Consider the following 115,343-nt stretch of genomic DNA (forward strand, 5'->3'; position numbering starts at 1 on the left):
GGAACGCCCCGGGGCCCGGCAGTGGCTGCCGGGCCCCGGAGCGGCCCGGGAGGGTCGGGCCCGGGCCCGGGTGTGGTCAGGTGCGGCGGGGGAGCAGTTGGACCAGTGCGGCCAGGATCAGCTCCAGCACCCCCAGCGCGGCGACGCTGTGCACGAAGCCCGCCGGGAAGCCGTCCGCCTCGTAGAAGACGATCCCGATCAGCGCGATCCCGAGCGCCCCGCCGACCTGCTGGACGGTGGACAGCAGTCCGGCCGCCGAGCCGACCAGCTGGGGACCGACCCGCGCCAGCACCGTCGTCGTCACCGGCGCGATCACCATGCCCATCCCCAGCCCGTCGACGAACAGGCCCGGGGAGAGCCACCACACACTGCCGGTGGTGCCCACCTCGTGCGCGGCCAGGCCGATCAGCGCGAGGCCCAGTGTCATCAGCAGCGCTCCGGCCGCCACCACCTGGCGCCCGAGCCGGGCGGCCAGCCGGTGCGCGCAGGTGGAGGTGAGCAGGTAGCCGCCGCCGATGGTGGTGAAGACCAGCCCGGCGCCGAGCGCGTCCAGGCCGCGGCCCTGCTGCAGGTAGAGGGCGAGGACCAGGAAGAACGAGGCCTGGCCGAGCCAGAACACCAGCTGCGCGGCGATGCCGGTGGTGAATGCCCGCTCGCGCACCAGCCGGGTGTCCACCAGCGGGGAGGCGCTGAACCGGTGCTGGTGCGCGCCGAACGCGGCCAGCAGTGCGACCGAGCCGCCCAGGCAGAGCCACGTCCACAGGGGCCAGCCCTGCTCGCGGCCCTCGATCAGCGGCAGTACCAGGCCGGTCAGCGCGAGGGTGACCAGGACGGCGCCCACCGGGTCGAGCCCGGGTCGCTCCGGCGCGCGGGACTCCGGCAGGCTGCGGCGTACCAGCGCGAGGGCGGCGAGACCGACCGGCAGGTTGATCAGGAAGCAGCTGCGCCAGTCCAGCCCGAGGATGTCGGCCCGGATCAGCAGACCGCCGATGAGCTGGCCGAAGACCGCGCCGACCCCCATCGTCAGGCCGTACATCGCGAACGCCCTGGCCTGCGCCGTGCCGCTGTACGCCGTCCGCAGGATCGCCAGCACCTGCGGCCCGACCAACGCGGCGGCCAACCCCTGCAGCACCCGTGCGCCGATCAGTGCGGCCGCCGTCGGGGCCAGGCCGCAGCCCGCCGAGGCGAGCGTGAACAGGGCCAGCCCGAGCCCGAACATCCTGCGTCGCCCGTACCGGTCGCCGAGCCGCCCGGCGGTGATCAGTCCGACGGCCAGCGCCAGCCCGAAACCGGCGATCACCCACTGGATCGCGGCCGGGCCGGCTCTCAGGTCGATCTGCACGGACGGGACGGCGACGTTGACGATGAAGAAGTCGAGGGCGGTCATGAAGGTCGCGGCCAGTACGACCGGGAGCAGGCCCCGGGCCGGGCGGGCGGGTTCGGCGGACGGTGCGGTGCGGGCGGCGCGCAGGGCGGTGGTGCTCATCGCGGTCTCTTCTCGACGGGGTGGGTCGGGGGCGCGCGGTTCGCGCCCCCGGGAGGCGGGGCAGGCGGCGGGGCGGGCGGAGAACTCAGGCGGGTACGCGGTCCAGGAAGCCGAGCACCGACTCGACCAGGCCGTCCTCGCCCGCGACCAGTACGTCGAAGCCGATGATCAGCGCCTCGCCGCCGGCCGGTCCGAGGCCCCAGGTGAACCGGGCCAGGTGGTGGTGGGCGTCCACCGCGCCGAGGGTGAACGCCAGGCCCGGGAACTGGGCCTGCGCGGCGCCGATCGCGGTGGAGATCGCCTCCCGGCCGACCACGGCCATCAGCGGGTCGGTGTACTCCCCCTGCTCGCTCCACAGCTCGTCCACGAGCTTGCGGCGGGCGGCCGGGTCGGTCTCGTTCCAGGTGGCGATGTAGCGCTCGGCCAGCTGCTGGAGGTCGCTCACGGTGGTACTCCCTCGTCCGGGTCGCGGGCCGTTCCCGCTGGTCGAAACGGTACGGAGGACGCGCCCGGGGCGAATCGGTCGCGTATCGGTAATCGCGGCCGGGCATACCGGCGTTGGGGTCGGTAGGGTCGGCACATGCTGTACGGCAGGGAAGACGAGCAGGCCGTCCTCGCACGCCTGCTCGACGGGGCGCGGGACGGGCGCAGCGGCGCGCTGGTGCTGCGCGGCGAGCCGGGCATCGGCAAGACCGCGCTGTTGGAGCACGCGGCGGCCGTCGCCGGCTCCGACTTCCGGGTGGTCCGGGCGAGCGGTGTCGAGTGCGAGGCCGAGCTCTCCTACGCGGGGCTCAGCCTGCTGCTCGCCCCCGGCCTGGAGCTGCTGCCGGCCCTGCCGGGCCCCCAACGCCGGGCGCTGGAAGGCGCCTTCGGGTTGGCCGACGAGCCCGTGCCGGCCGGCGGCCGACTGCTCACCGGTCTGGCCACGCTCGGGCTGCTCGCCGAACTGGCCGTCGAGAAGCCCCTGTTGTGCCTGGTGGACGACGCACAGTGGCTCGACCGGGCCTCCGCCGAAGCCCTGCTGCTGGCCGCCCGCCGGCTTCAGGCCGAGGGGATCGTCCTGCTTCTCGCGGCCCGGGACGACGAGGAGGCGTTCCCGGCGGCCGGCCTGGCACAGCTGCGGATCGCCCCGCTCGGCGATCCGGCGGCCGCCGAGCTGCTGGCGGCCGGTCTGCCGCCGACCGTCCGCCGCCGGGTGCTGGCCGAGGCCCGGGGCAACCCGCTCGCGCTGACCGAGCTGCCCGCCGCGCTGGCGGCCGAGCCACCGGGTGAGGGCGCGCCCGGTGTCCTGCCGCTCACCGGCCGGCTCCGCCTCGCCTTCCACGGGCAGGTCACCGGGCTGCCGGCCGCCACCCGGACGCTGCTGCTGGTCGCCGCCGTCGAGGAGACCGGGGATCTGGCGACCGTGCTGCGCGCCGCCGGGGAGCTGGGCGCGGGGCCCGGGGCGCTGGCGCCCGCCGAGACGGCCGCTCTGGTGCGGGTCCAGGGCGAGGGGACACTCTCCTTCCGGCATCCGCTGGTGCGGGCCGCGATCGTCCAGCGGGCGCCCCTGCAGGCGCGGTTGGCGGCGCACCGGGCCCTGGGCGAGGCCCTGCCGGAGGGCGACCGCCGGACCTGGCACCTCGCCCTGGCGGCCACCGGTCCCGACGCCGCGCTCGCCGACGCGTTGGAACGGACCGCCGAACGGGCCGGGTCCCGCGGCGGCCACGGCGGCGCCCGCGCCGCGTACGAGCGCGCCGCCCGGCTCACGCCCGACCGGGACGGCGCCACCCGCCGACTGGTCCTCGCCGCCGAGGCCGCCACCGAGGAGGGGAGGTTGGAGCACGCCGAGGCCCTGGCCGACCGCGCCGGGGCACGGACCGACGATCCCTTCGCACACGCGCTGATCGCCCACATCCACGCCACCGCCGACTTCTGGCGCGGCGACCACCCGGCCGCGCTCCGCCGGCTGCTGGCCGCCGCCGGTACGGGCATCGAGCCCTCGCACGCCGCCCGGATGCTCTTCCAGGCGTTCCACGCCGCCTGGTACCTCGGCGAGGAGCAGGTGGGCGCCGTCCTGGAGCGGCTCGGCGCGCTCCGGTTGGAGCCGGGCGACCCGCTGGCGCCGCTGGCCCGCCACCTGCTGGCCGGCACCCTCCCGCTGCTCGGCCGGCCCGCGCCGCCACTGCCCCCGGCGCGGGAGACCGCCGCCGAGGCCCGCCGGGCCGGTGCGGCGCCGAGCGACCTGGTCCAGGTCTGCGGCGCCACGCTGGTCCTCGGCCGGGACGCGGAGACCTTCGAACTCGCCGCCGAACTCGCGGCCGAGGCCCGCGCGAAGGGCTACCTGGGCATCCTGCCCACCGTCCAGTTCTTCCTGGCCGAGGCCGAGCTCTTCCACGGGCGCCACCGCGACGCCGAGGTCACCGCGACCGAGGCCCTGGCGCTCGCCGAGGACACCGGCCAGCGCCAGTGGGTCAGCCAGCTCAGCGCGCTGCTGGCCCACCTGGCCGCGCTCACGGGGGCCGAGGAAGGCTGCACCGCGCTGGCCGCCGCCGCGCAGGCCGGCTCGGGCCCCGCCGGGGCGCCCTCGGCCGGTGATCCGTGGGCGCAGTGGTCGCTGGCCCTGCTCGATCTCGGCCGGGGCCGGGCCGCCGACGCGGCCGACCGCCTCCAGCGGCTCACCGGCGGCCGCCACCGCCACCACGTGTCCGCCACCCGCGCCGTCCCCGACCTGGTCGAGGCGGCCGTCCGCCTCGGCGCCCCGGAGCGTGCCGCCGAGGCGTACCAGCGCTTCGCCCGCTGGGCCGACGCCACCGGGCAACCCTGGGCGCGGGCCCTGAGCCTGCGCTGCCAGGCCCTGCTGGGGCCGGACGAGCGGGCCGAGTCGAGCTATCTCGCCGCCCTGGAGCTGCACCGGGACACCGGCCGACCGTTCGAACAGGGCCGCACCGCACTGCTGTACGGCGAGTGGCTGCGCCGCGGGCGCCGGCGCACGGACGCCCGCCCGCACCTGCGGGCCGCCCTGGAGGTCTTCGAACCGCTCGCCGCCCACCCCTGGGCCGAGCGCGCCCGCACCGAACTCACCGCCACCGGTGCGGCCGTCCCGGCGGGCCCCGGCGGCGGCGCGCCGGCCGGTCTCACCCCGCAGGAGCTGCAGATCGTCCGGCTGGCCGCCCGGGGGCTGTCCAACCGCGACATCGCCGCCCAGCTCTTCCTGAGCCCTCGTACGGTCGGCCACCACCTCTACAAGGCGTACCCCAAGCTCGGCGTCGCCTCCCGGGGCGAGCTCGCCGGACTGGTCTGACCGCGCCCCGCCCGGACCTACCGCCCGGACCGCTTCAGCCGCGCCGCGCCCGACGGCCCGCGCCCGACGGCCCGCGCCCGACGGCCCGCGCCCGACGGCCCGCGCCCGACGGCCCGCGCCCGACGGCCCGTGCCCGACGGCCCGCGCCCGGCCGTCCGCGCCCGGCCGGGCATGGCAGGAAAGGTGGGAAGCACGTCGTTGCCGCCCACCGGCACCGCTGCCAGGCTGGTGACATGACGACCCGCACCGTGCTGATCGTCCTCTTCGAGGGCGTGCAGAGCCTCGACGTGACCGGCCCGCTGGAGGTGTTCGCCGGCGCCGGCGCCGGGCGCCCGGACGGCTACCGGGTGCGGACGGCCGGTCTCGGCGGCGGCGTGGTGCGTACCGGAAGCGGGCTGCGGCTGCTGCCGGACGAGGACCTGGGCCTCGCCGCCCCGCCGCACACCCTGCTGGTGCCCGGAGGGGAGGGCACCGCCGACCCGGACCCGGCGATCGTGCGGCGGATCGCCGAACTGGCGGGCGGGGCGCAGCGGGTCGTCTCGGTCTGCACCGGCGCCTTCCTGCTCGCCGAGGCCGGCTTGCTGGCCGGGCGGCGGGCCACCACGCACTGGGCGTACTGCGAGACGCTCGCCCGCCGCTTTCCGGACACCGAGGTCGACCCCGAGCCGGTCTTCGTCCGGGACGGGCGGATCGCCACCTCGGCCGGGGTCACGGCGGGCATCGACCTCGCGCTGGCCCTGGTGGAGGAGGACCACGGCCGGGAGGCCGCCCTGCTGGTCGCCCGGCACCTGGTGATGTACCTGCGGCGGCCCGGCGGCCAGGCTCAGTTCAGTGTCCAGCTGGCCGCCCAGGTGGCCGAGCGACTGCCGCTGCGCGAGGTGCAGCGGTGGATCGCCGAGCATCCGGGCGCCGACCTCTCGGTGGACGCGCTGGCGGCGCGGGCGTCGCTGTCGCCGCGTCAGTTCGCCCGCGCGTTCAGCGCCGAGGTCGGCGTGAGCCCGGGTCGGTACGTCGACCGCGCCCGGTTGGAGGCCGCCCGCCGACGACTGGAGGACGGCACCGGCGGTGTCGAGGAGATCGCCAGGGCCTGCGGCTACGGCACCGCGGAGTCGATGCGGCGGGCGTTCGTCCGGACGCTCGCGGTGCCGCCGGTGGAGTACCGCCGCCGCTTCCGCTCCACCTGATCCCCGCCGCCGGGCCGCGGCCCGGCGGCAGGCCGGCGCCCGGCCAGGTCCGGCCATCGCCCGCCAGTGCCGGCCCGGCCCCGGCCTCCCCGCGTTCGGGGAGGCCGGGGGCTGCCGCGTCCGCCCGCGCTCGACCCGACCGTTTCCGCTTCGCCCGCCACCCACCCCGGGAGATCCCGTGCAGATCGCTGTGCTCCTGTACGACCGTTTCACCGCCCTCGACGCCGTCGGCCCCTACGAGATCCTGGGCCGGATCCCGGGCGCCGAGGTGGTGTTCACCGCCGTCCGTCCGGGGCCGGTCCGCTCCGACCTCGGCAGCCTGGCGCTCACCGCCGACGCGACGCTGTCCGAAGTGACCGCGCCGGACGTCCTGTTGGTCCCCGGCGGGCCGGGGACGGCGGACCTGCTGGCGGACCGGGCCGTGCTGGACTGGATCCGCGGCGTCGACGCCGGCACCGACTGGACCACCTCGGTGTGTTCGGGTTCGCTGCTGCTGGCCGCCGCCGGTCTGCTGACCGGCCGCCGGGCCACCTCGCACTGGATCGCCCTGGAGCACCTCGCGGCCCTCGGGGCCGTGCCCGCGCCGGAGCGGGTCGTGGTGGACGGCAAGTACGCCACGGCCGCCGGTGTCTCGGCCGGCATCGACCTCGCACTGCAGCTGACCGGGCGGATCGCGGGCGACGAGACCGCCCGGGCCGTCCAACTGGTCGTCGAGTACGACCCGCAGCCGCCGTACGACGCCGGATCCACCGCCAAGGCTCCGGCCGAGCTGGTGGCGGCGCTGCGGGCGAGCGGGCTCGCGGTCGGATGAGGCGCGGGGCGGGGTGGGGCGGGCTCCCGGCGCCGCCCCGCCCCGACCGGCCCCGCGAGCCAGCCCCGCTCCGGTCGGGCGGGGGCCCGGTCACCTTCAGACGGCGGCCCAGTGCGGATCCCGCCCGGAGAGCGCGAGGGCGCGGGTGAGGACGGAGGCGGTGGCCGGCACCTCCACCGGCTCGCCGAAGCCCTGGTACCGCCGGTACAGCTCCGCGTTGGCCTCGACCACCCCGAGCACCGCCAGGGCGGTCTCCGGCGAGCAGCGGTAGTCCTGCCCGGTGGCCCGGGCGACGTCCCAGCCGTGCACGACCAGCTCCGCCAGCAGCATCGCGGCGACCTCCGGGGCGGGCGTGACGCCGCCGCCGCTGTCGATCCCGCCCTCCCAGACCGCGGGTTCGGCCCAGGCGGCGACGGCCCGGTCGAGCTCGGCGGCGTACGCGTCGGCCCAGTCCGCGGCGGCGGTGAAGTCGCGGTTCTGCAACTCGTCGGAAAGCTGCTCCCGGCGGGCGCGGTGCGCCAACCCGTGGGAGGAGTACAGGACCCAGTGGTTGACCAGGGTGCGGGTGTCGAACCCGGCGCAGGGCGTGGGCCCGGCGAGTCGCCCGGGAGTGACGCCGCGGGCGATCCGGGCGGCCTCGGCGGCGCTCTCGGCCAGGGAGCGGTGCAGTTGTTCGTCCACGGGGCGGCCGGACCGGCCGGCGGTCTGCTCGAGGTTCTCGTTCATGCCCCGACCGTAGGCGGGGCGCCGGGCAGCGGTATTGAAGAAATGCGACAGCTACGCTGGGGAGATGACCGACCCCGGGATCGGCCGAGGTGTGCTCCGGCCGACGGCCGCCGCCGCACGGTACGAGCTGCTGCGCCAGGATCCGGCCGCCGACCTGGCCGCGCAGGTGGAGTTCCACTGGATCGTGCGGTGGGATCTGCGCGGCCGGGCCCCGCACGTCCAGAAGGTGCTCTCCCACCCCAACGTCCACCTGGTCTTCGAGGAGCCCCGGCCGACCGTCTACGGGGTGCAGCGGGGAGTGTTCTCGCGGCGGCTCTCCGGGGCGGGCCGGGTGCTCGGGACGAAGTTCCGGCCGGGGGCGTTCCGTCCACTGCTCGGCTCCCCGGTGGCGGCGCTGGCCGACCGGGCGGTGCCCGCGGCCGAGCTGTTCGGCCCGGCCGTCACCGAGGCCGGTCGGGCCGTCCTCGGCGCGGCGGAGCCGGCCGGGATGGCCGCCCTGGCGGAGGAGTTCCTGCGGAGCGTGCTGCCCGAACCCCACCCGGTGGCACGCGAGGTCGCGGACATCGTCGCCCTGATCACCGAGGCGCCCGCACTGCTGCGGGTCGACCAGGTCGCAGCCGCGTGCGGGTTGTCGGTCCGGACCCTGCAGCGGCTGTTCGCCGAATACGTCGGGGCGAGCCCGAAGTGGGTGCTGCGCCGGGCCCGCCTGCACGAGGCGGCGACCCGCGCCGAGGAGGGCGCCGGCATCGACTGGGCGGCCCTCGCGGCTGATCTCGGCTACGCGGACCAGGCCCACCTGGTGAGGGACTTCACCGCGACGGTCGGCTCGCCGCCCGCCCGGTACGCCCGGCACTGAGGCGGTACGGGCCGGTTGCCCCGTTGGCGCCTTGTGCGGCCTTTCGTGATGTGGCGTCACGTTCGTGGTGGTGTCGCCCGCTGTTCGGCGGACGGTCCCAGGCTTCGCCGCGCGTTCACGCGGGTGCCCCCACCGGGACACGGGGAGCCACTACTCATGACGCGAGCACCCCGCCGCCCGGCTTCCGGGCCCGCCCCACCAGGAGTCCGCGTGACCCGTAGCACCTTTCGACTCGCCGCCGTCCTCTGCGCCACCGGTCTCCTGGCGGGCGCGACCGTGAGCCAGGCCTACGCCCGTCCGGGCGAGGGCTCGGAGCACGGACCCCGCCGCGCCGCCGCCCAGCACGTGCTGCTGATCTCGGTCGACGGCCTGCACCAGAGCGACCTCGCCCGGTACGTCGCGCAGCACCCGGCGTCCGCGCTGGCCCGCCTGGTCGGCAACGGTGTGCAGTACACCGACGCCAGGGCCACCACGCCGTCCGACTCCTTCCCCGGCATGGTCGCCCAGGCCACCGGCGGCAGCCCCGGCACCACGGGCGTCTACTACGACGACACCTACGACGCGGCGCTGCTGCCGGCCGGCACCACGGACTGCAGGGGCGCGAAGCCCGGAGTGGAGGTCGACCTCACCGAGGACCTCGACCGCGACAAGTCCGCCCTGGACGCCGGCCAGGGCCTGTCGGGCCTGCCGGGCAGCATCCTCTCGCTGACCGGCCGGGCCGCCGACCTGCTCGACCCCACGAAGCTGCCGGTCGACCCGCGCACCTGCGAGCCGGTCTACCCGCACTCCTACCTCCAGGTGAACACGATCTTCGAGGTGGCCCGCGAGGCCGGACTGCGGACCGCCTGGTCGGACAAGCACGCTGCCTACGACATCCTCAACGGCCCGTCCGGCAAGGGGATTCAGGATCTCTTCGCACCGGAGATCAACAGTGACGCGATCGGCTACCCGGCCGGCGACGACTGGACCAAGGACAACCAGGCCACCGAGCAGTACGACGGCTACAAGGTGCAGGCGGTCCTCAACGAGATCGACGGCTACGACCACAGCCGTTCCCACCGGGTCGGCACCCCGGCGATCTTCGGCCTGAACCTCCAGTCCGTCTCCACCGCGCAGAAGCTGCCGGACTCCGACGGGCTCAAGGGCGGCTACGCGGCCAAGGACGTCCCGGGACCGCTGCTGGCGAAGAACCTCGACTTCGTCGACGCCCGGATCGGCGAGCTGACCGCCGAGCTCCGCAAGCAGCACCTGGACCGCAGCACCACGGTCATCCTGTCCGCCAAGCACGGCCAGTCGCCCGACGACCCGGCCGCGCTGACCCGGATCGACGACGCCCCGATCCTGGCCGGTCTGAACGCGGCCTGGAAGCAGCTCCACCCGCAGGCCGGTGACCTGGTGGTGCACGCCGTGGACGACGACGCGATGCTGCTCTGGCTGAGCGACCGCTCGCAGGCGGCCGCCGACTTCGCGAGGACCTACCTGCTGGCGCAGAGCGGCACCGGCACGGACATCGACAAGCAGCCGAAGCCCTTCACGACCGGCGGTCTGGCCAAGGTCTACGCGGGTGCGGCGGCGGCCGACTACTTCGGCGTCCGGGCCGGCGACTCACGGGTGCCGGACGTCTTCGGCGTCGCCCAGTACGGCGTCGTCTACACCGGTGGCACCAAGAAGATCGCCGAGCACGGCGGCACCGCGGCCGACGACCAGGCCGTCCCGCTGGTCGTGTCCGGCGCCGGCACCCCGGACGGCGTGCGCCGGTCCGCTCCGGTGCAGACCAAGCAGATCGCGCCCACGATCCTGAGCCTGCTCGGGCTGGACCCGCAGGCGCTGCAGGCCGTCCGCAAGGAGCACACGAACGTCCTGCCGGTCCGCTGAGCGCCGGCCCCGCCCGGGGCCCGGCCCGGAATCCGACCCCGCCCCCGGGTCCGGACACCACGCGGTGTCCGGACCCGGGGGCGGGGTGCGTCGGGCGGTGCTCCGGGCGTGCGGGCGGCCGAGCGCGGCGAGGGCTCAGGGGGTGCCGAGGGGCCGGCCGGTGCGGTGACGGCTGTCGGGCGCCGCCCGCGGCCGTCCTCGTCAGGGGGCGCGGTTTCGGGCACGATAAAGAAGCGCTATCCTATATCATCATGTCCGAGAGTAGCAGTATCGAGACGCTGGCGGCCATCCTCCGCGCCGAGATCGCCCGGCTCGCCCCCGGCGACCGGCTGCCCAGCAGCCGTGACCTGATCGTCCGACACGGCGTCGGTCCGGTCACCGTCGCGCGCGCGATCGCACTGCTCGCCGCCGAGGGCGTCGTGGTGACCCGCCCGGGCAGCGGCACCTACGTCGCCCCGCGCCGACCGCGGCCGACCGCCGACGCACCGGACATGTCCTGGCAGGCGGTCGCCCTGGCCGGGCGCGACTCCGACACCGGTGGTTCCGACGGTACCTCGGAAACCCTGCCGGACGGTGTCATCGCGATGGCCGGCGGCTACCTGCACGAGTCGCTCCAGCCGACCAGGGCGCTCGGCGCGGCGCTGGCCCGCGCCGCCCGGCGCCCGGACGCCTGGCACCGGGCCCCCACCGCCGGCCTCGCGCCGCTGCGCGCGATCTTCGCCCGGCTGGCCGGCGGCGCGGTCGGCCCGGAGGACGTCCTGGTCACCGGCGGGGCCCAGGGCGCCCTGTCGACGCTGTTCCGCGCGATCGCCCCGCCCGGGGGCCCCGTCCTGGTGGAGTCGCCCACCTACCCGGGCGCGCTGGCCGCCGCCCGCGCGGCGGGCCTGCGTCCGGTACCCGTACCGGTGGACGACGACGGCATCCGGCCCGACCTGCTCGCCGACGCCTTCGCGATGACCGGCGCCCGGCTGATGTACTGCCAGCCGACGGTCCACAACCCCACCGGCGCGATGCTCTCCCCCGGGCGCCGCCGCCAGATCGTGGACGTGGCCCGGGCCGCCGGGGCCTTCCTGATCGAGGACGACTTCGCCCGCCACCTGGGCCACGGCGCGCCGCTGCCCCGCGCGCTGGTCGCCGACGACCGCGACGGCACCGTGGTCAACCTGACCTCGCTCACCAAGCCGGCCTCGCCGAGCCTGCGGATCGGCGCGGTGATCGCCCGGGGCCCGGTGATGCGGCGGCTCCAGGCGATGCGCCTGGTCGACGACTTCTTCATCGCCCGCCCCCTGCAGGAGGCCGCGGTCGAACTGCTCAGCACGCCCGCCTGGGACCGCCACCTGCGGACGCTCGGCGGCGCCCTGCGAGAGCGCTGCGCGACGCTGGCCGACGCGCTGGCGCACGAGGTGCCCGACTGGACGCTCACCCGGTTGCCGGCCGGAGGGCTTCATCTCTGGCTGCAACTCCCGTCCGGTTCGGCCGACTCCGCCGTCGCGGCGGCCGCCCGGGCGCACGGCGTGGCGGTGGACGCGGGCGCCCGCTACTACCCGGCCGAACCCCAGGGCAGCTACCTGCGGGTCGGCTTCGCGGCGGCCGCCGATCTGAGCGAACTCACAGCGGCGGCGAGCCGGTTGGGCGCCGTGGCCCGGGAGGCCGGCCGCCACCGCTGAGCAGGGCGGGCGGCGCCGAAGGCCCTGGCCACCGTCGACCGGCCGTGGCCACCGTCCGTCGGCCGTGCTCACCGTCGGCCGTGCTCACCGTCGGCCGGCGGCGGGGATCGCGGTCACCGTCGGGCGGCGACCGCGATCCCCGCCGCCGTGCACACCCCGGCGCAGAGCAGCAGGGCGTACCCGGCTCCGTCGCCCGGTCCGGCCGCGCCGACGTCCACGAAGGCCCCCATCGCCGCGACGCCGACCGAAGCCCCCACCTGGCGCACCGAGTTGAGCAGTCCGCCGGCCGCGCCGGCCGCGCCCTCCGGCGCCGTGGTGATGACCGCCGCAGTCAGGGCCGGCAGGGCGTACGACACCCCGAACCCGGCGCAGAGCAGCCCGGCCGAGAGCGCCCGGTAGCCCCACCCGGCCGGCAGGGCCACGCCGAACAGCAGGCCCGCGCCGGCCAGCAGTCCGAGCCCCGCCACCACCGGACGCCACGGCCCCGTCCTGGCCACGATCCGGCCGGTCAGCAGCGGGTTGAAGGCGGTCGGGATCGTCATCGGCAGGAACGCGAGTCCGGTCCTCAGCGGCGACAGGTGCTGGGTCTGCCGGAACACCAGGGGCAGCACGAACAGGAGGCTGCTCAGGGTGAAGTTGACCGCCGCCCCCGCCAGCAGGGCGGGCCGCATCGCCCGGGCCCGCAGTACGGCGGGCGCCAGCACGGGGTTGTCGCCCCGTCGTTCGAGCGCGGCGAAGCAGAGCGCGGCCGCGACCAGCCCGGCCCCGGAGCCGGCGGCGTGGACGGTGTGCCCCGATCCGAGCGCGATCAGTGCGTCGGTCAGGAGCCCGAGGACGGTGCACGCGGCCAGTTGGCCGGTCCAGTTGATCGGCCGGGCGCCGCGCGGGCAGTGCACCCGCCGTCCGGCGGTCAGTCCCAGGGTGAGGAGCGCCAACGGGACGTTCACCAGGAACACCGCCCGCCAGCCCGCGAGCCCGACCAGCAGCCCGCCGACGATCGGGCCGGCAGCCATCGCCGCGCCGCTGGTGGCCGCCCAGGCGGCGACGGCGCGGGCGCGGGCGGCGGGCTCCGGGTAGAGCATGGTGATCATCACCATCGAGGCCGGTACGCAGGCCGCCGACGCCACGCCCAGCAGCCCCCGCAGCGCGACCAGCGTCCACAGGCCGGGCGCCAGGGCGCTGAGCAGCGAGGCGAGCCCGAACACCGCCATGCCCGCCCGGAACACCCGGTGCGCGCCGAAGCGGTCGGCCACCGCCCCGGCGGACAGCAGCAGGCCGCCGAAGGCGACGGTGTACCCGGTGACCGTCCATTGCAGGCCCGCGACCGAGCCGCCGAGCGAGCGGGCGATGTCCGGCTCGGCCACCGCCAGGACGGTCGTGTCCATCAGCACCGTGAAGTAGCCGAACGAGACGCCCAGCAGCGGTATCCAGGTGCGGGGGCGCCCCGGCGGCGCCGCCGGGGCGGCGGTGGGGGATACGGTGGCGGCCATGGCGGCCCCTTCCGGTGCGGATCGGCGTGGACGGGGCCCACTCTGCGGTCGTGCCGGGGCGGGCTCCACCGGCCCGGCCGCACACGGCGTTCGGAGGATCCGAACGCCGCTGCCGGTGGGGCCCGTACCGGGCCATCGAGGGGGAGCGGCATGGAACTTCGGCAGTTGCGGACGTTCGAGGCGGTGGTCGCCCACCGGACGGTCACCGAGGCCGCCGGCGTCCTCGGCCTCGCGCCGTCCTCCGTCTCGGAGCAGATCCGGACGCTGGAGCGGTCAGTCGGTGTCGACCTGTTCGAGCGCAGCCCGCGGGGGATGCGTCCCACCCCTGCGGGCGAGCGGATGCTGATCTGGGCCCGTCGCCTGCTGGAGCAGGCGGAGCAGGCCCGCCGGGAGGTGGCGGCGGAGCAACCGGTCGTGCGGATCGGCGCGTTGGAGACCATCGCGGTCACGCACGTGCCCGGTGTGCTCGCCAGGCTCGCCGAACGCCGGTCGGATCTCCGGGTCGAGGTCCGTTCGGACGGCGCCCGCGACCGGTTGCTCGGCGCCGTCGCCCGGGGCGAACTGGATGCGGCGCTGATCCTGGACACCGACGGCGAGCTCGGTGAGCTCGGCTTCGAAGTGCCCGCCGTGCCGATGGACTTCATCGATCTGGAGCCGGTCCGGCTGGCCCTGGTGGCGGCCCCCGGCCACCCGCTGGACGGCATCGGACGGTTGACCCGGAGTGATCTGCGGGGCCACCGGCTGCTGGTGAACGTCCCCGCCTGCTCGATCTGGCTGGCCGGTGAGCGCCTGCTGGGCGCGGACGTGGAACGGGTCCGGGCCGGCGGTACGGCGGTGATGGCCGGGTGGGCCCGACAGGGCCTGGGGGTCGCCCTGTTGCCGGAGTTCGCGGTCGCCGGTGAACTCGCGGCAGGCTCGCTGGTGCGGCTCCCGCTCGACGTCCCCGGCCTCACCCTGCGGCTGGTCTGGCGGGCGGGCCGGGAGGCCGACCGGGGCGTACGCGACATGCTCTACGCGGCCGGCGTCTGAGGGCTTCGGCCCGGGGGCCGCCCTGGTCGGTGGGAGTCGAGGCGGTCGGCAGCGGGGCCGTTCGGCGGCCGGGGCCGTTCGGGGACCGACCGGCTCCGGGGCTCGCCGGACCGCCGGCGCCGGTCAGCGCTTGACCGCGACCTTGACGGTCACCGGCTCCGCGTAGTGGCCGTCGGCCAGCGCACCGGCCGAGACGTCGAGGGAGGTGACGTCGGCCGCGAGACCGCTGGTGACCGAGAAGCGGAACAGGTGGTTGAGCACCCGGCCGTTCGGGCCGCTCTCCAGCGGCTGGGCCAGCGACCGGGTGTCGACGGTGACCCGGCCGCAGTCGTCCGAGGTCGGGAGCTTCACCCAGCTGCCCCCGGTGAACACCTCCGCGGTGACGTTCGCGGCGTCGAGACTCTCGTGGACGTGGGCGTTCGCCGGGGTCACGCCCAGGGTCAGCAGCGGGGCCAGCGAGCCGAACGCCGCCTTGGTGAGGTTGCCGGGGGAGACCTCGACCTCGACCGCCGGGCCGCCCACCGTCACCGAGGTCGGCCGCGGCGTCATGGTGGGCATCGAGGCGGTCGGCCGGTGCTCGTCCACGACCGCGAGGTGCCGCAGGGTCCTGCCGAGCAGCGGGAGCCGGGTGTGGGCGGGGACGTACGCGTCGGCCTCGACGGTGAGCGGGGCGGGGCCGTTGTCCGTGCTGAGCTGGATCCGGTACTGCACCGTCCGGCTCGCTCCCGGCGCCAGCGCGAACGCGGCCTTGTCGCCGGTGGTCGCGTAGTCCATCCCGAGGCCCTGGGAGAGGGGGACGTCCGTCCAGACGTCGCCGTCCTTGCGCTGCATCGTCCCCGAGAGGGTGCCCTCGACCACCTGGCACCGGGCGCCGACGAAGGGCTGCGCCGCGACGACCGGGGCGACGGCGGCCAGGCGGTGGCCGGTCGCGTTGGTCCAGGTCACCGAGAAGGCGGTCTGGCCGCCGGCCGGCAGCCGGTTCCCCTCGGCCAGGCCGTCGAACCGGACCGTGACGCTCTTGTCGGCGGCCGGCTCGGTGCCTGCGGAGACGGGCGTGATCCCGGACGGCGCGGTCGAGGCGGCGGTCGAGGCGACGGTCGGGGCAGCGGCGGGGGTCGAGGGGGCGGCCGACTCCTGGCCGGTGGTGGCCGTGGCGGTGGCCGTGGCGGACGAGGTCGCGGAGGCCGTCACCGCCGGGCTCGGGGAGCCGGCCGGCTGCCCGGCGGCGGTGCCCGCCTGCGGGTCCGTGCAGCCGACCGCGCCGACGGCGAGGAGGGCGGCGAGCGGCACGGAGACGGCGAGGCGCGGGGCCCACGCGGAGTCCTGACGACGGGCGGCGACAGCGGTGGCAATGGTTGCAAAACGGCGGAAAACGGATGCGTTCATGATGGAGGTCCCCCTGGGCACGGTTGGTGATCGTCTGTGAAGTGAGAGTCCGGCGCCGACCTGGTCGGCTCCCCCGGCTCCGCCGGCTCGTTCCTGCGCTCTCATCCAGATAGACGTGCATCCCCCCGGGAGGTTGCAGGTGGGTTCGGATTCTTTTTTCGAGGAATCCCCCGCAGGTGCCCGACCGGCGCCGACCGGGCGCCCGGCCACCTCCACGAGGGCCCCGACCGGAGGCTCCGCCCCGCCCTCTTGCGCCCCGCCCTCTTCTGTCCGGGCCTCTTGCGCCCCGGCCTCTTGCGCCCCGCCCTCTTCTGTCCGGGCCTCCTCCTGCCTACAGTCGGCAGGAGGTGCACGGGACCGGGGGGAACCGAATGAACGAGCTCCAACACGTGGTCCGCAGAAGCGCCCTGCTGTCGAGACTGCTCACGGCCCTGGTCGCGCTCGCCTTCCTGCTGCTCCTCCACGGCCTGGTGCGGGACAACCTCTCCGCGGCGAGCGCCGCGCACTGGCCCTGGCGGCCGAGGCTGCTGGACACCCAGAGCGCGACCGCCGCGCTCCTCGCCACGGGAGGGGCGGCCCTGGCCCGCGCCCAGTACGCGCGCACCGTCCGGCCCGCCCTCGGCGGCCAGGGCCGGGTGATGGCCGGCCTCGCGCCCGACGGCCGCCTGGTCTGGGCCGCCGCTCTGCTGAACGCCGCTCAGGACGTGGCCGTCATCACGGAGGTCAGCTACCTCGTCACCCGGAGCGCCGCGACCGAGGACGGCCCGCCGGAGCCGGTGACCGGATGGGTGGACTCGCTGACCGCCAGGGCGGCCGTCCGGGAGCTCGGCCCGGTCCACCACCGGGACTTCCTGTTGACCGTGCTGGCACGGGGCTACCCACTGGCCCCGCAGAGCACGGTGGTGCTGTCCTGGTTCACCGAGCAGGCCATGAGCCAGGTCGCCGAGGTGTACGTCCGGGTCCGGGTCGAGGACCGGGTCGGCGATGTCCACGAGCGCATCGTCCGCTGCCTCAAGGACGCGGAACGCGCCCCCTCCCACCCCAGCCCCGACCCGCTCTGAGGCCGGTCGCGCAGACGGTCCGGGGTGGCCTCCGGATGCGCTGGTGGTCACTGTCGGGCGGACCGGTTGCCGTACCTCGCCGCGCCACTGCACCGCCGGGCAGCGGACCTCCTCGGCGGATGTCGGGTCGGGGGGCGGCTTCAGCGGGTGCGGGCCGTCGGCGTCTGGTCGACGAGGATGGCGGTCGTGCGTTCCAGGAGAGCGCAGAGGGAGGCGTGCTCGGCGGGCGTGAACCCGGCGCTGAGTGCGCGCTCGAGGACGACCACCTCCTGATAGGCGCGGTCCAGCACCGCCCGGCCCTCGTCGGTCAGTGTGGCGATCTGCACCTTGGCGTGTACCGGGGACGGGTCGCGGCGGATGAGCTCCTTGACCTCCATGTTGGTCAGGACGCTGGCCATGCTCTGCTGCGTCACCCCGCAGGACCGGGCGGTCTGGGCGGCGGACATGCCGCCCTCGCGGGAGAGGGTCAGCAGCACCGTGTACTGCGTCATGGTCAGTCCGTGGCCGCGCAGGACCGCCTCGTGGTGTGCCATCAGCGCCTGCTCCGCGCGCCTGATCCGAGTACAGAGGTACTCCTCGGCCGGGATGTCCGCCATGTGCTCACTCCAATACTCAGGTTCCTGTGTTGACTCAGGTATCTGCTACACCTAGTGTTCCTTGTGACACAGGATACTGAGTCAGAACAGGAGACTGTATTCATGAGGGCGATCATTCTCACCGGCGACGGCACCTACCGGGCCACCGAACTCGACGAGCCCACGGCCGGCCCCGGTGAGGTCGCGATCCGGGTCGCCCATGCCGGCATCCAGTGGGGCGACACGATGGTCCGGGACGGTCACTTCGCGGTGCCGCGTCCCTTCGTCCCGGGGTTCGAGGCGAGCGGGCACATCGTCGCGGTCGGCGAGGGTGTGGGCGAGGGCCGCCTGGGTGAAGCCGTGGTCGCCCTGACCACGGCCGGTGCGTGGGCGGAGGTGGTCGTGGCACCCGCGGTGCTGGCGCTGCCGACCGGCGAAATCCCGCTGCGGACAGCGGCAGGATTCGGTTGGGGCACACCGACTGCCTACGACCTCGTCAACACCGCCACGCGGGTGCGCCCCGGTGAGAGCGTGCTGATCCACGCGGGTGGCGGCGGAGTCGGCACGCTCGCCGTCCAGTTCGCCCGGTTGGCCGGTGCGGGCCGGATCGTCGGGGTGGTCGGCAGCGCGGCGAAGGCCGAGTACGCCGGCAGGTTCGGCTACGACGAGGTTCTGCTGCGCGACGAGTTCCCGGCGAAGCTCGACGGCGAGCGATTCGACGTGATCCTCGATCCGGTCGGCGGCCTGACCCGACAGCACAGCCTGCGGAGGCTCGCGCCGCACGGCCGGCTGGCGGTGTACGGCAACATCAGCGGCTACGAGCCCATCCTCGCCGACACCAACGACCTCCTCATGGAGGGCAAGTCACTCGTGACCTACAACAGCAACCTGTTGAGCCGGACTCACCCCGAGCGTCTCGCCGACACCGCCGCCCGCGCACTCGAACTCCTCACCCAGGAGCGGATACGCATCGACATCACAGCCGAATACAGCCCTGCGGAACTCGGCCTCGCGGTCCAGCGGCTGTTCGAGGGCGCGACCAACGGAAAGAGCGTCCTCCGGGTCGCCGGCCACCTCGGTGAGTGGTGAGCGGTGAGTGGTGAGCAGAAGAGGGGTGCGGACGGGGTTCGCACGCCGGCGATCGCGATGTGCCGCCGGTCGCTGACACCGGCGGATCGCCCGACCTTGCGGCCGGTGACGGCCCCCGGCGCCCTGGGGAGCCGCGGCGCCCGCGTGCCGGCCGCCGCCGGCGGCCCTACCGGATCTCTCCGGTAGGGCCGCTGTACCGCTGGGTCGCGGCGGCGGGAGCTGAACCCGCGCCCTCCTTGCCTTGGGCCACGGGCACCTAGGTCGTCGAGGTCGACCGGGTGGTTCCTCTCGACGTCCAGGCGATCGGGACGAAGCCGGGCAGGCGATCCGGCTACGCGAACGTGTCCGGGTAGCCGAGGTCGTAGTGGGGTGAGGTGGAGGAGGTCCAGGTGGTGCCGTCGAACTTGTCGCAGAGGGCTTGGTCGCCGGTGCCGACGCGGCGGCAGTAGGAGATGGTGCCGTCGGTGTTGGTGAGCCAGGAGCGGTCGGTGGCGTAGCCCCAGTCGTTGGCGGTGGAGCTGACGCTGGTCCAGCCGGTGGGTTTGAGGACGTTGCAGACGAGTGTCTGTGAGGTCTGGTCGCCGGAACGGCCGCAGACCGCGGGGCCGTCCTTCGTCGTCAGGTGGGCCATGTCAGCGGAGTCCGTGCTGGTCTGCACGTATCGGGTAGTGGCGGCGGAGACTCCGGAGGCGTTGTGGGCCACGACGGAGTAGGTGTAGTCCTGCTTCGCAGAGACCTGGATGTCCAGCAGCCGGGTACCGGTGACCGTGGCCAGGAGCACTCCGTTCCGGCTCACCTGGTAGTCGGCCGCGCCGGCGGCGGCACCCCACTGGAGGTCAACCCGTGAACCATGGGTCAACGCCGCGATGCTGCCGAGTGAGGACGGTACGGCCTGCGGCCCCGGGCCGGTGGCGAGGTCCTTGAAGTGGATGTACTGGAAGGTGCCGGTCGGTACCGTGCGCTCGTTGTACGTGCCGGTGTAGTTGTAGTTGTACTCCTCGATGGTCACGGTGCTGGTGCCCACCGATTCCACCCAGGCGACGTGGCCCGAGCCCCAGGCGACGGAACCCAGGCCGGGGCTGCCGTTGACGGTGAAGCCCAACGCCTGGGCCCGACTTCCCCAATCGGTGGCGTTGGCGTTGAACGGCATCTCGAAGCCGTTCCGGCTGTGCAGCCGCCAAGCGGCGAAGCTCGTGCACTCCCGGTTGTACTCGTGCCAGGTGTCGATCAGGGAGTCCATGGGAGCGGTTCTCCAGGGGGACGGGTAGTCGTCGACCCCGGCCGAAGCCGACGGCAGAGCCACGACGGAGAGCAGTATCGTCAGAAGGCCGTCAACAGACCACCGGCAAGTCGCCGCAGTCTGCTGTGAGTACGGCCTGATATCGCGCCGGAGGGCGCCGGTCTCCCAGCGGACACTGAACCCATGTTGAAGCCTTCCACCCCCGGCGCCCCGCGGCCGTGCGGTCACGGGTGCCGACGCCGCCACGGGAATCCTCGACACAGGGGTGCTTGATCAGGTCAACAAGCCAGTTCCATTCACTCGAACGGGCTAGGGCTGGTTGCTCCAGTGAGAGGAGATGCGGATGGGTCTTCGAAAAGCTCGGCGCGACGCCCACCGGTCCACCCTCCGGCGAAGCGAAGCATCATGGCTGTGGACAGTCAACTTCCCTGGAAAGTAATCAAGTTGATGCAAGCGGTCGGCCGGCCTCGGCCGTGTCGGACGGGCCCGCGCGGTCGGGGGCGACGGTCCGGGAGGACGGTCGGGGCGCCGGCGGTCGGCACAGTCGCCGTACTGCGCGCGGCAGGCACGGCAGAGGCCCTGCCGGATCTCGCCGACAAGGCCTCTGTACCGCCGGGGCGTGGTGGCGGCCCTGAACCCGCGGCCGCGCTGTCCTGAAGCAACGCGGACACCGGGGCGACCTCGGGGACAAGCGCCGCCGACCCGCACCGACAGCCGCTGGATGTTCGTGGCTGTTCGCCGATCCGCTGCCCCGTCGCAGCTCAGTCGGACCCTCGGTCGACCGGCCGAGAGGTGTCGTTCGTGCCTCCGTCCCGGCCGGCGACGGCCGCGGCGAGCGCGAGGTAGGCCTCGACCTTTGCCGCCTCGACGATGGTCGAGTCCGACAGCCGCTTGGGCAGTTTCGCCAAGTACGCCTGAGCGGCGTTGACGTGGTCGAGGTAGTCACTCATGCGGTCCCCCAGGAAGATGGTCGTTCGATGCATCCCGAGCGTAGGCCCAGCCCGCGCGTGGCGGAGTCTCTCCGGCCTCATCGGAGCTGTTGGGACCGGATACCGCTTCCGGAGGGCGAGAGTCCGCAACCGTCCGCACAGGCGGGCTGCCACTGATCTGCCGGGAGTGTCGGCCGGTGCTTCGATGCGGGAGTTCCTCGGCGCCGCACTGGAGAGACTGCTGTTCCCGGGCTCGATCACGTGGTTGGAGACATCGCCGTCCGGCGCCCCTGACCTGGCACCCCGGCACACACACCGAACCGCACTCACGAACGCCCCGGCCCCGCTCGTCGCGGCCTCCCGAAGCGGCGTCAACTGCGCCGGAATCCGGACGACCTGCGGACCGGAGGAACTGCTGGGCGCCTGGAGCGCCCGCTGACCTGCCACTGCCTGCCGAGCCTTGCCGGAGTCCAGCAGATACGGGGGCGGCCCGGCGTCAGCCGTTTCCGGCGGCATCCCATCTGACGCGACGGGTTGAGAAGATCACCGGCGGCCACGGCAGTTGCTGTGCCTCGTGCGGCAGACACGCCAGAGGCCCTACCGGATCTCTCCGGTAGGGCCTCTGTACAACTGGGTCGGGGTGGCGGGATTTGAACCCACGGCCTCTTCGTCCCGAATTACAGGCAGCGCGGTCGCTGAAGTCATCTATGCAGGTCATGGGTGGTGCGAGGGGTGCTGACGGTCGCTGCTGGACGGCCTGGTTGCTGTACTTCACTGCTGTACTTCTGCCTCCTGGTGATCGGGTCGGTCGGTGGCCTCAGCCGCTCTCCGGCGCACGGGCAGGCGACGAGCAACGAGGGTTGGCTGATCAGGTGAGCGCCGCGCCAGCGAGGGCACACAGCTCGGTACGGTTTGTCGAGCGCCTCCGCTGGGACGCTGCAGTGAGTGCGCACCAACACCTCGCGGTCTGCGGCGCGGTAGTCGTGGACGCGGAGCCAGAGGGTGCTCATCACCATCGCGAACTGCCTGCCGTGACTGCGAAGTGCGCAGCCGCTGTAGTAACGGTTGTCGGTGACCTCGCTGAGCGGTGCGAGCTGATCGGTGACGAGCGCGGCGAGGCTGCGGGATCCGCTGATCCAGGGATGAAGAACCCGGTGATGCCGGCGAGTCGGCCGTGGCGGTGGAGTGCGGTGCTCATGCCCGCCCTGGCAGTCTCGCCCTCGCCGGCACAGTTTGCTGCCATCGCGGAATAGATAGATAATGAAAGGCGACTCGGAATTCTCACATCCGGACTGGCGTACATGAATATGCTTGCCGATATCTTGATGAAGATTGATGGAATTGGGCTTGAGCTCGCCGATCCGCAAGGGGACTCATCGGCAGCCAAGCCAGTCGAGCATGGCCCTCTTTCGCAGCGCAGCCCGGTTCAGCAGCTGTTCCAGCGCCGGATTATTCAAGGGGCCATATCGCGGGAGACATTCCAGCATCCGGCAATCCAAGGAGCGCACTTACCTCGACTCGACGAAGCAGTGTGGTACCGAAAGGCGAGACGGCTTCCAAGCGTTCATCGTTCATTCTCGCAGTGGACCCGTGCTGTAGCAGTCGGTGGATACGTTTACCTGATACCCGAGGATGACTCACCTGCTCCGGATATTCAACTGTTCTCTAGGCTCGGAGGCATTCGTGGCCAGGTGAGGATTACAGGAGTGGCCGTGGATGGCATGACGCTCCAAGTGGCAGAACTTCGCTTCGAGACAGATCTCCGATGCCCCGAGGGTCCATGTGACAACGATGGTGGGTGCGGGGGATGCTGCGGAAAGTGCCGATGCGTTCGCTCTCTCCAGGGCGATTTTCTCATGAAAAAGTGCTTTTGCCCGCAGCATCACTAGGATGTCGCCATGCAGCCTGTATCTTACCTGTCAATTGGAACGGCGACTACTGCCTGTATTGGTACCTGGCTTGTTGGGGTTGTAGCTGGCATTATTGCGATTCAGCAGCTACGCAATGCCTCCTTCTTGCCCTGTGCAACTGCGGGCTGGGAGATCGGATGGCAAGGGGAGGAAGAAGCGAAGAATCGGCGCATGGTGGTCATTCACCTAACGAATCACGGTGGCGCCGCAGGGATGGTTGAACGCATCGTCATGACGGATCCAGACCATGATGTAATTGACGCTACGATCTGCGTTGGCTGGGAGGAGGCGCCCCAGCAGCCCCTCCCATTTATATTACCCGGAAAATCATCTGCGGTGATTGTACTCAAGCCGTCAGAGTCGCCCCAGTTTGTCGGCAACAGAAGGGCGCTCGTCATATATGGCAACGGCAAGAAGAAATGCCTTCCCATGAAGAAGGTGGAGCTGAGTCTCAGTGCGGAGAAAACTACGATCCCCCCGGGCGCATTGGTTAATACTGGAAGTGCAGATCTGGGGGAGCATTAGGGGTTGACCGTATCAGCGGTCGCCAACCGATCTGGCGACCAGTAGGGAGTACCCGAGGTAGAAGTGGCTCAGCTGCGTCATGACGGAGAGGAAGTTGAGAGTCTCCCACTTGTGTTGGAAATCGTCATTGGCGACCTCTTGGAACGCCTCGGCGTGGCGGTCCCAGTGGATCAGGTCTCCGTACTGGAAGAGGGAGAGGACCTCTTGTGGCTTGACGTCCTCGCCTGGCACGGGCAGGTTCGGATGCGCCCCCATCAGTTCGAGTGCCCGGCGGTCTGCCATCGCTGTGAGCAAGCGGGAGTTCAGCTGCCCGTGGGCGCGGTTCCACAGTCGTTGAAGCTCTAGCCGTTGATCGCGGTGTTCGTCGTGATGCTGATGTGCTATTTGGCCGATGATCTTTCGCACCTGGCTGTAGCTCGCTGGCTCCTGCGCGCTCGCCATCTGGCGGAAGAGGACGGTGGTCCCTCGGATGGCTTCCTTCACTGGGAAGTCGGCAACCACCGCCTCGACTCCGTCATTCATGTTGATGGAGACTCCGCTGCTGTGGCTGAGGACCGTGGACTCAGACAGCTCCTGGCAGGTATGGACGTATCGACGCAGGATCCTCAGCTCGGCAGCAGAGATTCCTGGGAGCTTCGCGAACGATGCGGGGTTGGGCAGGTCGAAGACGAGTCGGAAGAGCTGCCACCAGTAGGCGTAACCTTCCGGATTTGGGCTGCGATCGGCATACGGTGGTGCGAACCGCAATGGCTGAGGTAGAGCCAATGCTCGCGGCTCTACGGCTTGCACGTGCTGTACGTCGTCCTTGGCCACAGGGCAAGTTTGGCAGACTGCCCAGCGGGTCGGCGCTGCCGGATGGATGTCGCCTCGGCGTTGTCACGGCTGACAGTGTCCTGCTGCATTTCCAGTCGTGTCCCTCCGCATCGCGGTCATGGACAGCTCGGCGAGACGGGGGAGGAAGGTCACGTCGAGCTGATCGACCGGGTGCAGCAGGCTCCGCTCGCAGGTCTCCGCGACCCACACCGTGTAGCCAGCTCGCGGGTAGGCCGTGTTGATGCCGATCTCGCCCTTCGGGATTGTGCCGTTAAACGGCGTCGGGATGCCCTCGGCGTTCCAGTAGTCCCAAACCTCAAGGGCCTTCGCCTGCTCGAAGGCGAGATATAGCTGCGGGTAGCGGTCGATGATGCGCATCTCGCGGAAGATGAGCTGGCCCAGCAGGTGTGGCGTGGTCGCTGCGAGGACGTCGAAGTCCGCGTCGCGGAACGTGACGGACGCCGCGTCCTGGCCGGGTGCGAGTACCACGGTGGCGAACAGGTGGGACAGGCGGCGCCTGGTGAAGCGGGCCACCCCGGATGTCAGGCCAGCCTCGATCTGTCCGACGAGTTGGAGGAGGCGGTCGTGTCCTGGGTTGAAGCGGGACAGGTCGAAGAGCTGGTCCATGCCCTGGACCGCCGAGAACGCCAGCCGCTTGTAGAGGCGGTTGTTCATCTCTCCGAGCTGGGCGTACGTCTTGGTCTCGGGTGTCGTGGAGTGGAGCATCAGGTACTCGGACAGCACCTCGAAGTAGAGGTAGCCGAGGAACGGGAAGGCCGGCACGGTGGCGGCGAGCTGGTCGATGAACTCGGCGTCCGGCGTCGGCGTTCCGGCGGCGTTGGCGAGGAGGGTGTCGAGGAAGGGTGCCGCTGCGCGGAGCCGGTCCAGCACCGCTCGGCGGAGCTGGGTGTCCTCGGTCTCGGTGAGGAAGCTGCGGTGGGTGAGGTAGGTGCGTAGGTGGATGGCTCCCAGCCGGAGGTAGTCGATTCCCTTTGGCGGCACGGGAGCGTCGGGGGTGATTTCGAAGACCAGGGTGCGGGTGTGCTTCTTGGTCTCCAGTAGGTAGGTGCCCAGGTTGTGGGGGCGTAGGCCAGCGGGCTCGGGGGTGAGGGGAGCGCAGTAGAGGGCCGCGACGAGGCAGCCGGTGGAGGCGTAGAGGTGTCCGCTGGCGCGGATGGCGTGCAGGGCCACAGTGGTGTGCATGAGGTGGATGGGGCGTCCGGCGGCCAGTGTCTTGGTCAGGGAGTTGTCGCTCAGCAGCCACCCGTTGGGTGTCTCGTGTTCGAGGTGGTGGCGCCAGTCGGCTTCGGTCTCGGCGAGGCCGGCCGGGCCAGGTCGGGTGGCGCGGCTGGTGTGGTCGGTGTGGGCGTTGTCCCACTCGTGGTGCATGGATGACCTCCTACTGCCGAATGTTGAGGAGCTGGCGGGCTTGGATGAGCGCACCGTGGTTGGTTGCGCCGTTGAGTCGGGCCTGTTCGCTTCGGATGACCAGGTCGAAGGCGACGGGGTGGAGCCATGCGGGGATGACGATGCGCAGGTGGGAGGGGTCGGGCCACCAGCGGGTGAGGGGAAGTCGGTAGCGGTCCAGGCAGTCGGCCGCCTTGAGCAGGTCGATCAGGTGGGGCGCCCGCTGGTAGGCGCGGTTCTGCTCAGGGGTGAAGTCCGAGTACGGGACGTCGTGGAGGCCGATCGCGGCGGCTACCTGTTTCGAGAGGTCCGGTGGTAGTTCGCGGCCGAGCATGGTGGTGACGGCGGGCTGGTTGCGGGTGAACCAGAGTGCTGCCCGTCGACCGTGCCCGGGATCGTCGCGGTCGTCGCGCCGCCGGCAGTCGTGGACTGCTGCAGCGGCGCAGAGGGCGGCACTGTGATCGCGGTCGAGTCCGTACTCCTGGGCGAGAAGACCGGCGAGCAGGGAGACGCGAGCGTTGTGCCGGATACCGTGGATGGAGTCGACGAGCTGGGGCTGCGCGAACCAGGTCGCGTCCGGTACCAGCATGAGCGGCGGATATGGCAGGGTGGGCGGCGCTGCTGAGGCTTCGGGCCGGTTTCTGGCGATCCAGGCGAGTGTGTCCTGGTCCATGACCTGATGGGCTGGAAGGCTCCGGTTCTCGGCGAGTTCTCTGAGCGACGCGGTGCTCTGCTCCGGCGTTCGTGAGGTCATCTCTGGTTCCTCGAAGGGAAGAGGTTCGGTGGGCGTCAAGCTGGGCGTGGCGGTGCTGACCATGGGCACGCGGCCGAAGGAGTTGGCCGAGCTGCTGGCCTCGGTGGAGATGCAGACGGTCAAGGCCGCGAAGGTCGTGGTGGTCGGGAACGGGTGCGCACTGCCGGAACTGCCGCCGTGGGTCGAGAGCGTGGAGCTTGCGGACAACCTCGGGGTGACCGGCGGCCGGAACGTCGCCCTGGATCATTTGCGGGACGTGGACGTGGTGATCGACCTGGACGACGACGGCCTGCTGGTCGCTGACGACGTCCTCGCACGGATCGCTGCTCTGTACGAAGGCGACCCGGACCTCGGGATCGTCGGTTTCCGGATCGCAGACGAGACCGGCGTTACCCAGCGGCGCCACGTCCCCCGGCTGCGGGCCGGAGATCCGATGCGTGGCGGTGAGGTGACCGGCTTCCTCGGCGGTGGCCACGCGCTGTCCTCGAAGATGCTGGGCCAGGTCGGGGGCTGGCCGGACGCCTTCTTCTTCGCGCACGAGGAGACCGACATGGCTTGGCGGGCGCTGGATGCCGGGTGGCGGGTGCTGTACGTCCCTGAGCTGTTGCTCCAGCACCCGCGCACCAGCCCGACCCGGCACTCCTTCTTCTACCGGGTGAACGCCCGAAACCGGGTGTACCTGGCGCGCCGGCACCTGCCCGCTCTGCTGGTGCCGGTCTACCTCGGGGTGTGGGTGGCGCTCACCGTCGCCCGGACCCGGGACGTGGCCGGGCTGAAGGCGTGGTTCGCAGGCTTCGCCGAGGGCTGGCGCACGCCGTGCGGCCGACGCAAGCCGATGCGCTGGCGCACGGTGTGGACCATGACCCGGCTGGGCCGACCTCCGATCATCTAGGCCGCTGCCGCCTGGCGCATCCAGTCCGGGATGGCGTCGGGAGTGGCCTTCAGCCAGGCCACGTAGCGGGCGACGCCTTCCGCCATCGTGATGGCCGGCCTCCAGCCCAGCAGGTCCTCCATTCGCTGGACGGAGGCGTAACCGCCCTCGGGGTCGCCGGGCGGCATGGGCGTCTCGATCAGCTGGACGTCCGGGTAGTGGCTGCGGACGAGTTCGGCGACTTGCCGAATCGAAGTTCCGGTTCCGGTACCGATGTTGATGGTCTCGTTGTGTGCGCGGGGTGCGACCAGCGCCCGCAGAGTGCCGGTGGCGATGTCGTCGACGTGGACCATGTCGCGGATCTGGTGGCCGCCGCCGTTGAGGTGCAGCGGCAGGCCGAGTGCGGCCCGCATGGCGAACCAGGCGACCACCCAGGAGTGGCTCCGCTCCTTGACGACCTGCGGTTCGCCATAGACCGAGAAGTACCGCACGACGGCATATGAGATGCCGGCACCGCCGAGCACCGCGGCGGTCTGGTACTCGCCCCACGCCTTGCTGTTGCCGTACACCGACACCGGCTGGACCGCTGCGTTCTCCACGAACTGCGGGCTGCCGTTGCCGTAGACGCTGGCGGAGGAGACGAACACCATCCTGCGCAGCCGGTCCGAGGCGGCGACGGCGTCCAGGACCCGCTGGGTACCGGTGATGTTGGTGTCGATGGCGTCCAGCGGCCGACGTGTGCAGGCCGCCACATCGGCCAGGGCGGCGGCGTGGATCACGTAGTCGCAGCCGGAGATCACCTTGCGCATCAGCTCCGGCTCGGCGATGTCGCCGATGATGAAGTCCGGGGCGGAGGCGTCGATGCCGAACCGCTCGCGGTACACCTCGTGCGGGTAGGCGTCGAGCTTGCATACCGAGATGGGGCGGGCGCCGAGCCGGCGGAGCTGGGACGTGATGCGGCTGCCGATGAGGCCACCGGCACCAGTGACCAGGACGGTCTTTCCTGAGAGCTGTTCGAGGGACAAGGGAGGTTCTTCCTCTCACACGTGGGATGGGCGTGCTGCGGCGACGCGCGGGTCAGCTGTCGCGGTGTTGCGGGCAGCGACATGCAGGCCAGGTGGCCGACGGGTGGTAGGCGTAGGCGTCGGGTTCCGATTCCACGGTGATGACGCCGGAGTCGTCGTACCGGGTGCCGTCCTTCGCGATCTTGAACGTGCGGATATACAGGCCCTGGTGGCGGTCCTCCGGGAGCTTGAAGTCCGAGGAGTTCTCAGCGCTCACGCCGCCGACTCCCGGTGCCGCTCGCGGCGGCGGCGACCGGCAGCGAGCTGACGCAGGACCAGGGCGCGTCGGCGGGCGCGTTCTCGGTTCGGGACGAAGATGACGGTCCGGTCGCTGGCCTGGATGTGGATCTCGGCGCTGTTCACGCGGCGCTCCCGAAGCGGATGTTCCTGGTCACGTCGCAGGGCCAGAGGCTCTCGCATCGGACGCACAGCCGGTCCTTGCTGCGGTGCTCGTCCAGCAGCATGCGATTGCTGGTCGCGGCGGCGCCCTCCCGCGTCGGACTCGTGGATCGGCGCGGGATCGGCCGGGTGGGGTACACGAGCGTGGAGGCGATGTTGAGGCTCCACGGGTGCGGTGTGCGGTCGGCAGTCGTCATCAGCCTCTCCGGGGTCGCGAGTTGGCGGGGCGGCTCTCGATGCCGGATGCATGGCTTGAGCCGCCGCAGGCCGCCGCTCCGCAGGGGTCCAGGACCCGAATCGGCTCCACCCTGCGGAGCGGCATGCAGTTAGTGAACCGCCTAATCGCTACTGGGAGTACGGTGTTGGGCACGCTATGCGGTTTAAGCGGTTTAACGGCCCGTCATGGAGGTGCGCTTTGGCGCCGACGAGGGAACCGAACGAGCGGCTGCGGAAGGTCATCGACGAGACGAAACTCTCCGGCGATGCGATCGCGCGCCTGGTCAGGCGGGTGGCGGCCGAGCATGACGAGCTCCTGGAGACCAACAAGTCGAGCATCACGCACTGGAAGAATGGTGGTCAGCCGGCCGGGAACGTCGGTGCTTTCCTGGCCGAGGCGTTAGGCCGCGCGCTCGGCGGACGGGTTGTGACGCTGGAGCAGATCGGCCTGATCGCGCCCGCGCCCCAAAAACCCGACTGGGACGCGGATACGCTGAGCGCGCTGGCCGAACTCGGGAGAACCGACGTGGACGTGGAACGCAGGCGGGCGCTGGGGGTGGCGGTCTACTCGGTGGCCGCACTCTCGCTGCCCGGCGAGGACTGGTGGCAGCGCATGGCCGAGCGGGGCAGTGCGCGCAGCTCTGCCGCAACCCGGCGGGTCGGCCCTGGCGACCTCGCAGCCGTCCGCGACATGACCACCCTGTTCTCCCAAGTGGACCAACGGCGAGGCGGTGGTCACGCCTGGACGTCCGTGGTGCAGTACCTGGCGACCGACGTCACCGCCTACCTGCGGGGGAAGTTCACGGACGAGCGTGTTCGCCGTGATCTCTTCTCGGCAGCCAGCGAACTCGCCTACCTGGCGGGTTGGATGGCGTTCGACGGTGGCCAGCACGCGACAGCGCAGCGGTACTTCGCCGAGGCGGTGAAACTCGCGGCCGAGGCCGGCGATCCGCCGATGGCCGCTCACGTACTGCGGGCGATGGCGCACCAGGCCATCGACCTCGGACACCACCAGCAGGCTCTCAATCTCGCTGCCGCATCCGTCGACGGCGACCGGTACACGCTCGCCTCCCCACGTGAGCGGGCTCTCCTCGGCGTCGTCCACGCCCGGAGCCTGGCCGCCGCCGGACGCAAGAACGCGGCCGCCAAGGCGCTGCTGCGGGCCGAAGACGACCTGTCCGCCGCGAGCGACGACATCGCTGAGCCGGACCGGGTGTTCTTCTTCGGTGAGGCGAGCCTGGCCCACGAGACCGCGTGCGCCCTGCGCGACATAGGTGACCTCGACGGCTCGGTGCGCGAGTTCCACCACAGCGTCCGCACCCGCAAGGCGACGAAGTTCACCCGCACCCACGCCGTGACGCTTGGATACCTCGGCTCCGTGTACGCGCAGATGAACAACATTGACCGAGCCTGCGCCACCTGGTCGCAGGCGCTCGACGCCATGGACGGCGTACGGTCCGGCCGCACCCGCCAGGCCGCCGCCGACATGCGCACCCTGCTCTCCCCCTACCGGCGGCGCGGTACCGCGGCGATCAGCGAGATCGACGCACGCGCTGCCGCGTACCTGTCCGAAACAGCCTGATGAGGAGTCACTGATGGCAGACCGTGAGACGTTCGAGGTCGAGGCCCTCGGCCACGTGGTCGGTGGACGGATCGAACCGACAGACGACTTCTGGGGCGGTACCCGGGTGATCATCCGGCTGGACGGATCCCTCTTCACCGCCGACGCGACCAAGGGGCTTGAGGACTTCTCGCACCTGGAGATCGTCTTCCGTTTCCACCTCACCGACCCGACCGACCTGAATCTCGGAGCCCGCCGGCCTCGGGACAACCCGGAGTGGCCGGAGGTCGGGATCTTCGGGCACCGCAACATGCGGCGCCTGAACTGGCTCGGGGTTTCCCGCTGCCGCCTGATCAAGGTCGATGGCCTGGACCTCCACGTCGAGGACCTCGACGCCGTCGACGGCACGCCGGTCCTGGACGTGAAGCCGTGGTTCGGTGAGATGGGACCTCGCGGAGAACAGCACCAGGCCGAGTGGACCACTGTCATGCTCCGCGACTACTTCGCGCCCGTAGCCAATGACTGACGGCAGACCGTAATTGTCAGATCGCGAGCATCGGTGGCTCCATGCCCCCCGCTGCCGCTGGTTCTGGACTTGCTCTCGCACCCCTGGGCGAGGGCAAATGCGGCGGCGGGCCATAGGACCGTCCAATGCGACAACTTGCTCCGCCAGGAGCGGGGCCGGGGTAAGGAGTCCTTACCCCACAACTTGCTCCGTCTCTGGACGGCGCCGGGATAAGCAGTGCTTACCCCACAACTTGCTCCGGCTTCCGGTGGTCTGATCAGGATTCGGATCACGGTGATCTCTTGTTGCTGGGTCCATCTGGTCACAGCGGGCAGTGGCTTGGAGTCTCCTCGAAGACGGGGCGTTCACGGTGGGGCGTACACGCGAGCCCCCTTCTAAAGGGGGGCTCGCGCGTGAACGCTGGGTCGCGTGGACGGCGTGTACGCCTCCGTGATCGCTCTACCTGAGGTTTCTTCGCTCGGCGTGGACGGTGTGAACGGCTTCCGTCGGCCCCTCGGCGGGAGGGGTGCGTGTACGGCCCCGTGAACGATCCGCGCCTGGTTGTCGGTGCCCCGGTGGGGCTGGTGATCCGCTCACTGACCGGGCGCCCGGTGGCCCTGGTGGGTGCCGTCCGTTGGTCGTCCGACGGGCAGGTCAGCAGGTCGGCGGGCTGCTGGCCTGCGTGGCACTCCGGTCAGTTCGGCCGGTCGGAGTGACCGGAACCCCGGTCACTGGGGTCGGTCAGTACGACGGACTGACCGGGGGCACGGTCACTGCGTTGCCTCCCGGTCAGTCCGGTCACCGTGGTGGCGGTTACGAGACGGCGGTGATGTGCCGGGCGGAGGGGCGGTAGCGGGCCTGTTGGCCGCCTCCGGTGCCTCCGGTGGTGCCGTCGGTCTTGACCGCGAGTCCGGTCTTGACGAGGCGGTCGAGGTGGCGTCGGGCCTTCTCGATGGCGGCGCGGTCGGGGCTGGCCTCGCCGGTCAGGGCGGTCGCCAGGTCACGGGTGGTCAGGCCGTCCGGTGCGGCGCGCAGGAGGGTGACCGGGTCGAGGGTGGGCTCGACGTAGGTGGTGCCGCGCTGGTGGTCGTGGACGACTGGCAGCGGGCCGATCTCGCCGGTCACGGTCTTGAGGTGGTGGATGGTGACCGCCGGGTCGCCGGCCTCTCCGGCGATGAACAGGACGCTCCCGGCTCCGGCGGTCAGCCAGGTCGAGCCGTACACCCGGTCCAGGGTGGGGCGCATCCCGCGTGGGGCGTCGGCTGCGGCTTTGCGCTGGTGGTGGAGCTCCATGATCTGGACGCCTGCGCGCAGGGCTCGCATGCGGGCGTTGTTGAAGGCAACGGCCAGGGAGTCGTCCACGAGGGTGCTGACCGCGTCCTTGAGGCTGTCGATGACGATGGTGTCGGCACGGTGGGCGGCGGCGAGTTCGGCGAGGAGGTCGGGTTCCTTGTCGAGGGTGGCGGGAAGCGGGCCCTGCCACACGGCGAGCCGGTCACGCAGGTGGGCCTCGTCGGCGGGGGTGATGCGGCGGGCCATGGCACGGGCGATCTGCTGGGGGCGGTCCATGGCCAGGTAGAGGACGCGCTCGCCCTCAGCGACAGGCAGGTCGAGAACGGAGGCTTGCAGGCCGAGGCGGGCGAGGACGACCTGGTGGGCGATGGTGGTCTTGCCGACGCCGGGCGCGCCGACGATCATCAGGCTTTCGCCAGAGGCCCAGGCGGTCTGTTCGTGGGTGCCCCACAGGGGTTCCTTGTCCGCGCCGGTCTTGGTGACGAAGTCCCAGCCGTTGACGATGTAGCGGGACAGGCGGCTGCCGCCGGAGGCCAGGGAGCGTTCACGCTCGGCACGGATCTCCGTCTCGATGGCCGTGCGGATCTCGTCCGGGTCGGCACCGGGGGTCAGCGCGTGGTGGACGGCGCGGACGCCGGTGGCGTGCAGGGTCCGCAGTTGGGCGTCGCGGCGCACGATCTGCGCGTAGTAGTCGGCGTTGTCCGTCGAGGGCGGCGCGACGGCGACCAGCGCGTGGAGGTAGGACGAGCCCCCGACGCGGGAGAGATCTCCCTTGCCCTGCAGGTGGTCCGCGAGGGCGATGGGGTCGGTTGGGGCGTCCTCGGCACGCAGGGCGAGGATCGCGCGCCAGATGGTCTCGTGGGCGGGCCGGTAGAAGTCGCCCGCGTCCAGCGTCCCCCGGACCTCGTCCACCGCCTGGTGCTTCAGCATGCACGCGCCGAGGACCGCCTGCTCGGCCTCGATGTTGTGCGGCGGCTCCCCGGAGGTGGTGTCGACGAGCGCGGGGTGGGGCTCCGACGCGCGGTGTTCCCGTCGCTGGTCGTGGGATGACGGGCCCGGCGGCGGGGCCGTAGGCTTGTCCACAGCGGTGTCCTCACTCGGAGGATTCGGGCGGCTACCCGGTTCCTCCGTTGTCGACTGTTCCAGGGATGGGCGGTTTTCGAGGTTCTGCGTTTGGCCCTCGACGTTCGTAGCGTCGGGGGCCTTTTGCGTCGTGGTGCCAGGTGGCTGGCCTGGCTGGCCGATGCGGCTCGGCTCAGTTGCGTTTCATCTTGCATCACGTTAACGTCGTGCTCGACGCATTGCAAATGGGCTTAATGACGATGCATGGAGGGTTGACCATGGCTGACGAGGACCGGCGACAACGGCTGGAAGGGGAGGAGAACGTCGCCCGGCGCATCAAGATGGAGCGCGAGGCGCGCGGGTGGAGCACCGCCACGCTCGCCGAGCGCCTGACCGAGGCCGGCTACCCGCTCAACCAGTCGGCGGTGTGGCGCATCGAGAGCGGCGAGCCGCGCCGCAGGGTCAACCTGGACGAGGCCATCGGCTTCGCCAAGGTCTTCGACATCTCCCTGGACAACCTGGTGGGACCACCCGAGATCGCCGCGAACGCTCATGTGAAACGGCTGCTGGCCGACTTCGCCGAGAGCTGGCAGAAGTCCGTTGCCGCCCGCAAGGACATGGACCAGGCCCGTGAGGCGCTCGACGCCTACGGACGCGCCCACCCGAATCTCGAAGAGCTCATCAGAGCGATGATCACCCGAGTCGTGGCGGACGCGGCCGGTGACGACTACCGCTCGCCGAAGTTCCCGTCCGGCTCGCCCGAGGCGAAGGGTCTTGCCGACCCGGGAACCGAGGCATAGCCAGAGCATCCGAGGGCATGCCCCGGCCGCCAGAGGGCACCTGCTGCACGCCGCTGGTTCCGCACGTCAGTCCCGTCGCCGATCCGATGATGACCGGCATCATGCCGGGCGCCGGGCAGTTTGGTGCGGCCGGAATCTGCGGCTAACGTCCCGTCCCGCCGGTCCGACCGCAGGCTTCGCCAGCCCGTGAACCCTCGACCAGCCATGCCCCTCCGCAGCCCCTCGGCGCTACGAACGCCGGGGTCGTCATGCGGACCCGAAGAACCCAATCGCCCATCCTTGGAACATCGACAACGGCGGCGCATAGCCGAAAGCGCCGTCGGGATAGGACACCCATGTCTGCAACCGCGATACAGCGGAAGTGGCACACGACGGCTGAGGTCGCCGACATGCTCGGCTTCGGCCTGTCCAAGACGAAGATGCTCGTCCTCTCCGGGCAGATCCGCTCCGTGGTCATCGGCCGCAACCGCCGCATCCTGCCGCTCTGGGTCGACGAGTACGTGACCCGTGTCGTCGCCACCGCCGAGGAGGTGGCGGCATGAGGGGCAAGCGTGGGAACGGCGAAGGATCCATCTATCCCTACCGCAACGGCTTCGCGGCCTACGCCTGGGTGACCACGCCTATCGGCAAGCGCGACCGCAAGTACGTCTACGGCAAGACCCGCACCGAGGTCCACGACAAGTGGCTCAAGCTCCACACGGCGGCCAAGGCCGGCCCCGTTGCCACCAGCACGCCGACGCTGGAGCACTACCTCGCCTTCTGGCTGAAGGAGGAGGTGGAGGTCAACCTCAAGCCGCTCACCGCCGCGACCTACGAAACGGCCGTCCGCCTCTACATAGGCCCGTTCCTCGGCGCCAAGCGGGTCGACAAGCTCAACGTGCGCGACGTCCGCGAGTGGCTGAACAAGCTCGCCGTCACCTGCCAGTGCTGTGCGCAGGGCAAGGACGAGCGTCGCCCGGAGGAGCGCCGCCGCTGCTGCGCGATCAGCAAGTGCTGCCGCCAGTACCTGTCCAAGCGATCCGTCGCCGACGCCCGCACCGTGCTCCGCAGCGCGCTCACCTACGCGATCAGCGAGGAGATGATCTCCCGCAACGTCGCCCAGCTCGTGAAGATGGCCAAGCCCCGCCCCCGCAAGGTCATCCCGTGGTCGGTCGACGAGGCGAGCCGCTTCCTCGAATCTGCCCGAGCGGACCGCGACCCCCTGTACGGGGCCTACGTGATGATCCTGGTCCTCGGCCTGCGCAAGGGCGAGGTACTTGGGCTGCGCTGGTCGGACGTCATGCTGGACCGGGGCGAGGTCCTCATCCAGCAGCAGCTTCAGCGCGTGCGGCGTCGGCTGCTGCACTCCGAGGTCAAGACCGATGCCTCGGAGTCGTTGCTCCCGCTGCCGGACGTCTGCCTGGCCGCGCTGCTGCTACGTCAGAAGAGCCGCGACGCCCACAGGTTCGCCGCCCGCGAGCTGTGGACGGAGTCCGACCTCGTCTTCACCACGAAGTACGGGACGCCGGTCGAGCCGCGCAACTTCAACCGGCGCTTCGAGTACCGCTGCGAGCAAGCCGGCGTGCGGCTGATCCGCGTCCACGACACCCGCAAGACCTGCGGCACGCTGCTGGCAGCTCTGGACGTACACCCCCGCGTCGCGATGCAGATCCTCCGGCACTCGCAGTTCGCGGTGACCATGGAGATCTACACCCAGGTCCCCTCGGAGCAGACGCGCAACGCGCTCAGGAAGCTCGGCGCCACACTCGACGGCACGCGGCTCGTCGGCACAGTGGATGAAGCCGAGACGCTGGCGGCGCCTGTGGGCGAGGAGGAGGCTGAGGCGCAGGAGTAGTCGACCAGCTGAGTGGCCCGGCAGGGAGCCTCCCGCCGGGCCACTGGTGTCTCCGTACCGGGCGTAATGGGCGCCAGAGCAGCGCCGCTGGACGGTACGGAGTAGGCCACCAGTTAGTGAACTTCGCATAGCTGGGTGCCTATTGTTCACCACGTTCGGTCGTCGGGAGGCAGGTCATGTCTCTCCCGGCGCATGCTGTGTTCGGCGGACTCGGCCAGCGCGCGGTAGAACTGCTCCTCCACACTGCCGCTAACGCAGTTGTCTGCTGATGTTGTGGCCCGAGCATGCTGCTCGACATCCTCGGCATACGGCTGGCCTGGCGTACCAGACCGCATCCCAGTGATGACGGCGGCGTGCAGGGCGCCTTGCAGTCTCGTCAGGGCTTCTTCTCCGAATTGGTCGGCTGAGCGCAGGCAACGGCCGACGAAGGCGAGGTCCCACACGAGTTCACGGGGGGCTTTGGCCAGGATTATCGCGACCACCTTCATCTTCGCCGGATCCGGAGCGTTCAGGTACTCGTCGATCACGTCGATGACCTGGGCGTCGAACGGTCCTGCAACGAGGGCGAAGACCTCGGCCCCCAAGTAACCTCTCCAGGCCGAGCCCGGGTCGGCGGCTAGCCATTCACGGATCTGCCGCAGCAGCGCTGGGAAGTCCTCGTGGTCGCGGAACGGGGGCGGTACCTGCCAGGCGAACGGAAGCGGAGAGTAGCCAGGTACTCGAGACTTCTCACAGGTTTCTACGCGCGCTTCGAGCAACTTGACGACACTGGCGGGTTCCGAGCGGGCGAGCTTTGCTAGGAACAACGCGATCTCGTAGCCCTCGACCGAGGGGGACGAGACCAGCGTTTCAAGAAGCGCTTCCTTCTGGGGAGCGGACAGATCCGACCATGCCAGCGAGCCAGAAGGAGGCCCTGCCAGCGCGAGAGCGAACTCGCCGAGGCCAGCTCCGTCTGACAGTGATGCTGTGAGCAGTTCGATGACCAATTCTTTGTTCTGTACGCTGATCCGACGAGCGGCGCCAAGGGCGGCGGCGCGTACGATGCGGTCCTCGTGTGCGGCCAGCTCGCGCAGTAGGCTCGGCTCACCGTTGAGTAGGTCGGGGCGGCCACGCTGGATGCCGAAGGCATGGGCTACCTCGCGCGCTAGCTCGACATTGCCGCTGGAGGCGAGTCGGTGGCCCCAGTGGACAGAGCGGTCGCCCGTGGCGTTTCCCATCGCGATCAGGGCGATTGACACCAACGGCACGAATGGGCCTGTCGGGTCGGCCAGGGCGCGTCCGCACAAGGCTTCTCCCACCGCAGGCCGCCGCGTGATCAGGTCCCAAATGAATGGGCGAGCCCGCCCGGCGTCCGTCCCGAACACGCTCCGCTCCTCGCTGAGCAGAGCATCGATACGGGCAATGACCTGCTCGTCTGTCCAGCTAGTGAGAGTGCCGGCAACGTCTGCGAACAGAGTTTCTTGTGCCTGAAGCCAATTCGATGGGCCTGGGGAGCTTTCAGGATCGGTCGGTCCGCCATGCAGCGCCCGAGCGAGTTCGTAATCGGGCGACTTGAGAGTTGGTGGGAGGACGCTCGCCGCAAGCTGACGAAGGTCGTCGGGGCCGTAATGCGCCAGCCATTGCAGCTCGCTGCGGATGGCGACGAGGATCGCTGGAGCCAACGTGTGATCGAGGACGTAGCGACCCAGTCGGGCGAGAACCTCAGCCAAGTGTGGAAGCCAGGGCTGTTGCATCTCGGGGGTCACGTTCAGCCCGAAACCGCCGCGAGGCAGCGTCAGGGCAGCGCCGATCAGGGTTACGGCCGCCGAGGCGCGCTCAAGTCGGTCGTGGCCCAGCTCAGCGAAGGCGACGTCCAGGACGCTGCGTCGCAAATCCAGGATCTCTGGTGTCGGCATTAGCACGTACGGACGGAAGGTCAGAGCACCTGGTGTCCATCGCTCATCGTGTCCGTCCGTGGCCAGCAGAGGAGCTAGCACTGCGAGGGGGGCATGGGCGGATGGGCCATCGGAGGTGCGCTTCAGCCAGCGCTCCACCTGGGCGATGAGAATCCGCTGATGGTTGGTCGGGCCCAGGCGGGTGAAGCCTGCGAGTCCTTCCAGGACTCGCAGCGGATGCTGAGGATGCTGGTTGGTCGCTCTTGTGTCGTCTCGCCCCAAATGCCATAGCAGACCTGCTGCCTGAGGAAGGAAGTCGGAATGATAGGCGACTGCCTGCAAGGCGGCTGGCAGCGCTTGCTGCACGTCGGTATCGGTGTATGTGTGTGTCAGCCCGAGCCCGATGTCGGCGGTGACCGGCTCGGCGGGGTGGTCGACTGCCCAGGCGGCCAGGTGAAGGGTCCGCCGAGGTTGGAAGAAGGCGACCTTCGCGAGCACCTCCAGGACGCTTACACGTCCGCGCGCGTCAGCAGCGTGAAAAACAGCGGTGATCTGTGCCCACAGCGGTTCGATCAACTCGGTGCCAGTACCGGTGGCGTTCTCCTGCCAGTCGACGCGGCCTGCGTTCACCACAAGGTTGCGCAGTGCGCTACCTTCGGCGGCTTCCATAGCTCGGATTAGGTAGCCAGTGGGGATCCCAGAGCTGCGGTGGCGGGTAGCCCGGAGCAGCAGCGCGTCACCAAGCAGGTCTGGCACCACGCGTACCGCGTCCTTGTGGTGCAGCAGCACCCCGGCCTCAGTCAGCGCTGACAGATGTGGCGCCATGCTGTCGAACGTCAGGCCGGTTAGGGCTTCTAGCGATGTCCGCACCTCAGGCTCCGCGAGATGGGCGGGTTGGTAGGCCGCTAGCGCGCACAGAAGATCCTGGCGCTCTGTCTTCGAGGTGGAGTCGACGGTCAGAGCGTCGGCAAGCCGATCGGTCAGCTCCGTGTGCAGCCGGTCATCACCTTCGAATGCCGTGGGGTCCAAGCTGCCGCGGTTGATTAGCTGGGCGCCAGTGACGATCAAGAGCGGGCAGTCCCGTGCTGCAGCAGCAAGGCGCTGCGCGTATTGCCGTGATGGTTCATCCAGAACCTCGTCAGCCAGGGCCGTAGCGTCTTCGAACTCAAGGTCCCCGATCTCGATCACGGGAGCCTCGCTTACGTGCACGCTGACACGGGCAAGCTCGCGGCGGGTGTGCGCCAGACCGTAAGGTCGGAGCGAGAGCAGCACGTTGGCGGCGCTGTTGACGCTCTGCACCCCGGCGATGAGTTTCCCCAATGGGAAAGTCCCGTTGTGCGCGTCGTCGACGATCACAAGCAACTTACCGGTACTCGGCAGCTGCTCAAACGTCTCCTGATTGACCTCGGCAAGCTGGTCCAGAACTCGTACGGCGACTGGATCCTGACTGTCATCCAGCGCCTCGCACAGCGAGGTAAGGATTTTGGTCTTGCCGGTTCCACCCCGGCCAACTAGCAGATTGACCTCTCCTTGCTTGTCCCTGGCGAACGAGACCAAGCTGCTGACGATCGGTGTGCGTCCGACGAGTCGCCAGCGATGCGTGTAGACCGCGCCCTTGTTCATCCGCTGCAGGTACTCGCCTGGCCCAAGCCAGGTTTCCGAACGCTGTGAGCTGGTGTAGTGGTGGTGTACGTCACCAAGGATGTTGTCGTGCGCGCCGGCCCCCACTACGCGATTGTTGTCCCCTTCGACATACGTGTCGGCCGTCTGCTCGGCTGCGGGGCCTTGGGGTCCTGTGCCTCGCGCAGATTTGCTTGACTCGCGAGGCTTCGGCTTGTTTCGGCGCCAGAACGGAGGCGGTGTCATGAGTGGTCGTGACCTTCGATCTCGTCGCCGAAATCGTTGTGGTGCGCACCGGTCCCCGCGACGCGGTTACGGCTGCCGTTTACGTCCGTGCCACCTCCTTCCAGCGGTGCTTCCTCAGCGGGAGATGGCAAAGACTTCTTAGGTCGGGCGGTTGGCGTACTCTTCCCGGCCCCGTTGCTTCGGTCACCGAAAGTGTTGTCGTGGGCAGCCGCTCCGGCAACTCGGTTGTCATGCCCGCTGACCGAAGTGTGGCCTGGCGCCGCCTTGTTCCTTCGACGCCCGAGCTCCCCGAATGCGCCAGTCACGACGGTTGCGAAGGCAGTGCAAACCACCCATCGGTTGGCGCCGTCTCGCGGATGCCCGAGCCAGGCGCATAGGCTCCAGGACAGGCCCAGCAGTACTACGAAAGCCACCGCGAGGATCCCGCAGCGGATCACCAAGTCGCGGTGTTGGCCTTGACGTTGCTCCGACATGAAGCCCCCCTCCTAGTTATGGGAGGACCCACCCTCCCACTGCCCGCGCTGCCTGATCCCGGTAGAACGAGGATGCTGCCACCAACCCGTTCCGCCGTCGGGTGAGCGATGAGGTCCTTGTGGTGCACTACAGCCGAGTTCCCGGCATCACCTAGCTTAGGCACTGCCTGTGACACGCGTCACCAGCGATTTCTGAGGTGCCTGTTGCGCCGTCAGCTGGGTGTGGGAGTCGCCTCTGCTGGCAGCCGCTGAGGTTTGCTGTGGTTGCTGTACTTCCGTGCTGGCACATACGTCAGAGGCCCTACCGGATTTCTCCGATAGGGCCTCTGACCTGGGTCGGGGTGGCGGGATTTGAACCCACGGCCTCTTCGTCCCGAACGAAGCGCGCTACCAAGCTGCGCCACACCCCGGTCCTGCTGTTGTTGCCTCCGTCTCCGGTGCAACGAGTAGAACTCTACCGGACGCTCGCCGGGAGACGAAATCCGATTCCCGGGCCGGTTCCGCAGCAGGTCGGAGCCGGGGGAGTGGGCCGGGCCGGCGGGTCGGTCAGCGGGTGGGGACGAGGGTGAGGAGGGTGGCCTCGGGCGGGCAGGCGAAGCGGACGGGGGTGTAACGGTTGGTTCCGCAGCCGGCCGAGACGTGGAGGTGGGAGACCCGGCCGCCGGCCTGGTGGGTGGAGAGGCCCTTGACCCGTTTGGCGTCCAGGTCGCAGTTGGTGACCAGGGCGCCGTAGAACGGGATGCAGAGCTGACCGCCATGGGTGTGACCCGCGAGGATCAGGGGGTAGCGGTCGGCGGTGAAGGCGTCGAGGACGCGCAGGTACGGGGCGTGGACGACGGCCAGCGAGAGGTCGGCGTCGGCGGACGGGCCGCCGGCCACCTCGGAGTAGCGGTCGCGGCGGATGTGCGGGTCGTCGAGGCCGGTGAACTCGAGGTCGAGGCCGCCGATCGGGAGTCGGCCGCGCGCGTTCGTGAGGTCCAGCCAGCCGGCTGCGTCGAAGCTGTCGCGCAGCTTCTCCCACGGGTTGTGGACGGCGCCGCTGATGCCGCGCTTCCCCGAGCCGTCCGGGTTGTTCAGGCCGTGGATGCCGCTGCGCATCGCCGAGAGGTAGCGTGCGGGGTTCTTGCGGGCCGGGCCGTAGTAGTCGTTGGAACCGAAGACGTAGACGCCGGGGAATTCCATCAGCGGGCCGAGCGCGTCGAGGGTGGCGGGGACACCGAGCGGGTCGGAGAGGTTGTCCCCGGTGTTCACGACGAGGTCGGGCCGCAGACCGGCGAGGCTCTTCAGCCAGCGCTGCTTCTTCTCCTGGCCGGTCACCATGTGGATGTCGGAGACCTGCAGCACCCGGATGGGCCGGGCGCCCTTCGGCAGAACAGGCACGTCGACCCGGCGCAGCCGGAACGAGCGGACCTCGTAGCCGGCGGAGTAGGCGAGGCAGGCGGCGCCGGTGGCGGCGATTCCGAGGGGGACGGAGTACAGCGGTCGCATCGGTCCATGCTCTCAGACGCTTGATCAGCCGGTGCACTGCCGGTCGGTCCCCGAGCACCTGCCCCCTCGGAGGCCCGGGCCCCGGACCTCCGGCGCCGGAGCGTGGCGGCCGCCCGGCAGTCAGGCGTTGCGACGCCGGCGGGCCAGCCAGAAGGCGCCGGCGCCGAAGGTCACCAGCGCGGCGGCGAGGGCCGCGATCAGCGGGGCGCTGCCCGCACCGGTGTGGGCGAGCTGGTCGGTGGACGGGGCGCCCGCGGTGTCCTCCTCGTCGGCGGCGGCGGCGGTCGGAGCAGGAGCGGTCGTGGCGGCCGTGGCGGTGGCCGAGGGCGACGCCGTGACCGGAGCCGTGGCGGTCGGCGAGGCGGTCGGGGCGGGCGAGGACGCGGCCGCCGTGATCTTCAGGTCGGTGCCGCGCTCGCACATGGTGGTCCCCACGAACGGCATGTCCACCCACTCGTTGACGAGCACGCACGGGGCGAGCGTGGTGGTGCCGACCGGGGTGTCGGCGGCGAACGAGACCCGCACCCGCGTGGTCGTGGTCGCACCGGCCCGGATGCCGGAGTCACGGCCCTCCAGGTAGAAGCCGGGGCGGTCCTCGGCATCCTTCCCGGACACCGGGGCCAGCGTGGCCCAGGTGCCGTCGGCCTTCCTGACCTGCACGGTCGCGTGCCTGTCGGCGAACAGGACGTTGCCGACGTTGACGTAGTCCGACGGGGTCGGGTTGGCCAGCACGGCGTCGAACTCGATGGGCGCGCCGCCCGCGACGGCGGTGGCGGGCACGCCGGCGAGCGCGGTGGAGACCGAGTCGACCTTGATCGTGCTGGTGTTCTCGGCGACGGTTTCGGCCGGGACGGAGACAGGCCGGGCGACCAGGGCCGAGTGCAGGCGGATCGATGCGAAGCCGCCGTTGGTGGCGCCGTGGTGCGGTGTGCCCAGCGGTGCGCCGATGCGCAGCTGCACGGTCCGCTGCCCGCCGGCCGGCACCGGGATGTCGCCCGGCACGGTGCCGCGCTGCTCGGTGTTCTCGGCGTCGGCGGGCGTCAGCGGAACGGACTTCCACGAGCCGTCTGCAGGGTCGCGGTAGTCGATGACCAGGCCGTTCGGCGGCGTGCCGGGACCGGTGACGGCGTCCAGGGCGAGACCGAAGGTCCCGCTCTCGGTGCCCGGGTTGGTGATCGTCTCGCTGAACGCGACCGGCCGGCCCGCGCCGCCGACCGAGGCCGGGGCCTGGACGGAGAGCTCGACCTTCGCCGGGGCCGCCTCGGCGGCCGGCGCCGTCGCGAGGGAGGAGCCGGCGGCCAGCAGGGCGCCGAGAGCGCCGGTTGCCACGGCGGCGGTGCGGGAGCGGCGGAGGCTGCGGTTCGTGGTGGTGGCGCTCATCGGGATCCCCCTGGGATTTCTGGCTGCGGGCATGCGTCAGCTGCGATCGGCGGTGCGGATGGGTGGCGCTGGGGCGGAGCGTGCTGTCTGCTCGGCGGTGGTGCTCGGCGGTGGTGCTCGGCGGTGGTGCTCGGCGGCCGGGTGTTCAGCGATGGTGCTCGGCGGCCGGGTGTTCAGCGATGGTGCTCGGCGGGTCCGAGGGGCGGTTTCCCACCGCTCACTCAAGTAGACGTGCGGCGGGCCCGGGGGTTGCAGGTGGTTCCCGAATTTCTTTCCCGGACGTCCGGCGGGCGGTCGGCGACCGCTTAATGCCGGGCGACGACGGGGCCGGAGTGCGAGACTCGGGGCATGACGACGCTCAAGGAGCAGCTGCACGAGGACCTCACGGCTGCCATCAGGACCAGGGACGAACTCGTCTCCTCCACCCTCCGACTCTCGCTGACCGCGATCACCAGCGAGGAGGTGGCGGGCGAGGAGAAGCGGGAGCTCTCGGACGACGAGGTCCTGAAGGTGCTCGCCCGGGAGGCGAAGAAGCGCCGTGAGGCGGCCGAGGCCTTCGCGAAGGCCGACCGGACGGAGTCGGCCGCGCGGGAGCGGGCCGAGGGCGAGGTGCTGGCGCGCTACCTGCCCCAGCAGCTCTCCGACGAGGAGTTGGCGACGATCGTCGCCGCCGCGGTGGCGCAGAGCGGGGCGAGCGGTCCGCAGGGGATCGGCGCGGTGATGAAGCTGGTGAAGCCGAAGGTGGACGGGCTGGCCGAGGGCGGCCGGGTGGCCGCCGCGGTACGGACCGCACTCTCCTGAGCCGGGCCACCGCTCACCGCCCGGGCCACCGCGCAGCGGTCCGTGGCCCGGCCTCCGCCCAGCAGTGACGCCGGAGGGCGCCTCCCCACCGGGGAGGCGCCCTCCGGCGTTGCACGGGTCCGTGCGGAGGTCAGTGGCCGCCGCCCCGGCCGCCGTTGTTGCCACCCGGGTTCCCGCCGATCAGGCCCGGCGGGAGGGTGAACCCGCCGCCGATCGCGCCCGGGTTGGCCGCGTCGCCGTTGGGCGGGGTGGCACCGGCGGTGGCGTTGGGGTCTGGCTTGGGGGCGGGGTCGGGGATGTTGACGGTCTGGAAGGTGTTCGACGGTGCGCCGTTGAGCGCCTGGTTCATCGCCATCTGCCAGATCGGTCCGGGGCCGTCGGCGCCGTGGACGGTGGCGTAGTAGTGGCCGCCGATGGTGATGTTGTTCATCTCGACGCCGCCGGCCGGGCCGCCGAGCCAGACCGCGGTGGCCAGCTGGGGGGTGTAGCCGTTGAACCAGGCGGCCTTCTTCTTGTCCGTGGTACCGGTCTTGCCGGCGATCTGCCGCCCGTCGTCGAGGCCGAGGGCGGAGCCGGTGCCCTTCTCGGTCACGCCGAGCAGGACGGTGTTGACGGCGTCCGCGGTGCTCTCGGACATCGCCTGGCTGCAGGTGCTGGTGGGGACCGGGACGTTCTTGCCGTCGACCGTGGTGATCTTGTTGATCGCGACCGGGGTGCAGTACTTGCCCCGGGCGGCGAAGGTGGCGTACGCGTTGGCCATGGTCAGCGGGCTCATCTCCTGAGCACCGAGGACCATCGACGGCACCTCCTCGAAGGCGGCGCCGCTGGCCTTCGAGGTGATGCCGAGCTTGTTGGCCATCTGCTTGATCGGGCAGAGGCCGACCTGCGCCTCCAGCTCGACGAAGTAGGTGTTGATGGACTTCGCCATCGCTTCCTTCAGCTCGTACGGGCCGACCTCGCTGGTGGACTCGTTCTGCACCGTGGCCTTGTCGCTGCGGGTGCTGTTCTTCCAGGTGCCTTCACAGGTCGACATCGTCGGGTAGTCGATCTTGTTCTCGGACGGGAACGCCTGGGTCAGCGACATCCCGGCCTCGACCGCCGCCGCGACCAGGATCGGCTTGAAGGTCGAGCCGGTCTGGAAGCCGTTGCCGCCGCCCATGGCGGCGTCCACGTTGAGGTTGACCACGGTCTGGTTCTTGTTCGGGTCCAGTCCGTACGGGCGGGTCTGTGCCATCGCCAGGATCTTGCCGGTGCCGGGCTCCATCATGGTGGCGGCGGCCGAGACGGTGTCGGTGACCTTCACCTTCTTGGTCACGGCGTTCTGCGCGGCGGCCTGCTTGTCCGGGTCCAGGGTGGTGTAGATGTTCAGGCCGCCCTGGTCCCAGAGCTTCTTGCGGTCGGCCGCGGTCTTGCCGAAGGCCGGGTCCTGCTTGACCACGTGCCGGACGTAGTCGCAGAAGAAGCCCATCCCGGTGTTGGCGGTGATGCAGCCGTTCTGCGGGTCCTTGTAGGCCAGGCCGAGCGGGGCGGCCTTGGCGTCCTTGGCCTGGTCCGCCGTGATGTGCTTGTTCTCCAGCATCTTGTCGATGACCACGTTGCGGCGCTTGACCGTGGCCTCGGGGAAGCGGATCGGGTCGAAGGCGGAGGGGTTCTGCACCATGCCGGCCAGGGTGGCGGCCTCGGGGACGGTGAGGTCCTTGTTGCTCTTGCTGAAGTAGCGCTGGGAGGCGGCCTCGACGCCGTACGCCTGGTGCCCGTAGAACGTGATGTTGAGGTAGTTGGTGAGGATCTGGTCCTTGGTCAGGTCCTCCTCCAGCTTGATGGCGTACTTCAGCTCCTGGATCTTGCGGCCCAGGGTCTTGCGCTGCGCCTCCTGGACGGCGGCCACGTCGTCGCCGGCCTTCTCGACGTTGACGTTCTTCACGTACTGCTGGGTGAGCGTCGAGGCGCCCTGGGCGGTGGTGCCGCTCTCGGCGTTCTTGCTGACCGCGCGGAGCACGCCCTTGAGGTCGACGGCGCCGTGCTCGTAGAAGCGCGCGTCCTCGATGTCGACCTGGGCCTGGCGCATGATCGGCGCCATCTGCTCCGCGGTCAGCACCGTCCGGTCGCGTTCGTACACCTTGGCGATCAGGCCGCCCTTGGCGTCGAAGATCTGGGTCGCCTGGGTGAGCGGCGGCGCCTTGAAGTCGTCCGGGATGTCGTCGAAGCTCTCCGCGGTGTTCTTGGCGGTCAGCCCGAGCGCGCCGACGGCGGGCAGTGCCATGCCCGCCAGCAGGACGCCGGCCAGCACGCTGACACCCAGGAACTTCACTCCGAGTCCCGCTTTGTCGAGCGGTGAGCTGCGGCGTTCGCCGTCAGGAGATTCTGGGTTGCCGGGGCGCTGGGGGGCCATGGGGCGCTGCGGTGCCATGGGGAGAACACTACGTCTCCGAATACCGCACATGGGGGCAGGTGTTCGCCTAGGCTTGTCACAAGCTTGCGACAGCTTCGCTGTGTGAGCATTCATCACTCGTGTGAGTGATGAGATTTGCCCGAATTGACCCCTTCTGGGGCAGTTGATGCGGGCGCTGCGCCGCTGGTTCGGTGACACTCCGTGTCGACCCGCGTGGCGAGAGTTGCCAGTGTGGCCTTGGCAAGGGCTGCGACCTGCGATCACTCCAACGAGTGAGCTAACCGGTACCCATAGTCCGATCGGGTCATTCGAGATTGGGCCCGAAGGGGCTGTTGCAACCTGCCGTTCTTCCGTAACGTCCTCAACTGGCAACGGTGAATATGCCGTTGCCGCCGTGGGGGAGCCTCGATTCGGGAGAGGACGGCGCCGGCATGGGCTGGGTAGACGACTGGAGTGCGCAGGCAGCCTGCCGCACTAGCGATCCGGACGAGTTGTTCGTCCAGGGGGCGGCGCAGAATCGCGCCAAGGCGGTGTGCAGCGGGTGTCCCGTGCGCACCGAGTGCCTGGCGGACGCACTCGACAACCGGGTGGAGTTCGGGGTCTGGGGGGGCATGACCGAGCGCGAGCGCAGGGCGTTGCTGCGCCGACGGCCGACGGTGATGTCGTGGCGGCGGTTGTTGGAGACGGCGCGCACCGAGTACGAGGAGTCCCTCGCCACCGGTGTGATCCTCACCGACTACGCGCAGGCGGGCTGAGCGGGCCTCCGGGCCCGGCAGGTCAGCCCGTCGCACCGCCGAGGCGGTCGCCGACGGTGCGCAGCCCGTCCAGGTCGTGGACGTCCCCGGGGAGGGCGGCCACCTCGACGATGGGCACGTCCGGGTACACCGAGACGAAGCGGTCCCGGGTCCGTCGCTCCCGGGACATGATCTGCATCCGCTCGGCGTGCAGCCGCAGCAGTCCGGCCGCGAGGAGTTCGGCCTCGGGGGAGGCGGTCTCCGACCCGTTCTCCTCCAGGGCCTCGGCGGCGGCCAGCGCGCGCTCGGCGGTGAGCTGCGGCGCGCCGCTGCTGTGCACCCGGTTGAGTACCAGGCCGGCCAGCGGCATCCGGTCCGCCTCCAGCCGGTCGACGAAGTACGCGGCCTCGCGCAGCGCGTCCCGCTCCGGCGCGGCGACCACCAGGAACGCCGTGCCGGGCGCCTTGAGCAGCTGGTACGTGCGGTCGGCGCGCTCGCGGAAGCCGCCGAACATCGAGTCCGTGGCGCTGACGAAGGTCTGCACGTCGGTGAGCAGCTGGGCGCCGAAGATCTTGCCCAGGGTGCCGGTGATCAGCCCCATGCCGACGTTCAGGAACTTCATCGCGCTCCGGCCGCCGACCTTGGCGGGGGCGGACAGCAGCCGGATCACCCGGCCGTCGAGGAAGGACCCGAGCCGGTTCGGCGCGTCCAGGAAGTCCAGCGCCGACCGGGACGGCGGGGTGTCGACGACGATGAGGTCCCACTCGCCGGCGTCCCGCAGCTGGCCCAGCTTCTCCATGGCCATGTACTCCTGCGTGCCCGCGAAGCCGGCCGACAGGGACTGGTAGAACGGGTTGTCCATGATCGCCTTGGCCCGTTCGGGCTCAGCGTGGGCGAGCACGACCTCGTCGAAGGTCCGCTTCATGTCCAGCATCATGGCCTGCAGTTCGCCGTCACCGTTGACGCCCTTGACCACCCGCGGGGTGTTGTCCAGCTCGGTGAGGCCCATCGACTGGGCGAGCCGGCGGGCCGGGTCGATGGTCAGCACGACCACCTTCCGGCCGCGCTCCGCCGCCCGCAGGCCGATCGCCGCCGCCGTGGTGGTCTTGCCGACGCCGCCGGAGCCGCAGCAGACCACGATCCGGGTCGCCGGGTCGTCGATCAGCCGGTCGACCGCCAGTTCCCTGCCACCCTTCACGCCGCTCCCACTCCTCGCAGTGCCGGCCTGGTGGCCCTTCGCGCCGCCGCTCATGCCGCCCCCTGCCGCTTGAGCTCGCCGGCCAGCCGGTAGAGGCCGCCGAGGTCCACACCCTCACCGAGCAGCGGGAGCTCGTACGTCGGCAGCTTCAGGTGCTGCAGGTCGGCCCGCTGGTCGCGTTCCAGCTCGACCCGCTCGGCGTGCTCGCGGGCCTGGTCCAGCAGCGGTTCGATCAGCGGTTCCACCGCCGCCCGTACGGCGGCCCCGGTCCGGGCGCGCCCGCCCAGCCCGGCCTCGCCGAGTGCGACGGCGACCTCCTCGCGGTGGTCCCCGTCCACGGCGGCCACCGCCGCGGCGTCCAGTATCGGCGGGCGGACCATGTTCACCACGACCCCGCCCACCGGCAGCTGCGCCTCGCGCAGTTCGGCGAAGCCGTCGACCGTCTCCTGGACGGGCATCTCCTCCAGCAGGGTGACCAGGTGCACCGCCGTCTCCGGCGACCTCAGCACTCGCATCACCGCTTGCGCCTGGGAGTGGATCGGGCCGAACCTGGCCAGCCCGGCGACCTCGGAGTTGACGTTCAGGAACCTGGTGAGCCGCCCGGTCGGCGGCGCGTCCATCACGATCGCGTCGTACGCGCGCCGGCCGTCGGGCCCCTTGCGGCGCGCGGCCTCGCAGGCCTTGCCGGTCAGCAGGACGTCGCGCACGCCCGGCGCGATGGTGGTCGCGAAGTCGACGAAGCCGACCTTCTGCAGGGCCTTTCCGGCCCGGCCGAGCTTGTAGAACATGTCGAGGTACTCCAGCAGCGCCTGCTCGGTGTCGATCGCCAGCGCGAACACCTCCCCGCCGCCGCGCGTGGGTCCGCGCCCGTCCGGGGCCAGCCCGAGCTGGGCGCGCGAGACGGAGGCGATCCGGCGCTCCTCGTACGGCAGTGCGGCGATGCCGAACAGCTCGGCGATGCCCTGCCGGCCCTCCACCTCGATCAGCAGGGTCCGGCCGCCCTCGGCCGCCAGCGCGAGGGCGAGCGCGGCCGCGACGGTCGTCTTGCCGGTGCCGCCCTTGCCACTGACCACGTGCAGCCGCACGCCCTCCCAGTCGTTGCCGGTGCGTGCTCCGTCGGCCGCCGCCGCGGCCTCCCGCGCCGCAGAGTCGGCCGGGGCGTCGGCCCCGCGTACGCCCGGGGCCCCGCCCGGCTCGCGCCGGTCCGCCTGGTCGGGGGTGCGTGCCACGCTCCGTCTCCGTCCGTTCCGAGGGCCGGCACCCGCGAGGGTGCCCTCCCGCGAGAGTAACCAGAGGCCGCGCCGGATGCCGGGAGCATCGGGGAGGCCGGGCCTGATTCATGCCCCCTTTGTGTCCCACCTCACACCCTCCCGCCCCCGCCGTCCTCGCTCCCGACGCGCCCGGCACGGCGGCCGGGGCCCCGTCCGCTCGTCTAGAGTCAGCCCATGACCAAGTGGGAATACGTAACCGTGCCGCTGCTCGTCCACGCCACCAAGCAGATCCTCGACAACTGGGGCCAGGACGGCTGGGAGCTCGTCCAGGTCGTGCCGGGCCCGAACCCGGAGCAGCTGGTGGCCTACCTCAAGCGGGAGAAGGCATGAGTCAGGTCGAGAGCCGGCTGGCCGAGCTGGGCCTGACCGTGCCCGAGGTCGCCGCGCCGGTCGCCGCGTACGTGCCGGCCGTGCGGTCGGGCGAGTACGTCTTCACCTCCGGCCAGCTGCCGATGGTCGCGGGCAAGCTCCGGACCACGGGCAAGGTCGGCGCCGAGGTCACCCCGGAGGAGGCCAAGGCGCTCGCGCAGATCTGCGCGCTGAACGCGCTCGCGGCCGTGAAGTCCGTGATCGGTGACCTGGACCGGATCGAGCAGGTCGTCAAGGTGGTGGGCTTCGTCGCCTCCGCCGCCGACTTCACCGGCCAGCCCGCCGTGGTGAACGGCGCGAGCGAGCTGCTCGGGCAGGCGCTCGGCGCGGCCGGCGTGCACGCCCGCAGCGCGGTCGGCGTCGCGGTGCTGCCGCTGGACGCCCCGGTCGAGGTCGAGCTCCAGGTGCGGCTGAAGCCGCAGGTCTGAGGCATTTTCTCCGCCGCGGGCGCCGCGCTGTCGGCCCACGGCGAAACCGCTCGGATCGGCGGGGTTGGGCTCTGTCCAACCCCGCCTTCCGCTGCGTAGCATCCGGTCATGGACCAGCAGGCGAAGACGCTTCCGATGCCGCCGTCCTGGCCTGCCCGGATCCGGGCGGTGCTGGCCGGCGAGGTGACCCCCCCGGTGCCCAGGCCGTCCGCCACGGTCGTGCTGCTGCGGGACGGCGCCGACGGAGCCGCCGGCGAGGGCCCGCAGGCGTACCTGCTGCGCCGCCGTACCTCGATGGCGTTCGCCGGCGGGATGTACGCCTACCCGGGCGGCGGGGTGGACCCCAGGGACGCCGAGGCCGAGATCGGCTGGGCCGGCCCGAGCCCGCGGGAGTGGGCCGAGCGGCTCGGCGTGGACGCGGCCACGGCGCAGGCGGTGGTCTGCGCGGCCGTCCGGGAGACCTTCGAGGAGGCCGGTGTGCTGCTGGCCGGTCCGGACGCCGGGAGCACGGCGCCGCCGCGCGACTGGAGCGCCGAGCGGGCCGCCCTGGAGGCGCACGAGCTCTCCTTCGCCGACTTCCTCCGGGCGCACGGCCTGGTGCTGCGCAGTGATCTGCTGGCCGGCTGGGCCCGCTGGGTCACCCCGGCCTTCGAGGAGCGGCGCTACGACACCTGGTTCTTCGTCGCCGTGCTGCCGCCCGGCCAGAGCGCCGCCGTGGAGGTGGGCGAGGCCGACCGGGTCGCCTGGCTCACTCCGGCCGAGGCCGTGCGCGGCCACCGGGAGGGCCGGTACGGCATGCTGCCGCCGACCGTCACGGTGCTGCGCGAACTGCTGCCGCTGCGCACGGCGGCCCAAGCCCTGTCCGCGGCGACCGGCCGCGGACTGGACCCGATCCTCGGCGAGGCCGAGGTGGCGGGTGATCGAATGACGGTGCGATGGTCAGGGTATGAAGAGCTGACCATCGACGGACACTACCCCCAGGAAGGACCTTCGCCCGATGACTCACAATGACGTGGATCGCCGGACGGCATCCGAGCTGCCCGCCCGAACGCTGACCTCCCACACCCTGACGCCCCGTACGCTCGCCCGCGACAGCGGCGGCCGCTACGGCGAGGAGCCCTGGCTGCGCCCGCTGACGCGCTCCCTCCCCGCGCGACTGCTGCATCGCAGCTGCGAGGGCGGCCGGTGAGCGGTCTCATCCCGGGTGACCCCGCCGCCGGCATCGGCGGCGAGGCCACCCCCCGGGCACACTGCGTGCTGGCGCCGAACCCGTCACCGATGACGCTGGACGGCACCAACACCTGGCTGCTCGCCGAGCCCGGCTCGGACCTGGCCGTGGTCGTCGACCCCGGCCCGCTCGACGAGGCGCACCTGCGCCACGTCATCGCGACCGCCGAGAGCCAGGGCCGGCGCGTGGCGCTCACCCTGCTCACCCACGGCCACGCCGACCACGCCGAGGGCGCGGCCCGCTTCGCCGAGCTGACCGGCAGCAAGGTCCGGGCACTGGATCCGGCGCACCGCCTCGGGGACGAGGGCCTGCGGCACGGGGAGCGCCTGGAGGTCGGGGACCTGGACCTGCGGGTGGTCGGCACCCCCGGCCACACCTCCGACTCGCTCACCTTCCACCTGCCCGCCGACGGCGCCGTCCTGACCGGCGACACCGTGCTCGGCCGCGGCACCACGATGGTCGCGCACCCGGACGGGCAGCTCGGGGACTACCTCGACTCGCTGCGCCGCCTGCACACCATGGCGTCCGAGCACGGCGTACGCACGGTGCTGCCGGGCCACGGCCCGGTGCTCGCGGACGCGCTCGGCGTGGTGGAGTACTACCTCGCCCACCGGGCGCACCGCCTCGCCCAGGTGGAGACGGCGGTGGAGGCCGGCTGCCGGACCGCGGCCGAGGTGGTGGCCCGGGTCTACGCCGACGTGGACCGCGCGCTGTGGCCGGCCGCCGAGCTCTCGGTCCGCGCTCAGCTGCGCTACCTGGAGAACCACGGGCTGATCTGACGGCCCGCGCCCGGCCGCGACAGCGGGCCGCTCTCCTCCCGCCGGTGCTGCCGGCTGCCGACCGCCCGCGGGCACGGCCGAGGGCCCGTCCGCCGGTGGCGTACGGGCCCTCGGCGGAGCGACGTCAGCGCGAGCGCCGGGACAGCCGCTCGACGTCCATCAGGACCACCGCGCGGGCCTCCAGCTTCAGCCAGCCGCGGCCGGCGAAGTCGGCGAGTGCCTTGTTGACCGTCTCACGGGAGGCGCCGACCAGCTGGGCCAGCTCCTCCTGGGTGAGGTCGTGCGCGACGTGGATGCCCTCGTCGGACGGCACGCCGAACCGGCGCGAGAGGTCCAGCAGCGCCTTGGCCACCCGGCCGGGCACGTCCGAGAACACCAGGTCGGACATCACGTCGTTGGTCCGGCGCAGCCGGCGGGCGATCGCCCGCAGCAGCGCGATCGAGACCTCGGGACGGGCGTGCAGCCAGGGCTGGAGGTCGCCGTGGCCCAGGCCCAGCAGCTTGACCTCGGTGAGCGCGCTCGCCGTGGCGGTGCGCGGCCCCGGGTCGAAGAGCGACAGCTCGCCGATCATCTCGCTCGGGCCGAGCACGGCGAGCATGTTCTCGCGGCCGTCCGGGGAGGCGCGGTGCAGCTTGACCTTGCCCTCGGCGACCACATAGAGCCGGTCGCCCGGGTCGCCCTCGTGGAACAGGGACTCACCTCGGGCGAGAGTCACCTCGGTCATGGAAGCGCGCAGCTCGCCGGCCTGCTCGTCGTCGAGTGCCGCGAAGAGTGCGGCGCGCCGCAGAACGTCGTCCACGTGCTTCCTCCTTCTCGGCCGTCCGTCCGTGGGGCGGGCGGCGCAAGTCCGTACCGTGCTCTGCATCACCAAGCATGGCGCATGTCGCTCCGATCATATGAGGAGGGGGTGCGCCGCGGAGCACCGTACGGGGCCATTCGTACTCATCGGTCACCTCGGCGCCGCTGGTCGCAGCGGGCGGGCCGGGGTCCGGAACGCGTTCCGGCGGGCCTCGGCGGCGCCGGCCGGCACGGGCGCCGCCGCTCCTGGGGGCCGGGACGGCGGCTGAAACATCCCGGAGTACGATCCGGCATTTTTCGGACATGGCGGGCTCGCGGCGGGTTCGCGACCGGGCTCAAGGCGGGTTCGCGGGCGGGCTCACGGCGGGGCTCACGGTCGGGGGCGAGGCCGGGGCGCTCCCGCCGGCAGTGGGTCCGCCCGGGGTCCGCCGTGGTGTACGGCGCACGGCGGACCGCGCTGCGTCGCCCGGTCCGGAGCGGTGCGTCGCCCGGCCCGCGGCGACCGGGTGCGGCCGTGTCCGACGCGGCGTCAGACGTCCTGCGGCGGCGGCGCGGTGCTCTTTCGGACGACCAGACTGGTGGCCAGTTCCAGGCGGCTGGCCGTGGTCCCGTCGGCGCGCAACCGGAGCAGCATCTGCGCGGCCTCCTCCGCCATCTGCCGCAGTGGCTGGTGCACGGTGGTGAGTGCCGGGCTGGTCCACTGGGCGATCGCGACGTCGTCGTAGCCGACGACCGAGAGGTCCCGGGGCACCTGGAGGCCGTGCACCCGCGCCGCCTCCAGAACACCCAGGGCCTGCAGGTCGCTACCGGCGAAGACGGCGGTCGGGCGGTCGGGCCGGCCGAGCATCTCCATCGCGCGCTGGTAGCCGCCCTCCACATGGAAGTCACCGAAGGCGACCAGCCCGGGATCGACCTCCAGGCCGGCCATGCTCATGGCCGAGCGGAAGCCGTCCAGGCGGGCGAGCGAGCAGAGCATGTCGCCCGGACCGCTGATGATCGCGATCCGCCGGTGCCCGCACTCGATCAGATGCCGGGTCGCGGCGAGCCCGCCGGACCAGTTCGCCGACCCCACGGAGGGGACGTCCGGCTCCGGATCGCCCGCCGGATCGATGATCACGAACGGGATGGCACGTGACCTGAGCTGCTGTTTGAACTCCAGTGGCAGGGCCGAGAAGACCAGCACCACGCCGAGCGGGCGACGCCGCAGCACGCCCTCGATCCACTCGGGGCCGGGGGAGTGCCGAGTGCCGCTCTCGGTCAGCACCACGCTGGCGCCGTTCTCCTTGGCGACGTTCTCGACGCCCCGGATCAACTCCATCGCCCAGAGGCTGTCGAGCTCGTGGAAGACCAGCTCGATGAGTGGCGCCTCACCTGCGGATTTGGCCGACCGTCGGTAGCCGTGGATCTCCAGCAGCTCCTCGACCCGGGTACGGGTCGGCCGGGCGACGTCCTGCCTGCCGTTGAGAACTTTCGAAACTGTGGAGACGGAAACGCCGGCCTGCTCCGCCACCTGGGCCAGGGTCACGCGCCCCGGCTCCTCGTCTTCGCGCATGCCGTGCAGCATAGGCCACCCGGACGGGTCACGCTTTGGTAACCCCGTCCGGGAGGGTTGACCCTCCCCGCGAGGGGTCTTAGCGTCGCAGCGCACAGATAGTTTCGAAGATGTAGCCGAAACATTTCGAAAGGCACTGCGATGAAGAGACAAGCGCAGCTCTCCCGTGTCGCCGCCGGCAGCGTGGCCGTCCTGCTCGGGCTGGCCCTGACGGCCTGCGGCAGCGGGAGCGGTTCGGCCTCCGGCGGTGGAGACAAGATCCACATCCTGGTCTACGGGGACGCCTCCAACAAGGTCGAGACCCAGATCGTCGACACCTTCAACAAGACCTCGAAGGTCAAGGCGGTCCTCGACACCGTCCCCGGTGCGGACTACCAGGGGAAGCTCCAGACGGTCATCAGCACCAAGCAGGCCCCGGACGTCTTCTTCAACTGGGGCGGCGGCAGCATCGCGCCCTTCGTCAAGGCGGGCCTGCTGCTCCCGCTGGACGACATGATCCAGCAGGACCCGGCGCTGAAGAGCGACTTCCTGCCGTCGGTGTTCAACAGCGCGGTGATCGACGGCAAGGCGTACGGCATCCCGATGCGCGGCACCCAGCCCGTCATGCTGTTCAACAACAAGAAGGTGCTCGCCGACGCCGGCGTCTCCGAGCCGAAGACCTGGGACGAGCTGCTGAGCGCGGTGCAGGCCCTCAAGGCCCACGGCGTCACCCCGATCGCACTGGGCGGCGGTGACCAGTGGCCCACCCTGATGTGGTTCGAGTACCTCTTCGACCGTGTCGCCGGCCCCGGCCTGTTCGAGAAGGCGCTCGGCGGCGACAAGAGCGCCTGGGCCGGCGAGGACAGCAAGAAGGCGCTCGGCATGCTCAAGCAGCTGGTCGACGCCGGTGCGTTCGGCACCAACTTCGACTCGGTGAAGTACACCGACGGCGGTTCGCCCGCCCTGCTGGCGCGCGGCAAGGCCGGCTTCGAGCTGATGGGCTCCTGGGAGTACTCCACCCAGCAGGACGCCAGCCCCGACTTCGCCAAGTCCGAGCTCGGCTACAGCTCCTTCCCGACGGTCACCGGCGGCAAGGGCGACCCGGGCGCGCTGGTCGGCAACACCAACAACTTCTACTCGGTGCTGAAGAAGACCAAGCACCCCGAGGCCGTGGCGGAGTTCCTGAAGCTCCAGTACTCGGACGACTTCGTCAAGGCGCAGCTGGCCATCGGCAACCTGCCGACCACCACCAACACCCTGGACTTCGTCGCCGCGGCAGCCAACCCGGACTACTCGAAGTTCCAGTTCGACCTGGTGAAGCAGGCCTCGACGTTCCAGCTCTCCTGGGACCAGGCCTACCCGCAGACCGCCTCCACCCCCATGCACCAGGCCGTGCAGCAGTTCTTCAACGGGCAGATGGACGCCGACGCCTTCATCAAGGCCATGCAGGCCCTGCCGACCTCCTGAGCGGACCGAGAAATGACCACCATCGCCGCCACCGCCGTGGACCGGCGCCGCCCGGCCGGCCGGAGCGTCACCAGCGCCACCCGACCGGGCTTCGCCTGGGCACTGCCCGCCACCGTCTTCTTCGTCCTGTTCGCGATCGTCCCGCTCGTCCTGGTCGCGGTCCTGTCCGTCATGAGCTGGGACGGCATCGGCTCGCCGCAGTTCTCCGGGACCGACAACTGGGTCAAGCTGTTCCATGATCCGGTCATGATCAAGAGTCTCTGGCTGAGCGTCCTGCTCACCGTGCTCGGGGTCGTCGTCCAGACGCCGATCAGCATCCTGCTCGGCGTCTGGGCAGCCGGCCACCAGCGCAACCGCGCTGTCCTGTCGGCCGTGTACTTCGTACCCCTGCTGCTGTCGGCGACCGCCGTCTCGGTGCTGTGGCGCGCGCTGCTCGACCCGAACTTCGGGGTGCCCTCCGAGGCGTCCTGGCTGTTCGGGGACGGCAACCTGTTCGGCTCGCAGAGCGGCGCCGTCGGGGTGCTGGCCTTCGTCGGGGCCTGGCAGTTCACCCCCTTTCACACCCTGATCTACCAGGGTGCGGCGCGGGCCGTCCCGCCGGTGCTCTACCAGGCCGCGCAGATCGACGGCGCCGGCACCGTCCGCCAGTTCTTCCACATCACGCTGCCGCAGCTGCGGAACACCATCGTCACCTCGGTGATCCTCATGGTGGTCGGAGGGCTGACGACCTTCGACACAGTGCTGATCCTCACCCAGGGCGGGCCCGGTACGGACACCACCATCAGCGCCTACTACATGTACCAGAAGGCCTTCAAGGGCTTCGACTTCGGCGTCGCCTCGGCGATCGCCCTGGTCCTGGTGGTGGTGGCGACGGTGATCTCGCTGGCCGTGGTCCGCCTGTCGGGCTACGACCGGATGCGCAGTACTTCGGAGGGATTGTGATGAGGCGCCGTCCGAACGTCCTGGCCGGCCTCGGCTCGCTGTTCTGGCTGCTCGTGGTGGGGCTGCCGCTGTACGCGATGCTCGCCGCCACCCTGCAGAGCAGGAGCGACTACGCGGCCAACGGCCCGCTCGGCTTCCCGAAGCACTTCACCCTCGACAACTACGTCGACGACTTCTCCAACGGCTTCGGGCAGTACTTCCTCAACACGGCGATCGTCACGCTGAGCGTGGTCGCGATCGTGCTGCTGGTGGTGCCGCCGTTGTCCTACGCCATCGTCAGGGCCCGCGGCCGCAGCACCATGGCGGTCTTCCGGCTGTTCCTGCTGGGCCTGGCGATCCCGGCGCAGGCCGTGATCGTGCCGATGTTCTACGTCATCAACAAGGCCGGCCTGTACGACAACCTGATCGGCGTGATCCTGCCCACCGCGGCCTTCTCGCTGCCGGTCTGCGCCCTCATCCTCACCGGGGTGATGCGCGACATCACCCCCGAGCTGTACGAGGCGATGGCGATGGACGGCGCCCGGCCCCGGCGGGTCTTCTTCCAGCTGGTGCTCCCGCTCTCCAAGGGCGGCCTGTCGACGATCGTGGTCTTCTCGGCCCTCCAGGCGTGGAACGGCTTCCTGTTCCCCCTGGTGCTGACCCAGTCGGACAGCACCAAGGTGATCACCCTGGGCCTCTACAACTTCCAGACGGCGTACGGCATTAACGTCCCCGGCCTGCTGGCCGCCGTGGTGCTCTCCATGCTGCCCATCCTGCTCGTCTACCTGTTCGCCCGACGCACCCTGGTCCAGGGGCTGATGGGCGTCGGAGGAAAGTGACCGACATCGTGAACCTGGCCGTAGAGACCGAATCCGCCACTCCTGTCTGGCGCGACGCCTCCCTGGACGCCGGGACGCGGGCCGACGCCCTGATCGCCGCGATGACGCTCCAGGAGAAGACCGCCCAGCTGTTCGGGGTCTGGGTCGGGGCGTCCGACGAGGGCGGTGAAGTAGCCCCGTACCAGCACGAGATGGAGGAGCCGCCCGAGCTCGACGAGCTGCTGCCGCACGGCCTCGGGCAGCTGACCCGCCCGTTCGGCACCGCCCCCGTCGACCCGGCGCTCGGCGCCCTGTCGCTGATGCGCACCCAGCGCCGGATCGCCGCGGCCAACCGCTTCGGCATCCCCGCGATGGCCCATGAGGAGTGCCTGGCCGGCTTCGCCGCCTGGGGCGCCACCGCCTACCCGGTGCCGCTCTCCTGGGGAGCCGCGTTCGACCCGGCGCTGGTGCGCCGGATGGCCGCCGCGATCGGCCGTGACATGCGCTCCGTCGGCGTGCACCAGGGACTGGCGCCCGTGCTGGACGTGGTCCGGGACGCCCGCTGGGGCCGGGTCGAGGAGACCATCGGCGAGGACCCGTACCTGGTCGCCTCGATCGGCACCGCCTACGTGCAGGGCCTGCAGTCCGCCGGGATCATCGCTACCCTCAAGCACTTCGCCGGCTACTCCGCCTCCCGGGCCGGCCGCAACCTGGCGCCGGTCGGCGTCGGGGCGCGCGAGCTCGCCGACGTCATCCTGCCGCCGTTCGAGATGGCCGTCCGCGACGGGCGTCCCGGCTCGGTCATGCACGCCTACACCGACACCGACGGCATCCCGTCGGCGGCCGACGAGAGCCTGCTGACCGAACTGCTCCGGGACACCTGGGGATTCAACGGCACGGTGGTCGCCGACTACTTCGGCATCGCCTTCCTGAAGACCCTGCACGGGGTGGCCGGGAGCTGGGGCGAGGCGGCCGGCGCAGCGCTGGCCGCCGGCGTCGACGTCGAGCTCCCCACCGTCAAGACCTTCGGGCGGGCCCTGCTCGACGAGATCGCCGCCGGACGCGTTCCGGAGGAGCTGGTGGACCGCGCGCTGCGCCGGGTGCTCGTCCAGAAGGCCGAACTCGGCCTGCTCGACGCCGACTGGAGCGCCACCCCCGCGGTCCTCGTCGAGCCCGACCCGGCCGACCCGCGGGCCCTGCGCGGCACCGTCGACCTCGACCCGGCCGAGAACCGGGCGCTCGCCGGCGAGATGGCCGAGCAGGCCGTGGTCCTGCTGAGCAACGACGGCACCCTGCCGCTGTCCCGCCCGGCCCGGATCGCCCTGATCGGCCCCAACGCCGACGAGCCGACCGCCGTGCTCGGCTGCTACGCCTTCCCCGTCCACGTCGGCGGGCAGCACCCCGACACCCCGCTGGGGATCGAACTGCCGACCCTGCGCGAGGCGTTGGCCGCCGAGTTCCCCGACAGCGAGCTGGTCACCGCCCGGGGCGCCACGGTGGACGGCGCCGGCACCGAGGGCTTCGCCGAGGCGGTCGAACTCGCCCGGAGCGCGGACGTGGTGGTGCTGGCGCTCGGCGACCGCGCGGGCCTGTTCGGCCGGGGCACCAGTGGCGAGGGCTGCGACGTCGAGAGCCTGGACCTGCCCGGCGTCCAGCAGCAGCTGCTGGACGCCCTGCTCGACGCCGGCACCCCGCTGGTCCTCACCCTGCTGGCCGGCCGGCCGTACGCGCTCGGCCGGGCACCGGGCGAGGCCGCCGCGATCGTGCAGGCGTTCTTTCCCGGCGAGGAGGGCACCCGGGCCGTCGCCGGCGTGCTCAGCGGCCGGGTCAACCCGTCCGGCCGGCTGCCCGTCAGCGTGCCCTGCCGGCCCGGGGTCCAGCCGTCCACCTACCTGGCGGCCCGGCTGGCCCAGGCCACCGAGGTCTCCAGCACCGACCCGACGCCGGCGTACGGCTTCGGCCACGGCCTGACCTACACCGACTTCGAGTGGTCGGATCTCGTCGTGGACGCCGCGCTCACCGCCACCGACGGGGAGTTCGAGCTGGCGCTGACGGTGCGCAACACCGGTCTGCGCGCGGGCGTCGAGGTGGTGCAGGTCTACCTGCACGACCCGGTCGCCTCGGTGGTGCAGCCCGTCCAGCGGCTGGTGGGCTACCTCCGGGTGCCGCTCGCCGCCGGCGAGGCGAGTCGGGTCCGGGTCACCGTGCCGGCCGACCTCGCCTCCTTCACCGGGCGGGACGGCACGCGCATCGTCGAGCCGGGCGAGCTGGAGCTTCGGCTCGGCGCCGCCAGTACCGACCCCCGGCTGACCGCCGCGGTCGTCCTGACCGGGCCGGTCCGCCGGCTCGACCACACCCGTCGCCTGCACGCGACGTTCACCCTGTCGGCCGAGCCGACCCTCTGACCCGTCCGCCCCGGCTCCATGCCCGCTTCTGGCCGCCCCGCCCCCCGGTCGGGCGGTCGGAGCCGGGGCGGACGGCCCACCCCCGTCGTCAAGGCGCCGGCTCCGGCCGGCCCCGGCCGTGCCGAGAAGGGCCGCCCGATGCACCGCGACCTGACCGAGCCGGAACTGCGCGCCCACCGCAGCTCCCAGCGCGCTCCCGCCGACTTCGACGCCTTCTGGCGGCGCACCCTCGCCGACGCGCGCGGCAGCGAGCGCACCGTCACCGTGACGCCGGTGGCGACCGGGCTGGCGACACTCGACACCTTCGACGTCACCTTCCCGGGGTTCGCCGGCCAGCCCGTCCGGGCCTGGCTGCGGATGCCGCGCGGTGCGAGCGGCCCGCTGCCCGCCGTCGTCCAGTACGTCGGCTACGGCGGCGGGCGCGGGCACCCCACGGAGAACCTGCTGTGGGCCTCGGCCGGCTACGCCCACCTGCAGATGGACACCCGGGGGCAGGGCTCCGGCTGGAGCCGTGGGGACACCCCCGACTGCGGACCGGCCGGCCCCCAGGCCCCCGGCATGCTGACCCGTGGTGTCGAGGATCCGGCGACGTACTACTACCGTCGTCTGATCACCGACGCCGTCCGGGCCGTCGACGCCGCCCGCACGCTGGCGCCCGTCGACCCCGCCCGGGTCGCGGTGCTCGGCCAGAGCCAGGGCGGCGGGCTGGCACTGGCGGTCGCCGCGCTCGTGCCCGACCTCGCCGCCGCAGTCGCCCATGTGCCGTTCCTCTGCGACTTCCCGCGCGCCGTGCTGGTCACCGACGCCCATCCGTACCGGGAGATCGCGGACTACCTCGCGGTCCACCGCGACCGGGTCGAGGCGGTGCACCGCACACTGAGCTACGTCGACGGCGTCAACTTCGCCCGCCGGGCCGCGGTCCCGGCGCGCTTCTCGGTGGCGCTGATGGACGAGATCGTTCCGCCGTCCACCGTGTTCGCCGCCCACCAGGCGTACGCGGGGCCCAAGGAGCTCACCGTCTGGCACTACAACGGTCACGAGGCGGGCGGCCCCGAGGACGACGCGGGCGCCCTCGACTTCCTGCGGGCCCGCCTCCTGCCGCCCGGGCGCGGTGCGGACGGCCCGGCGGACGGCCTGCCCGGGTGACGGCGGGGTGCCGGGCCCGGTACGGCCGTCGGGCTCATCGGCGCGGTCGGGCCGCACGGGTGCAGGCGTCCGGCACCGCCTCCCACGGCGGGAACGGGCTCGGGCCGCGGCCTTCCTGATCAGCTCGGCGACCCTGCCTCGGTGGCGGGGGCCGGTTCCGTGAGCGCATGGGCGGTCGGCCGGAGAGTGACCTCGTCAAGACGGCCGACGTCGTCCTGGGGAACGCACGTGATCCTGAAACGGGAGAACCCTTCGGGGCGGCCGGAACGACGTTGCCGGCTTCAGCGGCGTAGCCGGAGCTGGGTGCGAGAGCGGCCGGATACCAGATAGCCACCAGTTCCGGCAGGAATTGTCCGTGTATCGGCACCAAGCTCGGGAACCACCACGGTCCGCTCACGCGATCCGGCAGAATGCGGGCTGTGACAAGTACCGACGACCCGCACGCGAGCCAGCCGGTCGGCGACGCCGCTCACGGGAACGGTTCGTACCAGCCCTTCGCCCACCTCACGACGGAGCACTCGGCGCTCTACCGTCAGGTCATGGCCGCGTTCGTCCGGGCCAAACAGGAGTTCAGCGTCCACCTGAGACCGGAGGACGTCCACCTCGGCCTGCCCGCCGAGGGCCGTCCGCCGGTGGAGAGCGTGGCGACGGCACTGGAGCGGCTCGCCAAGTGGGGGAATCTGCGGGCGGACCCGGACACCGGCAGGGTCACCGCGTTGGAGGACTTCTACCGATCCCGCTACATCTACCAGTTGACCAGCGAGGGTGAGGCCGCCGAGGAGGCGCTGGCGGCCTACGACGAGGCGCTGGGCCGGCGCGGCGAACTCCAGGCGGTGGCGCTCGCCGACATCGCCGTACAGCTGCGCGCCCTGCTCGCGCTGGCCGGGGCGCGCGAGCCGGATTCGGCGGTGGCGCACCTCGCGCTGCTCGCCCTGGTGGACCGGTTCTCCGGCCTGGCCGAGAACGCGCGGGCGTTCATGAGCTCGCTGCAACGCACGGTCGACCTGCACGATGCCGAGGTCGAGGTGTTCCTCGCCTACAAGCAGCGGCTGATCGAGTACCTGGAGCGCTTCATCGAGGACCTGGTCACCCGGGGCGCCGAGATCGCCGGACTCCTGGAGCGCCTGGGGACACCGCAGGAGGGCCCGGCCGGCCCGCTGCTGCGGCTGGCCGCCGCACGCGAGGCGTCCGACACGGCTCCGGACGCCGCGGCCGAGGCGCTGACCGCCGCCGAGCGGCGCTGGTACGGGCGCTGGGAGGGTCTGCGGGCATGGTTCCTGAGTGTGCCGGGCCGCAGTTCCCAGGCGAAGCTGTTGCGTTCGGCGGCCCGTCAGGCGGTCCCGCAGCTGCTGGGTGTGGTGCAGGCGTTGAACGAACGAAGGGCCGGTCGGTCGGACCGCTCGGCGGACTTCCGGGAGCTGGCCCGCTGGTTCGCGGAGGCACCCGACGACCAGGCCCGGCACCGGTTGTGGCGCTCGGCGTTCGGGCTGCACTCGGCCCGGCACCTGACCATCGACCAGGAGGCACTGGCCGCCCGCGAGGCTGACCCGGTGCCCGCCTCGGCCTCGTGGTACGACGCGCCGGGCGTACGGATCAGTCCGCAACTGCGCCGCACCGGCTCGTACGAGCGGCGCGGCCGGGCACGGGCCGTCCAGGACCGTGGCGAGGCCAAGGCGTACCTGGCGGAGCTGGCCCGCAAGCAGGCCGAGCAGACGGCGGCGGCCCGGGCACGGTTGGCCACCGACGGAGAGGTGCGGCTGAGCGGTCTGGGCGAACTCGATCCGGCGGCCTTCCGGCTCTTCCTGCGACTGCTCGGGGACGCACTGTCCGCGTGGCGGCCCGGTACGGACACGGTCGCCGTCACCACGAACGACGGGACGATGGAGATCAGACTGACCAGGCTGCCGGGCGGCGGCACCGCGGAGATCCGCACCCTCGACGGCGTGCTGCGCGGGCCGGAGCACCTGGTCGGGATCACCGACCTGACGGCGGACCGCGAGAGCGCCGGGAGCGCCGAGAGCGCCGGGAGCCCGCGATGACCGACCGGACGACAGGCGGGACGGCCGACAGTCGGCTGGGCGACGCACTCGCCGCACAGCACGCCGAGGAGGTCCGCCGGGCGGCGCGGGCGCTGCTCCGCAGACCCCTTCTGCGCGCGGGCACCGACGACTTCCGCCTGGTCCGGCAGCACGCCGGCGAGCTACGGACCTGGTTCGACCGCAACACCGGATGGGCGTTGCTGGTGGACTCCGAGGTGGCCCGGCTGCGCCGCGTTCCCGGCCGGGACACCGACCCGACCCACCCGGCCCGTGACCAGCGGACCGGGCTGCCGTTCGCCCGCCGCCGCTACGTGCTGGTGTGCCTGTGTCTGGCCGTGCTGGAACGCTCCGACCAGCAGATCGCCCTCGGTCGGATGGCCGAGCAGGTGGTACTCGCAGCCGCGGATCCGGCGCTGGACGCGGCCGGAGTCGCCTTCACTCTTTCCGACCGCGAGCAGCGCACCGACCTGGTCGCCGTGGTCCGGCTGCTGCTCACCTGGGGTGTGCTGGCCAAGGTCGCCGGTGACGAGGACGCCTTCCTCAAGTCGGCCGGCGACGCCCTGTACGACGTGGACCGCCGGGTACTGGCCGGGCTGCTGATCTCCCGGCGCGGTCCGAGCACCGTCCGGGCGGACGGCTTCGAGGAACGGCTCGCCGAACTCAACGCCGAAGCGCTGCCGGACAGTGACGAGCTGCGCAACCGCGCCCTTCGGTACACCCTGACCAGGCGGCTGCTGGACGACCCGGTGCTCTACCTGGACGAGCTGTCGGAGGCCGAGGCCGGCTATCTCGCTTCGCAGCGCGGCGCGTTGACCCGGCGCATCGGCGAACTCACCGGCCTGGTACCGGAGGTGCGGGCCGAGGGTCTGGCGATGGTCGATCCGGACGACGACCTGACCGACCTGCGGATGCCCGAACAGGGCACCGAGGGCCATGTCGCTCTGCTGGTCGCCGAGTACCTGGCGGGCAAGGGCGGCACCGTCCCGCTGGCCGAACTGCACCGTCAGGTGGCCGGCTGGGCCCTCGACCACGCGGGCTTCTGGCGGCGCAGTGCCACCGCCCCCGGCGCCGAGGTGGAGCTGACCGAGCAGGCCGTGGAGCGGCTGACGGCGCTCGGTCTGCTGGAGCGCGTGACGGCCGCGGACGGCACCCCGGCGGTACGACCCCGCCCGGCGCTGGACCGCTACCGGGTCGGCGAGACCGTCCTGCTGGAGCCCGGCGGGCGCGCCCCGAAGAAGAGCACAGCGGACCGGACGAAGAGTACGGCGAACCACCGGAAGGCCAGGACCACCAGATGAGTACCACCGACTCCACGCCGCTGCCCGTGCCGGGCCGTACCCGCTGGCAGCCGCTCCGGACCGGCCTGGTCGACCTCTTCTACTACGACGTCGAGGAGTTCCACTTCCGCGACGGCCGCCTGCTGCTGCGTGGTAACAACGGCACCGGGAAGTCCAAGGTGCTCGCGCTCACCCTGCCCTTCCTGCTGGACGGCGACCTGTCCCCGCACCGGGTCGAGCCGGACGCCGACCCCAAGAAGCGAATGGAGTGGAATCTGCTGCTCGGCGGCGAGCACCCTCACCCGGAGCGGCTCGGCTACACCTGGATCGAGTTCGGCCGCCTCGACGAGGACGGCACCGCCCGCTACACGACCCTCGGCTGCGGTCTCAAGGCGGTGGCGGGCCGGGGCATCGCACGGCACTGGTACTTCGTCACCGACCGTCGCGTCGGAGCCGATCCGGTCGACGGAGGTCTCAGGCTGCTCGACTCCACCGGCGCCGCGATCGGCCGTGACCGGCTGACCGAGGCGCTGGACGGGCGCGGCCTGGTGTACGACTCCGCCCGGAGCTACCGGCGTGCGGTGGACGAGGTGCTGTTCGGTCTCGGCGAGCAACGTTACGCGGCCCTGGTGGACCTGCTGGTGCAGTTGCGCCAGCCGCAGTTGTCCAAGCGGCCGAGCGAGAAGGCGCTCTCCCAGGCGCTCACCGAGTCGCTGCCGCCGATGGACCAGGCCGTCGTCTCCGACGTGGCCGAGGCGTTCCGTTCGCTGGACGAGGAGAAGGAGCAGCTGTCGGTGATGGTCGCGGCCGAACGTGCCGCCACCGCCTTCCTCCAGCGCTACCGCCGCTATGCCCGGGTGGCCGCGCGGCGCAAGGCCCGCGCGCCGCGCGTACAGCACTCCCGGTACGAGTCGCTGCGCGCCGAACTGAACACCGCCGAAGCGGACTTCGAAGCTTCCGGCACCGCGCTGGAGGAGGCCGAGGCCCGGTTGGAGGAGCTGGACCGCGGTCGCACCGGCCTGCGGGCCAGGGACGAGGCCCTGCGGGCCGGCCCCGAGATGCGCAACGCCCGCGAGCTGGAGCAGGCGGCGGAGCTGGCCGAGCGCACCGCACGGGACGCCGAGCGGGCCGAGGCGGACCGCACGCGGGCCGACGGCGAGCTGACCCGGTACGCGGCCCGGCTGGGCGCCGCCCGCTCGCGGGCCGAGTCGGCCGAGCGGGTGCGGCAGAGCGGGCTGACCCGGGCCGAAGAGGCGGCGGCGCCCGCCCGGTTGGACCGGCAGCATCACGACCGGGTCGCCCGCCCGCTCGCCGACGGCGACACCCCGGAGGACGCAGGACAGGCCGCCGACGAGATCACCGGCCGCCGGCTGCGTTCCGTCGCCCTGGTCGAGGAACGGCTGGCCGGCGTCCAGGAGGCCGCTCAGGCACTCGACCGGGCCCGCAGGCGCCTGGAGGACGCGGACGCCGAGCTGGCCCGCCGCGCCGACCTCCGGGCCGAGGCCGCGCGGAACGCGGTTCAGGCCGGCGAGGACCATCTCGTCCGGGTCCGCGCCCATTTCGCGTCCTGCACGCTGCTGCGCCCGGCCGACCCGGAGGGCATGCTGGACGAGCTCGCCCAGTGGGTCGAGACACTGGGGGGCCCCGATCCGGCCAGGACGGCAGCCCAGCAGGCCGCTGCCACCACCGGCGGCGAACTCGCCCGCCACCGGGCCGCCCTCGCCCTCGGGCGCACCGAGACCCAGGAACGGGCCGGCCTGCTCCGGGCCGAGCTGGCCGAACTGCGCTCAGGAGCCCGGCGCGGGCCGAACCCGCCGCACACCCGATCCGCCGGAGCCCGTCAGGACCGGCCGGGCGCGCCGCTCTGGCGCCTGGTGGACTTCACCGACGAATCCGGCCTGACGGACGGCGTGCGGGCCGGTCTGGAAGCGGCTCTGGAAGCCTCCGGGCTGCTCGACGCGTGGGTCGGCCCCGACGGTACGGTCGCCGCCGCCGACACCTGGGACACCCTGGTGACCGTCGGCGCGCCCGTGGACGGACCGTCGCTCGCAGCCGTCCTGCACCCCGCCGTCGACCGGGACGACCCCGCGGCCTCATCCGTATCGGACGACGAGGTGGCCCGGCTGTTGGCCGGAATCGGCCTGCTCGGGTCGGACGAGGAGATTCCGCTCCACGGAAGCTGGATCGCCGCCGACGGCCGATTCCGGCTGGGGGCGCTCACCGGCGCCTGGTCCAAGCCCACCGCCGAGTACCTCGGGGAGGGCGCCCGCGAGCAGGCCCGGCGCGCCAGGATCACCGCCGTCGAAGCCGAAGCCGTCGAATGCGCGGCCCGACTGGACGCCCTGGCCGGCCAGGACGCGGCGCTGGAGGCCGACGAGCAGCGACTCGGCGCCGAACAGGCCGGGCTGCCGGACGACTCCGCCCTGCGAGCCGCCCATGCCGCGTCGACGACGGCCGGCACCGAGCACACCCGGACCGCCGAACGGCGTGAGGCCGCCGACCGGGAGGTGGCGGACGCCTCCGCCGAGGTGGACCAGGTCGTCGGCGAACTGCACGCTCTCGCCGACGAACTCGCCCTCCCGGCCACCGCGACGGAACTGCGCGCGGTACGCGAGGCCGTCGGCGCCTACCGCGAGGCCCTTGCCGCGCTCTGGCCCGCCGTACGCGAGGAGCGCGCCGCACTGTCCGCGCTGGCGGTCGAGGAGGCCGACCACGAACGGGCCGCCGAGCACACCGCAGAACTGGTCGGACGCTCGTTCGCAGCGGCCCGGGAGGCCGTCTTCGCCGGCGAGCGCCACCAGACCCTCGCCGCCACCGTCGGTACGGCCGTCGCCGAGCTGCTGCGTCAACTCGCCGACGTGGCGGAGGGCCTGCGGGAGATCGACGAGCGCGAGCGGGCCACCCGCCGGGAGCAGAACGCGGCCACCGGCCGCAGGGCCGCCGCCGACGCCCTGCGCACCCGGGTACGCGCCGAGATCGACGACACCGCAGCCACCCGCGCCGGGGCCATCGACGCGCTTCGCCGCTTCGCCGGTACCGGCCTGCTCGCCGTCGCCCTGCCCGACCTCGAACACTCCGGCGACTCCTGGGCAGCCGAACCAGCAGTGCGCCTCGCCCGCGCCGTCGAGCGGGAGCTGGAGTCCGTGGACGACTCCGACCCGGCCTGGGAGCGGGTTCAGCGCCGGATCACCGAGGAGCTCAAGGACCTCTCCGACGCGCTGTCCCGGCACGGCCACACGGCGGTGGCCCGGATGCTGGAGGACGGCCTGGTGGTCGACATCCTCTTCCAGGGCCGCGAACGCTCCGTCCCCGAGCTGGCCGGCGCCCTCGCCACCGAGGTCGCCGACCGGCAGCGGCTGCTCTCCGCCCGCGAGCAGGAGATCCTGGAGAACCACCTGGTCACCGAGGTGGCGGGCACCCTCCAGGAACTGGTCGGCGCCGCCGAGCAGCAGGTCCTGCGGATGAACGCGGAGCTGAAGGACCGCCCGACCAGCACCGGCATGCTGCTCCGCCTGGTCTGGCGGCCGGCCCGCAACGCCCCCGGCGGCCTGGCCGCGGCCAGGGACCGCCTGCTGCGCCAGTCGTCCGACGCCTGGACCGCAGCCGACCGGACGGCCCTCGGCGACTTCCTCCAGGCTCAGATCGACCGGGCCCGCACCGACAACCCCGCCGGCACCTGGCTGGAGCACCTCACCACGGCGTTGGACTACCGCTCGTGGCACGAGTTCGGCATCGAGCGGCACCAGCACGGCAAGTGGCAGCCCGCCACGGGACCGGCCTCGGGCGGCGAACGCGTCCTGGCCGTCTCCCTGCCGCTGTTCGCCGCGGCCTCGTCGCACTACGCCTCGGCAGGCAGTCCGCACGCCCCGCGCCTGGTCACCCTGGACGAGGCCTTCGCGGGTGTCGACGACGACTCCCGGGCCAAGTCCCTCGGCCTGCTCGCCGCCTTCGACCTGGACGTGGTGATGACCTCCGAACGCGAGTGGGGCTGCTACCCGCAGGTCCCGGGCCTGGCCATCGCCCAGCTCTCCCGGGTGGACGAGATCGCCGCCGTCCTGGTGACCCGCTGGGAGTGGGACGGGCACCAGCGCACTCGCGTACCCGAGACGGACGTGCCGGCCCAGCGTCAGGGCGGTCAGGGGGAGTGAGCGCCGACCTGCCACGTCTTCGCCGCCTGCTCGGCACCCCCGAGACGGCCTGGCTGGTCGACCGGGTCCGTCGACGCCTTGAAGCCGGGCAGCCCCTGGACACCACACTCACCCGCAACGGCGCCGACGAGGCCGAACGCGCAGCCGTCGCCCGCCTCCTGGGACGCGCTCCCAGACCCGGACGGTCGCTGTCGGTGCCCCTGCCGGCCGTGGACGGAATACTCCGGACCAGCGGCGCCTGCCCGGACGGGCTCGCCGCCGCCGTCGTCGCCCTCACCGGTCCAGTGGCTCTGCGGCGGGAGGCCGCCGACGAGCTGAGCCGAGCGTGGGACGAAGCCTTCGCACCCCTGTGGGACGCCGTCGCCACCCGGACCGAGCTCGCCGACTGGTACCGGGACCTGCACGCCACCGGTCTGGTCCGCCGCCTCGCCCGCACCCCCGGGGAGGCGGCACCGCTCCTCGCCACGCTCGCGCGGATCCTCCCGCGTCTGCCGCTCTCACCACCGCAGTCCCTCAGCACCTTCGCCGCCCACACCGCCGGCGACGCCCACGCCCTCGACCACGGGCCGCTCGCCACCCTCACCCTGGACGCGGTCCGCGCCCTCACCGGCACACCGCCCGGGTCCGGGGCCGGCCGGCGCCGAGACACCTGGGCCACCGCCGGGCTCCTGCTGGACGAACTCTCCTCACAGGCTCTTGCGCTCAACCTGCCCGGCGACGATCACACCGCCACCGGCCGCGCGCTGACCGCCCTGGCCGCCGCCGGCCAGCCCGCCGTGCTGACCCTCCGCCAGCTCCTGCGGGACGCTCCGCGACCGCATCAGGGCGGGGTGGCGTACGTCTGCGAGAACCCCGCGGTCATGCTCGCGGCCGCAGACCTGCTGGGTGCTGGATCCCCTCCTCTGGTCTGCCTCCAGGGCCAGCCCAGTACGGCCGCCCTCCGGCTGCTCCGCCTCTACGCCGACGCCGGATGGGCCCTGCGCTACCACGGCGACTTCGACTGGGGCGGCGTCCGCATCGCCACCCGCCTCCTGTCCCACGTGCCGTGGACCCCGTGGCGGTACACCGCCGACGACTACCGGGCGGCCCTCACCGCCCACCCGCACACCGGGCCCCTGGCCGGCAGCGCCGCCGAGACCCCGTGGGACCCGCGCCTCGCCATCGAACTCGGCCGGGCCGGCCGCCGGATCGAGGAGGAGCTGGTGCTCACCGCCCTTCTCGGCGACCTGGGACACGCCGCGCGCTGAAAGCGGCCGGCCCAGGCGTGGCCCACCGCAGCGCGGTCGCTGCTGATGCCGTCATCCGGCCTGACCCGGAGATCTCACGTGGGACCGCTGCCATCCGGCGTAACCTGCCTTCATGGCAGAGAGCAAGGCCCGGACGACCGTAGCCAGACCAGCGGTGAAGCCGAGGAAACCGGAGTCGCGGCTGGCGATGGTGCGACGCGCCCGGAAGATCAACCGGGAGCTGGCGGAGCTGTACCCGTACGCGCATCCGGAGCTGGACTTCGAGTCGCCGTTCGAGCTGCTGGTGGCGACGGTGCTGTCGGCGCAGACGACGGACCTTCGGGTGAACCAGACCACGCCGGCCCTGTTCGCGAAGTACCCCACTCCGGAGGACATGGCGGCCGCCGTGCCGGAGGAGCTGGAGGAGATCATCCGGCCGACCGGCTTCTTCCGGGCCAAGGCACGGTCGCTGCTGGGGCTGTCGGCGGCGCTGCGCGACGACTTCGGCGGCGAGGTGCCCGGGCGGCTGGAGGATCTGGTCACCCTGCCCGGGGTCGGCCGCAAGACGGCAAACGTCGTCCTGGGGAACGCGTTCGGCGTACCGGGGATCACCGTCGACACGCACTTCGGCCGGCTCGCGCGCCGTTTCGGCTGGACGGCCGAGGAGGATCCGGTGAAGGTCGAGGCGGTCGTCGCGGAGATCTTCCCGAAGTCCGAGTGGACGATGCTCTCGCACCGCGTGGTGTTCCACGGACGGCGGGTCTGCCACTCCCGGAAGCCGGCCTGCGGGGCCTGCCCGATCGCGCCGCTCTGCCCGTCGTACGGAGAGGGCGAGACCGATCCGGAGAAGGCGCGCAAGCTGCTGAAGTACGAGCTGGGCGGTCAGCCCGGGCAGCGGCTGCGGCCGCCGGCCGACTACCCCGGGCAGCCGGCCGCCGCCGCGGGCGGCGGGCAGGAGGAGGTCGCGTGACCTCCACGCTGATCGATCGGGACGGGCTGCCGTCCTGGCTGCTGCCCGTCCGGGACGCGGCCGAGACGGTCCGGCCCGAGCAGCTGAGCCGGTACCTGCCGCCCGCCGAGGGCGGCCGGCCGTCGGCGGTGTTGATGCTGTTCGGCGAGGGGCCGACCGGCCCGGATCTACTGCTGATCGAGCGGGCCCGGTCCCTGCGATCGCACGCGGGGCAGTCCTCCTTCCCCGGGGGTGCGCTGGATCCGGCGGACGGCGATCCGCACGGCGCGGGGCCGGTCGCGGCGGCGCTGCGCGAGGCGTGGGAGGAGACCGGGCTGGATCCGACCGGTGTGCAGGTCTTCGCCACGCTCCCCGCGCTCTACATCCCGGTCAGCCGCTTCATCGTCACGCCGGTGCTCGGCTGGTGGCGGCGGGAGAGCCCGGTGGCGCCGGTGGACCAGGCCGAGACCGGGGCGGTGTTCCGGGTCCCGATCGCCGAGCTCACCGATCCGGCGAACCGGGCCAGGCTCCGGCATCCGTCCGGCTACACCGGGCCCGCCTTCACCGTGTCCGAGCGGCTGGTCTGGGGGTTCACGGCCGGGGTGATCGACCGGATGCTGCACCACAGCGGTCTGGAGCGGCCCTGGGAGCCGGCCCGGGTGCTGTCCCTGTCGGACGAGGCGCTGGGGCTCGCCGGGGCCGACCGGGCGCGCGTCCAGGGACTGCTGCGCGACACGCCCGCCGCGGGGTAGCCACCGGCCCCCGCGTACCCTCTCCACGGTTGTACGGATGGCGGGCGGGGCAGGAGCGGGTCACCGAGCCAGGTGCCGACCCGGCACGAGGCCGTGGGAGGGTGTCCGGGTGAACGTCCTGGATCTGCTGTTGATCGCCGCCGCCGTCGGCTTCGCCGTGTCCGGATACCGGCAGGGCTTCGTGGTGGGCGTCATGTCGGTCCTCGGGTTCCTCGGCGGCGGTCTGGTCGCCGTCCAGCTGCTCCCCTTCCTGCTCAGCCACATCGGCCCCGGCACCACCGCCTCGGTGGTCGCGGTCGTGGTGGTGATCGTGCTGGCGGCGATCGGGCAGGCGGTCACCACGCACTTCGGATGGAAGCTGCGCGGCCACATCGACCGCCGACCGGCCAAGGTGCTGGACGCGGCGGGCGGCTCGGTGGTCAACGTGATCTCGATGCTGCTGGTGGCCTGGTTGATCGGCTCCGCGCTGGCCGGAACGTCACTGCCGACCGTCTCCAAGCAGGTGCGGACCTCCTCCGTGCTCAGCGGCGTCCAGGACGCGCTGCCCGGTGACGCGCCGAACTGGTTCTCCGACTTCTCCAAGGCGCTCGCCCGCAACGGCTTCCCGCAGGTGTTCAACCCCTTCGAGCACGAGCCGATCACCGAGGTCTCGCCGCCGGACCCGGCACTGGCCGCCAGCCCGGGGGTGGCGAGGGCCCGGCAGTCGCTGGTGAAGGTGGTCGGCACCGCCACCTCCTGCGGCAAGACACTGGAGGGCAGCGGATTCGTCTTCGCCCCGCACCGGGTGATGACCAACGCCCACGTGGTCGGCGGTGTCGACGAGCCGACCGTCCAGATCGGCGGTACCGGGCAGCTGTACGACGCGACCGTGGTCCGTTACGACTGGCAGCGCGACATCGCGATCCTGGACGTCCCGAAGCTCTCGGCGCCCCCGTTGACCTTCGCGGGGGACGCCCGGACCAACGACAGCGCGATCGTCGCGGGCTTCCCCGAGAACGGTGCGTTCAACGTGCAGCCGGCCCGCATCCGGGGCCGGATCCAGGCCAACGGCCCGGACATCTACCACCGCGGCCAGGTCGTCCGCGACGTGTACTCGGTGCGCTCGCTGGTCCGCCAGGGCAACAGCGGCGGGCCGCTGCTCTCGCCGGACGGCCAGGTGTACGGCGTGGTCTTCGCCAAGTCGCTGGACAGCGCGGACACCGGGTACGTGCTCACCGCCGCCGAGGTCCGCGAGGACGCCACCCAGGGCACCACGGCCACGGCCCGGGTGGACACCGAGGGCTGCGCGCTCTGACCGCCGGCCCGCCGGCCTTCTCCGGTTCGCTCACCTTCTTCGGCTGATCGGGCCTGCGCGCCTTCGGCTGGTCCGGCTGGTCGGGCTGATCCGGTGGCGTCGGCGGCGGCGGTGAGGGTGGTGACGGCGTCGGCGGCGGCGGCGTTGGCGGTGAGGGTGGTGTCGGCGTCGGCGGCGGCGGCGTTGGCGTTGGCGGTGAGGGTGGTGTCGGCGCCCGGGGCCGGGGTAGGCCGGTTCCGCAGCCGGAATCGGCGGGTTGTCAGGCGCTCCTGGTACCGTCGGCCCGGCTCACCCGTACGGTCCAACCGGGCGGCGGCGGTGGGGCCCCGACGGGAGGTCAGGCAGCGACATGATGGAGAGCGCGTCATGATGGGTCACTCGCACGCGGTCAGCGGCGCGATGCTGTACGCGGCCTCCGCGCCGTTCCTTCCGCCGCTGCTGTTGCACACGACGCTCCAGCCGGCGGACATCCTGATGGGCACGGTGCTCTGCGCCGGTGCGGCCCTGCTGCCGGACCTCGACCACCACGACGGGACGATCGCCAACTTCCTCGGCCCGATCTCCAAGGTGATCTGCCGCTTCGTCGCCTGGGTGTCCGGCGGTCACCGGCACGCCACCCACTCGCTGCTGTTCGTGGCGCTGATGGGTGCGGGCAGCTGGGCGGGAGTGACCTTCGTCGGGCGCTACTTCACCCTCGGCCTCACCTTCGTGCTGCTCGCCCTGGCGATCCGGGCGCTACGGCTGCACCCGCCCGGCGACGGCCCGACGATGTGGGTCACCATCATCGGTCTTGCCGCGCTCGGCACGGCCGGACTGAACAAGTGGATGCCGAGCGCGCCCGGTTGGCTGCCGTACGCCGTCGCCCTGGGCACGCTGGCCCACCTGTTGGGCGACTGCCTCACCAAGAAGGGCGCGCCGCTGCTCTGGCCGCACAAGGAGCGCTACGAGGTGGTGCTGATCAAGCGCAGCGGCAACAACGTCGAGACCAAGATACTGGTGCCGATCATGTCGGTGGCGACCTTCGCGCTGCTCTGGTTCACGGCGGTGTCGCCGGGCGTTCTCGGCTGACCTGATCCGGCAGTACCGGAACGACGACGAACGCTGCGGCGCGGGGCCTTCAGGCCTCGCGCCGCAGCCGTGCGCCGACCCAGCGGGCGCGGCGGCCGATGATCCGTGGGATACCGAGTTGCCGGGGGCCCGACCGCTGCCGGAGCTCCGGCCCGTCGTAGCCGAGGTCGTCCGTCCGCTCGGAGCGGTGGGCGAGGCTCTGCGAACTGCTGCGGCGTCGGCTGCGCGGCACTGCGCTGCGATCGGGCATCCAGGTCATACCGGATGGATGCCCGTGGGCCGGTTGGAGTAATCGCCCCACGGGGACCGAATTGGCCTATGCAATTGTCATATGAGCCCTATGCGACCGATGTTGAGGTCCCGGCGTCCCTGTCCCGGTGTCCCGGCGTCCCTGTCCCGGCGTCCCGGGGCCCTGGGGTCCCTGTCCCGGTGTCCGGTGCGTGCTCCCGGTCTCCCGGTCCCGGCGCCCCGGGACCTCAGTTCTTGTGCTGCCCGATCCAGTCGATCAGCTCCGCCGAGAACTGCTCCGGTGCCTCCTCGTGCGGGAAGTGCCCGACACCCGGCAGCAGCCGCCACCGGTAGGGGGCCGACACGTACTCGCCCCCCCCGAGCGCGGTGTGCGAGAGCAGCACCGGGTCGGCGGCGCCCTGGATGTGCAGGGTGGGCGCGGTGATCGGCTTCTTCATGCGGCGGGCGAACTGGATGCCGTCCGGGCGGGCCATCGAGCGCATCAGCCAGCGGTACGGCTCGATCGAGCAGTGCGCGGTGCTGGGGATCTGCATGGCCTGTCGGTAGGCGTCGACAGCGGCAGGTTCCAGCCGATTCGGTCCGGTCCAGGCGTCGAGGTACCGGCCGACCTGTGCGGCGTCGTCGGCGACCAGACGGCGTTCCGGTATCCACGGCCGCTGGAAGCTCAGCACGTGCTCGAAGGCCGCCAGCTGCCGGCGGTCGGTGAGCAGCGCTCGCCGGAGGTCCCTCGGGTGCGCCGCGGAGACGGCGGTCAGGCTCTGGATCACCGAGGGCCGCATCACGGCCGCGACCCAGGCCAGCGTGCCGCCCGTGGCATGCCCGACCAGGTGCGCGCGGCGCTCGCCCAGCGAGCGGATCACCCCGGTGATGTCCAGGGCGAGGTTGCCGGGGTCGTACCCGCGGGGGGTGCGGTCGCTGCCGCCGATGCCCCGCAGATCCAGCGCGACGGCCCGGTAGCCGGCCTCCGCGAGCGCGGTCATCTGGTGCCGCCAGGCCCACCAGTACTCCGGCCAGCCGTGCACCAGGAGGACCAGCGGGCCGCTGCCGAGCTCGGCGATGTGGAACCGGGCGCCGTTGGCCGCCAGATCGCGGTGCGTCCACGGCCCGGCCTGCCGGATGCTCCACTCGTCGCCGGCTCCCGGGGCTCCGGGGGCTCCCGGGGCTCCCGGGGCTCCGGGGGTCGACGGGGCGCCCTGGGCGGGCGGCTGCGCCTGCGGCTGGGGCTGATCCTGCGGTCGGGGCTGGGGCTGGGGCACGGGCTTCTGGTCGAGCGGCATAGCGAGAGCGTGTCATATCCGGGCGCCGAACACGTGCCCGGCACTCGTAACCGATACGCCCGATGCCGTAGTGCCGTCCGCCCGGCGGGCCATCGGCGGCCCCCGGCGCCGCGCCGTGGAGGCCGCCGAGGTCACCGGCGCTGCCGTCCGGACGCGGGCGGTGGCCCACCGCGCGGACGCCGTCGGGTTGCCACCGGAGTGGCGTCGGACCGGCGTCGGGTTGCCGCCGGGAGTTCGTCGGGAGTGCCGTCGGGTTGCCACCGGAGTGGCGTCGGACCGGCGTCGGGTTGCCGCCGGGAGTTCGTCGGGAGTGCCGTCGGGTTGCCACCGGAGTGGCGTCGGACCGGAGCCGGAGTGCCGTCGGGCGGCACCCCGGCCGGGTCAGGGGCGGCGGCCCAGAGCCCGGTCGATCTCCTCCTGCGTGGCGGGGCGCGGCCGGGCGTTCTTGAGCACCTCGGCGGTCGCCTGGGCGCCCTCGATGGTGCGCCGGGGCGGCTCGATCTTCTTGAAGGAGCGCCAGGCGAACAGGCCGAGGATGATCGCGAGCAGGACGTACGCGCCCGTGATGATCGCGAACGACCAGCCGAGGGTGATCCCGAGCGCGTGCACGCCGAGCGCCGCCGCGATGCTCCCCACCGGGACGGCGGCCAGTAGCACCACGCCCGCGATCGCGCCGGAGGCGCCGCCGGCGACACCCCGCTTGACGTCCTGTCGGATCTCGGCCTTGGCCAGCGCGATCTCGTCGTGGACCAGGGTGGACAGGTCGGCGGTGGCCGCGGCGAAGAGCTGCCCGACCGACCGCTCACCCTCGTACGGCGCCCGGCCGTTGCTGGACGGGTCTGCGATTCCTGCGGGCATCAGCGGTTCTCCTCTGCGGCTTCTGCGAACTTGCGGTCTCTGTGGACTTGCGGCTTCTTCGGGTGTGCGCGTCTGCGGACTGTCGACAGCTCAGAATCATGCCCCTACCGGTCAGTCGCACACCACTCCGGGGCCGGGCGGAGCCGCGTGTTGCTCCGACCGGCGGGCAGTCGGCACCGGGCGCTCAGGGCGCCGGGTGTCCGGGGGGCCGGCCCGGGGGCTGCCGCGCCGACGGGCCCGGGCGATTCCCTGCACCGCCCCGCCAGGCCGGGTCGTCCTGCTGGTAGACGTCCGGGATCCCGTCGCCGTCGACGTCGGCGTTCTCCTCGCTCACCAGTTGCTGGTAGTGCCGGTTGCGCAGTTTGAGCAGTGAGGTGGCGAGCAGCGCGCAGAGCAGTGAGCCGACCAGCACGGCGGCTTTCGCCCGGTCCGCCAGCGCCGCGTCCTCGGGGAAGGCGAGTTCGCTGATCAGCAGGGAGACGGTGAAGCCGATGCCGGCGAGGACCGAGACGGCGAACAGATCGGCCCAGGTGAGCTGGGGGTTCAGCTCCGCGCGGGTGAACCTGGCGGCCAGCCAGGTGCCGCCGAAGATGCCGGTGGTCTTGCCGATCAGCAGGCCGAGCACGATCCCGATCGGCGCCGCCTGGGTGAACACCTCGGCCAGCGCGGACCCGGAGATCGTCACTCCGGCCGCGAACAGGGCGAAGACGGGGACGGCGAACCCGGCCGAGATCGGGCGGACCAGGTGCTCGATGTGCTCGCCGGGGGACTGCTTCTCGTCGCCGACCTTGTGGCAGCGGAGGATCAGGCCCATCGCGACGCCGGCGACCGTCGCGTGCACGCCGCTCTCGTGCATCAGCGCCCACACGACGAAGGCGAGCGGCACGTACAGGTACCAGCCGTGCACCCCGCGCCGGTGCAGGAACCAGAACAGCAGCAGGCCCGCGAAGGAGAGTCCGAGCGCCCAGAACTTGATGCCCGTGCTGTAGAAGACGGCGATGATCAGGATGGCGATCAGGTCGTCGACCACTGCGAGGGTGAGCAGGAACGCCCTCAGCGCGGAGGGCAGGTGACTGCCCACCACCGCGAGCACGCCGAGGGCGAAAGCGATGTCCGTGGCGGTCGGGATCGCCCAGCCGTTCGGATGCCCGCCGCTGCCCGAGTTGGCCACCGCGTAGATGACCGCGGGCAGGGCCACCCCGCAGACCGCCGCGATCACCGGCAGCACCGCGGCGCTCGGTGTGCGCAGTTCACCGGCCACGAACTCGCGCTTGAGCTCGATGCCGGCCACGAAGAAGAAGATCGCCAGCAGTCCGTCGTTGGCCCAGGCTTCGAGGCTGAGGTGCAGGTGCAGCGGCGAGGACGGCCCGATGGTGTAGTCCAGGACGCTCTCGTACGAGTGCGGCGAGGTGTTGGCCCAGATCAGCGCGGCCACGGCGAAGAGCAGCAGGAGGACGCCACCGACCGTCTCGGTGCGCAGCGCGTCGGTGATGTAGGTGCGCTCGGGGAGTGGCAGTCGACCGAGGAACTGGCGGTTCCGGGGTGCCGGAGTGCGAGGCGCCGGGGCGGGAGCGCCGGGTGCGGGAGCGGCAGGTGTCCGGCCCGGGGGCGTCTGGTCCGGAGGCGTCTGGGCGGGCTGTTTCGGGTCCGGCGGCGTCGGCTCGGTGGGTGGCTGGCTTGCCACGAGGAGGCCTCCTGATGAGGGCGGGAACGGCATGCGGATACACCTGTGGTGCAGTGCCGACCAGACTTCCCGGCGCGCCCTGTGACGCGGTCAGGATTCCGGCGGGGAATCCTGATGCGTCGTTGACAGTCTAGAGGGTTGCGCGAGGAGATATCCGCTTTGCGCATTTTATTGCCATCGGACCGGATGGCCGGAGGGCCTCGCCCGAATGGCGTCGGGCGGGTGCAGACGGGTGAACTCCTCCCTAACGTCGATCGCATACGCACCCCGGCCCCGGGTCAAGGGATGCGCCGTTCTGAGAGGGAGACACCTGATGCCCGGCGAGGAAGCGGACGGCACCTGCGCCGTGCCGCACACCACTGCCGGAGGCGAGGGCGCGCAGAGCGTCCCGCCCCTGTTACCCGATCCGTACCGACCGCGGCCCCTGTCCCTGCTCGAAGGCGCCCTGCTCGAAGGCGCCCTGTTCGAAGGCGCCCTGTCCGGTGGTCCCCTGTCCGGTGGCCGGGGGTCGGAGCAGGCAGTCGGACCACCGGGGGAGGCAGTCGGGTCACTGAAGAGAGCAGTTGGGGTGCCGGAGACGCCGGCCGGGGTACCGGTGGCGGCAGTCGGGGTCCCGGACGATGAACGCGGAACCCATGGACCGTCCGTCCCCCGATCTGGAACCGCTGCTCCGTCCGCTCTTCCACGCAGCCGCCCCGGGAGGCGGCATGGCCGTCGCGGTGATCCGCGGAGACGAGCGCACCGTCTCCTGCCGGGGTTACACGGACCGGGCGGGCGAGCGTGCCGTCCGGGCCGACACCCGGTTCGAGATCGGCTCCGTCACCAAGACGTTCACCGCCCTGCTGCTGGCCGAGATGGCCGCCCGCGGGGACGTCCGCTACGACGACCCGATCGACCGCTACCTGCCGGCCGATGCCGCCCCCGGGTACCCGCACGAGCGGCCGATCACCCTGCTGCACCTCGCCACCCACACCTCGGGGCTGCCACGGCTGCCCGTCGGGTTCACCCCGGCGGCGGTGCCCCGGTGGTTCACCGACCCGTACGCCTCCTTCGGGCTCTCGCACCTGTTGCGCGCGTGCCCCGGACGCCCGTGCGCGGGACCCTGGGGACGCAGGTCCGCTACTAAAATCTCGGCTGCGGACTGCTCGGCCTGCTGCTGGAGAACGCGGCCGGCCAGCGCTACGAAGAACTGCTGGCGGCCAGGGTCTGCGGGCCGCTCGGCCTGGTCGACACGTCCTGTGGGCCGGGTCGGGAGGCGGCCACCGGCTACCGGCGCGGGCGGCGGGTCCCGTCCTTCCGGATGCCGACCCTGCCGGGCGCCGCAGCGCTGCGCTCGACGGCGGACGACATGCTCCGCTACCTGCAGGCGCATCTCGCCCTGGAGGCGGTTCCACTGCCGGACCGGACCGACGCGGCGGCATTGCGTACGGCGCTGGGCGAGGTCCGGCGTCCCCGGGTGGGCCGTCGGCGGACGGGTGCCCGGATCTGCCTTGGCTGGAACCGGCGCCCGCTGTCCGAACGGCCGGGTGACGAGACGCCGGCGTACGGAGCGGCGTTCGCGGAGACGGCGGCGGAGGTGGCAGCGGAGGCGTACGGGGACGCCGACGCGGACGACGACGAGCTGGTCTACCACGCGGGCGCCACCCGTGGCTTCACGGCCTTCGTCGGCTTCAGCCCCCGGGCGCAGGTCGGTCTGGCGGTGCTGGCGGGCGCCCCTCCCCTGCGCGGCCGGGGCCTGCTCCAGGACGCGTACGCCACTCTGCGAACCCTGGTGGCTGAGCGGCGTCCGACAGCTGAGCGAGGCCCTGTTACGGGGCGGAGCCCGGTGGTGGGGCGGAACACGGCCGGGGCACGGAGCCCGGTTGCAGGCATCGGCCGGGTGGACGGCGGTGAATCGGGGGACGGTGGTGGCTCGGCGGAGCGGCGGGGGCCGGTGGCCGAGTGGAAGCCGACCGGGTAGGCGGCTGCTGCCGGAGGACGCGCGCGGGTTCCCCGGGACGGCCACTGCCGTCCCGGGGAACCCGCGGTCATCTACGGGTGATCAGCCTTCGCTGCCGGTGGTGGGGAGCTGGGACTGGATGAGGGACATGACGGTGCTGTCGGCGAGGGTGGTGGTGTCGCCGACCTCGCGGCCTTCGGCGATGTCGCGCAGGAGGCGGCGCATGATTTTGCCGGAGCGGGTCTTGGGGAGTTCGCTGACGACCTTGACCTGCTTGGGCTTGGCGATGGGGCCCAGGGTACGGCCGACGTGTGCGCGCAGTTCTTCGACGAGTTCGGGGCTGTCGGTGGCGGTGCCCCGCAGGATGACGAACGCGACGATGGCCTGGCCGGTGGTGGTGTCGGTGGCGCCGACGACGGCGGACTCGGCGACGGCGGGGTGGCCGACGAGCGCGGACTCGACCTCGGTGGTGGAGATGTTGTGGCCGGAGACGAGCATGACGTCGTCGACGCGGCCGAGGAGCCAGATGTCGCCGTCCTCGTCCTTCTTGGCGCCGTCGCCGGCGAAGTAGCGGCCGGGGAAGCGGGACCAGTACGTCTCGATGTAGCGCTGGTCGTCGCCCCAGATGGTGCGGAGCATGGACGGCCAGGGTTCGGTGAGGACGAGGTAGCCGCCGGAGCCGTTGGGGACTTCGTTGGCGTCGTCGTCGACGACGGTGGCGGTGATGCCGGGCAGGGCGCGTTGGGCGGAGCCGGGTTTGGTGGTGGTGACGCCGGGGAGGGGGCTGATCATCATGGCGCCGGTTTCGGTCTGCCACCAGGTGTCGACGATCGGGGTGTTGCCGGCGCCGATGTGGTCGCGGTACCAGACCCACGCTTCGGGGTTGATCGGCTCCCCGACCGATCCCAGCACCCGCAGGGTGGTGAGGTCGAACTTGGCGGGGATGTCGTCGCCCCACTTCATGAAGGTGCGGATCGCGGTGGGGGCGGTGTAGAGGATGGTGACGCCGTACTTCTGGATGATTTCCCAGAAGCGGCCCTGGTGGGGGGTGTCGGGGGTGCCTTCGTAGATGACCTGGGTGGCGCCGTTGGCGAGGGGGCCGTAGACGATGTAGGAGTGGCCGGTGACCCAGCCGATGTCGGCGGTGCACCAGTAGACGTCGGTGGCCGGTTTGAGGTCGAAGACGGCGTGGTGGGTGTAGGCGGCCTGGGTGAGGTAGCCGCCGGAGGTGTGCAGGATGCCCTTGGGCTTTCCGGTGGTGCCGGAGGTGTAGAGGATGAACAGCGGGTGTTCGGCGTCGTGGGCTTCGGCGGTGTGCTCGGCCGACTGGCGGGCGGTGATCTCGTGCCACCACACGTCGCGGCCTTCGGTGAAGGCGGTGTCCTGGCCGGTGCGGCGGACCACCAGGACGTGTTCGACCTGCGGGCACTTCGTCAGGGCCTCGTCGATGGCGGGTTTGAGGGCGGAGGGTTTGCCGCGTCGGTAGCCGCCGTCGGCGGTGATCACCAGTTTGGCGTCGGCGTCCTGGATGCGGGAGGCGACGGCGTCGGCGGAGAAGCCGCCGAAGACCACGGAGTGGGTGGCGCCGATCCGGGCGCAGGCGAGCATCGCGACGACGGCTTCGGCGATCATCGGCAGGTAGATCGCCACGCGGTCGCCCTTGGTGACGCCGAGTTCCAGCAGTGCGTTGGCGGCGCGGGAGACCTCGTCCTTCAGCTGGGCGTAGGTGATGGAGCGGCTGTCGCCGGGTTCGCCCTCGAAGTGGATCGCCACCCGGTCGCCGTTGCCGGCCTCGACGTGCCGGTCGACGCAGTTGTAAGCGACGTTGAGCTCGCCGTCGGCGAACCACTTCGCGAACGGCGGGTTGGACCAGTCGAGGGTCTCGGTGGGCTCGACGGCCCAGTCGAGACGGCGGGCCTGCTCGGCCCAGAAGGCCAGCCGGTCCTCGGAGGCCTGCGCGTACGCGGCCGCCGTGACGTTGGCCGAAGCCGCGAGCTCCGCGGGCGGGGCGAAGCGCCGCTCCTCCTTGAGCAGGTTGGCCAGGCTCTCGTTGCTCAACGCGCACTCCTCATCGAGTTTCTTCATGGGGCACTCCCGTGCGTAGGGATTGTCCCGTGTGTCCCAGCACACAGCTCACCAGGCGAACAGGGCTGTTGACAAGAGGCACCGAGAAATTGGTGTAGACCTTTCATCTCGGTGACGGTCCGACGACGGGTGTGGCGTGGGCGGTTGCAGAGGCGTGTGGGCCGGTGCGGGCACGAAAGCGTGGGCGTGGGCGGGGAGAGTACATAGGCGGGCGCGGGCGTCCGGCGGCGGGTACAGGGGTGTGCGTGGGCACGGCGGGGCGGGGGTCCGGCCGCGGTGAGCGTGTCCCGGGCGGGCGCGGGGCGGTGCGGGCTGTCGTGGGCGTGGGCGACGGCTGTGCGGGCTGTCGTGGGCGTGGGTGTGGGCGTGGGTGTGGGTGTGGGTGTGGGCGGTGCGGGCGCTGGGTGCCCCTGGGGGCTTCGGGTGACGGCCGGGCTCGGTGACCGGCAGGGCCGGTCGGCTTTGGCGGCCGCCGGGCCTCGGGAGGACGCCGGCGCCGGCAGGGCCACCGTCCGGTCGGAGGCAGTGGCCCTGCCGGGTCGGAGCGCGAGGGGCGGGGCGGCGCTGTGGCCGGGTCGGCCGGTCTCAGGCAGCCGCCTCCGCGGGCGTGGCGTCCCGCTCGGTCACCGGAGCGAACAGGCAGCTCGTCCGGTCGAGCACGTAGGTCTGCGCGGTGGCGAAGTCGAAGTACATGCCTACCAGCCGCAGCGTGCCCTCGTTGACCCGGCGTTCCACGGCCGGGTTCGCCAGCAACTGGTCCAGCTGCTGGACCACGTTGGTGATGCAGAGCTGCTCCGCCGGATCGACCACCGCGCGGTCGGCGAAGCCCGCCGGGGCCCGGTGCAGCCGGTCCAGTGAGCCCCGTCCGTTGCGCAGCCATCGTGCCAGTGCCGTGGGCGGCCCGGGGCGCTCGTGCACACCGTCCAGCAGGGCCTTCATCGCCCCGCAGCCGGAGTGCCCGCAGATCGTGATGGAGCGCACCTCCAGCACCTCGACCGCGTACTGCACCGCCGCGGCCACCGAGTCGTCCGCCGCGCCCGGCTCGAACGGCGCAGGCACCAGGTTGCCGATGTTGCGAACGGTGAAGAGATCCCCCGGGCCACTGTTGGTGATCATGCTGGTGACCAGCCGCGAGTCCGCGCAGGTCAGGAAGAGCTGAGAGGGCGTCTGGCCCTCCCGGGCGAGCCGGGCCAGCTCGGGGCGCACCAGCGGCGCGGTGTGCTGCTGGAACACCCGGATGCCGTCCAGTAGTCGATTGTGCGGATCCTCCTGCTGCTCGATGCAGTGGTGGCCGACCCACGGGGTCCAGGCGCGGCAGCGGTGCGGGCCGGGCGAACTGCCCGAGCGCAGCGCACCGTCCGGATCCAGCACGGTGTCGTCCTGCGGTTCGGTCACCATCACCACCTGGCCGCCCGCCGCCTGGTGGCCGGAGCGCCAGGCGTGCAGGGCCTCGTACGCGGCGTGGTCCAGGAACGATCCGTCGTGGCACACGGTCACCCGGGCAGTGAGGGGGATACCGGCCAGGGCCCGGCTCAGCCGGGGCACCGCGGCGAAGGTCAGCGGGCCGTGAGTCTGTACGGCGAACGACCCGTCCGGGCCAGCCGTGACGTCGACATGGGCCCGGGTGAGCCGGTGCAGAGCGAGCAGGATCGCGATGGTCGCGCCCAGTGCGACGCCGGCGAGCACACCCAGCAGGACGACGCCGAGCACCGTCACCAGGTAGACCGGGAACTCGCGGTGCTGGTGCACCCGGCGGATGTGCGCCAGGCTCACCATCTGGAGGCCGACCACCAGCACCAGCGCGGCGAGCGCGGCCAGCGGGATCCGGCGCAGCCCGCCGGTCAGCGCGACGGCGGCCAGCAGCACCCAGACCCCGTGCAGGACGGACGACCACCGGGTGCGGGCGCCGGCCCGGACGTTGGCGGTGCCGCGGACCGCACCGCCGGCGACCGGCAGGCCGCCGAAGAGGCCGACCGCGATGTTCGCCAGGCCCTGGCCGCGCAGTTCGCGGTCGAGGTCACCGGAACGCTGTGCCATCCGGTCCACCGCGACGGCGGAGAGCAGCGACTCGACGCTGGCCACGGCCGTCACGGTCAGTACGGCGGTCAGGACACCGGCGATCGAACCGTGCGGGAGTTGGGGGAGGCTCTGCGGCTGCCAGGCCGGCAAGTCGACCCGGGCGAGCCGCAGGTTCAACGAGAGTGAGAGTGCGGTAGCGGCGGTGATCGCCACCAGCGGGGCGGGGATGCTCGCCAGCCGCGTGCCCAGCTCACCGGCACGGCCGGGAAGCCTGCCCAGTCGCGGCCAGCCGCAGAGGATGGCGACGGCGAGCGCACCCACGAGCAGTGCGGGCGGGTGCGCGACGCCAACCTGGCCGGGCAGGGCCGCCAGGTTGGCGAGGGCCGAGCTCTGCGGTGAACCGCCGAGCACCACGTGCAGTTGGGCGATGGCGATCGCGAGGCCGACGCCGGCCAGCATGCCGTGCACCACGGCGGGTGAGACGGCCAGGGCAGTCCGGGCCAGCCCCCGGGCGCCCAGGAGGAGTTGGAGCAGCCCGGCCGCGAGAGTGATCGCGCAGGTGGCTTGCCAGCCGTAATGGGAGATGAGCCCGGCGGTGATCACGGGCAGGGCCGCGGACGGTCCGCTGACCTGGAGGGACGTGCCGCCGAGCAGGCCGGCGACGATGCCGCCGACGGCGGCGCTGATCAGGCCGGCCATCAGCGGGGCGCCGGTGGCCAGGGCGATGCCGAGGGAGAACGGCACGGCGATGAGGAAGACCACCAGGGAGGCCGAGAGATCCCGGCCCACCGTCGAGCGGGGCCGGCGGGCCGGCGGGGCGTGATCGGTGGTGTCGGAGGCGATCGGTGCGGCCGAGATGTCGAGGGTCATGTCTTCCCGTCTTTTCCGGAGGAACGAACGCAGTCAGGTCCGGTGATGGTGCTCGGGGGAGTCGGATCGGCTGTCGTGGGTCGCGACGGTGTGGCGGGATGGCGTGGGCCGGCGGGCTGCGACGGCATCGGCACAGCGGGGACAGGCGGGCCCATGGACCATCAGGGTCGGATCATCAAGACTCGGTAAACCGAGAGTAATGAAACCTTTGCACAGCGTAGAACAAGAGAACAGGTCCGGAGGTCGCATTCACCCCTATGGGTGGTATTCGAACCACCGGGGAACTTCGAACCACCGGGGAACAGAGTAGGGAGCAGCGTCCGGGTGGTGTCGGGAGCTCGGTCCCGGGGCCGCCGGCGGGCGGAGGGTTCGGCGGTGGGCGGCGACACGGCAGGGGGCTGTCCGGGAGGTCGGCAGGCCGGCGGCCGAGCCGTCGGGCGGGCGTGCCGGAGCGGACCGTCGCCCTGTCGGGAGAGGGACGGTCCGCCGACGGAAGGGGAGCGCAGGCCCCGGGTGGTGGCCGGGGCGGCGGCTCAGGCGTGGGCGCCGGCGGTGGCGCTCTGCTCGCCGCCGAGGACGAATCCCTCGTCCACCTGGCTCGCGAGGTCGATCCCGATCTTGGCGTTGCCCCAGCTCTCGGCGTTGCGCAGATGGAAGTGGACGGCCTGACGGGTGTACCGCCGGGGGTCGCGACGCCCGTGCGCGGCGTCGGCCTCCTGCTCCAGCAACTCCAGTACCGCGCGGTTGGCCGGCTCCAGCAGTCGCAGCGGGGGCTCGGAGCCCTGCTCCAGTCGGCGCACCCACTCGGAGTGCCCGAAGGCCGCCAGCAGGTCGTCCCCGGCCTCGCGCCGCAGGAAGGCGAGGTCGTCGGGACCCTGCACCTTGTTGCCGATCACCCGCAGGTCGACGCCGAAGTCCCGGGCGTACTCCTTGTACTGTCGGTAGACCGAGACGCCCTTACGGGTCGGCTCGGCGACCAGGAAGGTCAGGTCGAAGCGGGTGAACAGGCCCGAGGCGAACGAATCGGAGCCCGCCGTCATGTCGGTGACCACGTACTCGTGCCGCCCGTCGACCAGGTGGTTGAGCAGCAGTTCCACCGCGCCGACCTTGGAGTGGTAGCAGGCGACCCCGAGATCCTCCTCGGCGAAGGCGCCGGTGGCCAGCAGTCGCACCGAGCCCTCGTCGAGCGCCACCGGCCGGGCGCAGGCCGCGTACACCGGGTTCTCCTCGACGATCCTCAGCAGGCGCGAACCCCGGCCGGGCGGCGTGGTCTTGATCATCTCCTCGGCGGACCGGATCAGCGGGTTCTCGCCCCGTAGGTACTCCTTGATCTGCGGCAGGTGGGCGCCGAGTGAGGGCAGCAGGGCACTTTGACCATCGGTCAGCCCCAGTGCCGGCCCGAGATGTTGGTTGATGTCGGCGTCGACGGCGATGACCGGACGCCCGGTGGCGGCCAGGTGGCGGATGAACAGTGAGGACAGCGTGGTCTTGCCGCTGCCGCCCTTGCCGACGAAGGCGATCTTCATCTGGGACTCCGGCTCTCGCTCGTGCTCGTCCGATCCCCGGTCCGGGAAATCGTCTGTTGGAAGTCATCTGTTGGAAATCGTTATCGTCACCGATAGCGGTCATGCTAGCCGGGGTTTGCCGCCCCACGGGCCGGGGAACGAAGGATTGCCTCGAACGGGTGATGGCGGGGTTGCTGTGTCGGCGGCGGGGATCGGGACCTTACTCTCGGGTAGTGAGCACTGGAACAGATCCCCTTGCCCCGTTGGCCGAGCTGCCCGGGGTGCCCGAGGCCGTCGCCGAGGTGCGTAAGTCCGTCGACCGTCTCTATGGCCACCGCGTCATGCGCCGCCGCGCCGGCGAGGTCACCTCGGAGGCGGCCCTGCGAGGCGCCCGGGCCTCGGCGGCGCTCGACGGCGCGGACTGGCCGCTGGAGGAGGTCCGCAGGCGTACCGACTTCGGGGCCGACGCGCAGTCGCGTACGGTCGGTGCCGCACTGCGGGTCTCGGCCGAGGCCGGACAGTTGCTGAGTGTCTGGCGGCACTCGCCCCTGCAGGTGTTGGCGCGTCTGCACCTGCTCGCGGCGGGGGACGGCGCGGATTCGGCCGGGCGGCCGCGGCAGGCGGGGGAGAGCGCCGAAGCGCTGTTCCCGCTCGAACTGGCTGCGGTGGAGAGCCTCCGGGCCAAGGACTCGGACGAGGGCTCCGGGGAGGAGGAGGCCGGGCGTGCGCCGTCCGACCCGCCGGCCGATCTCCCGGTCGCACCCGGCGCGGAGGAGGTCGCGGCTCGTCTGGACCAGCTCTCGCAGCTCCTGGTCGCGCGGACCGACGGCCCCGGCGGCGGGGCGCCGGCACTCGTGGTGGCGGCGGTGGTGCACGGTGAGTTGCTGGCCCTGCGGCCCTTCGCTTCGCACAACGGTGTGATCGCCCGTGCCGCCCAGCGCATCGTGCTGATCGCGGAGGGACTGGACCCGAAGGCGATCTGTCCGGCCGAGGTCGGATTCGCGGAGCTCGGCACCGACGCGTACCGGCGGGCACTGAACGGCTACTTGGCAGGGACCCCGGACGGGCTGGCCGCCTGGATCGCCCATTGCGGGTACGCCCTGCGGCTCGGCTCGCGCGAGAGCACCGCCGTCTGCGAGGCGATGCAGCGCGGGATGGTCTGAGCCGCCGTACCCGGCCGGCCGGGCGAAGGGGGCGTCGCTCCGGTGGCGGGCGCGCCGGCCGGCCCGGCGGTCCTCCGACGGCCCGACGGGCGCGGCCCGGGTGGTTCGACGGCCCGATGCTGCGACGGCCGGTTTTCCAGCGGCCGGTGTTCCGACGGCCGGTGTTCCGACGGGCCAGGGGCCCGGCCGTTCGATCCATGGCTGGGTGTCAACGAGGCTGCGGGCCAACGGCTACCCGGGAGTCGCACACGGGACGCGGGGGATCGCGGAGTGGCTCCGGAACAGAGAGATGCGACGGCACCTGATCCTGCCGGGTGCCGCCGCTGGTACAGGTACCGGGTTACCAAGCATGCACCGGAAGTGCCCATCAGACGGGGATCCTGCCCGTTCGTCTGGTGCGGCGGCCCGACAGCGGGTCGGCTGCATGTGGGTGCTCGGTTATCTGTACGCGGTCCGTGGGCCTGAACTGCGTTGTCGGTTTGACCTCTTCGGGTCCTGACCGGGTCTCGCGGGCCGTGTTTCCTTTGTATCGCGTTTCAGGGCAAAGGGGAACCCGAAACGCGAAGTTATTGGCTTTTGCCCCTTTTGGAGCGGGGCCGGTCGAACCGGACGGCCGCCCTCCACCGTGCCGGTGCCGCGGCGAGCGGCCGGCCGGCCCCGCCGGCGGTCTCAGGCCACGGGTCGGCGCCGCTTGGAGGCGTACCAGATCACCCCGGCGGTCAGGAGCGCCGTGCCGATCGCCACCGCCGTGAGGACGGAACGGCTCGGTGCGGAGAACTCCGGGAGCCGGCGCCTGAGTTCCACCGGTCGGTCGAAGACCAGCACCGGCCACTCGCGCGCGACCGCCTCCTTGCGCAGGGCCCGGTCGGGGTTGACCGCGGAGGGGTGCCCGACCGCTTCGAGCAGCGGAAGGTCGGTCGAGGAGTCGCTGTAGGCGTAGCAGTCCGCCAGGTCGTAGCCCTCCGTGAGGGCCAACTCCCTGATGGCCGCCGCCTTGTTCTCGGCGTACGCGTAGTACTCGATCTCGCCGGTGTAGCGCCCGTCCTCGATCTTGAGACGAGTGGCGATGACGTGGTCCGCACCGAGCAGGGCGCCGATCGGCTCGACCACCTCGGATCCGGAGCTGCTGACGATCACCACGTCGCGCCCGGCTGCGTGATGCTGCTCGATCAGGGAGGCGGCCTCGTCGTAGATGATCGGGTCGATCAGATTGTGCAGCGTCTCGGCGACGATCTCGCGGACCTGCTGGACGTTCCAACCGCGGGTCAGAGCGGAGAGGTACTCCCGCATCTTCTCCATCTGGTCGTGGTCCGCGCCACCGACCAGGAAGACGAACTGCGCGTAGGCGCTCTTCAGCACCGCCCGACGGTTGATCAGGCCGCCCTGGTAGAAGGGGCGGCTGAAGGCGAGAGCGCTCGACTTGGCGATGATCGTCTTGTCGAGATCGAAGAAGGCGGCCGTCCTCGGCCCCGCGGAGGCGCGGGGGCGCGGTGCGGCCGGGTGAGGCGCCTCGTCGGCGTGCTGGGGCTCCGGGGCGGTGGCCGCGGCCCCGAGGCCGTCCTCGGCGTCCGCCGCGCTCTCGGCTCCCCCGGGGTCGGTGGCGTCCCTCCTGTCGCGGGAGGTCCCGGTGTCGCGGGAGACCCCTGTGTCGCGGGAGACCCCGGCGTCCTCGGAGGCCGATCGGGTGTCCGGCCGGGGGCTCGGGCCGGAGGCGGCTCGCGGGCCGTCCTCGGAGTTCGCGCCGGTGTCGGAGGTGTCGTCCGTGTACTCGTCGGCGTTCTCGGTGGTGTCCACGGGAACCGAGGATAGAGGGCGGTGCAAAACACCCCGCCATTCGGTGTACTCCGAGCTGTGCGGGTTTGTGTTTCTGGCCGCTCGGGTACACCATGGAAGTCACGGATCGTTCGCGACCGTGCTAACCCGGTCCGGCTCCTCCCCCCCGAGTCGGACCGTGGATAGACGACCCCCGCTCTCCCCCCCGGCGGGGGTCGTCGCATGTCCGGGCCCGTTTTTGAGCCGCGAGCTCGGCCCGGAGCGGCTTTCGTGGGGGCTCCCGTCGCGGTTCGACCCCTGAGTGCCGGGGCGCCCCGAGAGACAGATTCGTCACTCTTCGTGTCCGGTCACTGCGAGTGGCATGGCTGCGGACAATACGTCATCCGCGCGTTCGCCGAGTACTCCGGTGGCGGCCTCCGTGTGTTCCCGGAGGCGGTGTTTCGTCAATTCTTTACTCAATAGCCCCTCATGTGGGTGAACCCGGTTATCCACATCCCCGAGTTATCCACAGGCATTCGCCGCAGGGCTGACGGATTTCGGATCACCCCCCACCGTGGTGTCCGGCAGCCGTCCGCCGTTCCCCCACCCGGAGGACGGTGGAGCCGTTGCCCCATCGCAGCACTTGGACCGCGCGAACGTGCCACCGAACGGCACCGCGCCCCACCGGGGGAGACGAGACCATGTCGACACCGATCACCGACCACGGCCAGGCCGGCGGCGCCGCGCCCACCGGCCCCCTGATCGTCACCCAGGACGACGCCCTCGCCGAGCACCTGCTGCGGCTGTGCGCCGCCGCCGGGGCCGATCCGATCCTGGTCCGCTCGGCCCCGCCGCCCCGCGCGCTCTGGGCGGCCGCAGGGCTGGTACTCGTGGGGGACGACCTCGCGGAGCACTGCACCGGCCTCGCGCGCCGCTCCGGGGTACTGCTGCTCGGCCTCGATCTGGACGACTCCGAGATCTGGGTCCGGGCCGTGCAACTCGGCGCCGAGCACGTGCTGTTCCTGCCCGATGCCGAGAGCTGGCTGCTCGACCGGATCGCGGACGCGGCCGAGGGGGTCGGCCCGCCGGCGCTCACCGTCGCCGTGCTCGGCGGTCGTGGCGGAGCTGGCGCCTCGACGCTCGCCTGCGCCCTGGCGGTCAGTGCCGCCCGGGCGGGCCACCGCACCGTGCTCGTCGACGCCGATCCCCTGGGCGGAGGACTGGACGTACTGCTCGGCGGCGAGGCCGCCTCGGGGCTGCGCTGGCCCGACCTGGCGGGATCCCGGGGCCGGGTGAGCGGCACCGAGCTGGTGAAGGCGCTGCCGGCGCTCCACCAGCTCGTCGCCCTCTCATGGGATCGCGGCGACGCCCCGGCCGTCGCGCCCGAAGCCATGCGCAGCGTGCTCGCCGCCGCCCGGCGCCCGGGCGGTCTGGTCGTCGTGGACCTCCCGCGGCATCTGGACCCGGCCGCGGGGCAGGCACTGGAACAGGCCGACCTCGCATTGCTGGTGGTGCCGGCGGAACTGCGCGCCGCTGCGGCCGCCGACCGGGTCGCCGCAGCCGTACGGATGCGCCTGACGGACGTCCGGGCCGTCGTGCGGGCTCCCGGGCCCGCAGGGCTGGCCGGCGCCGAGATCGCCCGTGGGTTGCGGATGCCGCTCGCCGGGGAGCTGCCGCACGAGCCCGGTCTGGTGCTGGACATCGAGCGCGGCACGCCCCCGGGGCACCGGCGGAAGGGCCCCTTGGCCCGGTTCTGCGGTGCGTTCCTGGCCGAAGTGATGCCCTCGGTGCCGGCGCTCGACGGGGGAGTGTCCTGATGAGCCCGCTGCGCAGACCGCGTGCGTTCGGGCCGGCCGGCGCTGGCGGGTCGGGAGGTGCGCCCGTGCGCCGCCCGCTCGGCGAGGGGCCGGGCGAGACGGACACCGGCGCCGCCGACCCCGAGCGGGCCACGGCCCTGCTGGACGCCGTACGGCTGAGGCTGGCCGAGGCGGGGGCCGCTCCGACGCCGGGCTCGGTGGCGGCGGCCCTGCGGGCCTCAAGGCCGCCGCTGGGCGGCGACGACGTGCTCGACGCGGTGCGCACGCTGCGCGCGGAGATGGTCGGCGCCGGGCCGCTCGATCAGTTGCTCGCCGACCCCGCCGTCACCGATGTCCTGGTCAACGGACCCGACGAGATCTGGATCGACCGCGGTGCCGGGTTGCAACGCGCCACCGGCATCGGCTTTCCCGACGCGGAGGCTGTGCGGCACCTCGCCCACCGCCTCGCGACGGCCGCCGGTCGCCGACTGGACGACGCCAGGCCCTGGGCGGACGCCCGCCTGCCGGACGGTACCCGGCTCCATGCGGTGCTGCCGCCGGTCGCCGCCGGATGCACCCACATCTCGCTGAGGGCCAGTCGCTCCCGGCCGTTCACGCTCGGGGAGCTGGTCCGGGCCGGCTCGCTCACCCCGGCGGGGGCAGAACTCCTCGCCGCGATCCTCCGGGCCCGGCTGTCGCTGCTGATCAGCGGCGGAACGGGCACCGGGAAGACCACCCTGCTCGCGGCCCTGCTCGGGCTGGTGGGCCCGGAGGAGCGGATCGTCATCGCGGAGGACTCGGCCGAACTGCGCCCTTCCCACCCGCACGTCGTGCGGTTGCAGAGCCGGCCTCCCAACCAGGAGGGGCTCGGCGAGCTGACCCTGCGCGATCTGGTCCGGCAGGCCCTGCGGATGCGTCCGGACCGCCTGGTGATCGGTGAGGTGCGGGGGGCAGAGGTGTCCGAGCTGCTGGCAGCCCTGAACACCGGCCACGAGGGCGGCTGCGGGACGGTCCACGCCAACACCGCTGCCGATGTTCCGGTGCGGCTGGAGGCGCTGGGGTCGCTCGCGGGCCTCGACCGCCTGGCTCTGCACAGTCAGCTGCGCGCGGCACTGGACGTGATCGTTCACCTGGTCCGCGACCGGACCACGGGGCTGCGCCGGATCGCCGAGATCCACACCCTCACCGGGGACCGGGCCGGCTTCGCCGTGACCACCCCGGCGGTGGCCTTCACGATCGACGGCGCCGCGGTGCCCGGCGCCGGGTGGGAGCGGCTAGCGCGGCTCTGCGCGGCGCGGGGCGTCTCGTTGCCGGGCACCGCGCTGCCCGGCACCTCGTTGCCCGGCCCGGGGCGGGGCGGGGGAGCGACGGCTGCTGTGCTGCCCGACGAGTCGGCTGCGCCGTCGACCGGCGCCTCGTCCGCCGCGCCGTTCGGCGGTCCCTCCGGCGGGGCGCCATGACGGCGGGCGCGGCCGAGGCGCTGTTCCTCCTGATGCTCTGCGGCCTTGCCCGGGCCGCATGGGTCCTGCTCGAACCGCGGGCCGGAAGAGACCTGTCACGAGGAGACGAACATGACCGCACGTCAGATCGATGCTTTCTGGGCCGCCGTGCTGTGCGGAACGGCCCTGCTCGGGCGCCAGGTGCTCCGGCGCCAGGCCGTCGGCGTCCGACACCGGCGACTGCTGCCCGGTGCCGCCGGCGGCGCAGGGCGGGCTCTCGCCACGGCCGCCACGGCCGCCATGGCGCCGGCTGCCCGGCTGAGACGTGGAGTGACGGCGTCGAGGGCGTTCCGACCGCGGTGGCTCGTGCCGGAGCTGGTTCTTCTGCCGGTCGCTCTGACGGCGGCGGAGGGACTGAGTTCGCCCCTTCCGTTGCTCGTCGGTGCCGCGGGCGTCGTGCCGCTGCGCCGATGGCGAGCACGGCGGCGCAGCGAGCTCGGAGCACGCCGACGTGCCACCGCCGTGGTCGAGTTGTGCACGGCGCTGGCTGCCGAGCTGCGCAGCGGAGCGACACCTGAGCAGGCCCTCCACACGGTCACCACGAGTCTCGCGCGGGATCGGGCCCTGCTGGACCGGCTGGGTGAGGAGCCGGTGGCCCGGTTGGCGGCCGGCCGCTACGGCGGGGACGTACCGGCGGCTTTCGGACTGCTCGCCGAGCTTCCCGGGGGTCGGGGCGCCGCCGCGGTCGCGGCCTGTTGGCGGGTCGCCTCCGGCAGCGGTGCGGGCCTGGCGGACGGTCTGGACCAGGTCGCCGAGAGCCTGCGGTCCGAACGCGCCCTGGCCGAGGAGATCGAGGGTGAGTTGGCCGCTCCGCGGGCCACGATCACCGTGCTGGCGGTCCTGCCGGTACTCGGCCTGCTGCTCGGCAGCACACTCGGGGCGCGTCCGCTGGACATCCTGCTGCACAGCGCCACGGGCCTGGGCTGCCTGGCGGGTGGCGCGCTCCTGGAGCTGGCCGGTCTGGTGTGGACGGCGCGCATCGTCCGGACGGCCCGAGGCGTCCACGACGGACCGGGCTCGCGGCCGGCGGCCGGCGAGCGCGCGCTCCCCGGGGAGCGCGCGAGCACCTGCGGGATCGCTCGCCGCCGAGTGACTCCCGGCACGCCCCCGACGCCTGTCGTGGGAGGGACGTCCGTCAGGGTGCGCTCGCCTGCCACGGCGCGGGTGGAGCAGGCCGGGGCCCGGCTGCGGCGGGCGGTGCTCGGGTGAGCGCCCTGCTGGCGTCGGGCCTGGTGGCCCTGGGATGGCCGGCGCCGTCGAGGTGGCTGCTGCCGTCGGGGTGGCTGGTGCCGTCGGCCTGGGGAGCCGCGGGTGCGGCGCTACTCGCCCGCCGGTCCACCGGCGGGCGGTGGAGCCGGGTGCCCCGCTGGGCGGGCCTGAGCGAGCAGTTCGGGGCGCTCCCGCACCGCGGTTCGTCCCTTCCGGGCCGGGGGCTCGACCGCTGGGCTGCCAGGGCCCGGCGGGCATCGGGTGCGGCCGCTCGGCGTCGGAGTGCCCGAACCGGGCAGCGGCAGCGGCTCGGGCCGTGGTCGGGGGCCGGCCGGATTCTCCTTCTCGTCCTGATCGGGATCGGCGCGACGGTGTTGATCGGCGGCCTCGGCGGACTGCTGGCCGGTGTGGGCCTCACGGTCGGACTCCACCGCCTGCTGACACGGTGGCGGTCGGCCGCGGAACGCGGTGCCGCGCAGGAGCAGCTGGCCCTGGCCGGTCAACTGCCGATGACCGCGGAGCTGCTGGCGGCCTGCCTGTCGTCCAGCAGCGCTCCCGGGCCGGCCGTCGCGGCCGTCGGGCAGAGCGTCGGGGAGCCGATGGCCCGCAGGCTCGCCGCGGTCTCGGCCGAGTTGGCCCTCGGCGCGCCGCCGGAGCTCAGCTGGGGCCGGTTGGGCGAGGCGTGTCCGACGCTGGCTCCCCTGGGGCGTTGCCTCGTCCGGACGAGTGTCAGCGGATCACCGCCGGCCGGGCCGCTCAGAGGCCTTGCACAGGCCCAGCGGGGCTCTGCCGTACGGGCAGCGCACGCGAGGGTTCGGCGGGCCGCAGTGATGGCCACAGCGCCGCTCGGGGTCTGTTTCCTGCCGGCCTTCGTCCTGATCAGCGTCGTGCCGGTGGTCCTCGGCCTGACGTCGATGTTCGCCCGTCGCCTGTGATCGACCGTCATGATTCCCGTCCCGCGACGCCGGTGCGACCGGAACGCGATCGACCTGTGAGAAACAAGGAGTTCCCATGGCCACAACGATTCCCGGCCGTCCGGCCGTCGGCCCTGTCCGGCGGACGATGGCGGCGCTGTGCCGGCGGCGCGGCCGCTGGGCGGCTTTGCGGTTGCGCAGGACGGCCGCCGGCCGGACGGACAGCGGGATGACCACGGCCGAGTACGCGGTCGGGACGCTCGCGGCCTGCGCCTTCGCGGCGATTCTCTACAAGGTCGTCACCAGCGGCGCGGTGACCGGCACGCTGACCGAACTGCTCGATCGGGCGCTCCATGCGGCGTGATCGAGCGCCGGGCCCGGGCCGCGCTCGCGACGCGGGGTTCGCGACGGCGGAGACGGCGGTCGCCCTTCCGGCTCTGGTCCTGCTCGCGGCGATGCTCATCTGGGGCGTGGTCGCGGCCGCGGCGCAGATCCACTGCGTCGACGCGGCGCGGGTGGGGGCCCGGGCCGCCGCTCGCGGCGACACGGACGCCGTCGCCGTCGCTCGGAGCGCCGCCCCGCCGGGGGCGGTGGTCCGGATCACGACCGCGGGCGACGCGGTCCGGGTGACGGTGGAGGCACCGTGTCCGGGCCCGGGGCGTCTGGCGGCTCTGCTCTCGGTCCGGCTGGGGGCGACGGCGGTGGCGGCCAGGGAGGACACCATGACCGGTGGGGCGGGCGGTGCGTCATGGCCTTCGTGACCCGCGGAAGGCGCGCCACCGGGGCCCCGGTGGTGTGGACCGCCCGACGCCGGCCGCCCGACGCGGGTTCGGCGACGCTGTGGCTGCTCGCACTCGCGATGCTCGGGTGCGCGGTGTTCACCGCCGTCCTGGCGGTCGGATCGGTCATCGGCGCCCGGCACCGGGCGGAGTCCGCCGCCGATCTGGCGGCGCTCGCGGCGGCCGACCACCTGCTGGTGGACCAGGACGGCGGCTGCGGCCGGGCACGCGCCATCGCCGGCGCACATCACGCCGACGTGCTGTCGTGTTCGGTCGACCTCTCCCAGGACGCGGTCGAGGTGACCGTCGAGCTGCCCGTCACTGGTGTGCCGATTCCGCTCGGGCCCGTGCGGGCACGGGCGCGCGCCGGACCGGTGTGGGCGTCCGGCGACGCCACGGACGATGCCGCTGGCGCCCCGGTCGCCCCGGGCGGCCAAGCGGGCCACGCCGCCTCGGCCGGCCGCCCTCCGCCCGCCGGGCTCCTCTCCGGAGACGGTCCTGCGGAGAGCAGGACGTCCTGGTCCGAGCTACCCCCGTCCGCCGGTGCCCGTCCCGGCGCCGCCCTTCGGATCCGGCCCCGCACCGCCCTCGGCGACTCCGCCGTCGGAGACCGGGCCGGTTGCGTCCTCGCTCTCCGGGGCCCCGGAGAGCAGGGCGTCCAGCAGCCGCACTGCCGCCGCCTTGTCCAGCGGATCGTTGCCGTTGCCGCATTTCGGGGACTGCACACAGGACGGACAGCCCCGGTCGCACTCGCAGGCGGCGATGGCGTCCCGGGTGGCGGTGAGCCACTGGGCCGCCCGCCGGAAGCCGCGTTCGGCGAATCCCGCACCGCCGGAGTGGCCGTCGTACACGAACACGGTGGGCAGCTGGGTGTCCGGATGGAGCGGTACCGACACCCCGCCGATGTCCCAGCGGTCGCAGGTGGCGAAGAGCGGCAACAGGCCGATCGACGCGTGCTCGGCGGCGTGGGCGGCTCCGGGCAGCTGGTCGAACGGGATGTCCGCGTCGAGGAGCTGATCCTCGGTGACGGACCACCAGACCGCCCGGGTGCGCAGTGTCCTGGGCGGAAGGTCGAGCTTGCTCTCGCCCAGGATCTCCCCGGTGGAGATGCGCTTGCGCAGGTATCCGACCACCTGGTTGACCACCTCCACGGAGCCGAAGCTGAGCCGTGCCCTGCCCCAGTCCACCGTGGTGTCGGTGGAGAGCACCGAGATTGAGGTGATGTCACGGGCCGCCGTCGTGTAGGGCGGATCGGCCCGTACGACGAGGGCGACGGAACTCTCCAGGTCCAGCTCCCGGACGAGGTACGTCTGCCCCCGGTGCAGGTGGACGGCGCCGGTGTGGACGGCGGCGTGGGAGGCGGACGCGTCGACCGTGCCGAGCAGCCGTCCGGTCTCGGCCTCGACGATCTGCACCGGGCTGCCGCCGCTCCCTCGCAGGTCGACGGCGTCGGCGGCGCGCTCACGCCTGGTCCAGTACCAGGCGCCGGCCCGACGACGCAGCAGGCCGCGCTGCTCCAGTATCGGCAGCAGAGCCGCGGTCGAGGGCCCGAACAGCTCCAGGTCGTCTTCGCTCAGTGGGAGTTCGGCCGCGGCCGCGCACAGGTGCGGGGCGAGGACGTGCGGGTTGTCCGGGTCGAGCACGGTGGCTTCGACGGGAGTGTCGAACAGTGCCTGCGGGTGGTGGACGAGGTACGTGTCGAGCGGATCGTCGCGCGCGATCAGGATGGCCAGGGCGCCCTGGGCCTCCCGGCCGGCCCGGCCGGCCTGCTGCCAGAGCGAGGCCCTGGTGCCGGGGTAGCCGGCCATCAGCACCGCGTCGAGCCCGGAGACGTCGACCCCGAGTTCCAGGGCCGAGGTCGAGGCGAGGCCGAGCAGCCTGCCGGAGTGCAGGTCGCGCTCCAGAGCCCGGCGCTCCTCGGCCAGATAGCCGCCGCGGTAGGCGGCGACCCGGTCACCGAGCGGTCGGCCGAGTTGCTCCTGGGTCTGGAGCGCGACCAGCTCCGCGGAGCGCCGGGAGCGCACGAAGACGACCGTCCGGGTGCTGTTCTCCACGAGTTCGGTGAGCAGGTAGGCCGCTTCGGACGTGGCGGTCCGGCGGACGGGAGCGCCGTGTTCGCCGACGTTCTCGGTCAGCGGCGGCTCCCAGAGCCCGAACACCAACGGGCCGCGGGGGGAGCAGTCCTCGGTGACGGCCACGGCCGGCAGGCCGGTGAGCCGCTCCGCCGTCACCGCCGGATCGGCGGTGGTGGCCGAGGCGAGCAGGAACGTGGGCGAGGAGCCGTAGCGGGCGCACAACCGGCGCAGCCGCCGTAGCACCTGGGCGACGTGCGAGCCGAAGACGCCCCGGTAGGTGTGGCACTCGTCGACGACCACGTATCTCAGAGTCTTCAGGAAGGAGGCCCAGCGCGCGTGGGCGGGCAGGATGCCGCGGTGCAGCATGTCCGGATTGGTCAGCACGTACGAGGCGTACTGGCGCACCCACTCCCGCTCCTCGGGCGGGGTGTCGCCGTCGTAGAGGGCGGCCCGGACCCGTGCGGGGGCGAGCTCGGCCGCCCGGCGGCGCTGGTCGGCCGCGAGCGCCTTGGTGGGCGCCAGGTACAGAGCGGTCGCGCCCCGGCCGTTGCGGGCCTCGGTGCCGTCCAGGAGGTCGCTGAGCACGGGCGCGAGGTAGCCGAGCGACTTGCCCGAGGCGGTACCTGTGGCGAGCACCACAGTTTGACCGGTTTTGGCAAGATTCATCGCCTCGGTCTGGTGGGCCCAGGGCTTCGCCACGCCCAGCGCCAGCGCGGATGCCACGATTTCCGGCCGGATGCTGTCCGGCCAGTCGGCATGGCGGGCCCGGCGGGCGGGCAGATGCTCCGTATGGGTGAGCCGATCCGACCGTCCCCGGGCGGCGGAGAGGGTCGCTAGCAGTGCCTCGGGCGGGCGGTGACGGGGCGGCATGGGGACCCAGTGTGTCACCGGCGTGACGGAGAATCGCTGTAAGCCATCGTGCGGGCATGGCCGCAGGTGGTTGAATGAAGCCGTAACGGCCACATGGCCGAGGGTCGCAGTGTCGAGGCTCGCCGCGTGCTTGTTCGGCGCGCCCAGGCTCGCGGCCACGCGGTGGCGGCCGTAAGGCCGAAGATCGCAATGACGTAGCAAGGCAAGGTGCTGGAGGTTCCGTGGACCTGTCCCTGTCGACCCGTACAGTCGGCGATCGCACGGTCGTCGAGGTTGGCGGCGAGATCGATGTGTACACCGCCCCGAAGCTGCGTGAGCAGCTGGTCGAGCTCGTCAACGACGGCAACTACCACTTGGTTGTCGACATGGAGGGCGTGGACTTCCTCGACTCGACCGGTCTCGGCGTCCTGGTGGGCGGGCTCAAGCGAGTTCGGGCACATGAGGGTTCGCTGCGCCTGGTGTGCAACCAGGAGCGCATTCTGAAGATCTTCCGGATCACCGGTCTCACCAAGGTTTTCCCGATCCACACCTCGGTGGACGACGCGGTCGAGGCGACCGACTGATTCCGCTGGGTGGGGCGACGGGACCGACCGGTCCCGTCGCCCCCACAAGGGGTCGGCCGTGGTCGGCCCTCGGGGCCGGCCTGGCCGGCTCGTGGTCGGAGAATCCCGAGGGGGAGACATGGCAACGGTCGAACTTCGATTCAGTGCGCTTCCCGAGCACGTGCGCACAGCCCGGCTGGTGGCCGCGGCGGTGGCAAGACGTGCCGGAGTCGACGAGTCGGTGCTCGACGAGGTGCGACTCGCGGTCGGCGAGGCGTGCTCCCGCGCGGTGGGCCTTCACCAGCGTGCCGGGCTTACGGGCGCCGTCCGGGTGGCTCTTACCGACCAGGAGAAGCGTTTCCTCATCGAGGTCGAGGACGAGGCCGGCCCGCTGGCCGTTCCGGGGCCCGGTGCCCTGGACGACGCCGACGAGGACGCGCTCGGTCTCGCCGTGATCAGTGGCCTGGTCGAGGATCTTGAGGTCAGCGCCGGTGTGAGTGGCGGTCTGGTCCGGATGAGCTGGCCGGTATCGGTCGACGCGCTGGCGCGCTGAGCGCCGACTGTCTTCAGAGCTTCCGTTCCGACGCCGCTCTTGCGAGCACACGTCCACGAGGACGTGGGCCGGCTGCGGGCCTGCTCGCCGTGCCGTGCTGCTCGGTCGCGCCCGCCAGCCACCTCGAGTGCGCGGGGTTTTGGCGCTGGTGTGCGCCCGCCGGTGTGACCGCGTCCGGGGTGTGCCCTCACCCGGCCGCGGCGTCCTTGCCATGCCCGGCGTCCGGCCGTACCCGTCCCCGCCGGGCATGCTCCCCGCGGCCCTTTGCCACGCCCGCGCCCTTGTTGGCCCTGTCCTGCGTGCCGGGCCCGCCGTCGGTGTCCTCCCCCCTCCCCCTCCATGCCACGGTCGCCGTGGGTGCCGTAGCTGCCGTGGTGGCGCGCCGGCCCTGTCGGGGCCAGGGCTCGCGCATCCGGTCATGGTTGACAGATTGTTGAATCCGGCGGTTCTCTGCTCTCTGGGGCGATCGGATCGGATCCGTCGGAATTGAGGGGGGAGCACCCAGCGGATACGCATCCTTTGGCCTGCCGCCGAGGCGACGGCCACCTTGAAGCGGACACTCACTGCCGAGGCGATGGCCACCTTGAAGCGGACACCCACCGCCGAGGCCCTCTGGGACGTACTGCCCCTCAGTTCCTCGGCGAACACCTGGGGCGAAGAGGTGTACTTCGGTACCCCGATCAGCGTGCCGCAGGAGGCGCACGCCCAGGTGGTGGTCGAGCCGGGCGTCGTGACCTTCTGGACGGACGGGGACAGCCCGGCGCTGCCGTACGGGCCGACGTCCGTCTCGCGGGCCGGCGACTGCAGGCTGGCCGGCCCTTGCAACGTCCTGGGCGCGCTGGAGGGTGACGCGAAGGTGCTGCGCACGGTCCGGCCGGGCGATGCGATCCGGGTCGAGCGGGCCTGAGCCGGGAGCGAGCGGGCCGGGCGCCGAAGGGGACTCGCCGCCGGACGGACCGGGCGCCGTCGGGCACCGGCCCTGAGCGGGGACGGAGCAGTTGCGAACGGGGGCCGTGTAGGTTCGCTGTTCGACGACCGCAACCGAAAGGGCTCTCCCGGTGAACAAGCGACAGCTGGCCGTACCCGCGCTGGGCGCACTGCTCGCGCTCGGCGCCGTCGGGTGCGGCGGTGACAACAGCGCTCAGCAGAACGCCTGGGCGACGGGTGTCTGCGACGCGGCCAAGGACCCGATCGCCCAGGCGCAGGCCGCTCTGGGTGACACCGGCCAGGTCAAGGCGGCCGAGGTGCCGGCCGATCTGCAGAAGCGGCTCTCCGCCGACGTCGCCCGGCTGGCCAAGACCAACCAGCAGATCGCCGAGGCCATCGACAAGGCCGGCGCGCCCAAGGTCGACAACGGCGCCGGCCTGCAGAAGGACGCCGTCGACGAGCTGAACCGGGCCGCGCAGGGCTACCTGGACGTCCAGAAGAAGCTGGACGCACTGCCCACCACGGACCAGGCGAAGTTCGCGGACGGTCTGCGCAGTGTCGGTGACCAGGTGCAGCAGCTGGCGACGCTCTCGACGCAGGCCCAGAACAAGCTCCAGACCGGCGAGCTCGGAGCGGCGATGGCGAAGCAGCCCGGCTGCAAGCCCGTCCCCGCCGGCGCGAACGCCGCGTCCGGGAGCCCCGCGTCCGGGAGCCCCGCTGCGGTAGACGGCACCGTAACCACCCCCGGCGCTACCCCGGGAGCGGCAGGAACACCGGCTGCGGACGGCGCATCCCCGTCCGCCACCGCCACCGACGCCGGTGCCCCGGCAGCGTCACCGTCCTCGCCCACCGCCACCGCCACCGCTCCGTCCTCGCCCACCGCCTCGGCCGGCTGACGCCCCGCACCGCCGCCGCCAGTCGGCCAGTCCGCCGTCCGCCGTCCGCCGTCCGCCGTCCGCCGTCCGCCGTCCGCCGTCCGCCGTCCGCCGTCCGCCGTCCGCCGTCCTCCCGCGCCGTCCACACCCGTGACCGGTGCAGTCCACCGCCGCCACCCCGGTCGACCGGCGCGCGCCACGTCGGCCGGGGGCGGCGACCGCGAGACAATGGGCGGGTGACCAGTAGCCCTCTTCCTGACCCGACCCGTCTCGCCAAGCTGCGCGAGGCGCTGCTCGCCGCCTCGTACACCGCGGACGGCTGCCTCGACCTGCTCGGGCCCACCGGCTACGCGGCGTTGGCACGCAGCGAGGCTGTGCCCGCCCTGCGTGCCACCCGGGGAGGCAGCCCGCTGGAGACACTGGTGCGGCTGTTCCTGCTGCAACAGCCCGTGCCGTACGCGGCGGCCGCCGCCGCGCTTCCCGTCGAGGACTGCCTCGCCGACGGCTGGCTTCGGCCCGACGGAGATCTGGTGCGGGCCACCGTGGACGTCCGCCCGTACGCCAACGAGGTCGCCGGCCTGCCGAGTTCGGACGCCTGGGTGGTGTCCGACCTGGGCTGTTCCGTCGGCGGAGCGGGCGGGATCGGCTCGGGGGAGACCGCGCACGGCGTGGCGCGCAAGGAACTGGTGCTCGGCGTGGGCGGGGCGTCCACCACGCTGGCGAACATCGCGGTCCGCCGCCCCGTGCGGGCGGCGCTCGACCTGGGCGCCGGCTCCGGCGTGCAGGCCCTGCACGCCGCGCGCCACGCGCAGCGGGTCACCGCCACCGACCTCAACCCGCGTGCCCTGCGCTTCACCGAGCTGACCCTGGCGCTGTCCGGCTTCGACAACACCGCCACGGCCGAGGGCAGTCTCTTCGAGCCGGTCGATGACCGGAAGTTCGACCTGATCGTCTCCAATCCGCCGTTCGTCATCTCGCCCGGCAGTCGCTTCACCTACCGCGACGGCGGGATGGCCGGCGACGACCTCTGCCGCCGCATCGTCCGGGGCGCCGCCGCGCACCTGGAGCCGGGCGGCTACTGCCAGCTGCTCGCGAACTGGCAGCACGTCAGGGGCGAGGACTGGCACGACCGGCTGGCCGGCTGGGTGGCGGGAACCGGGTTGGACGCCTGGGTCGTCCAGCGGGAGGTCCAGGACGTCGCGCAGTACGCCGAACTGTGGCTGCGCGACGGTGGCGATCACCGCGGTCCGGGCGGTGACTACCAGGCCCGGTACGGCGAGTGGCTGGACGCCTTCGAGGCGGCGGACGTAGAGGGCATCGGCTTCGGCTGGATCACGCTGCGGGCGGGCGGCTCGCAGAGCCCGACCGTACGGGTGGAGGAGTGGCCGCACTCCGTCGAGCAGCCGCTCGGCCCGCACATCGAGAACTGGTTCGCCCGGCAGGACTTCCTCCACTCCCACGACGACGCGGGGCTGCTGGACACCCGGTACGTGCTGTCCGCGGACGTCGACCAGGAGCAGATCGGCCGCCCCGGCGCGGAGGACCCGGAGCACGTGATCCTGCGCCACAACCGCGGCATGCGCCGGGCGACGAAGGTCGACACGGTGGGCGCCGGCTTCGTCGGGGCCTGCGACGGGAGCCTGACGGCCGGCGAGATCGTGGACGCGATCGCCCACCTGCTGGACGAGGACCGGGTGGTCCTGCGGGATCAGGTACCGCAGTCGCTGCGGCTGCTGACCGAGCAGGGGTTCGTGGAGCCGGCGGCTCTCGGAGCGGTCGGCTGAGCCCGGAGCCGGCGGCCCTCGGGGTGTCCGGCTGATGCACGCAGCCGGTCGGCCCGGAGGCCGGCCGATCGCGCCCGGCCGGACGGCCGCCGCGCTCGCCGCTCCATCCCGTCCCGTTCCATCCCGTCCCGCTCCGGCGCGCTCGCCGCTCCACCCCGTCCCACTCCGGCGCGCTCGCCGCTCCGCATGCGTGTCCCGCTCCGCCCACGCGTGCCGCTCCGGCGTGCCCCGCCGCGCCGGTTGCCGTTCACGTTCCCGCCCCCGTCGGTTCGGCTCCCGTACGGCGGACGTCGGTCGGGCGTTGTCCCCGCACTGCGACGCTCTCTCCGTCGGAATCTCTGTCCACAGGCTGTGGACGGCGATCCCGGAACCGGATCGGCTGTGGACAGAGCGGGGGAGCGCTGCGGTGGAGACACCCACGGGGATGGCGGCGGGGGTCGTACTGGCGCTCTTCGGAGGCGCACTGCTGTTCTGGTGCGCCTGTGAAGTGCGTCTTCGCCACCGTCTGCGGCGGGTCGGTGTGCCGGTCCCGGCCCAGGTGGTCGCGGACGGCGACGCCCACGGCGCGCTGGACAGCGCACCGTTGCTGGCCTTCGCCACCCTGCCCTCGGTGGGTGGCCCGCAGCTGGCGGGCCTCATGACCGTCGGGGCGGGGGGCCGTAGCGAAGCCGTCGTCACCCGGCCACGTGGGCACACGCCGTTGCGGCGCCCGGCCCGGTTCGGCGTCGGTACGACGGTGCAGGTGGCATACGATCCCCGGCGCCCGAGCCGGGTGGTGCTGATCGCCGGGGAGAGCGGGTCGACGCTGCTGGTGGACGGGTTCTGGGTGGTGCTGGGCGCCGCGAGCCTGCTGGGCGGCCTCGCACTGCTGGCCTCCCTCGCGTCCGGCTGAGGGGTCTGCCCGGGCGGACCCGCGCCGGTCGGACGCACCTGCTCCGAGCCTGGTTCGTAGACCCGGCGGTCCGGCGGGTCGGCAGCCCGCGAGTCCGCCAGCCCGCGAGTCCGCGAGTCCGCCAGTCCGGCGGTCCGGCGGTCCGGCGGTCAACGGTCCGGCAGTCGGGCAGTCCGGACCCGGGCCCTCCGGTGGCCGCGACCGCCTGGAGTCCCGGCGTCCCGGCGCCCTCGTACCGTCCAGCCGCAGGCTTCGCCGGTGCCTCCCGGCAGCCGATGCCGTCTCGTACCGGACGATCCCGTGGCGGTCGACGCACGGCCGCCACCCGTCCGCGACCAGTCCGGGGCCCGTCAGCGAGCCGTCCGCCATCCCTCCGCCATCCGTCCGCCACGCCTCCGCGACCCGCCTGCGACCCGCCGACCTACGGCCCGCGCGGCCGCTGCGAGACAGCCGTCGACCGCCGGTTATCGCGATGACAGATTCTGAAATCTGTCATCCCATCCTACTGAAACCCGCCGAAGCACCCCCTCTGCGCGGCACGATCCTCCATCATCGGGTTACCGTTCGAGTGGCGTCGGGCGGCCTTGCCGGTGAAAAAGTGCGATCCGTCCGTTTGACAAGGGTGGCCGGGGTACGGTCACACTCCGCTGGTGGGGTCGTCGCGCAGCGGCAGCCCCGGACGGTGGTGAGGTCGGGCGGAGCGGCATCCGTACTGCCCGCGCCGACCAGCTCACGTAACGACCGGGAGAGAAGAGCGAAGGTGTCCCCGAGCAGCGAGACCGCGCCCAACGGCCAGCGACTCGTGATTGTCGAGTCGCCGGCCAAGGCGAAGACGATCAAGGGCTATCTCGGCCCCGGCTACATCGTCGAGGCGAGCGTCGGGCACATCCGCGACCTGCCCGGCACGGCCGCCGAGGTCCCCGACCAGTACACCGGCGAGGTTCGCCGGCTCGGAGTCGACGTCGACCACGACTTCGCTCCCATCTATGTGGTGAACGCGGACAAGAAGTCGCAGGTTTCCAAGCTGAAGGCGTTGCTCAAGGAGTCCGACGAACTCTTCCTGGCCACCGATGAGGACCGCGAGGGCGAGGCCATCGCGTGGCACCTCCAGCAGGTGCTGAAGCCCAAGGTGCCGGTGCACCGGATGGTCTTCCACGAGATCACCAAGGCCGCGATCCAGGAGGCCGTCAACAACCCGCGTGAGTTGAACCAGCGCCTGGTCGACGCCCAGGAGACCCGTCGTATCCTCGACCGCCTCTACGGCTACGAGGTCTCGCCGGTCCTGTGGAAGAAGGTCATGCCGAAGCTGTCGGCGGGCCGGGTCCAGTCCGTGGCGACCCGCCTGGTGGTCGAGCGGGAGCGGGAGCGGATCGCGTTCCGCACCGCCTCCTACTGGGACCTCACGGGCACGTTCGCGACCGGCCGCACCGCCGCCGACGCCGCGAATCCGGAGAGTTTCGGCGCCCGGCTGTCCACCGTCGACGGCAGGCGGATCGCCAGCGGCCGTGACTTCGGCCCGGACGGGCAGATCAAGAGCGCCAGTACCCTGCACCTCGACGAGCAGGCTGCCCGTGCGCTGGCCGCCGCCCTGGAGCAGACCGCGTTCAGCGTCCGCAGCGTCGAGTCCAAGCCTTACCGCCGCTCGCCGTACGCGCCGTTCCGCACCACCACGCTCCAGCAGGAGGCCAGCCGCAAGCTGGGCTTCGGCGCGAAGCGCACCATGCAGGTGGCCCAGAAGCTGTACGAGAACGGCTTCATCACCTACATGCGTACCGACTCCACCACGCTCTCGGACACGGCGATCTCCGCCGCCCGGGCCCAGGTCACGCAGCTCTACGGAGCCGACTACCTGCCGGACGCCCCGCGGACGTACGCCAGCAAGGTCAAGAACGCGCAGGAGGCGCACGAGGCGATCCGCCCCTCCGGCGACCGCTTCCGCACCCCGGCCGAGACCGGTCTGAGCAGCGACGAGTTCCGGCTCTACGAGCTGATCTGGATGCGCACCGTCGCCTCCCAGATGAAGGACGCGGTCGGGCAGTCCGTGACGGTCAAGGTCGGCGGCGCGTCCTCGGACGGCCGGGACGTGGAGTTCTCCGCGTCCGGCAAGATCATCACGTTCCACGGCTTCCTCAAGGCCTACGTCGAGGGCGCGGACGACCCGAACGCCGAGCTGGACGACCGCGAGCGGCGCCTGCCGCAGGTCACCCAGGGCGACCCGCTCTCCGCGGAGCAGCTCAACTCCGAGGGCCACTCGACCAAGCCGCCGGCCCGCTACACCGAGGCCTCGCTGGTCAAGGAGCTGGAGGACCGGGAGATCGGCCGGCCGTCGACCTACGCGTCGATCATCGACACGATCATCAACCGCAAGTACGTCTTCAAGAAGGGCACGGCGCTCGTCCCGTCGTTCCTCTCCTTCGCGGTGGTCAACCTGCTGGAGAAGCACTTCGGCCGGCTCGTCGACTACGACTTCACCGCGCGGATGGAGGACGACCTCGACCGGATCGCCGCCGGTGAGGCGAAGTCCGTGCCGTGGCTCAAGCGCTTCTACTTCGGTGAGGGCGAGGGCCACGCCGTCGGCGGCGCGGCCGAGGCCGGCAACGGCGACGGCGACCACCTCGGGGGTCTGAAGGAACTGGTCACCGACCTGGGGGCGATCGACGCCCGCGAGATCAGCTCGTTCAAGATCAGCGACGACATCACGCTGCGGGTCGGCCGCTACGGCCCGTACGTGGAGAAGGCCTCGCAGGTCGAGGGCGAGCCCGGCCAGCGTGCCGACATCCCGGACGAGCTGCCGCCGGACGAGCTGACCGTCGAGCTGGCCGAGGAGCTGCTGGCCAAGCCCAGCGGCGACTTCGAACTGGGCACCGACCCGGTCAGCGGCAACCCGGTCGTCGCCAAGTCCGGCCGTTACGGTCCGTACGTCACCGAGATCCTGCCCGAGGGCACGCCGAAGACCGGGAAGAACGCGGTCAAGCCGCGGACCGCCTCGCTCTTCAAGACGATGGCGCTGGACACCATGACGCTGGAGGACGCGCTCAGGCTGCTCTCCATCCCCCGGGTGGTCGGCACCGACCCCGAGGGCCAGGAGATCGTCGCGTACAACGGCAAGTTCGGGCCGTACCTCAAGCGCGGCACCGACTCGCGCTCGCTGACCAGCGAGGAGCAGATCCTCGGCATCACCCTCGACGAGGCGCTGGCCATCTACGCCCAGCCCAAGCTGCGCGGCCGGGCGGCCGCCGCCCCGCCGCTCAAGGAGCTCGGCACCGACCCGGTGAGCGAGCGTCCGGTGGTGGTGAAGGACGGCCGGTTCGGCGCCTACGTCACCGACGGCGAGACCAACGCGACCCTGCGCAAGGACGACGAGGTCGAGACCCTCACGCCGGAGCGCGGCTACGAGCTGCTGGCCGAGAAGCGGGCCCGCGGGCCGGTGAAGAAGGTCGCCAAGAAGGCACCGGCCAAGAAGGCCACCGCCACCAAGACGGCCGCGAAGACGACCACCACCGCGAAGAAGACGGCGGCCAAGAAGACGGTCGCCAAGAAGACCGCCACCACCACCGCCAAGACGGCGGCCAAGAAGGTCGCGGCGAAGAAGACGGCCTCCTCCGAGGAGAGCTGACAGGTCGACAGCAGTCGGTGCGGGCCCGTACCTCCGGTCGGAGGTGCGGGCCCGCGCTCTGTCCCCGAAGCGTCACAACCGTGCAATGACGGGCATCCGGAGGCCCACTCGGCCGTTTTCCGGCCACCGGCGACCGCTACGCTGACCGTATGACGAGCGAGGAGCAGCCCACCCCCAGCGCGCCCGCGGATGCGAGAGCAGCCGCGCCCGACCTCCCCGAGGTGACCCCGGCCGGGAGCCCCGGTGAACGGGCCCGCGCACTGCTCCGCCTGCGCCCCTACCGCCGGTTGTGGGCGACCCAGCTGATCGGCGGCACCGCGGACCGGCTCGGCCTGCTGGTGCTGCTCGCGCTGACGGTGGTCGCCGCCGCCCTCGGACGGCAGTTCGGCGACCTCCCGCGCAGCCTGGCGTTCGCGGTGGCCGCCGTGTTCGCGGCCCGGCTGGTCTCGACCCTGCTGTTCGGCGTCGTGCTGCTCGGACCGCTCAGCCGCCTGGCCGGAGCCGGTCTGGACCGCCGCTGGACGCTGCTGGGCACCGACGCGCTGCGCGCGGTGCTGATCGGCGTCGCTCCCTGGTGGCTGGTCTGGTTCCCCGCCACCGTGACGAAGCTGGCGCCCGCCACCGCGACCTTCGCGCTGCTGGCCACCGTCTTCGTCACCGGTGCGGCTGAGCGGATCTGGACGATCGCCAAGGGCGCCGCCGCCCCCGGGCTGCTGCCCCCGGTGAACCCCTACGCCCCGCTCGCCGATCAGCGGCCGTCCTCCGCGAATCTCGACACCGTTCGCACCCTGGACCGGCGCACCGACTGGATCACCGTGCCGCTCGGCGCCGCCGCGCTGGTGCTGCTCACCCTTCTCAACAACGTCGTCGCGGCGCTCGGCTCGGACTGGCTCCGTGCCCACCAGATGACCTTCGGCGCCCTCGGCGCGGCGGCGCTCCTCGTCACCTCCGCGGCCCTGACGTACCTGCAGGACCTGCCCACCGGGCCGGTCGCACGCACGGCGCAGCCGCTGCTGCGGGGGCTGCGCGCCCCGACCGACGCGAGCGCCGGCCCGGCGCTGAAGAAGGGCCGCACCGGCTCCGCCCCCTACTTCACCTTCGCGGTCGCCGCGGCCTGCGCCTCCTCGGCCGGCGTCGCCGCGCTCGCCCTGCTGACCGCCGCCGAGCACCGCGCCGGGCCGATCGGCTACGCCCTGATCGTGCTCGCCGCCACCGGAGCCCCGGCCCTCGGCCTGCGGCTGACCCGGGCCACCCTGCCCGCGCTCTCCCGCCGCCGGCTGCTCGCGCTGGCCCTGCTGGTCGAGGGCGTGACGCTGATCCTGGCCGGCCTGGTGCTGGACTTCGTGCTGGTCCTGCTGCTGACCGGCCTGGCCGGGCTGGCCGCCGGGATCGTCGTCTCCGCCGGCCGCACCCTGCTCGCGCAGGAGGTCGAGGAGATCCGGCTGCCCACGGTCACCGACCACCTCTACGCGGTGCTGCGGGTCGTGGTGGCCGCCGCGCTGGTGGTCGTGCCGCTGATCGCCGCCGCGTACGGCGACGTCGAGCTGGGCTCCGTCAGGCCCGGCGGCTTCACCTTCGTCCACGGCGGCGCCGCCCTCGCGGTCGGCACCACCGGGCTGCTCACCCTCGTGCTCGCGGCCGTGGTGCTGCTGAAGACCGACGACCGGCGCGGCACCGCCCCGTTCGGCCGGGATCTCCTCGACGCGGTTCGCGGCGCGACGGGCCCGGCCCCGCACCGCACCACCGGCGGCGGCTACTTCATCGCCCTGGAGGGCGGCGACGGAGCCGGCAAGTCCACCCAGTCGCAGGCCCTCGCGGAGTGGATCCGCAGCAAGGGCCACGAGGTCGTGCTCACCCGTGAGCCGGGCGGCAGCCCGGTCGGACAGCGGCTGCGCGGCCTCGTTCTGGACGTCGGCAACACCGGCCTCTCGCACCGGGCGGAGGCGCTGATCTACGCCGCCGACCGCGCCGAGCACGTCGAGAACGTGATCCGGCCGGCGCTGGCGCGCGGCGCCGTGGTCATCACCGACCGCTACATGGACTCCTCGATCGCCTACCAGGGCGCCGGCCGTGATCTGGCCGCCACCGAGGTGGCCCGGATCTCCCGCTGGGCGACCGGCGGTCTCGTCCCCGATCTGACCGTGGTGCTGGACGTCGACCCGAGTGCGGCCCGCGAGCGGTTCACCGAGGCGCTGGACCGGCTGGAGTCCGAGCCGACCGAGTTCCACCAGCGGGTCCGGTCCGGTTTCCTCGCCCTCGCGGCCGCCGACCCCTCGCGCTACCTGGTGGTCGACGGCAGCCGGCAGCCCGGTTTCGTCACCACCGCGATCCGCCACCGGCTCGACCGCGAGCTGCCGCTCTCCGCACAGGAGCGGGCCGCTCGGGTCGAGCAGGAGCGCCTCGCCCGGGAGGAGGCCGCCCGCCGGGCCGCGGACGAGGCCCGGCTGAAGGCCGAGGCCGAGACCGCCGAGCGCAAGCGTCTCGCGCTGCTGGAGCAGCTGCGGGCCGAGAAGGCGGAGAAGGACCGGCTGGCGAAGGAGGAGACCGACCGGGTCGCCGCGGAGGCGGCCCGCAAGGCCGCCGAGGAGGCCAGGGCCAAGGCCGAGCAGGAGGCCCGTGAGCGGGCCGAGGAGCTGGCCCGGCTGAAGGCCGCGGAGGAGGCCCGACAGGCGGTCGAGGCCGCCGAGCGGGAGCGGCTGGAGGCGGAGGCGGCCGCGCAGGCCGAGCTCCAGCGCCAGCGCGAGCTGCAGCGGGCCGAGCAGCGCCGGCGGGCCGAGGAGGCGCTCCAGCGGGCCGAGCAGACCCGGGTGGCACAGGCCGAGGCCGAGGCTGCCGCCACTGCTGCCGCCGCCGCTGCCACCGCCGCCGCCGCTGCGAAGGCCGCGCCGGAGTCCGTGACCGCGGAGCTGCCGCAGGTCGGGGCCGGGGACGTGACCCAGGAGATCTCCGAGCGTGACCGGCAGGCCGCGGTCCGGGCGGCTGCCGAGGCCGAGCGGGCCAAGACCGGCGGCCCCGCGTCCACCACCGCGCCCACGCCCACGCCTACCGCTACGCCCACGCCCACCGCCGCGCCCGCCCCGGCCGCCGACGAGACCGCGGTGCTGCCCCGGGTACCGTCCTCGGACGCCGGCTCGTCGGACGACGCGGAACCCGGCATAGCCGGCGCCGCCGACCGGACCTCGGTGCTGCCCAGGATCACCCCGGCCCCGCCCGCCGACCGGACCCGGGAGATGCCGGTGGTCGAGGAGCAGGCGCCCGAGCCGGAGGCGCGTCCGCGACCCTCCTGGGCCGAGGAGACCCCGATGGACGACCTCCCGAGCCTCACGGACACCCTGCTCGGCTCCCGCGAGGAGTGGGCGCACTGGGAGTCCGGCCCGGAGGACGACGAGGACGGTCGCGGCAAGGGCCGCAAGCGGCGCCGCTGAGCCGGCGGCCGGCGCGAGGACGGCGCCGGTGGCGGCCGCGGCCGAGAACTGACGGTGGGTGGTGCCCGGTACTCGGGCGCCACCCGCCGTCGTACCGGCCACGTATGCTCGACCGCGAGCGGAACCCCGCGGGGCGAAGCCGTCGGGACGAGAACGGGTTGGGAGCAGCGGTGGCCGTCTGGGACGACCTGGTGGGCCAGGAGCGGGTGGTCGAGCAGCTGACCGCCGCCGCCGGGGCGGCCAGGGCAACGGTCCTGGCCGGTCGTGGCGCCGGCCCGTCCGCCGGGGCCAACGCCTCCCTGATGACGCACGCCTGGCTGTTCACCGGGCCGCCCGGGGCCGGCCAGACGACCGCCGCGCGCGCGTTCGCCGCCGCCCTCCAGTGCACCAGTCCCGATCTCGACCTGGGCGGCACGCCCGGCTGCGGCTTCTGCGACGGCTGCCACACCGTGCAGGCCGGCAGCCACGCCGACGTGAAGTTCGTCCGGACGGACGGCCTGTCCATCAGCGTGCGCGACATGCGCGAACTGGTGCTGCGCGCCTCCAGCTATCCGACCGGCGGCCGCTGGTCGGTGATCATGATCGACGCGGCCCACCGGCTCACCGAGGCCGCGGCCAACGCACTGCTCAAGGCCGTCGAGGAGCCGTCCCCGCGCACCGTCTGGCTGCTCTGCGCACCGTCGGTCCAGGACGTGCTGCCGACCATCCGCTCGCGCTCGCGGCTGCTGGTGCTGCGTACGCCCGCGGCCGAGGCGGTGGCCGACATGCTGGTCCGCCGCGACGGTGTCGCCCCGGAGACCGCCCGGCTGGCCGCCCTGGCCGGACAGGGCGACATCGAACGGGCCCGGCGCCTGGCGGTCGACGAGCAGGCCAGGACGCGCCGGACGGACGTCCTGCGGATTCCCCTGGAGGTCGCCGACATCGGCGGCTGCCTGGCCGCGGCCCAGCGGCTGGTGGACACCGCCAAGGCCGACGCCGAGGCCCTCGCCGAGACCCAGGACGCCCGGGAGACGGACGACCTCAAGGCCGCGTACGGCGCGGCGGAGGGCTCCAAGGCGCCGCGCGGGATGGCCGGGGCGGTCAAGGAGCTGGAGAAGCGCCAGAAGAGCCGGGCCACCCGGACCAGGCGGGAAACGCTCGGTGTGGCCCTGCTCGACCTGCTGGGCTTCTACCGCGACGTCCTGGCGATCCAGCTCGGCTCGACCGGCTCGCTCGCCAACGAGGACCAGCGGCCGGCGCTCGGCCGGGTCGCGGCCGCCGGTCCGCCGGAGGGCACGCTGCGCCGGATCGAGGCGGTGCTCGGCTGCCGCCGCGCGCTGGACCGCAACGTCGACCCGCTGCTGGCGGTCGAGGCGATGACCGTCGCGCTGCGAGCAGGCTGAGGGAGCCACGGCCGAGGGCCGTCGGCCCGGCGCGGTGAAGGATCCGGCGCGGTGGCGAACCCGAGCGGTGACGTACCCGAGCGGTGAAGGGACCCGGCGCGGTGATGGACCCGGGCGGCGGTAGACCCGAGGGGTGGCCCCTTCGCCTGGCCGTCCCAGCGCGTTGTCGCTCCTTCGAGTGAACGTGGGTACGCGCCCGGAACGCTCGCGTGCGACCGGCCGATCGTCTTGCACCCTGTGGACCGAGTACACCGTGGCCCGTCCGGCGGCGCTGACCGCCGGGGCCGCCGCGGCCGTCCGCTACCGGTCCTCCCGAGGTGGTGCGTCCCATGCTCCGTCCGCTCCTCGCCGTCCCCCTGCTGGTTGCCACGGCCGGTGGTGTCTGGCTGGCCAGAGACGCGCTGGCGCGTTGGCGGGACCTTCGGGTCGCGCAGACCTACGAGCTGGCCGCCGACCGGCGGCCGATGCTGGTCAGGGCCGCCGGAGCCGCCCTGTGCGGTGCCTTCGTCGGGGTGCTCGCCGTGTTGACCGTGCTCGGGATCGTCGGCGGGCGCGCCGCCGGCCCGCCGCCCCTGGAGGAGGCGCGCGCCGCCGGCGGATCCCGGCAGGCCGCCCCGCCGCCGAGCGAGAGCGCTCCGGTGGCGGTGGCACCCGCCGCGGCGGCGCCCGCGCCCACGCCGGTGGTCACCCGCTTCGCCAGCATCGGCCACCCGGCCGGCGGGGACCTCCAGGAGGCCGAGGTGGCCGGCCGCGACGGCCACCCGCACAAGGTCCGGGTCTGGCTGCCCGCCGAGTACGGCAAGGATCCGGCCGCCCGCTTCCCGGTGATCGTCCTGCACGGCGCCTCGCCCCGGAAGACGGCCGACACCGAGGTGCCGGACGTGTTCGACGGCGTCGCCTCAGCGGTCCAGCTCGGCCGCTCCCGCGCGTTCATCGTGGTCGCCCCCGAGGGCCCTTCCGGCACCGCGCACCCTTGTGATCTGCTCGCCGCCGCCCCGCTCGCCTCCGCCGACGACGACGCCCTGCGGGCCGCGGTGAGCGCCACCTTCCGGACCGTCCCGGCCGGGCCGGCCGGCTGGGGCGCGCTCGGCGTCGACGGCGGCGCACCCTGCGCGGCGGCCGTGGCGCTCGCCCGGCCCGACCTGTACGGGGCCGCGGCCGCGGTCTCCGGCCGGTACGACACGGCGGCCCTGGCCCGGGCCGGCGCCGAGGCGCCTGCGGGCACCGCCCCGCGTCTGCTGCTCGCCGCCGCGAAGGCCGACACGGCCGGGCTGGACGCCGTGCACAAGCTCCAGGCCGCCCTGCACGCCGGAACCGGGCAGGCGGCCCGCGCCGACGTGCGGACCTCGGAGATCGTCCAGGACTACACGGCCGACCTGCAGCGGGTGCGGCTCGTCCGGGTGGCCGTGCAGTACCTCGCGGAGGCGCTGGCCCCGCCGTCCTGACGTGGCGCCCCCTGACGGCGGGCGCCCCCGCGCGGGTCCTGCCAGACTGGCCACTACTCTCGTGATCAGCGCGACGCACGCCCGTCCGGCCCGCACACCCGTCCGCCCCGGCCGTGCTGCCGGTGGGCACGACGGCCGAGCGGCCCGTCGGCGGAGCGGTGCGAGCACGGAGCCGCCGGCGCCGAGCCGCCGGCGCCGCGTCGCCGCCACAGAGCCGCCAGTACAGAGCTGTCCGACATCGAACAGCCAGCACCCGAGGGGACCTCGCCCATGCGCCCTGCCCAGCCGTCCGGACCACGGGCCGGAGCACCGGCCGCAGCGGCGGCCGGGGTACGGGCCGGCCGGGCGGTCCGCGCCGCCGCGGCCCTGGCGGCGGCGGGCGCGCTCCTGCTGAGCGGCTGCACCTCGCAGGGCGGCGTCCGGGATCCCGGTTCGCCGCCCTCCACCACGCCGTCGGCGTCCCCGTCCGGTCCGCCCACCGGCGGCCCGGCACCGTCCGGCAGCGCCGCGGCCGGGGCCACCCCGCTGGAGCCGCTCCCGGCCGCCGTGCCGTCCGCCCTCGCCCCGTACTACGGCCAGCGGCTCGACTGGCAGCCCTGCGACGAGCACTTCGAGTGCGCGACCTTCAAGGTGCCGCTGGACTACGACCACCCCGCGGGCGGTGACATCTCCCTCAGCGCCGCCCGGAGCCGCTCGGACGGCGGCGCGCAACGGATCGGCTCGCTGCTGCTGAACCCGGGCGGCCCCGGTGGCTCGGCCATCGAGTACATGGAGGCGTCCGCCGACGGCTACACCCCCGCCGTGCGCGCCGCCTACGACCTGGTCGGGCTCGATCCGCGCGGGGTCGGCCGCAGCAGCCCCGTCAGCTGCCTGAGCGGTGCGCGGATGGACGCGTACACGGCCGTCGACATCACCCCGGACGACCAGGCCGAGACGGACGCGCTGGTGGCGGCGGACAAGGAGTTCGCGGACGGCTGCCGGCAGCTCTCCGGGGCGCTGCTCGGCCACGTCAGCACCGTCGAGGCGGCCCGGGACATGGACGTCCTGCGGGCCCTGCTGGGCGACGAGCGGCTCTACTACGTCGGGAAGTCCTACGGCACCTACCTCGGTGCCACCTACGCCGGGCTCTTCCCGTCCAGGGTGGGCCGGGTGGTGCTCGACGGCGCGATGGACCCGTCGCTCGACGCGGCGGCCGGCAACCGCACCCAGGCCGGCGGCTTCGAGACCGCCTGGGCCGCGTTCGCGAAGGACTGCGTCCAGCGCTCCGGCTGCCCGGTCGGCAGCACCGAACAGCAGGCGGGCGAGCGGCTCGACGCCCTGCTGCGGTCGGTGGACGCCCGGCCGCTGAAGACCGACTCCGACCGGCTGCTCTCGGAGTCGCAGGCCACCACAGGGGTGATCGAGGCGATGTACGCGGAGATGCTCTGGCCGAGCCTGCGCAGCGCTCTCACGGACGCCGCGGCGGGGGACGGGACGGCCCTGCTCAAGCTCTCCGACTCCTACTACGACCGCGGCGCCGACGGCTCCTACCCGAACCT

The 115,343-nt window shown here is 72.5% G+C and carries 88 protein-coding genes, 1 tRNA gene and 3 pseudogenes (1 of these 92 cut by a window edge); 57 read left to right on the forward strand and 35 right to left on the reverse strand.

Annotated elements, in window-relative coordinates:
* Positions 1 to 76: 76 nt before the first annotated feature.
* Together OG823_RS18375 and OG823_RS18380 are read right to left on the reverse strand one after the other, a co-directional pair.
* On the reverse strand, positions 77 to 1,486 hold the full coding sequence (locus tag OG823_RS18375) for an MFS transporter (RefSeq protein WP_371480676.1): 1,410 nt from the start codon (positions 1,484 to 1,486) through the stop codon (positions 77 to 79).
* Between the two features lie 85 nt (positions 1,487 to 1,571).
* The gene (locus OG823_RS18380; RefSeq protein WP_371480677.1) at positions 1,572 to 1,931 is read right to left on the reverse strand and encodes a nuclear transport factor 2 family protein; all 360 of its coding nucleotides are present in this window, start codon (positions 1,929 to 1,931) and stop codon (positions 1,572 to 1,574) included.
* Positions 1,932 to 2,066: 135 nt separating this feature from the next.
* Between OG823_RS18380 and OG823_RS18385 the strand changes: the two genes are divergently transcribed.
* From OG823_RS18385 to OG823_RS18395, 3 genes are all read left to right on the forward strand, one after another.
* Positions 2,067 to 4,769 carry an AAA family ATPase gene (locus OG823_RS18385; RefSeq protein WP_371480678.1) on the forward strand — a complete coding sequence of 901 codons (2,703 nt, stop codon included), beginning with the start codon at positions 2,067 to 2,069 and terminating at the stop codon, positions 4,767 to 4,769.
* A 233-nt stretch (positions 4,770 to 5,002) separates the two neighbouring features.
* On the forward strand, positions 5,003 to 5,953 hold the full coding sequence (locus OG823_RS18390; RefSeq protein ID WP_371480679.1) for a GlxA family transcriptional regulator: 951 nt from the start codon (positions 5,003 to 5,005) through the stop codon (positions 5,951 to 5,953).
* Between the two features lie 178 nt (positions 5,954 to 6,131).
* The gene (locus OG823_RS18395) at positions 6,132 to 6,764 is read left to right on the forward strand and encodes a DJ-1/PfpI family protein (RefSeq protein ID WP_371480680.1); all 633 of its coding nucleotides are present in this window, start codon (positions 6,132 to 6,134) and stop codon (positions 6,762 to 6,764) included.
* A 96-nt stretch (positions 6,765 to 6,860) separates the two neighbouring features.
* On the opposite strand, the gene OG823_RS18400 is transcribed toward OG823_RS18395, so the two are convergent.
* Positions 6,861 to 7,490: a TIGR03086 family metal-binding protein gene (locus tag OG823_RS18400; RefSeq protein WP_371480681.1), complete on the reverse strand. Its 630-nt coding sequence runs from the start codon at positions 7,488 to 7,490 to the stop codon at positions 6,861 to 6,863.
* Positions 7,491 to 7,554: 64 nt separating this feature from the next.
* Here OG823_RS18400 and OG823_RS18405 point away from each other — a divergent pair, with 64 nt between their 5' ends.
* The 3 genes from OG823_RS18405 (at position 7,555) to OG823_RS18415 (ending at position 11,888) form a co-directional block, all read left to right on the forward strand.
* Positions 7,555 to 8,346 carry a DUF6597 domain-containing transcriptional factor gene (locus OG823_RS18405; protein WP_371480682.1) on the forward strand — a complete coding sequence of 264 codons (792 nt, stop codon included), beginning with the start codon at positions 7,555 to 7,557 and terminating at the stop codon, positions 8,344 to 8,346.
* 210 nt (positions 8,347 to 8,556) lie between these two features.
* Positions 8,557 to 10,221, forward strand: coding sequence for an alkaline phosphatase family protein (locus OG823_RS18410; RefSeq protein WP_371480683.1), 1,665 nt, complete (start codon positions 8,557 to 8,559; stop codon positions 10,219 to 10,221).
* 251 nt (positions 10,222 to 10,472) lie between these two features.
* Complete coding sequence (locus OG823_RS18415) at positions 10,473 to 11,888, forward strand: PLP-dependent aminotransferase family protein (protein ID WP_371480684.1); 1,416 nt, start codon at positions 10,473 to 10,475, stop codon at positions 11,886 to 11,888.
* Between the two features lie 113 nt (positions 11,889 to 12,001).
* Here OG823_RS18415 and OG823_RS18420 read toward each other — a convergent pair whose 3' ends face one another.
* Positions 12,002 to 13,378 (reverse strand): MFS transporter, encoded by a 1,377-nt coding sequence (locus OG823_RS18420; RefSeq protein WP_371480685.1) that lies wholly within the window; start codon positions 13,376 to 13,378, stop codon positions 12,002 to 12,004.
* A gap of 150 nt (positions 13,379 to 13,528) precedes the next feature.
* On the opposite strand from OG823_RS18420, the gene OG823_RS18425 reads away from it, so the two are divergent.
* Entirely contained in the window at positions 13,529 to 14,407 is an 879-nt protein-coding gene (locus OG823_RS18425; RefSeq protein WP_371480686.1) for a LysR family transcriptional regulator, read from the forward strand.
* A gap of 123 nt (positions 14,408 to 14,530) precedes the next feature.
* On the opposite strand, the gene OG823_RS18430 is transcribed toward OG823_RS18425, so the two are convergent.
* Complete coding sequence (locus OG823_RS18430; protein ID WP_371480687.1) at positions 14,531 to 15,793, reverse strand: hypothetical protein; 1,263 nt, start codon at positions 15,791 to 15,793, stop codon at positions 14,531 to 14,533.
* Between the two features lie 371 nt (positions 15,794 to 16,164).
* Between OG823_RS18430 and OG823_RS18435 the strand changes: the two genes are divergently transcribed.
* On the forward strand, positions 16,165 to 16,854 hold the full coding sequence (locus OG823_RS18435) for a hypothetical protein (protein WP_371480688.1): 690 nt from the start codon (positions 16,165 to 16,167) through the stop codon (positions 16,852 to 16,854).
* A gap of 140 nt (positions 16,855 to 16,994) precedes the next feature.
* Here the strand turns inward: OG823_RS18435 and OG823_RS18440 are convergent, their stop codons facing one another.
* Positions 16,995 to 17,450 carry a MarR family winged helix-turn-helix transcriptional regulator gene (locus OG823_RS18440; protein WP_371480689.1) on the reverse strand — a complete coding sequence of 152 codons (456 nt, stop codon included), beginning with the start codon at positions 17,448 to 17,450 and terminating at the stop codon, positions 16,995 to 16,997.
* Positions 17,451 to 17,552: 102 nt separating this feature from the next.
* Between OG823_RS18440 and OG823_RS18445 the strand changes: the two genes are divergently transcribed.
* Positions 17,553 to 18,518, forward strand: a complete 966-nt coding sequence (locus OG823_RS18445; protein ID WP_371480690.1) for a zinc-binding alcohol dehydrogenase family protein — start codon at positions 17,553 to 17,555, stop codon at positions 18,516 to 18,518.
* Between the two features lie 331 nt (positions 18,519 to 18,849).
* Here the strand turns inward: OG823_RS18445 and OG823_RS18450 are convergent, their stop codons facing one another.
* The 3 genes from OG823_RS18450 to OG823_RS18460 form a co-directional block, all read right to left on the reverse strand.
* Entirely contained in the window at positions 18,850 to 19,758 is a 909-nt protein-coding gene (locus OG823_RS18450) for a CHAP domain-containing protein (RefSeq protein ID WP_371480691.1), read from the reverse strand.
* Positions 19,759 to 20,519: 761 nt separating this feature from the next.
* Positions 20,520 to 20,741, reverse strand: a complete 222-nt coding sequence (locus OG823_RS18455; RefSeq protein ID WP_371480692.1) for a hypothetical protein — start codon at positions 20,739 to 20,741, stop codon at positions 20,520 to 20,522.
* A gap of 647 nt (positions 20,742 to 21,388) precedes the next feature.
* Positions 21,389 to 22,054 (reverse strand): hypothetical protein, encoded by a 666-nt coding sequence (locus OG823_RS18460; RefSeq protein WP_371480693.1) that lies wholly within the window; start codon positions 22,052 to 22,054, stop codon positions 21,389 to 21,391.
* A 531-nt stretch (positions 22,055 to 22,585) separates the two neighbouring features.
* Between OG823_RS18460 and OG823_RS18465 the strand changes: the two genes are divergently transcribed.
* Positions 22,586 to 23,122, forward strand: a complete 537-nt coding sequence (locus OG823_RS18465; protein WP_371480694.1) for a hypothetical protein — start codon at positions 22,586 to 22,588, stop codon at positions 23,120 to 23,122.
* 12 nt (positions 23,123 to 23,134) lie between these two features.
* Here the strand turns inward: OG823_RS18465 and OG823_RS18470 are convergent, their stop codons facing one another.
* From OG823_RS18470 to OG823_RS18480, 3 genes are all read right to left on the reverse strand, one after another.
* Entirely contained in the window at positions 23,135 to 23,935 is an 801-nt protein-coding gene (locus OG823_RS18470) for a hypothetical protein (protein WP_371480695.1), read from the reverse strand.
* A gap of 63 nt (positions 23,936 to 23,998) precedes the next feature.
* A complete protein-coding gene (locus OG823_RS18475; protein ID WP_371480696.1) occupies positions 23,999 to 25,324 on the reverse strand; it encodes a hypothetical protein in 1,326 nt (441 codons plus the stop codon).
* A gap of 10 nt (positions 25,325 to 25,334) precedes the next feature.
* A complete protein-coding gene (locus OG823_RS18480; RefSeq protein WP_371480697.1) occupies positions 25,335 to 26,096 on the reverse strand; it encodes a hypothetical protein in 762 nt (253 codons plus the stop codon).
* Between the two features lie 61 nt (positions 26,097 to 26,157).
* Between OG823_RS18480 and OG823_RS18485 the strand changes: the two genes are divergently transcribed.
* Positions 26,158 to 26,988, forward strand: a complete 831-nt coding sequence (locus tag OG823_RS18485) for a glycosyltransferase family 2 protein (protein WP_371484521.1) — start codon at positions 26,158 to 26,160, stop codon at positions 26,986 to 26,988.
* Here OG823_RS18485 and OG823_RS18490 read toward each other — a convergent pair.
* Genes OG823_RS18490 through OG823_RS18505 form a run of 4 tightly spaced genes read right to left on the reverse strand, consistent with a single transcriptional unit; the run spans position 26,985 to position 28,627 of the window.
* Complete coding sequence (locus tag OG823_RS18490; protein WP_371480698.1) at positions 26,985 to 27,992, reverse strand: NAD-dependent epimerase/dehydratase family protein; 1,008 nt, start codon at positions 27,990 to 27,992, stop codon at positions 26,985 to 26,987. The genes OG823_RS18485 and OG823_RS18490 overlap by 4 nt on opposite strands.
* Positions 27,993 to 28,044: 52 nt before the next feature.
* Positions 28,045 to 28,248 carry a hypothetical protein gene (locus OG823_RS18495; RefSeq protein ID WP_371480699.1) on the reverse strand — a complete coding sequence of 68 codons (204 nt, stop codon included), beginning with the start codon at positions 28,246 to 28,248 and terminating at the stop codon, positions 28,045 to 28,047.
* Complete coding sequence (locus OG823_RS18500) at positions 28,245 to 28,394, reverse strand: hypothetical protein (protein WP_371480700.1); 150 nt, start codon at positions 28,392 to 28,394, stop codon at positions 28,245 to 28,247. Before OG823_RS18500 ends, OG823_RS18495 begins: the two co-directional genes overlap by 4 nt.
* Positions 28,391 to 28,627, reverse strand: coding sequence for a hypothetical protein (locus OG823_RS18505; protein WP_371480701.1), 237 nt, complete (start codon positions 28,625 to 28,627; stop codon positions 28,391 to 28,393). The genes OG823_RS18500 and OG823_RS18505 overlap by 4 nt, the downstream gene beginning before the upstream one ends.
* A gap of 218 nt (positions 28,628 to 28,845) precedes the next feature.
* On the opposite strand from OG823_RS18505, the gene OG823_RS18510 reads away from it, so the two are divergent.
* Together OG823_RS18510 and OG823_RS18515 are read left to right on the forward strand one after the other, a co-directional pair.
* Positions 28,846 to 30,228, forward strand: a complete 1,383-nt coding sequence (locus OG823_RS18510) for a Tat pathway signal protein (protein WP_371480702.1) — start codon at positions 28,846 to 28,848, stop codon at positions 30,226 to 30,228.
* A 13-nt stretch (positions 30,229 to 30,241) separates the two neighbouring features.
* Positions 30,242 to 30,733 (forward strand): TrmO family methyltransferase, encoded by a 492-nt coding sequence (locus OG823_RS18515; protein ID WP_371480703.1) that lies wholly within the window; start codon positions 30,242 to 30,244, stop codon positions 30,731 to 30,733.
* 792 nt (positions 30,734 to 31,525) lie between these two features.
* On the opposite strand, the gene OG823_RS18520 is transcribed toward OG823_RS18515, so the two are convergent.
* A complete protein-coding gene (locus OG823_RS18520) occupies positions 31,526 to 33,088 on the reverse strand; it encodes a DnaB-like helicase N-terminal domain-containing protein (RefSeq protein ID WP_371480704.1) in 1,563 nt (520 codons plus the stop codon).
* Positions 33,089 to 33,345: 257 nt separating this feature from the next.
* On the opposite strand from OG823_RS18520, the gene OG823_RS18525 reads away from it, so the two are divergent.
* The 3 genes from OG823_RS18525 (at position 33,346) to xerC (ending at position 35,701) form a co-directional block, all read left to right on the forward strand.
* Complete coding sequence (locus tag OG823_RS18525; protein ID WP_371480705.1) at positions 33,346 to 33,867, forward strand: helix-turn-helix domain-containing protein; 522 nt, start codon at positions 33,346 to 33,348, stop codon at positions 33,865 to 33,867.
* A 335-nt stretch (positions 33,868 to 34,202) separates the two neighbouring features.
* The gene (locus OG823_RS18530; protein ID WP_280718558.1) at positions 34,203 to 34,409 is read left to right on the forward strand and encodes an excisionase family DNA-binding protein; all 207 of its coding nucleotides are present in this window, start codon (positions 34,203 to 34,205) and stop codon (positions 34,407 to 34,409) included.
* On the forward strand, positions 34,406 to 35,701 hold the full coding sequence (gene xerC, locus OG823_RS18535) for a tyrosine recombinase XerC (protein WP_371480706.1): 1,296 nt from the start codon (positions 34,406 to 34,408) through the stop codon (positions 35,699 to 35,701). The genes OG823_RS18530 and xerC overlap by 4 nt, the downstream gene beginning before the upstream one ends.
* 146 nt (positions 35,702 to 35,847) lie before the next feature.
* Here xerC and OG823_RS18540 read toward each other — a convergent pair whose 3' ends face one another.
* The 4 genes from OG823_RS18540 to OG823_RS18555 all read right to left on the reverse strand — a co-directional run bounded on the left by OG823_RS18540 (position 35,848) and on the right by OG823_RS18555 (position 42,782).
* Positions 35,848 to 39,303, reverse strand: a complete 3,456-nt coding sequence (locus OG823_RS18540; RefSeq protein WP_371480707.1) for a hypothetical protein — start codon at positions 39,301 to 39,303, stop codon at positions 35,848 to 35,850.
* A gap of 947 nt (positions 39,304 to 40,250) precedes the next feature.
* A tRNA-Pro gene (locus tag OG823_RS18545) sits at positions 40,251 to 40,324 on the reverse strand.
* A 136-nt stretch (positions 40,325 to 40,460) separates the two neighbouring features.
* Positions 40,461 to 41,402, reverse strand: a complete 942-nt coding sequence (locus tag OG823_RS18550; protein ID WP_371480708.1) for a metallophosphoesterase — start codon at positions 41,400 to 41,402, stop codon at positions 40,461 to 40,463.
* A 120-nt stretch (positions 41,403 to 41,522) separates the two neighbouring features.
* Positions 41,523 to 42,782: an LAETG motif-containing sortase-dependent surface protein gene (locus OG823_RS18555; RefSeq protein ID WP_371480709.1), complete on the reverse strand. Its 1,260-nt coding sequence runs from the start codon at positions 42,780 to 42,782 to the stop codon at positions 41,523 to 41,525.
* Between the two features lie 348 nt (positions 42,783 to 43,130).
* Between OG823_RS18555 and OG823_RS18560 the strand changes: the two genes are divergently transcribed.
* Positions 43,131 to 43,583, forward strand: a complete 453-nt coding sequence (locus OG823_RS18560; RefSeq protein WP_371480710.1) for a GatB/YqeY domain-containing protein — start codon at positions 43,131 to 43,133, stop codon at positions 43,581 to 43,583.
* Between the two features lie 130 nt (positions 43,584 to 43,713).
* Here OG823_RS18560 and OG823_RS18565 read toward each other — a convergent pair whose 3' ends face one another.
* Positions 43,714 to 45,993, reverse strand: coding sequence for a transglycosylase domain-containing protein (locus OG823_RS18565; protein WP_371480711.1), 2,280 nt, complete (start codon positions 45,991 to 45,993; stop codon positions 43,714 to 43,716).
* 413 nt (positions 45,994 to 46,406) lie between these two features.
* On the opposite strand from OG823_RS18565, the gene OG823_RS18570 reads away from it, so the two are divergent.
* The gene (locus OG823_RS18570) at positions 46,407 to 46,730 is read left to right on the forward strand and encodes a WhiB family transcriptional regulator (RefSeq protein WP_033333275.1); all 324 of its coding nucleotides are present in this window, start codon (positions 46,407 to 46,409) and stop codon (positions 46,728 to 46,730) included.
* Positions 46,731 to 46,752: 22 nt separating this feature from the next.
* Here the strand turns inward: OG823_RS18570 and OG823_RS18575 are convergent, their stop codons facing one another.
* Positions 46,753 to 47,961 (reverse strand): ArsA family ATPase, encoded by a 1,209-nt coding sequence (locus OG823_RS18575; protein WP_371480712.1) that lies wholly within the window; start codon positions 47,959 to 47,961, stop codon positions 46,753 to 46,755.
* A complete protein-coding gene (locus OG823_RS18580) occupies positions 47,958 to 48,992 on the reverse strand; it encodes an ArsA-related P-loop ATPase (protein ID WP_371484523.1) in 1,035 nt (344 codons plus the stop codon). Before OG823_RS18580 ends, OG823_RS18575 begins: the two co-directional genes overlap by 4 nt.
* Before the next feature lie 360 nt (positions 48,993 to 49,352).
* Here OG823_RS18580 and OG823_RS18585 point away from each other — a divergent pair, with 360 nt between their 5' ends.
* The 5 genes from OG823_RS18585 (at position 49,353) to OG823_RS18605 (ending at position 51,982) form a co-directional block, all read left to right on the forward strand.
* Positions 49,353 to 49,508 carry a DUF4177 domain-containing protein gene (locus tag OG823_RS18585; protein WP_190211199.1) on the forward strand — a complete coding sequence of 52 codons (156 nt, stop codon included), beginning with the start codon at positions 49,353 to 49,355 and terminating at the stop codon, positions 49,506 to 49,508.
* The gene (locus OG823_RS18590; protein WP_371480713.1) at positions 49,505 to 49,975 is read left to right on the forward strand and encodes a RidA family protein; all 471 of its coding nucleotides are present in this window, start codon (positions 49,505 to 49,507) and stop codon (positions 49,973 to 49,975) included. The genes OG823_RS18585 and OG823_RS18590 overlap by 4 nt, the downstream gene beginning before the upstream one ends.
* 108 nt (positions 49,976 to 50,083) lie before the next feature.
* The gene (locus OG823_RS18595; protein ID WP_371480714.1) at positions 50,084 to 50,986 is read left to right on the forward strand and encodes an NUDIX hydrolase; all 903 of its coding nucleotides are present in this window, start codon (positions 50,084 to 50,086) and stop codon (positions 50,984 to 50,986) included.
* A complete protein-coding gene (locus tag OG823_RS18600) occupies positions 50,973 to 51,164 on the forward strand; it encodes a hypothetical protein (RefSeq protein ID WP_371480715.1) in 192 nt (63 codons plus the stop codon). Before OG823_RS18595 ends, OG823_RS18600 begins: the two co-directional genes overlap by 14 nt.
* Positions 51,161 to 51,982, forward strand: a complete 822-nt coding sequence (locus OG823_RS18605) for an MBL fold metallo-hydrolase (protein ID WP_371480716.1) — start codon at positions 51,161 to 51,163, stop codon at positions 51,980 to 51,982. Before OG823_RS18600 ends, OG823_RS18605 begins: the two co-directional genes overlap by 4 nt.
* Before the next feature lie 124 nt (positions 51,983 to 52,106).
* Here OG823_RS18605 and OG823_RS18610 read toward each other — a convergent pair whose 3' ends face one another.
* Together OG823_RS18610 and OG823_RS18615 are read right to left on the reverse strand one after the other, a co-directional pair.
* Positions 52,107 to 52,781, reverse strand: coding sequence for a Crp/Fnr family transcriptional regulator (locus OG823_RS18610; protein WP_073924653.1), 675 nt, complete (start codon positions 52,779 to 52,781; stop codon positions 52,107 to 52,109).
* Between the two features lie 528 nt (positions 52,782 to 53,309).
* On the reverse strand, positions 53,310 to 54,344 hold the full coding sequence (locus tag OG823_RS18615; protein ID WP_371480717.1) for a LacI family DNA-binding transcriptional regulator: 1,035 nt from the start codon (positions 54,342 to 54,344) through the stop codon (positions 53,310 to 53,312).
* A 129-nt stretch (positions 54,345 to 54,473) separates the two neighbouring features.
* On the opposite strand from OG823_RS18615, the gene OG823_RS18620 reads away from it, so the two are divergent.
* The 13 genes from OG823_RS18620 to OG823_RS18680 all read left to right on the forward strand — a co-directional run bounded on the left by OG823_RS18620 (position 54,474) and on the right by OG823_RS18680 (position 73,821).
* Entirely contained in the window at positions 54,474 to 55,778 is a 1,305-nt protein-coding gene (locus OG823_RS18620) for an ABC transporter substrate-binding protein (RefSeq protein ID WP_371480718.1), read from the forward strand.
* Positions 55,779 to 55,790: 12 nt separating this feature from the next.
* Positions 55,791 to 56,720 (forward strand): carbohydrate ABC transporter permease, encoded by a 930-nt coding sequence (locus OG823_RS18625; protein WP_371480719.1) that lies wholly within the window; start codon positions 55,791 to 55,793, stop codon positions 56,718 to 56,720.
* Complete coding sequence (locus OG823_RS18630; protein ID WP_371480720.1) at positions 56,720 to 57,538, forward strand: carbohydrate ABC transporter permease; 819 nt, start codon at positions 56,720 to 56,722, stop codon at positions 57,536 to 57,538. Before OG823_RS18625 ends, OG823_RS18630 begins: the two co-directional genes overlap by 1 nt.
* Positions 57,539 to 57,639: 101 nt before the next feature.
* Complete coding sequence (locus OG823_RS18635) at positions 57,640 to 59,922, forward strand: glycoside hydrolase family 3 N-terminal domain-containing protein (protein ID WP_371484525.1); 2,283 nt, start codon at positions 57,640 to 57,642, stop codon at positions 59,920 to 59,922.
* Between the two features lie 138 nt (positions 59,923 to 60,060).
* Positions 60,061 to 61,068: an acetylxylan esterase gene (locus tag OG823_RS18640; RefSeq protein WP_371480721.1), complete on the forward strand. Its 1,008-nt coding sequence runs from the start codon at positions 60,061 to 60,063 to the stop codon at positions 61,066 to 61,068.
* 410 nt (positions 61,069 to 61,478) lie between these two features.
* On the forward strand, positions 61,479 to 63,107 hold the full coding sequence (locus OG823_RS18645) for a TIGR02677 family protein (RefSeq protein WP_371480722.1): 1,629 nt from the start codon (positions 61,479 to 61,481) through the stop codon (positions 63,105 to 63,107).
* The gene (locus OG823_RS18650; protein ID WP_371480723.1) at positions 63,104 to 64,405 is read left to right on the forward strand and encodes a TIGR02678 family protein; all 1,302 of its coding nucleotides are present in this window, start codon (positions 63,104 to 63,106) and stop codon (positions 64,403 to 64,405) included. Before OG823_RS18645 ends, OG823_RS18650 begins: the two co-directional genes overlap by 4 nt.
* Positions 64,402 to 68,532, forward strand: coding sequence for a TIGR02680 family protein (locus OG823_RS18655; protein WP_371480724.1), 4,131 nt, complete (start codon positions 64,402 to 64,404; stop codon positions 68,530 to 68,532). The genes OG823_RS18650 and OG823_RS18655 overlap by 4 nt, the downstream gene beginning before the upstream one ends.
* On the forward strand, positions 68,529 to 69,779 hold the full coding sequence (locus tag OG823_RS18660; protein WP_371480725.1) for a TIGR02679 family protein: 1,251 nt from the start codon (positions 68,529 to 68,531) through the stop codon (positions 69,777 to 69,779). Before OG823_RS18655 ends, OG823_RS18660 begins: the two co-directional genes overlap by 4 nt.
* Positions 69,780 to 69,891: 112 nt before the next feature.
* Complete coding sequence (nth, locus tag OG823_RS18665) at positions 69,892 to 70,728, forward strand: endonuclease III (RefSeq protein ID WP_371480726.1); 837 nt, start codon at positions 69,892 to 69,894, stop codon at positions 70,726 to 70,728.
* Positions 70,725 to 71,459 (forward strand): CoA pyrophosphatase, encoded by a 735-nt coding sequence (locus tag OG823_RS18670; RefSeq protein ID WP_371480727.1) that lies wholly within the window; start codon positions 70,725 to 70,727, stop codon positions 71,457 to 71,459. Before nth ends, OG823_RS18670 begins: the two co-directional genes overlap by 4 nt.
* Before the next feature lie 109 nt (positions 71,460 to 71,568).
* On the forward strand, positions 71,569 to 72,753 hold the full coding sequence (locus OG823_RS18675; RefSeq protein WP_371480728.1) for a MarP family serine protease: 1,185 nt from the start codon (positions 71,569 to 71,571) through the stop codon (positions 72,751 to 72,753).
* Between the two features lie 366 nt (positions 72,754 to 73,119).
* Positions 73,120 to 73,821, forward strand: a complete 702-nt coding sequence (locus OG823_RS18680; RefSeq protein ID WP_371480729.1) for a metal-dependent hydrolase — start codon at positions 73,120 to 73,122, stop codon at positions 73,819 to 73,821.
* 49 nt (positions 73,822 to 73,870) lie between these two features.
* Here the strand turns inward: OG823_RS18680 and OG823_RS18685 are convergent, their stop codons facing one another.
* The 4 genes from OG823_RS18685 to nhaA all read right to left on the reverse strand — a co-directional run bounded on the left by OG823_RS18685 (position 73,871) and on the right by nhaA (position 77,721).
* A complete protein-coding gene (locus OG823_RS18685) occupies positions 73,871 to 74,080 on the reverse strand; it encodes a hypothetical protein (RefSeq protein ID WP_371480730.1) in 210 nt (69 codons plus the stop codon).
* A 217-nt stretch (positions 74,081 to 74,297) separates the two neighbouring features.
* On the reverse strand, positions 74,298 to 75,347 hold the full coding sequence (locus OG823_RS18690; RefSeq protein WP_371480731.1) for an alpha/beta fold hydrolase: 1,050 nt from the start codon (positions 75,345 to 75,347) through the stop codon (positions 74,298 to 74,300).
* Positions 75,348 to 75,728: 381 nt separating this feature from the next.
* Positions 75,729 to 76,205 (reverse strand): phage holin family protein, encoded by a 477-nt coding sequence (locus OG823_RS18695; RefSeq protein ID WP_371480732.1) that lies wholly within the window; start codon positions 76,203 to 76,205, stop codon positions 75,729 to 75,731.
* Between the two features lie 184 nt (positions 76,206 to 76,389).
* On the reverse strand, positions 76,390 to 77,721 hold the full coding sequence (gene nhaA / locus OG823_RS18700; RefSeq protein WP_371484527.1) for a Na+/H+ antiporter NhaA: 1,332 nt from the start codon (positions 77,719 to 77,721) through the stop codon (positions 76,390 to 76,392).
* 875 nt (positions 77,722 to 78,596) lie between these two features.
* Here nhaA and OG823_RS18705 point away from each other — a divergent pair.
* A pseudogene (locus tag OG823_RS18705) lies at positions 78,597 to 78,830 on the forward strand (serine hydrolase domain-containing protein); the annotation flags it as partial.
* Between the two features lie 215 nt (positions 78,831 to 79,045).
* Positions 79,046 to 79,849, forward strand: a complete 804-nt coding sequence (locus tag OG823_RS18710) for a serine hydrolase (protein WP_371484528.1) — start codon at positions 79,046 to 79,048, stop codon at positions 79,847 to 79,849.
* Between the two features lie 81 nt (positions 79,850 to 79,930).
* On the opposite strand, the gene acs is transcribed toward OG823_RS18710, so the two are convergent.
* The 3 genes from acs to OG823_RS18725 all read right to left on the reverse strand — a co-directional run bounded on the left by acs (position 79,931) and on the right by OG823_RS18725 (position 86,328).
* Positions 79,931 to 81,913, reverse strand: a complete 1,983-nt coding sequence (gene acs, locus OG823_RS18715; protein WP_371480733.1) for an acetate--CoA ligase — start codon at positions 81,911 to 81,913, stop codon at positions 79,931 to 79,933.
* Positions 81,914 to 82,498: 585 nt separating this feature from the next.
* A complete protein-coding gene (locus OG823_RS18720; RefSeq protein WP_371480734.1) occupies positions 82,499 to 84,802 on the reverse strand; it encodes a SulP family inorganic anion transporter in 2,304 nt (767 codons plus the stop codon).
* Between the two features lie 533 nt (positions 84,803 to 85,335).
* Positions 85,336 to 86,328, reverse strand: a complete 993-nt coding sequence (locus OG823_RS18725; RefSeq protein ID WP_371480735.1) for an ATP-binding protein — start codon at positions 86,326 to 86,328, stop codon at positions 85,336 to 85,338.
* A 212-nt stretch (positions 86,329 to 86,540) separates the two neighbouring features.
* Here OG823_RS18725 and OG823_RS18730 point away from each other — a divergent pair, with 212 nt between their 5' ends.
* Positions 86,541 to 87,470, forward strand: coding sequence for an oxidoreductase (locus OG823_RS18730; protein WP_371480736.1), 930 nt, complete (start codon positions 86,541 to 86,543; stop codon positions 87,468 to 87,470).
* A gap of 669 nt (positions 87,471 to 88,139) precedes the next feature.
* Here OG823_RS18730 and OG823_RS18735 read toward each other — a convergent pair.
* Positions 88,140 to 88,937, reverse strand: a pseudogene (locus tag OG823_RS18735) (HAD family hydrolase); the annotation flags it as partial.
* Positions 88,938 to 89,923: 986 nt separating this feature from the next.
* On the opposite strand from OG823_RS18735, the gene ssd reads away from it, so the two are divergent.
* From ssd to OG823_RS18770, 7 genes and pseudogenes are all read left to right on the forward strand, one after another.
* Positions 89,924 to 91,039 (forward strand): septum site-determining protein Ssd, encoded by a 1,116-nt coding sequence (gene ssd, locus OG823_RS18740; RefSeq protein ID WP_371480737.1) that lies wholly within the window; start codon positions 89,924 to 89,926, stop codon positions 91,037 to 91,039.
* Positions 91,039 to 92,478, forward strand: a complete 1,440-nt coding sequence (locus OG823_RS18745) for a TadA family conjugal transfer-associated ATPase (protein WP_371480738.1) — start codon at positions 91,039 to 91,041, stop codon at positions 92,476 to 92,478. Before ssd ends, OG823_RS18745 begins: the two co-directional genes overlap by 1 nt.
* Positions 92,479 to 92,589: 111 nt before the next feature.
* A complete protein-coding gene (locus OG823_RS18750) occupies positions 92,590 to 93,726 on the forward strand; it encodes a type II secretion system F family protein (protein WP_371480739.1) in 1,137 nt (378 codons plus the stop codon).
* Positions 93,723 to 94,661 carry a type II secretion system F family protein gene (locus tag OG823_RS18755; RefSeq protein ID WP_371480740.1) on the forward strand — a complete coding sequence of 313 codons (939 nt, stop codon included), beginning with the start codon at positions 93,723 to 93,725 and terminating at the stop codon, positions 94,659 to 94,661. Before OG823_RS18750 ends, OG823_RS18755 begins: the two co-directional genes overlap by 4 nt.
* A 76-nt stretch (positions 94,662 to 94,737) precedes the next feature.
* Positions 94,738 to 95,004, forward strand: coding sequence for a DUF4244 domain-containing protein (locus OG823_RS18760; RefSeq protein WP_371480741.1), 267 nt, complete (start codon positions 94,738 to 94,740; stop codon positions 95,002 to 95,004).
* Positions 94,994 to 95,401 carry a TadE family type IV pilus minor pilin gene (locus OG823_RS18765; protein ID WP_371480742.1) on the forward strand — a complete coding sequence of 136 codons (408 nt, stop codon included), beginning with the start codon at positions 94,994 to 94,996 and terminating at the stop codon, positions 95,399 to 95,401. The genes OG823_RS18760 and OG823_RS18765 overlap by 11 nt, the downstream gene beginning before the upstream one ends.
* Positions 95,389 to 95,733: pseudogene (locus OG823_RS18770) on the forward strand (Rv3654c family TadE-like protein); the annotation flags it as partial. The gene OG823_RS18765 and the pseudogene OG823_RS18770, both read left to right, overlap by 13 nt.
* Before the next feature lie 213 nt (positions 95,734 to 95,946).
* Here the strand turns inward: OG823_RS18770 and OG823_RS18775 are convergent.
* Positions 95,947 to 98,364, reverse strand: a complete 2,418-nt coding sequence (locus OG823_RS18775; RefSeq protein WP_371480743.1) for a DEAD/DEAH box helicase — start codon at positions 98,362 to 98,364, stop codon at positions 95,947 to 95,949.
* Between the two features lie 221 nt (positions 98,365 to 98,585).
* On the opposite strand from OG823_RS18775, the gene bldG reads away from it, so the two are divergent.
* The 11 genes from bldG to OG823_RS18830 all read left to right on the forward strand — a co-directional run.
* Entirely contained in the window at positions 98,586 to 98,927 is a 342-nt protein-coding gene (bldG, locus tag OG823_RS18780; RefSeq protein ID WP_371480744.1) for an anti-sigma factor antagonist BldG, read from the forward strand.
* A 118-nt stretch (positions 98,928 to 99,045) separates the two neighbouring features.
* The gene (locus OG823_RS18785) at positions 99,046 to 99,459 is read left to right on the forward strand and encodes an ATP-binding protein (protein ID WP_371480745.1); all 414 of its coding nucleotides are present in this window, start codon (positions 99,046 to 99,048) and stop codon (positions 99,457 to 99,459) included.
* Positions 99,460 to 100,033: 574 nt separating this feature from the next.
* Positions 100,034 to 100,366, forward strand: a complete 333-nt coding sequence (locus tag OG823_RS18790; protein WP_371480746.1) for a cyclophilin-like family protein — start codon at positions 100,034 to 100,036, stop codon at positions 100,364 to 100,366.
* A gap of 151 nt (positions 100,367 to 100,517) precedes the next feature.
* On the forward strand, positions 100,518 to 101,282 hold the full coding sequence (locus tag OG823_RS18795; protein WP_371480747.1) for a small secreted protein: 765 nt from the start codon (positions 100,518 to 100,520) through the stop codon (positions 101,280 to 101,282).
* A 215-nt stretch (positions 101,283 to 101,497) separates the two neighbouring features.
* On the forward strand, positions 101,498 to 103,045 hold the full coding sequence (locus tag OG823_RS18800; RefSeq protein WP_371480748.1) for a methyltransferase: 1,548 nt from the start codon (positions 101,498 to 101,500) through the stop codon (positions 103,043 to 103,045).
* A 406-nt stretch (positions 103,046 to 103,451) separates the two neighbouring features.
* Entirely contained in the window at positions 103,452 to 103,937 is a 486-nt protein-coding gene (locus tag OG823_RS18805; protein WP_371480749.1) for a DUF3592 domain-containing protein, read from the forward strand.
* A 760-nt stretch (positions 103,938 to 104,697) separates the two neighbouring features.
* Positions 104,698 to 107,553 carry a type I DNA topoisomerase gene (gene topA, locus OG823_RS18810; RefSeq protein WP_371480750.1) on the forward strand — a complete coding sequence of 952 codons (2,856 nt, stop codon included), beginning with the start codon at positions 104,698 to 104,700 and terminating at the stop codon, positions 107,551 to 107,553.
* 149 nt (positions 107,554 to 107,702) lie between these two features.
* Entirely contained in the window at positions 107,703 to 110,978 is a 3,276-nt protein-coding gene (tmk, locus tag OG823_RS18815) for a dTMP kinase (protein ID WP_371480751.1), read from the forward strand.
* Between the two features lie 170 nt (positions 110,979 to 111,148).
* Positions 111,149 to 112,360, forward strand: a complete 1,212-nt coding sequence (locus OG823_RS18820) for a DNA polymerase III subunit delta' (RefSeq protein ID WP_371480752.1) — start codon at positions 111,149 to 111,151, stop codon at positions 112,358 to 112,360.
* A gap of 329 nt (positions 112,361 to 112,689) precedes the next feature.
* Positions 112,690 to 113,805, forward strand: coding sequence for a hypothetical protein (locus OG823_RS18825; RefSeq protein WP_371480753.1), 1,116 nt, complete (start codon positions 112,690 to 112,692; stop codon positions 113,803 to 113,805).
* Positions 113,806 to 114,075: 270 nt separating this feature from the next.
* Positions 114,076 to 115,343 carry the 5' portion of an alpha/beta hydrolase gene (locus tag OG823_RS18830; RefSeq protein WP_371480754.1) on the forward strand. It continues 415 nt past the right edge of the window, so only the first 1,268 of its 1,683 coding nucleotides appear in the window; its start codon is at positions 114,076 to 114,078; its stop codon lies off the right edge, out of view.

It is taken from the genome of Kitasatospora sp. NBC_00315 (assembly GCF_041435095.1).
GTDB lineage: Bacteria > Actinomycetota > Actinomycetes > Streptomycetales > Streptomycetaceae > Kitasatospora.

What these genes read in the sequence shown, in the direction of transcription:
- OG823_RS18375 (WP_371480676.1), bottom strand. Translation starts at nt 1,486, where the DNA reads ATGAGCACCACCGCCCTGCGCGCCGCCCGCACCGCACCGTCCGCCGAA.
- OG823_RS18385 (WP_371480678.1), top strand. Translation starts at nt 2,067, where the DNA reads ATGCTGTACGGCAGGGAAGACGAGCAGGCCGTCCTCGCACGCCTGCTC.
- OG823_RS18390 (WP_371480679.1), top strand. Translation starts at nt 5,003, where the DNA reads ATGACGACCCGCACCGTGCTGATCGTCCTCTTCGAGGGCGTGCAGAGC.
- OG823_RS18400 (WP_371480681.1), bottom strand. Translation starts at nt 7,490, where the DNA reads ATGAACGAGAACCTCGAGCAGACCGCCGGCCGGTCCGGCCGCCCCGTG.
- OG823_RS18405 (WP_371480682.1), top strand. Translation starts at nt 7,555, where the DNA reads ATGACCGACCCCGGGATCGGCCGAGGTGTGCTCCGGCCGACGGCCGCC.
- OG823_RS18415 (WP_371480684.1), top strand. Translation starts at nt 10,473, where the DNA reads ATGTCCGAGAGTAGCAGTATCGAGACGCTGGCGGCCATCCTCCGCGCC.
- OG823_RS18420 (WP_371480685.1), bottom strand. Translation starts at nt 13,378, where the DNA reads ATGGCCGCCACCGTATCCCCCACCGCCGCCCCGGCGGCGCCGCCGGGG.
- OG823_RS18425 (WP_371480686.1), top strand. Translation starts at nt 13,529, where the DNA reads ATGGAACTTCGGCAGTTGCGGACGTTCGAGGCGGTGGTCGCCCACCGG.
- OG823_RS18430 (WP_371480687.1), bottom strand. Translation starts at nt 15,793, where the DNA reads ATGAACGCATCCGTTTTCCGCCGTTTTGCAACCATTGCCACCGCTGTC.
- OG823_RS18435 (WP_371480688.1), top strand. Translation starts at nt 16,165, where the DNA reads ATGAACGAGCTCCAACACGTGGTCCGCAGAAGCGCCCTGCTGTCGAGA.
- OG823_RS18440 (WP_371480689.1), bottom strand. Translation starts at nt 17,450, where the DNA reads ATGGCGGACATCCCGGCCGAGGAGTACCTCTGTACTCGGATCAGGCGC.
- OG823_RS18445 (WP_371480690.1), top strand. Translation starts at nt 17,553, where the DNA reads ATGAGGGCGATCATTCTCACCGGCGACGGCACCTACCGGGCCACCGAA.
- OG823_RS18450 (WP_371480691.1), bottom strand. Translation starts at nt 19,758, where the DNA reads ATGGACTCCCTGATCGACACCTGGCACGAGTACAACCGGGAGTGCACG.
- OG823_RS18455 (WP_371480692.1), bottom strand. Translation starts at nt 20,741, where the DNA reads ATGCATCGAACGACCATCTTCCTGGGGGACCGCATGAGTGACTACCTC.
- OG823_RS18465 (WP_371480694.1), top strand. Translation starts at nt 22,586, where the DNA reads ATGCAGCCTGTATCTTACCTGTCAATTGGAACGGCGACTACTGCCTGT.
- OG823_RS18475 (WP_371480696.1), bottom strand. Translation starts at nt 25,324, where the DNA reads ATGCACCACGAGTGGGACAACGCCCACACCGACCACACCAGCCGCGCC.
- OG823_RS18480 (WP_371480697.1), bottom strand. Translation starts at nt 26,096, where the DNA reads ATGACCTCACGAACGCCGGAGCAGAGCACCGCGTCGCTCAGAGAACTC.
- OG823_RS18485 (WP_371484521.1), top strand. Translation starts at nt 26,158, where the DNA reads ATGGGCACGCGGCCGAAGGAGTTGGCCGAGCTGCTGGCCTCGGTGGAG.
- OG823_RS18505 (WP_371480701.1), bottom strand. Translation starts at nt 28,627, where the DNA reads ATGACGACTGCCGACCGCACACCGCACCCGTGGAGCCTCAACATCGCC.
- OG823_RS18515 (WP_371480703.1), top strand. Translation starts at nt 30,242, where the DNA reads ATGGCAGACCGTGAGACGTTCGAGGTCGAGGCCCTCGGCCACGTGGTC.
- OG823_RS18525 (WP_371480705.1), top strand. Translation starts at nt 33,346, where the DNA reads ATGGCTGACGAGGACCGGCGACAACGGCTGGAAGGGGAGGAGAACGTC.
- OG823_RS18530 (WP_280718558.1), top strand. Translation starts at nt 34,203, where the DNA reads ATGTCTGCAACCGCGATACAGCGGAAGTGGCACACGACGGCTGAGGTC.
- xerC (WP_371480706.1), top strand. Translation starts at nt 34,406, where the DNA reads ATGAGGGGCAAGCGTGGGAACGGCGAAGGATCCATCTATCCCTACCGC.
- OG823_RS18550 (WP_371480708.1), bottom strand. Translation starts at nt 41,402, where the DNA reads ATGCGACCGCTGTACTCCGTCCCCCTCGGAATCGCCGCCACCGGCGCC.
- OG823_RS18555 (WP_371480709.1), bottom strand. Translation starts at nt 42,782, where the DNA reads ATGAGCGCCACCACCACGAACCGCAGCCTCCGCCGCTCCCGCACCGCC.
- OG823_RS18560 (WP_371480710.1), top strand. Translation starts at nt 43,131, where the DNA reads ATGACGACGCTCAAGGAGCAGCTGCACGAGGACCTCACGGCTGCCATC.
- OG823_RS18565 (WP_371480711.1), bottom strand. Translation starts at nt 45,993, where the DNA reads ATGGCACCGCAGCGCCCCATGGCCCCCCAGCGCCCCGGCAACCCAGAA.
- OG823_RS18570 (WP_033333275.1), top strand. Translation starts at nt 46,407, where the DNA reads ATGGGCTGGGTAGACGACTGGAGTGCGCAGGCAGCCTGCCGCACTAGC.
- OG823_RS18575 (WP_371480712.1), bottom strand. Translation starts at nt 47,961, where the DNA reads ATGAGCGGCGGCGCGAAGGGCCACCAGGCCGGCACTGCGAGGAGTGGG.
- OG823_RS18585 (WP_190211199.1), top strand. Translation starts at nt 49,353, where the DNA reads ATGACCAAGTGGGAATACGTAACCGTGCCGCTGCTCGTCCACGCCACC.
- OG823_RS18590 (WP_371480713.1), top strand. Translation starts at nt 49,505, where the DNA reads ATGAGTCAGGTCGAGAGCCGGCTGGCCGAGCTGGGCCTGACCGTGCCC.
- OG823_RS18595 (WP_371480714.1), top strand. Translation starts at nt 50,084, where the DNA reads ATGGACCAGCAGGCGAAGACGCTTCCGATGCCGCCGTCCTGGCCTGCC.
- OG823_RS18600 (WP_371480715.1), top strand. Translation starts at nt 50,973, where the DNA reads ATGACTCACAATGACGTGGATCGCCGGACGGCATCCGAGCTGCCCGCC.
- OG823_RS18615 (WP_371480717.1), bottom strand. Translation starts at nt 54,344, where the DNA reads ATGCTGCACGGCATGCGCGAAGACGAGGAGCCGGGGCGCGTGACCCTG.
- OG823_RS18620 (WP_371480718.1), top strand. Translation starts at nt 54,474, where the DNA reads ATGAAGAGACAAGCGCAGCTCTCCCGTGTCGCCGCCGGCAGCGTGGCC.
- OG823_RS18625 (WP_371480719.1), top strand. Translation starts at nt 55,791, where the DNA reads ATGACCACCATCGCCGCCACCGCCGTGGACCGGCGCCGCCCGGCCGGC.
- OG823_RS18630 (WP_371480720.1), top strand. Translation starts at nt 56,720, where the DNA reads ATGAGGCGCCGTCCGAACGTCCTGGCCGGCCTCGGCTCGCTGTTCTGG.
- OG823_RS18635 (WP_371484525.1), top strand. Translation starts at nt 57,640, where the DNA reads ATGACGCTCCAGGAGAAGACCGCCCAGCTGTTCGGGGTCTGGGTCGGG.
- OG823_RS18640 (WP_371480721.1), top strand. Translation starts at nt 60,061, where the DNA reads ATGCACCGCGACCTGACCGAGCCGGAACTGCGCGCCCACCGCAGCTCC.
- OG823_RS18645 (WP_371480722.1), top strand. Translation starts at nt 61,479, where the DNA reads ATGCGGGCTGTGACAAGTACCGACGACCCGCACGCGAGCCAGCCGGTC.
- OG823_RS18650 (WP_371480723.1), top strand. Translation starts at nt 63,104, where the DNA reads ATGACCGACCGGACGACAGGCGGGACGGCCGACAGTCGGCTGGGCGAC.
- OG823_RS18655 (WP_371480724.1), top strand. Translation starts at nt 64,402, where the DNA reads ATGAGTACCACCGACTCCACGCCGCTGCCCGTGCCGGGCCGTACCCGC.
- nth (WP_371480726.1), top strand. Translation starts at nt 69,892, where the DNA reads ATGGCAGAGAGCAAGGCCCGGACGACCGTAGCCAGACCAGCGGTGAAG.
- OG823_RS18680 (WP_371480729.1), top strand. Translation starts at nt 73,120, where the DNA reads ATGATGGGTCACTCGCACGCGGTCAGCGGCGCGATGCTGTACGCGGCC.
- OG823_RS18685 (WP_371480730.1), bottom strand. Translation starts at nt 74,080, where the DNA reads ATGACCTGGATGCCCGATCGCAGCGCAGTGCCGCGCAGCCGACGCCGC.
- OG823_RS18690 (WP_371480731.1), bottom strand. Translation starts at nt 75,347, where the DNA reads ATGCCGCTCGACCAGAAGCCCGTGCCCCAGCCCCAGCCCCGACCGCAG.
- OG823_RS18695 (WP_371480732.1), bottom strand. Translation starts at nt 76,205, where the DNA reads ATGCCCGCAGGAATCGCAGACCCGTCCAGCAACGGCCGGGCGCCGTAC.
- acs (WP_371480733.1), bottom strand. Translation starts at nt 81,913, where the DNA reads ATGAAGAAACTCGATGAGGAGTGCGCGTTGAGCAACGAGAGCCTGGCC.
- OG823_RS18720 (WP_371480734.1), bottom strand. Translation starts at nt 84,802, where the DNA reads ATGACCCTCGACATCTCGGCCGCACCGATCGCCTCCGACACCACCGAT.
- OG823_RS18725 (WP_371480735.1), bottom strand. Translation starts at nt 86,328, where the DNA reads ATGAAGATCGCCTTCGTCGGCAAGGGCGGCAGCGGCAAGACCACGCTG.
- ssd (WP_371480737.1), top strand. Translation starts at nt 89,924, where the DNA reads ATGTCGACACCGATCACCGACCACGGCCAGGCCGGCGGCGCCGCGCCC.
- OG823_RS18745 (WP_371480738.1), top strand. Translation starts at nt 91,039, where the DNA reads ATGAGCCCGCTGCGCAGACCGCGTGCGTTCGGGCCGGCCGGCGCTGGC.
- OG823_RS18750 (WP_371480739.1), top strand. Translation starts at nt 92,590, where the DNA reads ATGACCGCACGTCAGATCGATGCTTTCTGGGCCGCCGTGCTGTGCGGA.
- OG823_RS18760 (WP_371480741.1), top strand. Translation starts at nt 94,738, where the DNA reads ATGGCCACAACGATTCCCGGCCGTCCGGCCGTCGGCCCTGTCCGGCGG.
- OG823_RS18765 (WP_371480742.1), top strand. Translation starts at nt 94,994, where the DNA reads ATGCGGCGTGATCGAGCGCCGGGCCCGGGCCGCGCTCGCGACGCGGGG.
- OG823_RS18775 (WP_371480743.1), bottom strand. Translation starts at nt 98,364, where the DNA reads ATGCCGCCCCGTCACCGCCCGCCCGAGGCACTGCTAGCGACCCTCTCC.
- OG823_RS18785 (WP_371480745.1), top strand. Translation starts at nt 99,046, where the DNA reads ATGGCAACGGTCGAACTTCGATTCAGTGCGCTTCCCGAGCACGTGCGC.
- OG823_RS18790 (WP_371480746.1), top strand. Translation starts at nt 100,034, where the DNA reads ATGGCCACCTTGAAGCGGACACCCACCGCCGAGGCCCTCTGGGACGTA.
- tmk (WP_371480751.1), top strand. Translation starts at nt 107,703, where the DNA reads ATGACGAGCGAGGAGCAGCCCACCCCCAGCGCGCCCGCGGATGCGAGA.
- OG823_RS18825 (WP_371480753.1), top strand. Translation starts at nt 112,690, where the DNA reads ATGCTCCGTCCGCTCCTCGCCGTCCCCCTGCTGGTTGCCACGGCCGGT.